Annotated in this window: 109 protein-coding genes (2 of these 109 running past the window's edge); 36 read left to right on the top strand and 73 right to left on the bottom strand. The window is 65.7% G+C overall.

The features are described from left to right. The 5 genes from glyQ to AC07S4_RS12625 form a co-directional block, all read left to right on the top strand. Positions 1-266, top strand: the final stretch of a protein-coding gene (gene glyQ, locus AC07S4_RS12645) for a glycine--tRNA ligase subunit alpha (RefSeq protein ID WP_161073816.1). Its footprint begins 634 nt before the window's first position; the window shows 266 of its 900 coding nt (coding positions 635-900); its start codon lies beyond the left edge, outside the window; its stop codon occupies positions 264-266. 13 nt (positions 267-279) lie between these two features. Continuing rightward, a complete protein-coding gene (glyS, locus tag AC07S4_RS12640; RefSeq protein WP_494986977.1) occupies positions 280-2,388 on the top strand; it encodes a glycine--tRNA ligase subunit beta in 2,109 nt (702 codons plus the stop codon). A gap of 13 nt (positions 2,389-2,401) precedes the next feature. Continuing rightward, positions 2,402-2,953 (top strand): D-glycero-beta-D-manno-heptose 1,7-bisphosphate 7-phosphatase, encoded by a 552-nt coding sequence (gene gmhB, locus AC07S4_RS12635; protein WP_494986976.1) that lies wholly within the window; start codon positions 2,402-2,404, stop codon positions 2,951-2,953. A 68-nt stretch (positions 2,954-3,021) separates the two neighbouring features. Next, complete coding sequence (locus AC07S4_RS12630) at positions 3,022-3,714, top strand: lysophospholipid acyltransferase family protein (RefSeq protein ID WP_494987142.1); 693 nt, start codon at positions 3,022-3,024, stop codon at positions 3,712-3,714. Beyond that, positions 3,660-4,829 carry a M48 family metallopeptidase gene (locus AC07S4_RS12625; protein WP_494986975.1) on the top strand — a complete coding sequence of 390 codons (1,170 nt, stop codon included), beginning with the start codon at positions 3,660-3,662 and terminating at the stop codon, positions 4,827-4,829. Before AC07S4_RS12630 ends, AC07S4_RS12625 begins: the two co-directional genes overlap by 55 nt. Before the next feature lie 47 nt (positions 4,830-4,876). On the opposite strand, the gene AC07S4_RS12620 is transcribed toward AC07S4_RS12625, so the two are convergent. From AC07S4_RS12620 to AC07S4_RS12560, 13 genes are all read right to left on the bottom strand, one after another. Continuing rightward, positions 4,877-5,260 (bottom strand): hypothetical protein, encoded by a 384-nt coding sequence (locus AC07S4_RS12620; protein WP_494986974.1) that lies wholly within the window; start codon positions 5,258-5,260, stop codon positions 4,877-4,879. Positions 5,261-5,283: 23 nt separating this feature from the next. Continuing rightward, positions 5,284-5,748, bottom strand: coding sequence for a penicillin-insensitive murein endopeptidase (locus AC07S4_RS12615; protein WP_494986973.1), 465 nt, complete (start codon positions 5,746-5,748; stop codon positions 5,284-5,286). Between the two features lie 14 nt (positions 5,749-5,762). Further along, entirely contained in the window at positions 5,763-6,254 is a 492-nt protein-coding gene (locus AC07S4_RS12610; RefSeq protein WP_494986972.1) for an Hcp family type VI secretion system effector, read from the bottom strand. A 93-nt stretch (positions 6,255-6,347) separates the two neighbouring features. Continuing rightward, a complete protein-coding gene (locus AC07S4_RS12605; RefSeq protein WP_494987141.1) occupies positions 6,348-6,521 on the bottom strand; it encodes a type II toxin-antitoxin system RelE/ParE family toxin in 174 nt (57 codons plus the stop codon). A 104-nt stretch (positions 6,522-6,625) separates the two neighbouring features. Next, on the bottom strand, positions 6,626-7,093 hold the full coding sequence (locus AC07S4_RS12600; RefSeq protein ID WP_494986971.1) for a hypothetical protein: 468 nt from the start codon (positions 7,091-7,093) through the stop codon (positions 6,626-6,628). Then, positions 7,093-7,698, bottom strand: coding sequence for a response regulator (locus tag AC07S4_RS12595; RefSeq protein ID WP_494986970.1), 606 nt, complete (start codon positions 7,696-7,698; stop codon positions 7,093-7,095). Before AC07S4_RS12595 ends, AC07S4_RS12600 begins: the two co-directional genes overlap by 1 nt. A gap of 49 nt (positions 7,699-7,747) precedes the next feature. Then, positions 7,748-8,866, bottom strand: a complete 1,119-nt coding sequence (locus AC07S4_RS12590) for a sensor histidine kinase (RefSeq protein ID WP_494986969.1) — start codon at positions 8,864-8,866, stop codon at positions 7,748-7,750. 22 nt (positions 8,867-8,888) lie between these two features. Continuing rightward, positions 8,889-10,685, bottom strand: coding sequence for a CIA30 family protein (locus tag AC07S4_RS12585; RefSeq protein ID WP_494986968.1), 1,797 nt, complete (start codon positions 10,683-10,685; stop codon positions 8,889-8,891). An 89-nt stretch (positions 10,686-10,774) separates the two neighbouring features. Next, positions 10,775-12,091 carry a lipid IV(A) 3-deoxy-D-manno-octulosonic acid transferase gene (waaA, locus tag AC07S4_RS12580; protein WP_494986967.1) on the bottom strand — a complete coding sequence of 439 codons (1,317 nt, stop codon included), beginning with the start codon at positions 12,089-12,091 and terminating at the stop codon, positions 10,775-10,777. A 1-nt stretch (position 12,092) separates the two neighbouring features. Further along, on the bottom strand, positions 12,093-13,076 hold the full coding sequence (waaC, locus tag AC07S4_RS12575) for a lipopolysaccharide heptosyltransferase I (RefSeq protein WP_494986966.1): 984 nt from the start codon (positions 13,074-13,076) through the stop codon (positions 12,093-12,095). A 5-nt stretch (positions 13,077-13,081) separates the two neighbouring features. Beyond that, the gene (locus tag AC07S4_RS12570; RefSeq protein WP_494986965.1) at positions 13,082-14,464 is read right to left on the bottom strand and encodes a phosphomannomutase/phosphoglucomutase; all 1,383 of its coding nucleotides are present in this window, start codon (positions 14,462-14,464) and stop codon (positions 13,082-13,084) included. 141 nt (positions 14,465-14,605) lie between these two features. Next, the gene (locus AC07S4_RS12565; RefSeq protein ID WP_494986964.1) at positions 14,606-14,914 is read right to left on the bottom strand and encodes an H-NS histone family protein; all 309 of its coding nucleotides are present in this window, start codon (positions 14,912-14,914) and stop codon (positions 14,606-14,608) included. 65 nt (positions 14,915-14,979) lie between these two features. Next, a complete protein-coding gene (locus tag AC07S4_RS12560; RefSeq protein WP_228893814.1) occupies positions 14,980-15,867 on the bottom strand; it encodes an MraY family glycosyltransferase in 888 nt (295 codons plus the stop codon). Here AC07S4_RS12560 and AC07S4_RS12555 point away from each other — a divergent pair. Next, the gene (locus AC07S4_RS12555) at positions 15,827-16,162 is read left to right on the top strand and encodes a hypothetical protein (protein WP_494986963.1); all 336 of its coding nucleotides are present in this window, start codon (positions 15,827-15,829) and stop codon (positions 16,160-16,162) included. The two genes, AC07S4_RS12560 and AC07S4_RS12555, sit on opposite strands and share 41 nt — an antisense overlap. 61 nt (positions 16,163-16,223) lie before the next feature. Here AC07S4_RS12555 and rfbD read toward each other — a convergent pair whose 3' ends face one another. Genes rfbD through rfbB form a run of 4 tightly spaced genes read right to left on the bottom strand, consistent with a single transcriptional unit; the run spans position 16,224 to position 19,601 of the window. After that, positions 16,224-17,093 carry a dTDP-4-dehydrorhamnose reductase gene (gene rfbD / locus AC07S4_RS12550; RefSeq protein WP_494986962.1) on the bottom strand — a complete coding sequence of 290 codons (870 nt, stop codon included), beginning with the start codon at positions 17,091-17,093 and terminating at the stop codon, positions 16,224-16,226. After that, complete coding sequence (rfbC, locus tag AC07S4_RS12545) at positions 17,090-17,635, bottom strand: dTDP-4-dehydrorhamnose 3,5-epimerase (protein ID WP_494986961.1); 546 nt, start codon at positions 17,633-17,635, stop codon at positions 17,090-17,092. Before rfbC ends, rfbD begins: the two co-directional genes overlap by 4 nt. Then, positions 17,632-18,534 (bottom strand): glucose-1-phosphate thymidylyltransferase RfbA, encoded by a 903-nt coding sequence (gene rfbA / locus AC07S4_RS12540; protein ID WP_494986960.1) that lies wholly within the window; start codon positions 18,532-18,534, stop codon positions 17,632-17,634. Before rfbA ends, rfbC begins: the two co-directional genes overlap by 4 nt. Further along, a complete protein-coding gene (gene rfbB / locus AC07S4_RS12535; RefSeq protein ID WP_494986959.1) occupies positions 18,531-19,601 on the bottom strand; it encodes a dTDP-glucose 4,6-dehydratase in 1,071 nt (356 codons plus the stop codon). The genes rfbA and rfbB overlap by 4 nt, the downstream gene beginning before the upstream one ends. A gap of 118 nt (positions 19,602-19,719) precedes the next feature. On the opposite strand from rfbB, the gene AC07S4_RS12530 reads away from it, so the two are divergent. Next, complete coding sequence (locus AC07S4_RS12530) at positions 19,720-20,565, top strand: symmetrical bis(5'-nucleosyl)-tetraphosphatase (protein WP_494986958.1); 846 nt, start codon at positions 19,720-19,722, stop codon at positions 20,563-20,565. A gap of 21 nt (positions 20,566-20,586) precedes the next feature. Here AC07S4_RS12530 and AC07S4_RS12525 read toward each other — a convergent pair whose 3' ends face one another. The 6 genes from AC07S4_RS12525 to AC07S4_RS12500 all read right to left on the bottom strand — a co-directional run bounded on the left by AC07S4_RS12525 (position 20,587) and on the right by AC07S4_RS12500 (position 25,342). Further along, a complete protein-coding gene (locus AC07S4_RS12525; protein WP_494986957.1) occupies positions 20,587-21,354 on the bottom strand; it encodes a lysophospholipid acyltransferase family protein in 768 nt (255 codons plus the stop codon). Between the two features lie 119 nt (positions 21,355-21,473). After that, positions 21,474-22,796 carry a dihydroorotase gene (locus tag AC07S4_RS12520; protein ID WP_494986956.1) on the bottom strand — a complete coding sequence of 441 codons (1,323 nt, stop codon included), beginning with the start codon at positions 22,794-22,796 and terminating at the stop codon, positions 21,474-21,476. Continuing rightward, positions 22,793-23,758, bottom strand: coding sequence for an aspartate carbamoyltransferase catalytic subunit (locus tag AC07S4_RS12515; RefSeq protein WP_494986955.1), 966 nt, complete (start codon positions 23,756-23,758; stop codon positions 22,793-22,795). Before AC07S4_RS12515 ends, AC07S4_RS12520 begins: the two co-directional genes overlap by 4 nt. After that, positions 23,751-24,284: a bifunctional pyr operon transcriptional regulator/uracil phosphoribosyltransferase PyrR gene (pyrR, locus tag AC07S4_RS12510; RefSeq protein ID WP_161073835.1), complete on the bottom strand. Its 534-nt coding sequence runs from the start codon at positions 24,282-24,284 to the stop codon at positions 23,751-23,753. The genes AC07S4_RS12515 and pyrR overlap by 8 nt, the downstream gene beginning before the upstream one ends. Further along, positions 24,268-24,675, bottom strand: a complete 408-nt coding sequence (gene ruvX / locus AC07S4_RS12505; protein WP_161073880.1) for a Holliday junction resolvase RuvX — start codon at positions 24,673-24,675, stop codon at positions 24,268-24,270. The genes pyrR and ruvX overlap by 17 nt, the downstream gene beginning before the upstream one ends. A 7-nt stretch (positions 24,676-24,682) precedes the next feature. Then, on the bottom strand, positions 24,683-25,342 hold the full coding sequence (locus AC07S4_RS12500) for a YqgE/AlgH family protein (protein ID WP_161073836.1): 660 nt from the start codon (positions 25,340-25,342) through the stop codon (positions 24,683-24,685). A gap of 133 nt (positions 25,343-25,475) precedes the next feature. On the opposite strand from AC07S4_RS12500, the gene AC07S4_RS12495 reads away from it, so the two are divergent. Then, entirely contained in the window at positions 25,476-26,942 is a 1,467-nt protein-coding gene (locus AC07S4_RS12495) for a cryptochrome/photolyase family protein (RefSeq protein WP_494986954.1), read from the top strand. On the opposite strand, the gene AC07S4_RS12490 is transcribed toward AC07S4_RS12495, so the two are convergent. The 6 genes from AC07S4_RS12490 to AC07S4_RS12465 are packed head-to-tail and all read right to left on the bottom strand — an operon-like array spanning position 26,935 to position 36,651. Beyond that, the gene (locus AC07S4_RS12490) at positions 26,935-32,691 is read right to left on the bottom strand and encodes a hybrid sensor histidine kinase/response regulator (RefSeq protein WP_494986953.1); all 5,757 of its coding nucleotides are present in this window, start codon (positions 32,689-32,691) and stop codon (positions 26,935-26,937) included. The two genes, AC07S4_RS12495 and AC07S4_RS12490, sit on opposite strands and share 8 nt — an antisense overlap. A gap of 19 nt (positions 32,692-32,710) precedes the next feature. Further along, the gene (locus AC07S4_RS12485; RefSeq protein ID WP_494986952.1) at positions 32,711-35,044 is read right to left on the bottom strand and encodes a methyl-accepting chemotaxis protein; all 2,334 of its coding nucleotides are present in this window, start codon (positions 35,042-35,044) and stop codon (positions 32,711-32,713) included. Positions 35,045-35,070: 26 nt separating this feature from the next. Further along, on the bottom strand, positions 35,071-35,640 hold the full coding sequence (locus AC07S4_RS12480; RefSeq protein ID WP_494986951.1) for a chemotaxis protein CheW: 570 nt from the start codon (positions 35,638-35,640) through the stop codon (positions 35,071-35,073). A gap of 3 nt (positions 35,641-35,643) precedes the next feature. Then, the gene (locus AC07S4_RS12475) at positions 35,644-36,012 is read right to left on the bottom strand and encodes a response regulator transcription factor (RefSeq protein ID WP_161073840.1); all 369 of its coding nucleotides are present in this window, start codon (positions 36,010-36,012) and stop codon (positions 35,644-35,646) included. Between the two features lie 52 nt (positions 36,013-36,064). Continuing rightward, the gene (locus tag AC07S4_RS12470; protein ID WP_494986950.1) at positions 36,065-36,466 is read right to left on the bottom strand and encodes a response regulator; all 402 of its coding nucleotides are present in this window, start codon (positions 36,464-36,466) and stop codon (positions 36,065-36,067) included. Positions 36,467-36,498: 32 nt separating this feature from the next. Further along, positions 36,499-36,651 (bottom strand): rubredoxin, encoded by a 153-nt coding sequence (locus AC07S4_RS12465; protein ID WP_057153170.1) that lies wholly within the window; start codon positions 36,649-36,651, stop codon positions 36,499-36,501. A gap of 95 nt (positions 36,652-36,746) precedes the next feature. On the opposite strand from AC07S4_RS12465, the gene thiD reads away from it, so the two are divergent. From thiD to AC07S4_RS12450, 3 genes are all read left to right on the top strand, one after another. After that, positions 36,747-37,586 (top strand): bifunctional hydroxymethylpyrimidine kinase/phosphomethylpyrimidine kinase, encoded by an 840-nt coding sequence (thiD, locus tag AC07S4_RS12460; protein WP_494986949.1) that lies wholly within the window; start codon positions 36,747-36,749, stop codon positions 37,584-37,586. Beyond that, positions 37,583-38,869, top strand: coding sequence for a glutamate-1-semialdehyde 2,1-aminomutase (hemL, locus tag AC07S4_RS12455; protein ID WP_494986948.1), 1,287 nt, complete (start codon positions 37,583-37,585; stop codon positions 38,867-38,869). The genes thiD and hemL overlap by 4 nt, the downstream gene beginning before the upstream one ends. A gap of 178 nt (positions 38,870-39,047) precedes the next feature. Further along, positions 39,048-39,545 carry a hypothetical protein gene (locus AC07S4_RS12450; RefSeq protein ID WP_494986947.1) on the top strand — a complete coding sequence of 166 codons (498 nt, stop codon included), beginning with the start codon at positions 39,048-39,050 and terminating at the stop codon, positions 39,543-39,545. A gap of 41 nt (positions 39,546-39,586) precedes the next feature. Here the strand turns inward: AC07S4_RS12450 and corA are convergent, their stop codons facing one another. The 9 genes from corA to mpl form a co-directional block, all read right to left on the bottom strand. Beyond that, positions 39,587-40,552 carry a magnesium/cobalt transporter CorA gene (gene corA, locus AC07S4_RS12445; protein ID WP_161073848.1) on the bottom strand — a complete coding sequence of 322 codons (966 nt, stop codon included), beginning with the start codon at positions 40,550-40,552 and terminating at the stop codon, positions 39,587-39,589. Positions 40,553-40,663: 111 nt separating this feature from the next. Next, the gene (locus AC07S4_RS12440) at positions 40,664-41,056 is read right to left on the bottom strand and encodes a DUF4124 domain-containing protein (RefSeq protein ID WP_494986946.1); all 393 of its coding nucleotides are present in this window, start codon (positions 41,054-41,056) and stop codon (positions 40,664-40,666) included. Between the two features lie 35 nt (positions 41,057-41,091). Continuing rightward, complete coding sequence (gene mtgA / locus AC07S4_RS12435) at positions 41,092-41,814, bottom strand: monofunctional biosynthetic peptidoglycan transglycosylase (RefSeq protein WP_494986945.1); 723 nt, start codon at positions 41,812-41,814, stop codon at positions 41,092-41,094. After that, positions 41,811-42,629 carry a shikimate dehydrogenase gene (gene aroE, locus AC07S4_RS12430; protein WP_494986944.1) on the bottom strand — a complete coding sequence of 273 codons (819 nt, stop codon included), beginning with the start codon at positions 42,627-42,629 and terminating at the stop codon, positions 41,811-41,813. The genes mtgA and aroE overlap by 4 nt, the downstream gene beginning before the upstream one ends. 3 nt (positions 42,630-42,632) lie before the next feature. After that, entirely contained in the window at positions 42,633-43,517 is an 885-nt protein-coding gene (locus AC07S4_RS12425; RefSeq protein ID WP_161073852.1) for a TonB family protein, read from the bottom strand. Positions 43,518-43,656: 139 nt separating this feature from the next. Next, the gene (locus AC07S4_RS12420) at positions 43,657-45,738 is read right to left on the bottom strand and encodes a ribonuclease catalytic domain-containing protein (RefSeq protein ID WP_494986943.1); all 2,082 of its coding nucleotides are present in this window, start codon (positions 45,736-45,738) and stop codon (positions 43,657-43,659) included. Between the two features lie 2 nt (positions 45,739-45,740). After that, positions 45,741-46,331, bottom strand: coding sequence for a chorismate--pyruvate lyase family protein (locus tag AC07S4_RS12415; protein ID WP_494986942.1), 591 nt, complete (start codon positions 46,329-46,331; stop codon positions 45,741-45,743). Next, a complete protein-coding gene (locus AC07S4_RS12410) occupies positions 46,328-46,930 on the bottom strand; it encodes a YqiA/YcfP family alpha/beta fold hydrolase (RefSeq protein ID WP_494986941.1) in 603 nt (200 codons plus the stop codon). Before AC07S4_RS12410 ends, AC07S4_RS12415 begins: the two co-directional genes overlap by 4 nt. Further along, a complete protein-coding gene (mpl, locus tag AC07S4_RS12405; protein ID WP_494986940.1) occupies positions 46,927-48,321 on the bottom strand; it encodes a UDP-N-acetylmuramate:L-alanyl-gamma-D-glutamyl-meso-diaminopimelate ligase in 1,395 nt (464 codons plus the stop codon). Before mpl ends, AC07S4_RS12410 begins: the two co-directional genes overlap by 4 nt. A gap of 91 nt (positions 48,322-48,412) precedes the next feature. Here mpl and AC07S4_RS12400 point away from each other — a divergent pair, with 91 nt between their 5' ends. The 8 genes from AC07S4_RS12400 (at position 48,413) to AC07S4_RS12365 (ending at position 55,408) form a co-directional block, all read left to right on the top strand. Beyond that, a complete protein-coding gene (locus tag AC07S4_RS12400; RefSeq protein WP_494986939.1) occupies positions 48,413-49,042 on the top strand; it encodes a hypothetical protein in 630 nt (209 codons plus the stop codon). Beyond that, positions 49,042-49,587 carry a TlpA family protein disulfide reductase gene (locus AC07S4_RS12395; protein ID WP_494986938.1) on the top strand — a complete coding sequence of 182 codons (546 nt, stop codon included), beginning with the start codon at positions 49,042-49,044 and terminating at the stop codon, positions 49,585-49,587. Before AC07S4_RS12400 ends, AC07S4_RS12395 begins: the two co-directional genes overlap by 1 nt. Positions 49,588-49,670: 83 nt before the next feature. Continuing rightward, complete coding sequence (gene aroQ, locus AC07S4_RS12390; RefSeq protein WP_494986937.1) at positions 49,671-50,108, top strand: type II 3-dehydroquinate dehydratase; 438 nt, start codon at positions 49,671-49,673, stop codon at positions 50,106-50,108. 90 nt (positions 50,109-50,198) lie between these two features. Beyond that, complete coding sequence (gene accB / locus AC07S4_RS12385) at positions 50,199-50,666, top strand: acetyl-CoA carboxylase biotin carboxyl carrier protein (RefSeq protein WP_161073859.1); 468 nt, start codon at positions 50,199-50,201, stop codon at positions 50,664-50,666. A gap of 96 nt (positions 50,667-50,762) precedes the next feature. Continuing rightward, complete coding sequence (accC, locus tag AC07S4_RS12380) at positions 50,763-52,121, top strand: acetyl-CoA carboxylase biotin carboxylase subunit (RefSeq protein WP_494986936.1); 1,359 nt, start codon at positions 50,763-50,765, stop codon at positions 52,119-52,121. After that, on the top strand, positions 52,118-53,053 hold the full coding sequence (gene prmA, locus AC07S4_RS12375; protein WP_494986935.1) for a 50S ribosomal protein L11 methyltransferase: 936 nt from the start codon (positions 52,118-52,120) through the stop codon (positions 53,051-53,053). Before accC ends, prmA begins: the two co-directional genes overlap by 4 nt. A gap of 15 nt (positions 53,054-53,068) precedes the next feature. Next, positions 53,069-54,457, top strand: coding sequence for a DUF3426 domain-containing protein (locus AC07S4_RS12370; RefSeq protein ID WP_494986934.1), 1,389 nt, complete (start codon positions 53,069-53,071; stop codon positions 54,455-54,457). Positions 54,458-54,466: 9 nt separating this feature from the next. Beyond that, entirely contained in the window at positions 54,467-55,408 is a 942-nt protein-coding gene (locus AC07S4_RS12365; protein ID WP_494986933.1) for a carbohydrate kinase family protein, read from the top strand. Between the two features lie 53 nt (positions 55,409-55,461). On the opposite strand, the gene AC07S4_RS12360 is transcribed toward AC07S4_RS12365, so the two are convergent. Both AC07S4_RS12360 and AC07S4_RS12355 read right to left on the bottom strand, forming a co-directional pair. Further along, positions 55,462-55,974, bottom strand: coding sequence for a YggT family protein (locus AC07S4_RS12360; protein WP_161073883.1), 513 nt, complete (start codon positions 55,972-55,974; stop codon positions 55,462-55,464). A 93-nt stretch (positions 55,975-56,067) separates the two neighbouring features. After that, positions 56,068-56,250 (bottom strand): hypothetical protein, encoded by a 183-nt coding sequence (locus AC07S4_RS12355; RefSeq protein WP_494986932.1) that lies wholly within the window; start codon positions 56,248-56,250, stop codon positions 56,068-56,070. A 49-nt stretch (positions 56,251-56,299) separates the two neighbouring features. On the opposite strand from AC07S4_RS12355, the gene AC07S4_RS12350 reads away from it, so the two are divergent. Continuing rightward, positions 56,300-57,178 carry a hypothetical protein gene (locus AC07S4_RS12350; RefSeq protein ID WP_494986931.1) on the top strand — a complete coding sequence of 293 codons (879 nt, stop codon included), beginning with the start codon at positions 56,300-56,302 and terminating at the stop codon, positions 57,176-57,178. 101 nt (positions 57,179-57,279) lie between these two features. Next, positions 57,280-57,651, top strand: coding sequence for a hypothetical protein (locus AC07S4_RS12345; protein ID WP_494986930.1), 372 nt, complete (start codon positions 57,280-57,282; stop codon positions 57,649-57,651). Positions 57,652-57,848: 197 nt separating this feature from the next. Here AC07S4_RS12345 and AC07S4_RS12340 read toward each other — a convergent pair whose 3' ends face one another. After that, positions 57,849-58,739 carry a LysR substrate-binding domain-containing protein gene (locus tag AC07S4_RS12340; RefSeq protein WP_494986929.1) on the bottom strand — a complete coding sequence of 297 codons (891 nt, stop codon included), beginning with the start codon at positions 58,737-58,739 and terminating at the stop codon, positions 57,849-57,851. Between the two features lie 118 nt (positions 58,740-58,857). On the opposite strand from AC07S4_RS12340, the gene AC07S4_RS12335 reads away from it, so the two are divergent. After that, entirely contained in the window at positions 58,858-59,244 is a 387-nt protein-coding gene (locus tag AC07S4_RS12335; RefSeq protein WP_494986928.1) for a RidA family protein, read from the top strand. On the opposite strand, the gene AC07S4_RS12330 is transcribed toward AC07S4_RS12335, so the two are convergent. From AC07S4_RS12330 to AC07S4_RS12280, 11 genes are all read right to left on the bottom strand, one after another. Then, complete coding sequence (locus AC07S4_RS12330; RefSeq protein WP_494986927.1) at positions 59,241-59,747, bottom strand: hypothetical protein; 507 nt, start codon at positions 59,745-59,747, stop codon at positions 59,241-59,243. The two genes, AC07S4_RS12335 and AC07S4_RS12330, sit on opposite strands and share 4 nt — an antisense overlap. A gap of 30 nt (positions 59,748-59,777) precedes the next feature. Further along, positions 59,778-60,359 (bottom strand): hypothetical protein, encoded by a 582-nt coding sequence (locus AC07S4_RS12325; RefSeq protein WP_494986926.1) that lies wholly within the window; start codon positions 60,357-60,359, stop codon positions 59,778-59,780. A 204-nt stretch (positions 60,360-60,563) separates the two neighbouring features. Then, positions 60,564-61,664 carry a ribonucleotide-diphosphate reductase subunit beta gene (locus AC07S4_RS12320; RefSeq protein ID WP_494986925.1) on the bottom strand — a complete coding sequence of 367 codons (1,101 nt, stop codon included), beginning with the start codon at positions 61,662-61,664 and terminating at the stop codon, positions 60,564-60,566. Positions 61,665-61,723: 59 nt separating this feature from the next. After that, positions 61,724-64,648 (bottom strand): ribonucleoside-diphosphate reductase subunit alpha, encoded by a 2,925-nt coding sequence (locus AC07S4_RS12315; RefSeq protein ID WP_494986924.1) that lies wholly within the window; start codon positions 64,646-64,648, stop codon positions 61,724-61,726. A gap of 386 nt (positions 64,649-65,034) precedes the next feature. Next, complete coding sequence (locus AC07S4_RS12310; protein ID WP_494986923.1) at positions 65,035-66,627, bottom strand: sigma-54-dependent transcriptional regulator; 1,593 nt, start codon at positions 66,625-66,627, stop codon at positions 65,035-65,037. Positions 66,628-66,668: 41 nt separating this feature from the next. Then, positions 66,669-68,408, bottom strand: a complete 1,740-nt coding sequence (locus tag AC07S4_RS12305) for a sensor histidine kinase (protein ID WP_494986922.1) — start codon at positions 68,406-68,408, stop codon at positions 66,669-66,671. 1 nt (position 68,409) lies between these two features. Beyond that, positions 68,410-68,727: a PP0621 family protein gene (locus AC07S4_RS12300; protein ID WP_494986921.1), complete on the bottom strand. Its 318-nt coding sequence runs from the start codon at positions 68,725-68,727 to the stop codon at positions 68,410-68,412. After that, positions 68,724-69,527, bottom strand: coding sequence for a cytochrome C assembly family protein (locus AC07S4_RS12295; RefSeq protein WP_161072754.1), 804 nt, complete (start codon positions 69,525-69,527; stop codon positions 68,724-68,726). The genes AC07S4_RS12300 and AC07S4_RS12295 overlap by 4 nt, the downstream gene beginning before the upstream one ends. A gap of 39 nt (positions 69,528-69,566) precedes the next feature. Then, positions 69,567-70,358 carry an ABC transporter ATP-binding protein gene (locus tag AC07S4_RS12290; RefSeq protein WP_494986920.1) on the bottom strand — a complete coding sequence of 264 codons (792 nt, stop codon included), beginning with the start codon at positions 70,356-70,358 and terminating at the stop codon, positions 69,567-69,569. Beyond that, positions 70,358-71,188 carry an ABC transporter permease gene (locus tag AC07S4_RS12285; RefSeq protein WP_494986919.1) on the bottom strand — a complete coding sequence of 277 codons (831 nt, stop codon included), beginning with the start codon at positions 71,186-71,188 and terminating at the stop codon, positions 70,358-70,360. Before AC07S4_RS12285 ends, AC07S4_RS12290 begins: the two co-directional genes overlap by 1 nt. 9 nt (positions 71,189-71,197) lie before the next feature. Then, the gene (locus tag AC07S4_RS12280; protein WP_494986918.1) at positions 71,198-72,166 is read right to left on the bottom strand and encodes an ABC transporter substrate-binding protein; all 969 of its coding nucleotides are present in this window, start codon (positions 72,164-72,166) and stop codon (positions 71,198-71,200) included. A gap of 154 nt (positions 72,167-72,320) precedes the next feature. Between AC07S4_RS12280 and AC07S4_RS12275 the strand changes: the two genes are divergently transcribed. The 3 genes from AC07S4_RS12275 (at position 72,321) to AC07S4_RS12265 (ending at position 76,337) form a co-directional block, all read left to right on the top strand. Then, positions 72,321-74,270 (top strand): NHL repeat-containing protein, encoded by a 1,950-nt coding sequence (locus AC07S4_RS12275; RefSeq protein WP_494986917.1) that lies wholly within the window; start codon positions 72,321-72,323, stop codon positions 74,268-74,270. A gap of 88 nt (positions 74,271-74,358) precedes the next feature. Continuing rightward, positions 74,359-75,726: a signal recognition particle protein gene (ffh, locus tag AC07S4_RS12270; protein WP_494986916.1), complete on the top strand. Its 1,368-nt coding sequence runs from the start codon at positions 74,359-74,361 to the stop codon at positions 75,724-75,726. Positions 75,727-75,950: 224 nt separating this feature from the next. Further along, positions 75,951-76,337 carry an SWIB/MDM2 domain-containing protein gene (locus AC07S4_RS12265; RefSeq protein WP_161072759.1) on the top strand — a complete coding sequence of 129 codons (387 nt, stop codon included), beginning with the start codon at positions 75,951-75,953 and terminating at the stop codon, positions 76,335-76,337. Between the two features lie 67 nt (positions 76,338-76,404). Here the strand turns inward: AC07S4_RS12265 and AC07S4_RS12260 are convergent, their stop codons facing one another. From AC07S4_RS12260 to AC07S4_RS12245, 4 genes are read right to left on the bottom strand one after another with little or no spacing between them, the layout of a single operon-like run. After that, complete coding sequence (locus AC07S4_RS12260) at positions 76,405-77,793, bottom strand: alkaline phosphatase (RefSeq protein ID WP_494986915.1); 1,389 nt, start codon at positions 77,791-77,793, stop codon at positions 76,405-76,407. A gap of 14 nt (positions 77,794-77,807) precedes the next feature. Continuing rightward, positions 77,808-79,208, bottom strand: a complete 1,401-nt coding sequence (locus AC07S4_RS12255) for an alkaline phosphatase (RefSeq protein ID WP_494986914.1) — start codon at positions 79,206-79,208, stop codon at positions 77,808-77,810. 57 nt (positions 79,209-79,265) lie between these two features. Continuing rightward, positions 79,266-79,925 carry a lytic transglycosylase domain-containing protein gene (locus tag AC07S4_RS12250; RefSeq protein ID WP_494986913.1) on the bottom strand — a complete coding sequence of 220 codons (660 nt, stop codon included), beginning with the start codon at positions 79,923-79,925 and terminating at the stop codon, positions 79,266-79,268. A gap of 5 nt (positions 79,926-79,930) precedes the next feature. Continuing rightward, complete coding sequence (locus AC07S4_RS12245) at positions 79,931-81,655, bottom strand: proline--tRNA ligase (RefSeq protein ID WP_494986912.1); 1,725 nt, start codon at positions 81,653-81,655, stop codon at positions 79,931-79,933. Positions 81,656-81,858: 203 nt separating this feature from the next. Between AC07S4_RS12245 and AC07S4_RS12240 the strand changes: the two genes are divergently transcribed. Next, a complete protein-coding gene (locus tag AC07S4_RS12240) occupies positions 81,859-82,608 on the top strand; it encodes an RNA pyrophosphohydrolase (protein WP_494986911.1) in 750 nt (249 codons plus the stop codon). A gap of 36 nt (positions 82,609-82,644) precedes the next feature. Here the strand turns inward: AC07S4_RS12240 and AC07S4_RS12235 are convergent, their stop codons facing one another. Then, a complete protein-coding gene (locus AC07S4_RS12235; protein ID WP_494986910.1) occupies positions 82,645-83,226 on the bottom strand; it encodes a malonic semialdehyde reductase in 582 nt (193 codons plus the stop codon). A gap of 108 nt (positions 83,227-83,334) precedes the next feature. On the opposite strand from AC07S4_RS12235, the gene AC07S4_RS12230 reads away from it, so the two are divergent. Beyond that, on the top strand, positions 83,335-83,766 hold the full coding sequence (locus AC07S4_RS12230; RefSeq protein ID WP_494986909.1) for a DUF1841 family protein: 432 nt from the start codon (positions 83,335-83,337) through the stop codon (positions 83,764-83,766). Between the two features lie 64 nt (positions 83,767-83,830). Here the strand turns inward: AC07S4_RS12230 and AC07S4_RS12225 are convergent, their stop codons facing one another. Together AC07S4_RS12225 and AC07S4_RS12220 are read right to left on the bottom strand one after the other, a co-directional pair. After that, entirely contained in the window at positions 83,831-84,172 is a 342-nt protein-coding gene (locus AC07S4_RS12225) for a c-type cytochrome (RefSeq protein WP_494986908.1), read from the bottom strand. 11 nt (positions 84,173-84,183) lie between these two features. After that, a complete protein-coding gene (locus tag AC07S4_RS12220; protein WP_161072766.1) occupies positions 84,184-84,522 on the bottom strand; it encodes a c-type cytochrome in 339 nt (112 codons plus the stop codon). Between the two features lie 205 nt (positions 84,523-84,727). Between AC07S4_RS12220 and AC07S4_RS12215 the strand changes: the two genes are divergently transcribed. The 3 genes from AC07S4_RS12215 to AC07S4_RS12205 are packed head-to-tail and all read left to right on the top strand — an operon-like array spanning position 84,728 to position 87,359. Next, a complete protein-coding gene (locus AC07S4_RS12215) occupies positions 84,728-85,591 on the top strand; it encodes an AAA family ATPase (protein ID WP_494986907.1) in 864 nt (287 codons plus the stop codon). Continuing rightward, positions 85,591-86,187, top strand: a complete 597-nt coding sequence (locus AC07S4_RS12210) for a GNAT family N-acetyltransferase (protein ID WP_494986906.1) — start codon at positions 85,591-85,593, stop codon at positions 86,185-86,187. Before AC07S4_RS12215 ends, AC07S4_RS12210 begins: the two co-directional genes overlap by 1 nt. A 2-nt stretch (positions 86,188-86,189) precedes the next feature. After that, on the top strand, positions 86,190-87,359 hold the full coding sequence (locus tag AC07S4_RS12205) for a vWA domain-containing protein (protein ID WP_494986905.1): 1,170 nt from the start codon (positions 86,190-86,192) through the stop codon (positions 87,357-87,359). A 2-nt stretch (positions 87,360-87,361) separates the two neighbouring features. Here AC07S4_RS12205 and AC07S4_RS12200 read toward each other — a convergent pair whose 3' ends face one another. The 7 genes from AC07S4_RS12200 to kdpF form a co-directional block, all read right to left on the bottom strand. Then, positions 87,362-88,042, bottom strand: coding sequence for a DUF4214 domain-containing protein (locus AC07S4_RS12200; protein WP_494986904.1), 681 nt, complete (start codon positions 88,040-88,042; stop codon positions 87,362-87,364). A 73-nt stretch (positions 88,043-88,115) separates the two neighbouring features. Beyond that, positions 88,116-88,829, bottom strand: a complete 714-nt coding sequence (gene kdpE / locus AC07S4_RS12195) for a two-component system response regulator KdpE (protein WP_494986903.1) — start codon at positions 88,827-88,829, stop codon at positions 88,116-88,118. Further along, positions 88,826-91,627 (bottom strand): DUF4118 domain-containing protein, encoded by a 2,802-nt coding sequence (locus tag AC07S4_RS12190; protein ID WP_494986902.1) that lies wholly within the window; start codon positions 91,625-91,627, stop codon positions 88,826-88,828. The genes kdpE and AC07S4_RS12190 overlap by 4 nt, the downstream gene beginning before the upstream one ends. A 33-nt stretch (positions 91,628-91,660) precedes the next feature. Next, positions 91,661-92,245 carry a potassium-transporting ATPase subunit KdpC gene (kdpC, locus tag AC07S4_RS12185; RefSeq protein WP_494986901.1) on the bottom strand — a complete coding sequence of 195 codons (585 nt, stop codon included), beginning with the start codon at positions 92,243-92,245 and terminating at the stop codon, positions 91,661-91,663. Between the two features lie 13 nt (positions 92,246-92,258). Next, on the bottom strand, positions 92,259-94,355 hold the full coding sequence (gene kdpB, locus AC07S4_RS12180) for a potassium-transporting ATPase subunit KdpB (protein WP_494987140.1): 2,097 nt from the start codon (positions 94,353-94,355) through the stop codon (positions 92,259-92,261). A gap of 40 nt (positions 94,356-94,395) precedes the next feature. After that, positions 94,396-96,210 (bottom strand): potassium-transporting ATPase subunit KdpA, encoded by a 1,815-nt coding sequence (gene kdpA / locus AC07S4_RS12175; RefSeq protein ID WP_494986900.1) that lies wholly within the window; start codon positions 96,208-96,210, stop codon positions 94,396-94,398. Then, positions 96,210-96,299 carry a K(+)-transporting ATPase subunit F gene (kdpF, locus tag AC07S4_RS12170; RefSeq protein WP_494986899.1) on the bottom strand — a complete coding sequence of 30 codons (90 nt, stop codon included), beginning with the start codon at positions 96,297-96,299 and terminating at the stop codon, positions 96,210-96,212. The genes kdpA and kdpF overlap by 1 nt, the downstream gene beginning before the upstream one ends. A 254-nt stretch (positions 96,300-96,553) precedes the next feature. Here kdpF and AC07S4_RS12165 point away from each other — a divergent pair, with 254 nt between their 5' ends. Continuing rightward, positions 96,554-97,267: a PA4824 family protein gene (locus AC07S4_RS12165; protein WP_494986898.1), complete on the top strand. Its 714-nt coding sequence runs from the start codon at positions 96,554-96,556 to the stop codon at positions 97,265-97,267. Between the two features lie 19 nt (positions 97,268-97,286). Here the strand turns inward: AC07S4_RS12165 and AC07S4_RS12160 are convergent, their stop codons facing one another. Next, positions 97,287-98,033 carry a TorF family putative porin gene (locus AC07S4_RS12160; protein WP_494986897.1) on the bottom strand — a complete coding sequence of 249 codons (747 nt, stop codon included), beginning with the start codon at positions 98,031-98,033 and terminating at the stop codon, positions 97,287-97,289. Between the two features lie 151 nt (positions 98,034-98,184). Further along, positions 98,185-99,030: a response regulator gene (locus tag AC07S4_RS12155; protein ID WP_494986896.1), complete on the bottom strand. Its 846-nt coding sequence runs from the start codon at positions 99,028-99,030 to the stop codon at positions 98,185-98,187. Between the two features lie 245 nt (positions 99,031-99,275). Here AC07S4_RS12155 and AC07S4_RS12150 point away from each other — a divergent pair, with 245 nt between their 5' ends. Both AC07S4_RS12150 and parC read left to right on the top strand, forming a co-directional pair. Continuing rightward, positions 99,276-101,273 carry a DNA topoisomerase IV subunit B gene (locus AC07S4_RS12150; RefSeq protein WP_494986895.1) on the top strand — a complete coding sequence of 666 codons (1,998 nt, stop codon included), beginning with the start codon at positions 99,276-99,278 and terminating at the stop codon, positions 101,271-101,273. 20 nt (positions 101,274-101,293) lie between these two features. Continuing rightward, on the top strand, positions 101,294-103,813 hold the full coding sequence (parC, locus tag AC07S4_RS12145) for a DNA topoisomerase IV subunit A (RefSeq protein ID WP_494986894.1): 2,520 nt from the start codon (positions 101,294-101,296) through the stop codon (positions 103,811-103,813). A 70-nt stretch (positions 103,814-103,883) separates the two neighbouring features. Here parC and AC07S4_RS12140 read toward each other — a convergent pair whose 3' ends face one another. From AC07S4_RS12140 to AC07S4_RS12130, 3 genes are all read right to left on the bottom strand, one after another. Next, the gene (locus AC07S4_RS12140) at positions 103,884-104,360 is read right to left on the bottom strand and encodes a hypothetical protein (protein ID WP_494986893.1); all 477 of its coding nucleotides are present in this window, start codon (positions 104,358-104,360) and stop codon (positions 103,884-103,886) included. A 127-nt stretch (positions 104,361-104,487) separates the two neighbouring features. Then, positions 104,488-105,906 (bottom strand): IgA Peptidase M64, encoded by a 1,419-nt coding sequence (locus AC07S4_RS12135; protein WP_494986892.1) that lies wholly within the window; start codon positions 105,904-105,906, stop codon positions 104,488-104,490. 54 nt (positions 105,907-105,960) lie between these two features. Next, on the bottom strand, positions 105,961-107,208 hold the full coding sequence (locus AC07S4_RS12130; RefSeq protein WP_494986891.1) for a cyanophycinase: 1,248 nt from the start codon (positions 107,206-107,208) through the stop codon (positions 105,961-105,963). A gap of 116 nt (positions 107,209-107,324) precedes the next feature. On the opposite strand from AC07S4_RS12130, the gene AC07S4_RS12125 reads away from it, so the two are divergent. Together AC07S4_RS12125 and AC07S4_RS12120 are read left to right on the top strand one after the other, a co-directional pair. Next, positions 107,325-108,455 (top strand): succinylglutamate desuccinylase/aspartoacylase family protein, encoded by a 1,131-nt coding sequence (locus tag AC07S4_RS12125; protein ID WP_494986890.1) that lies wholly within the window; start codon positions 107,325-107,327, stop codon positions 108,453-108,455. Positions 108,456-108,471: 16 nt separating this feature from the next. Next, positions 108,472-109,857, top strand: a complete 1,386-nt coding sequence (locus AC07S4_RS12120; protein WP_494986889.1) for a YfcC family protein — start codon at positions 108,472-108,474, stop codon at positions 109,855-109,857. Here the strand turns inward: AC07S4_RS12120 and AC07S4_RS12115 are convergent. Then, complete coding sequence (locus tag AC07S4_RS12115; RefSeq protein ID WP_494986888.1) at positions 109,816-110,274, bottom strand: GNAT family N-acetyltransferase; 459 nt, start codon at positions 110,272-110,274, stop codon at positions 109,816-109,818. The two genes, AC07S4_RS12120 and AC07S4_RS12115, sit on opposite strands and share 42 nt — an antisense overlap. Further along, entirely contained in the window at positions 110,271-110,882 is a 612-nt protein-coding gene (locus AC07S4_RS12110) for a hypothetical protein (protein WP_494986887.1), read from the bottom strand. Before AC07S4_RS12110 ends, AC07S4_RS12115 begins: the two co-directional genes overlap by 4 nt. A gap of 144 nt (positions 110,883-111,026) precedes the next feature. Between AC07S4_RS12110 and argH the strand changes: the two genes are divergently transcribed. Next, positions 111,027-111,897, top strand: partial view of an argininosuccinate lyase gene (argH, locus tag AC07S4_RS12105; protein WP_494986886.1) — the 5' portion only. It continues 527 nt past the right edge of the window; 871 of the gene's 1,398 nt are visible here — the first part of the coding sequence; the start codon lies at positions 111,027-111,029; its stop codon lies off the right edge, out of view.

Genomic DNA, 111,897 nt, shown 5'->3' with positions numbered 1-111,897 from the left:
ACTCGAACACCGAGCTGCTGTTCGCGCAGTTCAACAACCACGAGTCCGAAGCCAAGCGCCTGATCGAGCTGCAACTGACGCTGCCGGCCTACGAGCAGATCATGAAAGCGTCGCACAGCTTCAACCTGCTGGACGCGCGCGGCGCCATCTCGGTGACCGAGCGCGCCGCCTACATCGGCCGCGTGCGCGCCCTGTCGCGCCTCGTGGCGCAGGCCTACTACGATTCCCGCGAACGCCTCGGCTTCCCGATGGCCCCAGCAGCTTAAAGATTAGAACGACATGAACCAGACCCTGTTAATTGAACTGCTGACCGAAGAACTGCCGCCGAAAGCGCTGGCCAAGCTGGGCGCCGCTTTCGCCTCCGGCATCGTCAACGGCCTGAAATCGCGCGACTTCCTGGAAGAAGACAGCGCCGCCACCGTGCACGCCACGCCGCGCCGCCTGGCCGTCTCCATCACCAAGGTGCGCGCCACCTCGCCGGACAAGTCGATCCGCGAAAAAGTGCTGCCGGTGTCGGTGGCGCTGGACAAGGACGGCAATCCGAGCGCGCCGCTGGCCAAGAAGCTGGCCGCGCTGGGCTTCCCCGACCTGACCGTGGCCGACCTGGAACGCGCGCAGGACGGCAAGGCCGAAAGCTTCTTCTACACCTACACCGCGCCGGGTTCGCAGCTGCTGGCCGGCGCGCAGGCCGCGCTGGAAGAATCCGTGGCCAAGCTGCCGATTCCCAAAGTGATGAGCTACCAGCGTCCGGACGGCAGCACCGTGCAGTTCGTGCGCCCCGCGCACAGCCTGATCGCGCTGCATGGCGCCGACGTGCTGCCTCTGACCCTGCTGGGCCTGACCGCGTCCAACGTGACCGAAGGCCACCGCTTCCTGACCGCCCCCGGCGCGCGCAATGTGACCGTGGCCAATGCCGACGTGTACGCAGCCGTGCTGGCCGAACAGGGCAAGGTTGTGCCGGGCGTGGAAGCGCGCAAGGAAAAGATCCGCGCCTCGCTGCTGGAAAAAGCTGGCGCCGACCAGGTGCTGATGCCTGAATCGCTGCTGGACGAAGTGACCGCGCTGGTGGAGTGGCCGGTGGTGTATGAATGCCGCTTCGAGGAAGAGTTCCTGGCCGTGCCGCAGGAATGCCTGATCCTGACCATGCAGACCAACCAGAAATACTTCGCGCTGACCGACGCGGCGGGCAAGCTGCGTTCGCGCTTCCTGATCGTGTCCAACATCGCGACGGACACGCCGGACGCCATCATCGGCGGCAACGAGCGCGTGGTGCGCCCGCGCCTGTCCGACGCCAAGTTCTTCTTCGAGCAGGACAAGAAGAAGACCCTGGAATCGCGCCTGCCGCTGCTGAAGAACGTGGTCTATCACAACAAGCTGGGCACGCAAGCCGAGCGCAGCGAGCGCGTAACCGCGCTGGCCGGCGCCATCGCTGGCAAGCTGGGTGCGGACGTGGCGCTGACCGAGCGCGCAGCGCGCCTGTCCAAGGCCGACCTGCTGACCGACATGGTGGGCGAGTTCCCTGAGCTGCAAGGCATCATGGGCACCTACTACGCGCGCCACGACGGTGAGCATGAAGATGTTGCGCTGGCCGCTTCCGAGCACTACCAGCCGCGCTTCGCGGGCGACGCCCTGCCAGCCACCGCCACCGGCACCGCCGTGGCACTGGCCGACAAGCTGGAAACCCTGGTGGGCATCTGGGCCATCGGCCTGGCGCCGACCGGCGACAAGGACCCGTTCGCGCTGCGCCGCCACGCCCTGGGCGTGCTGCGCATGCTGATCGAGAAGCGTCTGCCGCTGTCGATCTCCAGCCTGCTGGCCGACGCCGCCAAGCAGTTCGCTTCCGTGGCCGGCTTCAAGGACCCGACCGCCGACGTGGCAGCCTTCATGCTGGACCGCCTGCGCGGCATCCTGCGCGAACGCGGCTTCACGCCGAACGAAATTGAAGCAGTGGTTGCGCAGAACCCGGACCGCCTGGACGACATCGTGCAGCGCCTGGAGGCGGTGCAAGCCTTCGCCGCGCTGCCTGAATCGGCCTCGCTGGCCGGCGCCAACAAGCGCATCACCAACATCCTCAAGAAGAACGAGGAAGCGCTGGCGCAAACCGGCGGCGCAGGCGTCAATGCCGCGCTGCTGCAGGACACCGCCGAGAAGAATCTGCACGCCGCCATCGTGCGCGTGCAGCCGGAAGTGGACGCCGCCTTCGCAAAAGGCGACTTCGCCGGCACGCTGAAAACGCTGGCCCAGCTGCGCGACGACGTGGACGCGTTCTTCAACGACGTGATGGTGATGGCCGAGGATGTCGCCCTGCGCAACAACCGCCTGGCGCTGCTGTCCTCGCTGCACGGCATGATGAACCGCGTGGCCGACATCTCGAAACTGGCGGCATAAGATGGGCGTCGCGATGAAGCTGATCATCCTTGATCGGGACGGCGTGATCAACCATGATTCGCCGGACTTCATCAAGTCGCCCGCCGAGTGGATCCCGGTGCCGGGATCGCTGGAGGCCATCGCCCGCCTGAACCAGGCGGGCTACCGCGTAGTGGTGGCATCCAACCAGTCCGGCATCGCACGCGAGTACTTCGACATGACGGTGCTCAACGCCATCCACCAGAAGATGCACATGCTGGCGCAGCAGGTGGGCGCCGAGATCGAGGCGATTTTCTTCTGCCCGCACGCGGCGGCGGACAATTGCGACTGCCGCAAGCCCAAGCCGGGCATGTTCGCCGAGATCTCCAAGCGCTACAACGTCAACCTGAAAGGCGTGCCCACCGTGGGCGATTCGCTGCGCGACCTGCAGGCCGGATTCATCAGCGGCTGCACGCCCTACCTGGTGTTGACCGGAAAAGGTGAAAAAACCAATGCCACGGGCGGCCTGCCACCCGGTACAATGGTCTTCGCCAACCTGGCGGCCATGGTGGACCATTTGCTGAAATCCCCCGCCGCCGCCAACTGATTTGATTTTGGAGTATCGCATTGGGTAAGCCTGTACTGTTTCTGCGTTCCTTGATATTCGCCGTCGTCATGGCGATCGCCACCATCATCTGGTGCGTCGTCTGCATGCTGGCAACGCCGCTACCGTATGCCCAGCGCTACTTCGTGGTCTCGCGCTGGAATGTGTTCATCATCTGGTGCGCCAAGGTCATTTGCGGCATCGAATACGAGATCAAGGGCTGGGAAAACTTCCCGGACGCGCCGGCCGTGGTGCTGTCCAAGCACCAGTCGGCATGGGAGACCATCTTCCTGCTGTGCAGCCTGCCGCGCCCGCTGGTGTTCGTGTTCAAGAAAGAGATCCTCTACATTCCCTTCTTCGGCTGGGGCATTGCCGCGCTGCGCATGATTCCGATCGACCGCAAGCAGGGCAAGAACGCCTTCAAGCAGGTGGTCGCGCACGGCAAGCGCCGCCTGAAGGCAGGCCTGTGGATTATCATGTTCCCGGAAGGCACCCGCATCCCGGTGGGCCAGACCGGCAAGTACAAGAGCGGCGGCACGCGCCTGGCGATCGAGACCGGCGCCATGGTGGTGCCGATCGCGCTGAACTCGGGCGAATGCTGGCCCAAGAATTCATTTATCAAAAAGCCCGGCAAGGTGACGGTCTCCGTCGGCAAGCCGATTTCCTCGGAAGGACGCAGTCCGGACGAGCTGATGGAGCAGGTGGAACAGTGGATAGAATCAGAAATGCGCGTCATTTCGCCCCACGCCTACAGCGCTGGCTAGACGACCTGGCCACCGCCGCCAGGCCGGCCGCCAAGGCCGACGAGGGGCAGCTTGACCTGTTCGGAGAAAGCACGCAGGGTGCGGCATCGCGCCCTGCCGTTCCCGCCGCCAATGCGGCGGTGATGCATCCGCCGTCGTCCCCCACGCCCGTCCCCGCGCCGTCCACCTGGCAGGCGCCGCGCCCTGCTTCTGCCGCACCCGCCTCACCTGCTGCTTCCCCCGCAACACCAGCCGTTCCGCCCTTCCCGACCGTTCCCGTTTCCAAGCCTGCTCCTTCAGCCAGCGGCGACGCGCATGCCCCGCCAAGCGCCAACCTGCTGCGCCCTCCGCCCGTGCCGGTGCCGGTGCGCGCACCAGAGCCTCCTGCGCCGCCGGTGGACGCGCTGCCGCGCCGCCAGCTGCTGGTGGGCCAGTTCATCCTGGAATACACACTGCGCCGCTCCACGCGCCGCTCCATCGGCTTCATGATCGACGACGACGGCCTGCGCGTAACCGCGCCCAAGCGCGTCAGCGTGGCCGAAATCGACAACGCCATCCGCGCCAAGCAGCACTGGATCATCACCAAGCTCGATGAACGGCGCGAACGGCGCGCGGCGCGGCTGGAAAAGCCGCCTGTGGCATGGGAAGACGGCGCCGTGCTGCCCTACCTGGGCGGCGAGCTTAAACTGCGCCTGTACACGGCCACGCGCAACCGCACCGACTACAACGCCGACACGCGCGAGCTGCATATGGGGCTGGTGCAGGGCGCCACGGAGACCCTGCTCAAGGAGCGCGTGCGCGCATGGATGCAGCAGCAAGCCAAGGTGCTGTTCGAGCAGCGCCTGGACCTGTATGCGGCGCGGCTGGGGGTGGAATACAGCGCCTTCGCACTGACCTCGGCCGGCACGCGCTGGGGCTCCTGCACGGCGCAGCGCGTGATCCGCCTGAACTGGCGCCTGATCCACTTCTCGCTACCGCTGATCGACTACGTAGTGGCGCACGAGTTGGCGCACATCCTGGAAATGAACCACAGCCCGCAATTCTGGGCCGCCGTCGGCCGCATCTACCCCGCCTACGACGAAGCCAAGTCCCTGCTGCGCAAGCGCGCGCAGGAACTGCCTACGCTGTTCAACTGAGCTGGCGACACACCGCAGGCGTGTGTAGTTCCGCTGCGCTCCTGTGTTCAGCAGATCGAGCCGGCAATGCTCTTTCCAGTTCGCAAGTTAAGGCCGAAATGGCAGGTGTACGGCGCCGAGGGCTGTTCTTTGTCATACGAGCAGTCCAAGTCACCTTTTTGCCGCATGCGCAGGCCCGACGACGCGCCACATGCTTCCTTCAGATCTGGACCGATGGATTCAAACATCTCCTTGGCAAGTGGCCCCTCAATCATAAATGAAGCTTTGCGATCCGTCCGCGTCGGCGGCTGCTGTTCTCCCAAACTTCCCGAATAAACGAGGTAGTCCCCTTTGAACCGCTTATAGGAGGCATCCCAAGGGGTTTTCGGATCGGCGTAGACCTGCGAAAGCAGAAGCGCGGGTGCTAAAAAAAGTACTAAGCGTGCTCTCATTCCCCCCCCTAAATAAGGCCTTGCTAGCCAATCTCAAAATGGAAGTGATTATCGTGCTGGTCGCGGTACAGTACTCCCGGTATCCGATTGTCATTGAAAAAGATTTTCATTTTCCCGGGGGAGAATGAACGGAAAATGCCGATTAGTTTTTCAGTGGCCGCGCCATCATATGCCGCATCAAAATACCGCACGCTTTGGCGGAGACCGTCTTTTCGCAAAGGCCGCACATCGACTTCAAGTCCCGTCATGTGAGAGCTGTGCCCCTTGAATTTCACGCCGCCAGCCAAGCTGATGTTTCCGATGCCAAACCGCCGATCATCAACCAACTGCCACTCCCGCTCGACGAACAGGATGATAGACATCAACTGCGGATGGGCATATTGACCTTCGCCTTCACCCGGGGTACCGTAGACATAGTACCCGGCTCCTTCCGGTGCCTGGGGAAGCATGAAGTAGCCCCGCGTGTCTTGAGGTTGGACTGCGAGCATAAAGCACTCCCGCCTCAGGCAAGATGATTGGCCGACAAATCCCAGCCCCCAGCAGTGTTGCCTCCTGCCCCGCCGCCGATCTTTTGCTGGGTGTACTTCCATCTTACCTTCGAAAATTTCAACTCAACCGAATCGCGCAATATGGTCCCCTCATGGACAGATTGGCTGACGCCGCTGATCAGGACATTTTCAAGCTCAACTTCATAGTATTTCACCGCCTTGCCGTCGCCGTCCGCGCGCATAACTTCCAATTTGGCTTTCGGGATGGTCTTACCCATTGAGCAAGTCTGCATCAAGATTGGGGAGGCCAAGTCGGCAAGCTTGGTGATCGCGATACTTTTGTGCTCGCAGCGTTCGGCCGTATGCCCTCCTCCCGTCGATGCAGTCGCGGATTTTGGCTGCAACACTCCCCACTGTGCAGAAGTGCATTCGATCCAGCCGGTGTGATTCGAGTCTTGTGACTCGCCCTTGATGCCCTCAATCTGCAGATATACATCGATCGCCATGGCGTTTCCTTAGTGGAATAGAACGTGAGCAATAGTAGCTCTGGCGCTATTTCGCAGACTTGTCATTAATCAAGGATTTTCAGGTCACGCTGTTCAGCTAAGCTGGCGGGCGCCCAGCAGGCGCACGATTTCGAGGATCTGAAGCTTGGGCCTGAGGCGATAAACCAGGATGAGGTTGGGCGTGACGACGTACTCCCGCGTAGCTTTCACCCGCCCTTTGCGTCCAAGCTCCGGGCTAACAGCCAGCAGTGCAACTGCGCGTGATATTCCACATCGACTTGCAAAGCGCCCTGAGGGCTAAGCGCTGCAATGAAATCGAAAAGCTTTTCGCGGTCCCGCACTGCCTTTGCTCGCCAGCGCGGAACCATAGCTCAGCCTCCGGCTATCTTCCGTTTTAACGCAGCGCGCTTAGCGGCAAACTGGTCTTCCACTTCGGAGTGGGCAATGGTAGGAGATGTATCATCCAGGAAATCCTGGACTTGCTGGCGAAACCAGGCTTCGTAAGCAGGATCGGGAGCAAAACTGGCGCCAGCAGTGTCAACGCGAAACGCGGTAATCCCTAGGCCGTGCATGCGCGCCGCAGCCGTTTCCAACGTCGGGAACAGCTGTGCGCTTCCTCCTGGTCCAGCCAGCACGCGCCGCCCGGAGTCCATCGTCACAATGAGATGCCAGCCATTTTTCCTGCCGGTCAGCGACGCTTCGCGCAACGCATCGCGCCTGATCAATTCAACCAGTTCTGCCTGGCTGATCGTTTCAGCAATCGTATCCATTGGCTCTCCCGCCTTGGCGCTTTGGATTTCGAGTATAGCAAACGGTATGAATACCGCTTCGACGTGCATCAAAGCCAGCCGGCGTCGCGGGCGAGGCGGAAGGCTTCGACGCGGTTGCCGGCGTTGAGCTTGCTGATGGCTTCGGACAGGTAGTTGCGCACCGTGCCTTCGGACAGATGCAGCTGGCGCGCGATCTCGGCGCCGCTGCGGCCTTCGCCGGCCAGCCGCAGTACCTGCCGCTCTCTCTCGCTCAGCGGATCCTCGCCGCCGCTCCAGCTTTCCAGCGCCAGCTCAGGCGCGATCGCGCGTCCGCCTTCGTGCACACTCCGGATGGCAGCCGCCAGCGTTTCGGCCGGGGCGTCTTTCAGCAAGTAGCCGCGCACACCGGCCGCCATGGCGCGCCGCAAATAGCCCGAGCGCGCGAAGGTGGTGACGATGACGACCTTGGTGGCGGCGCCCTGCTCGCGCAGCGCGGCGGCCAGCTCCAGCCCCGTCATCAGCGGCATTTCGATATCGGTCAGCACCACGTCCGGCTTGAGCGTGCCGCACAGCGCCAGCGCCTCCTGGCCGTTGCGGGCCTGGCCCACCACTTCCAGGTCGTCCTCCAGGCGCAGCAACGCGGCCAGGGCGCCCAGCAGCAAGGCCTGGTCTTCGGCGATCAGCACACGTATCATGCGCATGCTCCCGGCGGCGTTGCCGAAACTCCGGCGTTCAATATCCCTGTCACGGCTTTCCTCCTTGCGCGGCGCGCTCCATCGGCAGCCGCAGCTCCAGCGACATGCCCTGTTCAAACTGCATGCCCAGCCAGCCGCCCAGCTGCGCCACGCGTTCCTGCATGCCGCGCAAGCCGTTGCCCTCCACTACCGCCCCGGTCTGCGCCGCCTTGCCGTTGTCGCTGATGCGGAACACGATCAGCCCGCCCTGCATGCCCAGGCTGACCTCGCAGTGCGTGGCCCCGGCGTGGCGCAGGATGTTGGTGACCGCTTCGCGCAAGGCCAGCGCCAGTACGTTCTCCGCCGTGGCGGGCATGGCCAGCGAAGGCGCGTCCGCGTGCAGCGTTACGCCCGCTGCGGACAGCGCGGCGCGGGCGCGCTCCAGCTCGTGGGCGAAGCCGGTTTCGCGGTAGCCGCTGACGGCGCTGCGCACTTCGGCCAGCGCGTGGCGCGCGCTCGCTTCGATATCCTTGATCTCGGCGCGGCAGGCGGCGGGGTCGCGGTCCAGCAAGCGGCCAGCCAGTTCGGCCTTCAACGTAATCAGCGACAGGCTGTGGCCCAGCAAGTCGTGCATGTCGCGCGAAATGCGTTCGCGTTCGGCGATGCGGGCCATGTGCTCCACTTCCTCCTGCTTGAGCAGCAGCTGCTTGCGCGAGTTGCGCACCTGGGCGTCCATGATGGAGGCGATGCCCACCGGCGCGCCGGTGGCCAGCGTGGGAATGAGGAAGCTGAACGGCAGCTTCAGCACCATCGCCAGGGCGGTGGCGGAAACCAGTATCGCCGCCAGACAGGCGTAGGCAAGGCGCGGCTGGCCCAGGCGCGAGCACATGGCGGCGGAGAAGATGAAGAAGGTGCTGGCGCCGAAGTTGAACGGCGACCATGCCACGCCCAGTGCGAAGGAGACCGCGATGAAGGGCGCAGCCTCGCGCCCGGTGTACCAGAAGCTGCCGAAGTAGACCGGCACGAACAGGATCAGCGTCAGCGCCAGCAGGACAAACTCCAGCGCGTAGGCATCCACGTACAGATACTTCCAGCCGAAGAATGCCAGCGACGCCACCCACAGGTAGGGCGCGCGCCCCACCTGGGGCGGTACCCATGGTCCTTCTATCCATCGCCGTATCAGCCGCATGCGTTCTCCTTATCGAATACGCTTATTGTGCCAGCAAGCGCACGTCGCTGATCTGAAATTGATAGGCGCCCGGCTTGGGGCCGGCGCTGAACGAGATCATGGTGATGGCCGCCGTGTCCACGCCTTTGAATGCCTCCAGCGGCAGGCTCACTTCGCGCCACTCCGCCTCCGCCGTGAAAGGCTGGCTGACCGGAATATTGCCGCCCTGGCTCATGATGGAGACGCCGTAGCGCTGGCCGTCGCCGCGCACGCGGAAGCGGAGCACCTTGGCGCCGCTCAGATTGGCCGCCTGCATGGGCTGCGCGCCGGGCATGAAGGCCAGCCCCGCGAAGGGATAGGCGAAGCCGGGCGCCACGCTGGCGTCCACCTGCAGCACGCCGTCCAGACCGTCGAGCGGCTTCAGGCTGACAGTGGATTTGCCGCCCATGAAGGCGTCGTTGGACGGCATCCAGCCGGCGCCGAAGGGGCTGGCCAGCTTGTCCTTGCTGAACAGGCTGATGCGCCCGTCGGCCGGCAGCACCTGGCCTGGCGTGCCTTGCAGCTCCTGCGCCACCTTGGCGCGCTGCGCGTCGCGCAAACCGGTCACCTGCGCGCCGTCCTTCCACACCTGGACGATGCGCCGCGTGGCGCCGATGTCGGCGCCGGGGTCGCCGTCCACCAGCAGCAAGTCCGCCTTGTAGCCCTTGGCGATGCGGCCGCGCGACGGCAGCTTGAACGCTTGCGCGGGAACCGAGGTGGCCGCCGCCAGCGCTTCGGCCGGCGTCAGCCCGGCCTGCGTGAGCGACAGCATTTCGTGGTGCAGGCTGGCGCCGTACTGCGTACCGGCGTTGCCGGCGTCGGTGCCCGCCAGCAGCGGCACGCCGGCCTTGCGCAGCGCCGCAGTGACGGCCTTGGGCGCGGCCATCATCTGGGGCCTGGCCTGCTTGCCGTAGCCGTGGGCCAGTTCGGATTTCTGCAGCTTGTTCAGCAGCGCGGCGGCGGATGCGTCGCCGATGATGTCGGCGGCGGGCAGCCCGGCGATGCTTTCCATGACGCTGAAGGTGGGGATGACGAAGGCCTTCTTCGCGCGCGCCAGCTTGGCGAAGCTGTCCAGGTCCTGCGGTGAAATCTGCTCGCCCAGGAACAGGTGCACCAGGCCGTCCGCGCCCGCCTCCAGCGCCGTGCGGGCGTCCGCCAGGGTGCTGATATGGACCACGGCCAGCTTGCCGCGCTTGTGCGCCGCTTCGATCAGCGCTTTCACGGTGGCCGCGTCCAGCGACTGGAAGGCGCGGCCGGGATGGCCCGCCTCCATGACGATCTTGATGAAGTAGGAGCCCTCGGCGATGCGGGCGTCCACGAAGGCTTGCGCTTCCCCGGGCTTGGCCAGCGTGGGAATGGCCATGCCGTATTCGGTGCCGTGGCCGCCGGGCGCGGTGGCCAGCGTGCCTGCCGAGTACAGGTCGGCCTGGTCCGCATTGCCGCCTTCGCGCATGCGGCGCGTGGCGTCCTGCATGATGGAGACGCCGGTGAACATGTCGATCTGCGTGGTCACGCCGAACAGCAGCGGCAGTTCGAAATGGCGGTAGGCGTGGACGTGGGAGTCGATCAGGCCGGGCAGCAGCGTGCGGCCCTTGCCGTCGACGATTTTGGCGCCGGCCGGCGCGGCGCCATGGAAATCGGCATCGGCGATCTTCGCGCCTTCCACCAGCACGGAACGGCTGGCGTGCATGCGCTGGCCGTCGAACACGCGGGCATTCTGGATCAGCCAGGTGTCGGCCCAGGCGGGCGAGGAACACAAGGCGGCGAGCAGCAGCAAGGACAAGGGATGGCGGGATTTCATACTGGGTCTCCGGGTTGGTGTGAACCCAGTATGTATTTTTTCATATCACCGCACCAGCGCAAACTGCCACCAGTTGGGCGTGACAATTGTCAGGCGTGCGGTTCCTGCGGCAGCAGGGCCGGCAGCAGGGCCAAGGTGCGCTGGGTGGCGCCCCGGTGCTGGTTGGCGAAGGCTTGCGCATTGCGGCCCATGGCGCTGCGGGCGCCGTCGTCGCGCAGCAGACCGCCGGCTTGCTGCATCAGGTCGCCGGCGCTGGCGATGCGGGCTGCGCCGCCCGCTTCCACGGCCTGCTCCGTCACCAGCGCGAAGTTGAAGGTGTGCTCGCCGATCAGCACCGGCTTGCCCAGCGCGGCGGCTTCGATCAGGTTCTGGCCGCCCAGCGGCTGCAGGCTGCCGCCGATAAAGGCCAGGTCGCAGACGGCGTAGTAGGCGAACATTTCGCCCATGGAGTCGCCCAGCAGGACTTGCGTGGCGGCGTCCACCGCGGCGCCGGGCCGCGCCAGCGCACTGCGGCGCTGCACCGGCAGGCCGCGCGCCGACACCATCTGTTCGACTTCGTCAAAACGCTGCGGATGGCGCGGAACCAGCAGCAGCAAGGTCTCCGGCGGCAGCGTGCCGCTGGCGAGCGCGGCGCGGAAGGCGTCCAGTATCGGTTCCTCTTCGCCTTCGCGCGTGCTGGCGCACAGCATGACGGACCGCGCGCCATGGGCGCCGATCTGCGCGCGCAGGCCTGCGCCCACGGCCAGCGCCGCGGCGGGCACCACCACGTCGAATTTGATGCTGCCGGTGACGGCCACCTGCCGCACGCCCAGCGAACGCACGCGCTCGGCGTCCGCATCGGTTTGCGCCGCCACCAGGGTGATGCCGCGCGCGGCCTGCGCCATCAGCGTGCCCAGCTTCTTGGCCTTGCGCAGCGAGCGCTCGGACAGGCGCGCATTGGCCAGCACCACAGGCACGCCGGCCTTGCCGCATTCGGCGATCAGCGTCGGCCAGACTTCGGTTTCCATCAGTATGCAGATGCGCGGCTCGAAATGGCGGATGAAGCGGCGCACCATGGTGATGGTGTCATACGGCAGATAGGCCTGCGCCAGCCGCGCGCCGTGCTTGCCGAACAGCTGCTTGCCGGTGGCGCGGCCGGTCGGCGTCATGTGCGTCATGACGATGCGGCTGCGCGGATATTCCTTGAGCAGCGCGTCCACCAGCGGCTCGGCGGCGCGCGTTTCGCCCACCGACACGGCGTGCACCCAGATGGTGTGCGGCTCGTCGTTGGCGGCGCGCGGGCGGTACACGGCCAGCCGCTCGTTCCAGTGCTCGCGGTAGCCCGCTTCCTTGCGCCCGCGCCACCACAGGCGGCCCAGCACCAGCGGCATGGCCAGCCACCAAATCAGGGAATAGAGTCTCAGCATGTCAGTGCGCGGGAAGCAGGGAGCGCGCGGCGGCCAGCACTTCGGCCACGGACGGCGGCGCGCCGCGGTCGCCCAGGTTGATGATCTTGGGCGACCAGTTGCCCTCGGTTTTCCAGCGCGGCGAATCGGCATAGATTTCCACCGTCGGCGTGGTGAAAGCGGCCGCGATGTGGGTCAGGCCGGTGTCCACGCCCACGGCCAGCGCCGCGTGGCGGGCCAGCAGCACCGCGTCCGCCATGGACAGCTTGGGCAGCACGCGCGCGTTGGGCAGGCTGGCGGCCAGCGCTTCGGCTTCGGCCAACTCCTTGGGCGAGCCCCAGGGCAGCAAAATGGTCATCGGCGCCAGCGCGGCGCCCAGTTCTATCCAGCTGGCCGGCGCCCACTTCTTGGCGTCGCGCGCGGTGCCGTGGAAGTAGACCACATAGGGCCCGGCCGGCATCCACCCGGGACGCGGGTCGGACGGCGACACGGCTGGCAGGCCGAAGTCGGCCGGGTTACTGGCGTCGTAGCCCAGCGCCGCGCCCACCACCAGGCGGCCGCGCGCAACGGCGTGCGTGCGCGGGTCGAGCGGTATGCTCTTGCTGTGGAAGAAGCGCGATATGCCTTCGTAGCCCGAGCCTTCGCTGCCGTTGGCCAGGCCCACCTTGTGCCCGCCCTTCACCACGCGGGCGGCGCCCATGATGATGCCGGTCTTGAGCAGGCCCTGGGTGTCGAACACGTAGTCGTACTGCTCGGCGCGCAGCGTGCGGAAGAAGGCTTTGATCTCGGCGCGCGTTTCCGGCTTGCCCAGGCTCTTGCGCCAGCGCCGCAGCGCGAACGGGATGATGTTGCGGACCCGCCCGTTCAGCCGCACCAGGCTGACGTAGCCTTCCTCCACCACCCAGTCGATTTGCGCGTCGGGATAATGACGCGCGATATCGGCCACGATGGGCATGTTGTGCAGCACGTCGCCCAGGGAGGAAACGCGCACCAGCAGGATTTTCATTGCGCTTAGTAAGGCAGCTCGGCGTCCGGCTTGGCGGCCAGGATCACGCGCTTGAATTCGCCCTGGATGCGCGCCAGCGCTTCCGGATTTTCGGCTTCGAAGCGCATCACGATCACCGGCGTGGTGTTCGAGGAGCGCGCCAGGCCGAAGCCGTCCGCGTATTCCACGCGCAGGCCGTCGATGGTGATGATGCGCTCATTGCCGGGGAACTTGGCGTCGCTGCGCAGCTTGTCCATGACGATGAAGTTCTCGCCTTCCTTCAGGTGCAGGTGCAGCTCGGGCGTGCTGTCCGACTGCGGCAGGGAGTTCAGCAGCGCCGACGGGTCGGCTTCGCGGGTCAGGATCTCCAGCATGCGCGCGCCCGAGTACAGGCCGTCGTCGAAACCGTACCAGCGGTCTTTGAAGAAGATGTGGCCGCTCATTTCGCCGCCCAGCGGGGCGCCGGTTTCCTTCAGCTTGGCCTTCACCAGCGAGTGGCCGGTCTTGTACATCAGCGGCACGCCGCCGCTCTTTTCGATGAAGGGGGCCAGGTGGCGCGTGCACTTCACGTCGTACAGGATCTGTTCGCCCGGATGGCGGGTCAGCACGTCCTGCGCGAACAGCATCATCTGGCGGTCCGGGTAGATGATCTGGCCGTCCTTGGTGACGATGCCCAGGCGGTCGCCGTCGCCGTCGAAGGCCAGGCCGATTTCGGCGTCGGTCTCTTGCAGCGCGCGGATCAGGTCCTGCAGGTTCTCGGGATGGGCAGGGTCCGGGTGGTGGTTGGGGAAGGTGCCGTCCACTTCGCAGAACAGCTCCACCACTTCGCAGCCCATGCCGCGGTACAGGTCGCCCGCAAAGGCGCCGGCCACGCCGTTGCCGCAGTCGACCGCGATCTTGATCGGACGCGCAATCTTCACGTCGCCGATGATGCGCGCCAGGTATTCGGCGCGGATGTCGTAGGTGCTGTAGGCGCCCGGCACGGCCGCCACCTTGTCGGCGTTGGCCAGGATGGATTCGTACAGGCCGGTGATGGCCTCGCCGTGGATGGCTTCACCCGCCAGCACCATCTTGAAACCGTTGTAGTCCGGCGGATTGTGGCTGCCGGTAACCATGATGCCCGAATTGGCGTTCAGCACATTGGTGCCGAAGTACACCATGGGAGTGGCCACCACGCCCAGATCGATCACGTCCACGCCGGCCGACTGCAGGCCTTGCGCCAGCGCGGCGGTCAGCTCGGGGCCGGACAGGCGGCCGTCGCGGCCGATGACCACGCTGCGCTCGCCCTTGGCGGCGGCGGCCAGGCCGAAGGCGTGGCCGATTTGTTTGGCGACGCCGGCGTCCAGTGTTTTGCCGATGATGCCGCGGATGTCGTAGGCTTTGAAGATCGATTTAGACAGGGAGACCATAGAGATTTCGGAAGTTTAATAAAAAAGCGGCCCGCACAAGTGCGGGCGCGTTTGTCTGCACGATACGTGCAGCATTCTTTGCAAGTATAACCTGTATCGCGGGCGCCGAGCGAAGCCCGGACGCCCGGCGGGGGCGTGGCGTCAGATGCGCAGGCCGTCCAGCGCCTTGCCCGCGTCCACCCATTCCTTGACCCACTTCGGCTGGCGGCCGCGGCCGGTCCATTGCTGCGAGCTGTCGGCCGGATTGCGGTAGCGCGCCGCCACCGCACCGGTTTTGGCGCGCACCGCGCCGCCCATCAGGTCTTTCACCGGCACGCCCACGGATTGCGCGATCGCCAATATCTGTTCACGCGCTTTTGCCCGGTCTTCGCTTTCGCGGTTCTTTAATTCGCGTTCCAGGCGTTTTTGCAGGTCGCGCAATTGAGCCGAAGACAGATTCGTCAGATCCATAACTTTATCCTTAGGTGGTTGGGTAAATGTTTCTGATCGAAATATACTACAAAACGATAAGTTTTCTAGTGTTTCTTGTGCCGTATCATCCAGCGCGGCGCTTTAAATCGCACAATGCGCGCATATAACCAGATGTAGCTGGTCATAAACAACAGGCAGAACACCATCAGTACCCAGGTATGGCGCCAAAACATGGTGGCCGGAATAACCGCCATCAATGAAAACATCCACAGATAAGGCGAGGTCAATGAATTGCGGCGCAATAAGGCGCGGCCTTCCTTGCGGCCCACGGCCCATTGCACAATGCGGCGGAATATCAGGCTGTGCAAATGTATGCCGTCCGGCATGGTCGGCGATTTGCCCCGGACAAACATGCGGCGATAAGCCGAAAACAGCGTTTCAAACGCCGGATAAATCAGCAGCAGCGCCGCATACCAGGTGGACACCTGGGGATTGCGCACCACCAGCAGCAGCGCCAGCTCGCCTAGCATAAAGCCGATAAAGTAGGCGCCGCCGTCGCCCAGGAAGATCAGGCCGACCGGGTAGTTCCACACCAGGAAGCCGGCGGTGGCGCCAGCCACCATCAGGGCCGCCACCAGAACGAACATATCGTTGACTTGCAGCGCCACATAGCCCAGCGACAGCAGCATGCAGATGGTCACCACGCTGGCCAGGCCATTAAAGCCGTCAATAATATTAATGGCGTTGGCAATACCGGCCACGGCCAGCACGGAAAGCGGCAGCGCCAGCCAGATATAAGGCAGCGCCCATACCGAGAATGGCCAATCGATGCGGTCCAGGCGCGCATCGAGCAGGAAATAAGCCAGCAATGCGGCTATCATGGTCAGCAGCAGGCGGCGCATGGGGCTGACCCGGCCCGTATAATCTTCCACGATGCCGCCGGCGAAAGCGATGAAGGCGCAGGCCATCAGCGACATCATCCAGCTGGTCATGGCCGGCACCCGCCAAATGGAGATGCACGCGCTGATGGCAACGGCGAAGAATATCGACAGCCCGCCAATACGGGCCACCGAATGCGCGTGGTTTTTCTGTACGCCGCCGAAATCCAGATCCAGCGCTGGTCCGTGCAATTTCGCTTCTTTAATGACCAGCAGGGTCAGCAGCGCGGACGCAATAAAGCTCACTAAGAATGAAAACATTATTATTTATCAATACAAGATTCCGGAGCGCGTGGTAGTCCGCAATACGGCAAGCCCGGCGGAAAGGCCGGGCGCGGCAGGATTCTAACAAATACCGCCGCAGACCATGCCGGCGCTTACCATTCGATACATCCGCCGGCGGCGCGCCGCTAGCGCATGCACAGCGCCAGCGCGTCGCGCCAGTGCGGCAGCTGGACCAGCTGCTGCACCAGGCGCTGCGAGGACAGCACCGAGTATTGCGGCCGGCGCGCCGGCACCGGATACTCGGCGCTGGTGATGGGCTGCAGCCGGCACGCTATGCCGGCCTGCTCGATGATGGCCTGGGTAAATTCGAACCAGGTGGTCTGGCCCTGGCTGCTCAAATGGTAGATGCCGCCGTGCTGGTCCCACCACGGCTGCTGCCCGTCCGCCCCGCCCGCCGCCGCCTTGGCCAGCACCAGCGCGGTGGCGTCGGCGATGGTGCGGCTCCAGGTGGGCGCGCCGTGCTGGTCCGCCACGATGCGCAGCTCGTCGCGCTCGCGCGCCAGCTTCAGCATGGTCAGCAGGAAGTTCTTGCCGCGCATGCCGTACACCCAGCTGGTGCGGAAGATCAGGTGCCGCACGCCGGAGGCGGCGATGGCCTGCTCGCCGGCCAGCTTGCTGGCGCCGTACACGTTGATGGGGCCGGTGGCGTCGGTCTCCACGCGCGGCGCGGGATCGCCGCCGGGGAAAACGTAGTCGGTGGAATAGTGCACCAGGGCCGCGCCCAGTTTTTTGGCCTCCTCGGCCATCACGCCGGGCGCCTCGGCGTTGATGCGGAAGGCCAGTTCCGGCTCGCTTTCCGCCTTGTCCACCGCCGTGTAGGCGGCCGGGTTGACGATGAGGCCGGGCCGCACCTCGCGGATCACGGCGCGCACCTGGTCCAGGTCGGCCAGGTCCATGCGGCCGCGGTCGACCGCCACCACCTGGCCCAGGCCCTGCAGGCTGCGCTCCAGCTCATAGCCCACCTGGCCGCTGCAGCCGGTCAGCAGGATGCTCATGGGAACACTTCCGCCTGCGCCAGCGGCACGCCGGCCTTGTCCTTGGCCGACAGCAGCGGCTCGCCGTCCAGCGGCCACGCCACGCCGACGGCGGGGTCGTTCCAGATCACCGAACGCTCGAACTCGGGCGCCCAGTAGTCGGTGGTCTTGTACTGCACTTCGGCCATGTCGCTGGTGACGGTGAAGCCGTGCGCAAAGCCCGGCGGCACCCACAGCTCATGCTTGTTCTCGGCCGACAGCACCACCCCGTGCCAGCGCCCGAAGGTGGGCGAGCTGCGGCGGATGTCCAGCACCACGTCGAAAATGGCGCCGGCGGTCACCCGCACCAGCTTGCCCTGCGCCTGCTGGATCTGGTAATGCAGGCCGCGCAGCACGCCCTTGGCCGAGCGCGAGTGGTTGTCCTGCACGAAGGCCGCCTGCACGCCGGTCAGCTCGGCGAAACGGCGCGCGTTGAAGCTTTCGTAGAAGTAGCCGCGCGCATCGCCGAACACGGTCGGTTCGATCAGCAGCACGCCCTGCAGCGGGGTGGCCGAGACTTTCATCGGGAAATGACCTTATCGTCCAGGATGCCCAGCAGATATTGACCGTAGTTGTTTTTCTTCAGCGGCTCGGCCAGCGCGCGCAGCTGGTCGGCGCTGATGTAGTTGCGGCGGTAGGCAATCTCCTCCGGGCAAGCCACTTTCAGGCCCTGGCGCTTTTCGATGGTGGCGATGAATTGCGAGGCGTCCAGCAGCGAATCATGGGTGCCGGTGTCCAGCCAGGCCATGCCGCGCCCCAGTACTTCCACCGTCAGCTGCTGCGCTTCCAGGTAGGCGCGGTTGACGTCGGTGATCTCCAGCTCGCCGCGCGCGGAAGGCTTGATGCCGGCCGCGATGTCGCACACGGTGTTGTCGTAGAAATACAGGCCGGTGACGGCGTAGCTCGACTTGGGCTGGGCCGGTTTTTCCTCGATGCTGACGGCCTGCTGCTGCTCGTTGAACTCGACTACGCCGTAGCGCTCGGGGTCATGCACGTGGTAGGCAAACACGGTGGCGCCTTCGGTGCGCGCATTGGCGCTGCGCAGCACGCCTTCCAGCGTGGCGCCGTAGTAGATGTTGTCGCCCAGGATGAGCGCGGACGGCGAGTCGCCGACGAAGTCGCGGCCGATGATGAAGGCCTGCGCCAGGCCGTCCGGCGTCGGCTGCACGGCGTAGCTCAGCTCGATGCCCCACTGGCTGCCGTCGCCCAGCAGCTCCTTGAAGCGCGGCGTGTCCTGCGGCGTGGAGATGATGAGGATCTCGCGTATGCCGGCCAGCATCAGCGTGGTCAGCGGATGGTAGATCATCGGCTTGTCGTAGATCGGCAGCAGCTGCTTGGAGATGCTCATGGTGACCGGATACAGCCGGGTGCCCGAGCCGCCGGCCAGGATAATGCCTTTACGGGTTTTCATTGCAGTGCTCATTGCGCGCCGTCCCGGTTGAAGTAATTGGTTGCCACCCAGTTGGCGTAGCCGCCGGACTGCACGTCCGCCACCCAGGCCTGGTTGTCGAGATACCACTGCACGGTTTTCTTGATGCCGGTCTGGAAGGTCTCGGCCGGTTTCCAGCCCAGTTCACGCTCCAGCTTGCGCGCGTCGATGGCGTAGCGGCGGTCGTGGCCGGGACGGTCTTTGACGAAGGTGATCTGGTCGCGGTAGCTGCCTTCGGCCTTGGGCTTGAGCTGGTCCAGCATGTCGCACAGGGTATGGACCACGTCCAGGTTGGCCATCTCGTTCCAGCCGCCCACGTTGTAGGTCTCGCCCAGGCGGCCGGCTTCCAGCACGCGGCGGATGGCCGCGCAGTGGTCGCTCACATACAGCCAGTCGCGCACCTGCTGGCCGTCGCCGTAGATGGGCAGCGGCTTGCCGGCCTGCGCATTGGCGATAATCAGCGGGATCAGCTTCTCCGGGAAGTGGTAGGGACCGTAGTTGTTGGAGCAGTTGGTGGTCAGCGTGGGGAAGCCGTAGGTGTGGTGGTAGGAACGCACCAGGTGGTCCGAGGCGGCCTTGGAGGCCGAGTACGGGCTGTTCGGCGCGTAGGCCGTGGTTTCGCTGAAGGGCGCGTCGTCCGGGCCCAGGGTGCCGTACACCTCGTCGGTGGACACGTGCAGGAAGCGGAACGCGGCGCGCTCGCTCTCCGGCAGCGCGTTCCAGTAGCTGCGCGACGCTTCGAGCAGGCTGAAGGTGCCGTTGATATTGGTCTGGATAAATTCGCCGGGACCGTGGATGGAACGGTCCACATGGCTTTCCGCCGCAAAATGCACGATCGCGCGCGGCTTGTGGGTGCGCAGCAATTCCAGCACCTGGGCCTGGTCGCAGATATCGCCGCGCACAAACACGTGGCGGCTATCGCTCTTCAGCGTGGCAAGGTTATTCAAATTACCGGCATACGTCAGCTTGTCGAAATTAAGGACAGGCTCATCGGATTGCGCCAGCCAGTCAAGTACAAAGTTGGAGCCGATAAAGCCCGCACCGCCTGTAACAAAAATCATTTAGCATCCCGCACTGAGCGTTAAATTAGTCGTAGGCATGATTTTATGTGAAACTCGCCGGATTCCGCGAGAAATTAGCGCTCCTTACAATTAATTTATTTCCTTAATCGCAACACCCATGAAAACCTATGTGATCGGCGACCTGCAAGGCTGCCACGAGCAGACTGTCGCCCTGGTCGAGCGCATCCTGGCGCAGGAAGGTGCGGCGCCCTCCATCCTGTTCACGGGCGACCTGATCAACAGGGGTCCGGACTCGCTGGCCACGCTGCGCTATGTGCATGCGCTGGCGGTGGCCAGCGAGGGCCGCATCGATACCGTGCTGGGCAACCACGACCTGCACCTGCTGGCGGTGGCCAACGGCATCCGCCCCGCCTCCGGCTCGGACACGCTGGAGCACATCCTGGCAGCACCGGACGGCGCCGCGCTGCTGGACTGGCTGCGCACGCGGCCCATGGCCCTGCAGCGCGGCCGCCACCTGCTGGTGCACGGCGGCGTGCTGCCGCAGTGGGACGCGCAGCAGGTGATGGCGCTGGCCGGCGAAGTGGAAACGGCGCTGCGCGGCCCCGGCTGGACCGGCTTCCTGGCGCAGATGTACGGCAACCAGCCGGATGCCTGGCGCGACGAGCTGCGCGGTCCGGCGCGGCTGCGCTGCATCGTCAACGCGCTGACGCGGCTGCGTTTCTGCAGCATGGACGGGGTGATGGATTTCAAGCAGAAGGAAAGCGCCAAGGCCGACCCGGCCAGCGGCCTGATGCCGTGGTTCGAGGTGCCGGACCGCCGTACGCAGGACGTGACGGTGGTGTTCGGCCACTGGTCCGCGCTGGGGCTGATGCTCACGCCCAACCTGATCGCGCTCGACACCGGCTGCGTGTGGGGCGGCTACCTGTCGGCCGTATGCCTGGACGACAGGACGCTGATGCAGGTGCAGTGCCCGGAGTACCGCGAGCACTCCGGCAAAAAATAGGCTGCGGCTGCGCGCGGCGGGTTAGCGCTGCGCGCGTAACCCGCCATGATCCGCCGCGATGCCCAGGCCGGACTCGACAGCATCATGCGCCGCCTGCGCCAGGTCGCGGCGGTGGGCGCCGGCAGCGTCCATGGGCGGCAAATAGCGCAGGCGCGCGCGCACCGCCGGGCCGCGCAGGATGGCCAGCACGCTCTCGGCAAAAGTGGTCTCGCCGATAAAATCCACATTCGGATGGTGGCCGCCGGCCTCGTCCGCATAGCTGAGCGCAAGCGGCTGCACCATCACCCTGGCGTCCACCGCCGCCTCGAACAGATTGGCATGGAAAGGCAGCAGCGTGCCCTGCGGCGCCGTGGTGCCCTCGGGGAAGAAGGCCACGCGCTCGCCCGCCTGCAGGCTATGCACCAGGCCCTTGAAGATATTGCGCAGATCGCGCTTGCTGCCGCGCGCGATGAACACCGTGCCCGCCTTCTCCGCCAGCCAGCCGGCCAGCGGCCAGGAGCGGATCTCCGCCTTGGCCACGAAGCGGCAGGGATGGAGCGCGTCGACCACGAAAATATCCAGCCAGGACACATGGTTTGCCACGACCATGGCGTGCTCCAGCGGCGGCGCGCTGTCCGGCGCCAGCTCCACCGTCACATTGAAGATGCCCAGCAAGGAGCGCGACCAGCGCCGGATATGGCGATTGCGCGCCTCCGGCCCTATCCACGGAAAGATGGTGGCGCACACCGCCATGCCGTACAGCACGTGCAGCACCACCCGCAGCAAGCGGTAAATGAGCAAAATATTCACACCTTAAGACGGGGTCAGTTCTACCATCGCGTCATGCCGCAAAGCATGACGCGATGGTAGAACTGACCCCAAACTGAAAATGACAAAAAACGGGCGGAGCGCGCGGGCGGGCGGCGGGCCTAGCGGGCGTTGCGCTGGTAGGCGATGCGGCCGGCGACGATGGTGGCCTGCACCTGGCCCGACAGCTCGTAGCCGAGGAAGGGCGTGTGCTTGCCCTGGCTGGCCAGCGCGCTGCCTTGCACGGTCCAGCGCGCGGCCGGGTCGAAGATGCAGATGTCGGCCACGCTGCCCACCGACAGCTGGCCGGCGTTCTGGCCGCGGTCCAGGCCGGAAACGCGCGCGGCGTCGGCGCTGATGCGGCTGATGGCCAGCGCCAGCGCGCGGCCCTCGCCCACGCCGGGCTGGGCGGCGGCGTAGTCGCCGGCCCATTTCAGCGCCAGCGACAGCAGCAGCTCCAGGCCGGTGGCGCCCGGCGACGCTTCGCCGAAGGGCAGCAGCTTTTCGTCGTCGTCCACCGGGGTGTGGTCGGAGCAGATCGCGTCCACGGTGCCGTCCAGCAGGCCGGCGCGGATGGCGTCGCGGTCGCGCTGGGCGCGGAACGGCGGCGTCACGCGCGCGTTGGAGTCGAAGAAGCCGATGTCGGCGTCGGTCAGGTGGATGTGGTGGGCGCCGACGTCGCAGCTGACCGGCAGCCCTTCGGCCTTGGCCGCGCGCACCAGCTCCAGCCCGGCGGCCGAGGAGATGCGGCACAGGTGGACGCGCGCGCCGGTGCTGCGCATCAGTTCGAAGATGGTGTGCAGGGCGATGGTTTCGGCCATCACCGGCACGCCGGACAGGCCCAGGCGCGAGGCCAGCGGGCCGCTGTGGGCCACGCCGCCACGGCCGATATGGGCGTCCTGCGGGCGCAGCCAGACGGTGTAGTCGAAGGTCTTGGCGTATTGCAGCGCGCGCAGCAGCACGGTGGTGTCTTCCACCGGCACTTCGGCCTGCGAGAAGCCGATGCAGCCGGAGCCGGTCAGCTCGGCCATCTCGGTGATGGACTGGCCTTTCAGGCCCATGGTGAGCGCGCCCAGCGGGTGCACGTGGGCCTGGTTCAGGCGGCGCGCGCGGTGCTTGAGCATTTCCACCAGGCCGGGCTCGTCGAGCACGGGGTCGGTGTCGGGCGGGCACACCAGGCTGGTGACGCCGCCTTGCATGGCGGCCTGCATTTCCGATTCCAGCGTGGCCTTGTATTCGTAGCCCGGCTCGCGCAGGCGCGCGGACAGGTCGACCAGGCCGGGGGCGACCACCAGGCCGCTGGCGTCGAAGCTGTGCCCGGCGCTGAAGCCGGCCGGCGCCTGGCCGACGCCGGCGATCTTGCCGTCTTCAATGTAGAGGTCCTGCACGCTGTCCACGCCGTTGGCCGGGTCGATCACGCGGCCGTTCTTGATTACCAGTTTCATTCCTTCGCCCCTGCCAAAATACTCATCACCGCCATGCGGACTGCAATACCGAACGTGACCTGCGGCAGTATCACCGCCTGCGGGCCGTCGGCCACGGCCGAGTCGATCTCCACGCCGCGGTTCATCGGGCCGGGGTGCATGACGATGGCGTCCGGCTTGGCCAACGCCAGGCGCTCCGGCGTGAGGCCGTAGTTCTTGAAGTATTCCTGCGCCGACGGTAGCAGCGCGCCGTTCATGCGCTCGTTCTGCAGGCGCAGCATGATGATGACGTCCACGCCTTTCAGGCCTTCATCCATGTTGGTGAAGGTGCGCACGCCCATCTGCTCCAGGCCGCCCGGCAGCAGCGTGTGCGGGCCGATGGCGCGCACTTCGGGCACGCCCAGCGTGGTCAGCGCGTGGATGTCGGAACGGGCCACGCGGCTGTGCAGGATGTCGCCCACGATGGCCACCGTCAGGTTGGTGAAGTCCTTCTTGTAGTGGCGGATGGTGTACATGTCCAGCAGGCCCTGCGTGGGGTGCGCGTGGCGGCCGTCGCCCGCGTTCACCACGTGCACGTGGTGCTGCTTGTGGTCGTTCAGGTGCTTGGCGATCAGGTAGGGCGCGCCGGACTGCGAGTGGCGCACCACGAACATGTCGGCGTGCATGGCCGACAGGTTGTCGATGGTGTCGAGCAGGGACTCGCCCTTGCTGGCCGAGGAGGCCGAGATGTTCAGGTTGATCACGTCCGCCGACAGGCGCTTGGAGGCGATCTCGAAGGTGGTGCGGGTGCGCGTGGAGTTCTCGAAGAACAGGTTGAACACGCTCTTGCCGCGCATCAGCGGCACTTTCTTCACTTCGCGGTCGGACACGCCGACGAAGGAGGACGCGGTGTCCAGGATGTGGTTGACGATGGACTTGGGCAGCCCTTCGATCGACAGCAAGTGCTGCAGCTCGCCGTGTTTGTTCAGTTGCGGATTAAGCATGGTCGTTTTCGATGGTAAGCGTGAATTGTCCGGCCTCGGTGCGCTTGAGCACCAGGGCCTGCCCGGCCGGCACCGCGACTTTGGCGGCGACGAAGTCGGCGGCCACGGGCAGCTGGCGCTCGCCGCGGTCGACCAGGGCGGCCAGCATGATCTTGGCCGGGCGGCCGTAGTCGAACAGCTCGTTGATGGCGGCGCGGGTAGTGCGGCCGGTGTAGAGCACGTCGTCCACCAGCAGCAAGGTGGCGCCGGCCACGTCGAAGCCGATCTGGGTGGGCTTCACTTCGGCCGGCAGGCCCTTCTTGGCGAAGTCGTCGCGGTAGAAGGACACGTCCAGCACGCCGCAGCGCGCGGAGAGGCCCAGGTCGGCGGCCAGGCGCTCGGCCAGCCAGGCGCCGCCGGAATGGATGCCGACGATGGCCGGTTCGTGGGCGTCGGCCAGGCCGGCTTTCACCTGCTGCAGCAGCTCGGCGTACAGCGCTTCCGCATCGAGTGCGGAGGGCGCGGTGGAGTTAGTTGGAAGGGACATATTCGTCAAAGTATTGTTGCAGAATGATGGAGGCGGCGCGGTCGTCGATGACCTCCCCGCGCTTGGCCGAAATGACGGCCGACGAGTAGCGCTCGTCGACCAGCACCACCGGCAGGCTGAAGCGGCCGTGGAGCTGGTTGGCGAACTTGCGGCAGCGCGCGGTCATGTCGTGCGCGGTGCCGTCCGGATGGCTGGGCAGGCCGACCACGAACAGGGTGGGCTCCCATTGCTGGATCAGGGCGGCGATCTCGCCGAAGCGGGCGTCGTTGCCGATGCTGGAAATGACGGCCAGCGGCGAGGCGGTGCGCAGCACGCTGTTGCCGATGGCAACGCCGATGCGCTTGATGCCGAAATCGAAGCCGAGGATGGTGTCGAGTTTCTCCACGCTCAGCACCGCATCAGGCGTGGCCCGCTTCGGACGCGAGCATCAGCGGGTCGAAGCCGAGCAGTTTCATGGCGGCGAAATAGCGCTCTTCCACCGGCAGCTCGAACAGGATGTGCGCGTCGGCGCCCACAGTGAGCCAGCCGTTGCGGCTGATTTCGTCTTCCAGCTGGCCCGGGCTCCAGCCCGAGTAGCCGATGGACACCAGCATGCGCTCCGGACCGTTGCCGCGCGCCACCGCTTCCAGCACGTCGATGGAGGTGGTGAAGGCGACATCGTCGGTCACGGTGAGCGAGGACGAATAGCGCGCGCCGGGCGTGTGCAGCACGAAGCCACGGTCGTCCTGCACCGGGCCGCCGAACATGATGGGTTCATCAACGATAGCCGGGGCCAGGTCGGAGGCCGGTTCCAGGTCGATGCGCTCGAACAGCACCTGCATGGTCATGTCGGTGGGTTTGTTGATGACCACGCCGAGCACGCCGTTTTCGTTGTGCTCGCACACATAGACGACGGTGCCGCCGAAAACGGGGTCTTGCATGGATGGCATGGCGATCAGGAAGTGGTTCGCCAGATTCAGTGCGGCGCTGTCCCTGGCTGCCACGGGCGCCAAAGGGTCATCGGACTCCGGGCGACGGCCGGGAGCGGGCAGAGCGTGACCAGCTTTAGTTTTCTTCATACGCGTTGCTCTCTCTGCTGGGCTGCGGGTGTTCTTTTATAATGGTTCAGGCCATAGTTTACTATGAAACGCGCCGCAGCCACGTTGCGGCCGCCCCGGGCGACGTCCCGCAAGGCCATTAAATCGACAAAACATGACAAAAAGCACTACCCTGGTCTGGTTCCGGCGCGATCTGCGCGCTTTCGACCATGCCGCCCTGCACCATGCCTTGCAGCGCAGCGCGCGCGTCCATTGCGTGTTCATTTTCGACAAAACCATCCTGGACGGCCTGCCGCGCGCGGACCGGCGGGTGGAATTCATCCATACCTGCGTGACGGAGCTGGCCGCCGAGCTGCGCCAGCTGGGCGGACACCTGATAGTGCGCCACGCGGCGGCGGAGCAGGAGATTCCACGCCTGGCGGCCGAGCTGGGCGTGGACGCGGTGATCGCCAGCCATGACTACGAGCCGACCGCCATTGCGCGCGACGACGCGGTGGCCAAGGCGCTGGCGGCGGACGCGCGGCCTTTCTTCACCTTCAAGGACCAGGTGGTGTTCGAAAAGCGCGAGGTGCTGTCGCAGTCGGGCACGCCGTTTTCGGTGTTCACGCCCTACAAGAACGCGTGGCTGAAGAAGATGCTGGCCGAGCCGGAGTGCCTCGCCGCGCTGCCGGTGGAGCCGCTGGCGGCCCGCTTCGCGCCGCCGCCCGCCTCCGCAGAACTGGCCGCCCCGGTCCCTGCGCTGGAGCAGTTGGGCTTCGAGCGCACCAATCTGGGTGAGCTGAAGATCCCCGCCGGGATGAGCGGCGGCGCGCAGCTGTTCGACGATTTCCTGTCCCGCGTGGCGGACTACGGCACGGCGCGCGACTATCCGGCGGTGAAGGGGCCGTCCTATCTGTCGCTGCACCTGCGCTTTGGCACGGTGTCGATACGGCATCTGGTGCGCACGGTGTCCGAGCTGTCGGCGCGCGGGCTGGCGGGCGAAGGCGGCGCGGTGTGGCTGTCGGAACTGATCTGGCGCGAGTTCTACATGATGATTCTGTATCACCATCCGCATGTGGCGGGGGCGTCGTTCAAGCCTGCCTACGACGCCATCGCGTGGGAGACCGGGCCTGAGGCGGACGAGCTGTTCGCGGCCTGGTGCGAGGGCCGCACCGGCTATCCGCTGGTGGACGCGGCGATGCTGCAACTGAACCGCACCGGCTATATGCACAACCGCCTGCGCATGGTGACGGCGTGCTTCCTGATCAAGGACCTGGGCATAGACTGGCGCCGGGGCGAGGCTTATTTTGCGCAGCATTTGAACGACTTTGATTTGTCGGCCAATAACGGCGGCTGGCAGTGGGCGTCGTCGTCGGGATGCGATGCGCAGCCCTATTTCCGCATTTTCAATCCGGTTACGCAGTCGGAGAAGTTTGACGGCGAGGGGAAGTTCATCAAGCGCTATCTGCCGCAACTGGCGCAGCTGGGCAGCAAGGAAATCCATGCGCCGTGGACCGTGCCGCGCATGCTGCTGGCGGACAAAGGCGTGCGGCTCGGCGATAACTATCCCGAGCCGCTGGTGATGCACGACGAAGCGCGCAAGCGCACGCTGGAGCGCTACGCGGTGGTAAAGGTTACGTAGCCCGCCGCTGGTCCGCCAGCAGCCCCTCGATCGCGCCCAGCAGCACCGGCTCCTGGAACGGTTTGCCGAAGTAGGCATTCACTCCCAGCTGCATCGCATAATTGCGGTGCTTGTCCGCGCTGCGCGAGGTGATCATGATGATGGGGATGTCCCTGGTGCGCTCGTCGCCGCGCACATTGCGGGTCAAATCAAAGCCGTCCATGCGCGGCATTTCGATATCGACCAGCATCAGGTCCGGACGGCTTTCCTGCATCTGCTCCAGCGCGTCCTGGCCGTCCTTGGCCAGCAGCACGCGGTAGCCTTCGCGCTCGAGCAGGCGCTGCGACACGCGGCGCACGGTGAGCGAATCGTCCACCACCATGATGGTGCTGCCCACAGCGGCCAGCGCCGCCGGCGCCGCCTGTTCCGCATCGCCCGCAGGCGCGGCCAGGTCCGGGCGGCTGGCCAGATGCTGCGCCAGCGCCACCGGATTCAATATCAGCACGATCTCGCCGGAACCCAGCACCGTGGCGCCGGAAATGCCCGGCATGCGCGCCAGCTGCTGGCCGATGTTCTTGATGACCACCTCGCGGTTGCCCACCACCTCGTCCACCTGCAGCGCCACGCGCTCGTTGCCGCTGCGGAGCATGAGCACCGGCGCGGAACGCTGCGCGGGCGGCTGGCCGGCCAGCCCCAGCATGGCGGGCAGGTAGTGCAGCGGCGATTCATGCCCTTGCAGCGCCACGCAGCCTTTGCCGCGCGCTTCCTGCAGCGCGCTTTCCTTCATCTGCAGCACCTGCTCGACCAGCGTGGACGGCAGCGCGTAGGTGCGCCCGCCTGCGGCCAGCAGCACCACTTGCGTTACCGCCAGCGTGAGCGGCAGGTGGATGGTGAAGCGCGCGCCCTTGCCGCTCTCGGTGCTGGTGTCCACGCGGCCGCCCAGCGCCTGCGCTTCGGAGCGGACGATGTCCATGCCCACGCCGCGCCCGGCCAGTTCGGTCAGCGCGTCGGCCGTGGAGAAGCCGGGCTCGAAGATCAGGTCGGCCGTGTCGGCGTCGCTCAGGTCTTCGCCTTCGTGCAGCAGGCCGATGCGGCGGGCCTTGTCGCGGATGCGGTCCAGGTCCAGGCCGGCGCCGTCGTCGCTGAATTCCAGCACCACTTCGTTGCCTTGCTGGCTGACCTGCACCAGCAGCTCGCCGGTTTCGTCCTTGCCGGCGGCGCTGCGCTGGGCGCGGGTTTCCACGCCGTGCACGATGGCGTTGCGCAGCAGGTGTTCAAACGGCGCGGCCATGCGTTCGAGCACGCTGCGGTCGATTTCCACGGCGCCGCCACGGATGTCCAGGTTGACGCGCTTGTCCATTTCCTTGGCGCTCAGGCGCGCCACGCGGAACAGGCGCTCGGAGATGCTGGCGAAGGGGACCATGCGCACGCGCATCAGGTCGCGCTGCAGGTCGCGCGTCATGCGGGCTTGCTGGGCCAGGTCGGCGCTGGCGGTGTCCACGCTGCGGCTCAGGCTTTCGTGGAAGGAGGCCACGTCGTTGACGCTTTCGGCCATCATGCGGGTGAGCTCTTGCAGGCGCGTGAAGCGGTCGAATTCGAGCGGATCGAATTCGCGTTCGCTGGAGATGGCCATGCGGGAGGCTATCTGCGACTCGGCCTGCATTTCGATCTCGCGCAGCTGGCGCCGCAGGCGGGCCAGGTTGTCGGAGAAGTCGGTCAGCGAGGTGCGCAGGGTGCCTACTTCGTTCTCCAGGCGGGAGCGGGAGATGGAGACTTCGCCGGCCTGGTTCACCAGGCGGTCCAGGATGTCGGCGCGCACGCGCACCAGCGGGGAGCGGGCGGCGGGGTCGGTTTCGTCTGCGGGCGCGGCGGGGATTGCGGGGCGCGCGGCGGCCGGCGGCGTGCCGCCGGCGCCGGATGCCGGCGCCATGGACGGGGCGGCGTCGTTGGCGGCAGGGGCGGCATTCGCCATGGCGTTGGCGGCGGCCGGTGCGGCGGGCTGCTGGAGCTGTTCGAACAGCACCAGGGCGTGGTCGTAGTGGGCCAGCAGTTCCTCGAACGCTTGCGGCGAGGCGCTGTTGGCGTGGACCATGTTTTCGATGTGGGTTTCGATTTCATGGGCGTGCTGGCCAAGGCGCATGGCGCCGGCCATGCGGGCGCTGCCCTTCACGGTGTGCAGCACGCGCTGCAGCATGTGGGCGTGGCTGAAGTCGGACGGGTTGCGCTGCCACGTGCGCAGCGCCTGGCCGATTTGCGGCAGCAGGTCGGCGCCCTCTTCCAGGAACACGGGCAGCAGGTCCGCGTCCAGTTCGTCCTGGTAGCTACCGGGGACGGCCGCCGACAGTTCGACTGGCGCGTCCGGCAAGGGGACAACGATGACGTCGGGCTCGGGCTCGGGCTCTGGCTCTGGCTCGGGTTCTGGTGCAGGCTCCGGCACGGGCTCTGACTCCGGCGAAGGGACCAGCGTCAGGACGGGTTCGGGCGTTGGTTCCGGGGCGGCGAAGGCGAGCAGCTCGGCGTGCGCTTCCGCGTCCGCGTCGGTGGGCGCGGTGATTTGCGACAGCGGGGCGGCGAAGGCGTCGTCGAACGCGGAGTCGAACAGGTCGTCGAAGTCGTCGCGGGCGGCTGGGGCGGACGGTTTCGGTGCGGCTGGCGCGGCCGAGGGAACACGGCTGGCGAAATCGGATACCGGCGGCGGGCTGGCGAGCAGGCTGGCGTAAGTGGCGGCAAACAACTCGTCCAGCTCGGCGGCCGGGGTTTCGTCCTGCGCGGCGGACAGGGTGCTGGCTTCCTCGATGGCGGCGGGCTCGCTGTCGGCAGAGAACAGCGTGTCGAGCCGGGCGTCGAGGCCGGGGCCTGCGCTGGTCGACTGGGACAGCTCGGCGCGCAGTTTGTTCAAGGCGCTGATCAGCTCGGGCTGCTCGGCCGCCACTTCGCCGAGGGCGAAACTTTGCAGCATCTGGCGGATGCGTTCGACCGCGAAGTCGAGCAGGTCATGCTGGGCGTGGTCGAGCTGCGGTGCGGGGGCTTGCAGGGTTTCCAGCGTCTGTTCGAGTTCGTAGGCCAGGTCGCGCAGGGCCTTGAAGCCGACCGTGCCGGACGTCCCGGTCAGCGTGTGGGCCGCTTGCAGCGCTTCGGGATTGACCGGGCGGCTCGCCTCGTGGCGCCATTCGCCGAAGTCGCGCACCAGCAGGCGCACCAGTTCGTCGGTTTCAGCCAGGTAGATGTTGTAGAGCGGCAGGGGTATCGTCAGCGCGCCGATGTGCTTGACGTTGTCTTCCTCCGGCGGCACCAGCGGGACGGCGGTGCTCGGGAATTCGATGACGTTGCCGTTGGCCTGCACCGGCTCGCGAGCCGGTTCGGCAGGCGCGGCGCTGGCTGGCGTGGCATCGGCGGTGACAGCGTCGGTGTCGGTGTCGGTGTCGGTGTCGGCGGTGTCGGTGGCGGCCTCGATATCGGAGGCGGCGGCGGGTACTGCTTCGCCGTCGTCGGCGGCGGCAGGCAATTCGAAGGCGGCGCCTTCCTGCACGCGCGCGGCGGCGGCGGAGATGGCGTCCGCGCTGCGGGCGGACACGCCTTGCGCCACCAGCTCGGCCACCCACGCCGTCATTTCCTGCCCCGCGTGTTCGAGCAATCCGAACAAGGCTTCCGTTGCGGGCCGCTCTTCGGCCAGCCACATATTCATGGTGCGCTCGATGCTGGCGGCAGCCTCGGCGAACTGGTTCAGGCCGACCATGCGCCCGCTGCCCTTGAGCGTGTGGAAGGAACGCCGCAGCATGGCCAGGTTGTCGCCGCTGCCGGATTCGGAACGCGGCTTGGCCAGCGTGGCGCGCACGAACTCCAGCACTTCCTGCGCTTCGCTGATGAAGATCTCCAGCAGCTCAGCCTCAATGGCCGCGTCGCTCTCCTGCGGCGCTGGTTCGGGCGCAGGCGCAGGCGTGGGCGAGGTGGTCGGCGAAACCGTCTCCTGCAGTACCGGCACGGGCACCGTGCCTGCGGCGGCCAGCTTCTTGAACGGCACGGCGCGGAAGGCGCCCTGCCCCGCGTCGAACGCGAACCGCTCGCGCGCCGCGGCCGGGTTCTGCGCCAGCATGTCGACAAAGAAGCCCAGCGCGCCGACATTCTGCGCCACCTCGTCCAGCAATTTCGATTCCTGCGACGCGTCGCCCTGGCCGCTGGCCAGCTTGCGCACTTCGTCTTTCACGTGCTGCGCCGCGCGCATGGCGTCGTCCTGGTCCAGGATGGCCAGCGCGCCTTGCAGCTGGTGCAGCACGCCGTCCAGCTCCTTCAGCGGCGCGTGCAGCGACGGGTCGCCGTAGTAATCGTCCAGCACTTTCTCAACCTGGCGCAGGCCGGTTTTCATTTCCAGCGCCAGCGCGGTCACCGTGTCGTCCTGCTGCATCTGCTGCATTTGCTGGACGATGCCGCCCTGCCAGGGCGCCGGCTCGGGCGCTTCGCCGCCGGCCAGCAAGGCCCGCAGGCGCTGGGCGATGGTGTCGGCATGGGCCGAGAAGTCGTCCGGCAGGTGGCGGATGTGTTCCAGGCCGTGTTCGGCGAACAGCAGCGCGGTGGTCATTTCCATCGCCAGCGCTTCGCTGCGCCCGGCGGTGACGGCGGCGTTGGCCACGTCGGCCAGTTGCCGCATCAGCGTGGCCAGCGCGGACATGCCCAGCTTGTCGCTGGTGACGGCCACCGTCGCCAGCGCCCGCCCGAAGGCGTCATCGAGCGCGGGATCGATCACCGCTTCGGACAAATGCTGCCAGGCCGCCTTGGCTTCGGCCATGGCCTGGCGCGCGCGCGCCAGCACTTCGGCGTCGATCTGGCCGTAGCGGCGCGCCTCGTAGTCCCTGGGCACCGCGCCTTCCAGGCCGAACACGCTGGCCAGGTGCAGCACCAGCGGCGACACCTCGTCCGCGTGCGGTCCGGCCAGCGCGGTAGCGATGAAGAACAGCGCTTCGCGCAGCATGCCGTCCGGCAGCGCCGCATTGCCTTGCGTGAGGCGGCGCATCTGCAAATTGATCAAACCGAAGAGCTGCTTTACATACAGGCCGCCTTCAAGATGGCCCGCCGCCACCAGTTCGGCGAACGCCTGCTGCGCAAGCCAAAAAGTGCGCGCCTTGGCGTCCTGCTGCGCGTCCGCCACTTGCGCCACCGCGTCGCGCAGCGCCGCCGCGTGGGTTTGCTGGGCCGCCGCGTCCGTGCTTTTCAGGTAAGGCAGCAGGGCGCGCTCGAAGCGCTGGCGGCAGGCCGGATAGTCCGGCGCCGCCGCATCGGCCGACGCAGCAGCAACTGCCGGCATGCGCGCCTGCAGCGACAGGTCCGGGAAGAACAGGTCGGCCGGGTGGATGCGCTCGGCGCCCAGCATTTCCTGCAGGGCGCGGTAGTACGGGAACAGGCGCACCGGCTGGAACGGCGCGCCTTCCAGCAGCTCCTCCAGGTATTCGGTCAGCGCCTGGTACAGATTGGCGACGGTCTGCGCGTTGTCCGGGCTGCATTTGAGCGCGCCGGACTTGAAGCGTTCCAGCGCTTCCTCGGCGCTGTGCGTCATGACTTCCACGCCGTCCACGTCCACCATCTGCAGCGCGCCGTGCGCCTGGTGCAGATGGCTGCGGGCGTGCTGCAGCGAGGTGGCCTGGTCTTCCGGCGCCCGCCCGCCCGCCTCGAACAAGGCGGTCCTGGAGCGGACCAGCGCCTCGCGGATTTCCACCATCACCCAGGACAAGGGGCCGGTGTCGAATTGCGCTGCGGTCGGAAAATCAGGATGGGTCATGCTGGGTCTTTCAAAGTAATCAGGATGCCGAGATGCGGAAGCGCGATACCGAGTTTTTCAGTTCCTGCGCCAGCATGGACAGCTTGTGAATCGACTGCGCGGTTTGCTGGGTGCCGTCCTGCGCCTGCTCGGTCACCGACAGGATATGCTGGATATTCTGCGCTACTCCGCTGGCCGATGTCGCCTGCATGCCGGTGGCGTAGGAAATCCCCTGGATCAGCTCCGCCAGGCGGTTCGACACCTGCGAGATGTCCGACAGCGCCGCGCCGGCCGCGTCGGACAGGCGCGCGCCCTCCACCACGCCCTGGGTGGACTTCTCCATTGCCGCCACCGCGTCGTGGGTGTCGGTCTGAATGGTGCGCACCAGCGCGCCGATCTGCTTGGCCGCTTCGCCCGAGCGTTCGGCCAGGCGCTGCACCTCCTCAGCCACCACCGAGAAGCCGCGTCCCGCCTCGCCGGCCGATGCGGCCTGGATGGCGGCGTTCAGCGCCAGCACGTTGGTCTGCTCGGTAATGTCCGAAATCAGTTCGGTGATCTCGCCGATCTCCTGCGACGATTCGCCCAGGCGCTTGATGCGCTTGGAGGTTTCCTGGATCTGCTCGCGGATCTCGTGCATGCCCTTGATGGCGTTTTCCACCGCCGTCGAACCCTGGCGCGCCGCCGCCACGGACTGGCGCGCCACGTCGGCCGATTCGGAGGCGGACTTGGACACTTCGGTAATTTCATTGGCCATCTTCACCACGGTGGCGCTGGCGTCCTGGATTTCGCGCGACTGCTGCTGCGACGCCAGCAGCAGATCGCTGGAGATGTTCTGCGCGTGGCTGGAAGCGGAGGTCACCTGTTCGGCGGTGCTGGTGACGCGGCCCACCAGGCCGCGCAGCTCTTCCACCGTGTAGTTGACCGAGTCGGCGATGGCGCCGGTGATGTCCTCGGACACGGTGGCTTGCACCGTCAAGTCGCCGTCGGCCACTTCCTGCAGCTCGTTCATCAGGCGCAGAATGGCGGCCTGGTTCTGGTCGTTCATGGCCTTGGCTTCCTCCTCCTTGCGCTGCGCCTGCAGGCGCATGGCTTCCGCTTCCTGGCGGCGGCGGTCCGCGCCGCGGGTGCGGTTGTTGGAGTCCTGCAGCAGCACGCGGCCGATGGCGGCGGCAGCCATCAGCGTGAGCAGGCCGGCGGCCACCATCAGCCAGAAGCTGTAGTTGAGCGAATCCTGCTGGTCGCGGTAGCCGGACAGCACGGCGGCCAGGCGCTGGCGCAGGGCCTCGTTTTCACTGAAGATCTGCTGCTCGGCCACCTTGGCGGCGGTGAACTTATCCAGCTTGTCGAGCACCGAGCCGACCAGCTGCTGGTAGGTCTCGAACGGGGTTTTCAGCTCGGTGAACAGGGTGCGCAGTTCGGCGTCGCGGGTGGCCGGCAGCGCCAGCGTTTCGCTGCCGTTGAGGAAGCCATCGACGGTGTTGCGGAACACGGTGATGTCGCGCCCCAGCTGGAAGGCGGTTTCGGCGCTGATGCCGCCGGCGGTGATGAATTCGCTCACGCTGCGGTTCATGCGCTGCGTCAGCATGGTGAGCTTGCCCAGGGCGGCCATCTCGCGCGGGCTGCCGCCGCGCAACAGCTTGAGCGCGGCGATGGCCTCGGTCTGCTCCAGCAGGTCGGGCGACAGGCGGTCCAGCTGGCGCAGGGTTTTTTCCAGGCCGGTCAGCTCGGGCTGCAGGCGCAAGATGGTGTCGGCCGAGCGCTCGGACGCGTCCCAGGTCTTGCGCGCGGCGGCCACCGCGCCGGCCATGGCGGCGCCGGGCGAACCTATGCTGCGGCCCTGGTAGTCGCCGCCGGCCTGCATCAGCTTGAAGTCCTGGTTCAGTTCCTTGCGGCTATCGGCCAGCTGGCGGAAGGCCTCGGGGTTGCCCTGCACCGCGTTGGGCGCGGCCTTGCCGACGCGCTGCGAGTGCATCAGCGCGTCCGCCGCGATCTGGGTCTGGGCCGAGGTGACGCTGCTGTTGCGGATGTTCAGGCCCACGGCGGCGGCGCTGAGCAGCAGGCACGCGGCCAGCGCGGTGGACAGGATGCTGAGCTGGCGCTGCGCCGGCAGGTGGCCGATCAGCGGCAGCTTGACGCCAGGCCCGCTGTCGCCGCCGGCGCCGCTGCCACGGCGGCGCAAGGCGTCGCGCAGGCGCAGCGGCGCGCTGCTGTCGGCGCCCGGCTCCGGGACGGGGACGGTATCGGCAGCGGCCGGTGCCAGCACCGTTGCTGGCGCCGGCGCCGCGCTGCCATAGCTGGCAAATTCCGAATCAGGCGCCGCTTCCTGGAGAGCGTCCTGCTTGGAGCGTGCGAACAAATTCTTGATGAATCCCATTACACCGTCCCTTATTGACAAAAATATTACAGACCGACTTGCAGGAACCTTTCTTCCCGCACCAGCAGGGCCAGGTCCAGGCGCGACCATAGCTGCCCCTCCTGGTCCAGGAACTGCTGCACGCACCAGGATGGCGCGTCGTCCGCCAGCGGCGCCGGCGTCATGTCGTCGAGTTTGCGCAGACCGAGCACGCGCGCGCCCAGCAGCGCGCAGTTGAAGCCCAGGCCGGGCGCGAAGGTGATGATGCGGCTGTCCGCCGCCGCCGGCGTGGCCGCGTAGTCCAGGTAGCGCGCGAAGTCGATCACGCCGGTGAGCTGGCCGCGGATATTGGCCAGGCCCAGATACCAGTCGCGCGCCAGCGGCACCGCGCTGGGCGCCTGCCAGGGCACGATTTCGCCGATCTGGGTCAGGTCCAGCAGGCAGCGGCTGGCGCCGAACAGCACGCCCAGCTCGCGCCCGGCGGCGCTGTTGCCGCTTTGCGCGTCGTGCATGCGCTCGAGCAGCTGCGCCTGATAGCGGCGCAAACGGCTGCGCCGCTCGGCGCCGCTCGGCTCGGGCGCCGGGGTGGTGGGCAGTCCGGTCTCGGCGCCGCTCATCGCTTAGCCGCCAAGGGCGGCGATTTTGGCCAGCAGCTCGGCCGCGTCGACCGGCTTGACCAGATAGTCCTTGGCGCCCTGGCGCAAGCCCCAGATGCGGTCGGTCTCCTGGTTTTTGCTGGAGCAGATAATCACCGGCACGTCCTGCAGCTCCGGATCGCGCGCGATGGAGCGCGTGACCTGGAAACCATTCGCGCCAGGCATGACCACGTCCATCAGGATCAGCTGCGGCTTGTCGGCCTTGATCTTGACCAGCGCCTCCTCGCCGTTTTCGGCGGTGGACACGGAAAAGCCATTCTTGACCAGGATATCGGTCAGGTAGTAGCGCTCGGTCGGCGAATCGTCGACGATCAGTATTCTTTGTATGGCCATAATGCCCTCGCTATTCTTACGGTGCTCACGGTGCTCACGGTGCTCACGGCGCTCAGTTCGCTGCCGCGCCTGCGGTATGCTCGCGCACGGCCGCCAGCAGGCTGTCTTTGGTAAATGGTTTGGTCAGGTAGGCGGCCGAGCCCACCATGGCGCCGCGCGCGCGGTCGAACAGGCCGTCCTTGGAGGACAGCATGAGCACCGGGGTGGCGTGGAATTTGGCGCTTTTCTTGATCAGGGCGCAGGTCTGGTAGCCGTCCAGGCGCGGCATCAGGATGTCGCAGAAGACCAGCGCCGGGTGGTGGTCGTTGATCTTGGCCAGGGCGTCGAAGCCGTCTTCGGCCAGCACCACCTGGTAGCCCGCCTGGCTCAGGAATATCTCGGCGGACCGGCGAATGGTGCTGCTATCGTCGATCACCATAATTTTCAAACCGGTCGCTTGCGGCGTATTCGTCATATTTATTCACCGAGATATACCGACAAGATAGCTTAAATCGCCACCATTTCAAAATCGTCCTTGCGCGCGCCGCATTCCGGGCAGGTCCAGTTGATCGGCACGTCGGCCCAGCGCGTGCCGGGAGCGATACCTTCTTCCGGCAAACCGGCTTCCTCGTCGTAGATCCAGCCGCAGATCAGGCACATCCACGTCTGGTATGCCTGCGTTGTATCATTGCTACTCACGTTGTGTCACCTTCTATCAAGTAAAATGCCGAATCAGGTATCTTAATCTACCCGCCGTGCAAAACCAAACTTCTCCCCTTATCCTGACATTTGGCGCCGTCGACCCGGTGGGCGCCGCCGGCGTAACCGCCGATCTGGCCGTGTTCTCCGCCCTGGGCTGCCAAGGCCTGGCCGTCACCACCGCGTTGCTGATCGGCGACAGCGCCCGCATCGAAGACCTGCAGGAGACCGATCCGGACTGGGTATCCGACCAGGCCCGCGTGCTGCTGGAGGACGCGCAGGTGTCGTCCTTCAAGATCGGCGCGCTGCAAAACATGGAGCACGCCTCGGCCATCGCCGAAATCGTGTCCGACTATCCGGACGCGCCGCTGGTGCTCGATCCTTTCAGTTCGCGCCTGCCCGAAGCGGGCGAGGACGCCGACGAGCTGCTCACCATCGTGCGCCAGCTGCTGGTGCCGCAGGCGTCGGTGCTGATGCTGTCGCAGGTGGAGCTGGGGCACCTGGCTGAAACCTGGCGCGAGGGGGATGGCGGCGACGAGGCCACCGTCGAAGAGAACGTGCGCTACCTGATCGACCTGGGCTGCGAGTTTGTGCTGGTGACCGGCACCCCGGCCGGCAACGGCCACGGCGACGCGGTGCGCGCCAACACGCTGTACGGCGCCGACGGCATGGTGCGGCACGACGCCTGGCAGCACCTGCCCGGCCCCTTCCTGGGCGCGGGCGGCACGCTGTCTGCCGCCATCGCCGCCTACCTGGCGCGCGGCGCGGACACGCCGACCGCCGTGGCGCTGGCGCAGGACTATACCCAGGGCGCGCTGGCCCACGCCCAGCGCTACGGCATGGGCAAGCTGGTGCCCAACCGCAACTTTCAACTTAATGACAAAGAGATATCATGACTGAATCGAAGAACGATACGCTGTTCGCGCGCGCCCAGAAAACCACGCCCGGCGGCGTCAACTCGCCGGTGCGCGCGTTCCGCTCGGTGGGCGGCACGCCGCGTTTCATCACCCGCGCCGAAGGCCCGTACTTCTGGGACGCGGACGGCAAGCGTTATATAGATTACATCGGCTCGTGGGGACCGGCGATTGTCGGCCACGCGCATCCGGACGTGGTGAAGGCGGTGCAGGAAGCGGCCACGCGCGGCCTGTCCTTCGGCGCGCCGACCGAGGCGGAAATCGAGATGGCGGAGGAAATCTGCCGCCTGGTGCCGTCGATCGAGCAGGTGCGCCTGGTGTCGTCCGGCACCGAAGCCACCATGAGCGCGCTGCGCCTGGCGCGCGGCGCCACCGGCCGCGACAAGATTATCAAGTTCGAAGGCTGCTATCACGGCCACGCCGATTCCTTATTGGTGAAAGCCGGCAGCGGCTTGCTGACTTTCGGCAATCCGACTTCGGCGGGCGTGCCGGAAGATTTCGTCAAGCATACGCTGGTGCTGGACTATAACAATGTGGAACAGATTACCGAGGCATTCGCCAATTTCGGTTCTGAAATCGCCTGCGTTATTGTAGAGCCGGTGGCGGGCAATATGAATCTGATTAAAGGCACGCCGGCATTCCTGCAAGCCTTGCGCGATTTGTGCACCAAGCACGGCGCGATTCTTATTTTCGATGAAGTCATGTGCGGTTTCCGCGTCGGCCTGGGTGGCGCACAGGAATTGTATGGCATTAAACCGGATCTGACTGCGCTGGGTAAAGTTATTGGCGGCGGCTTGCCGGTGGCGGCATTTGGCGGCAGCGCTGAATTGATGAGTAAAATGGCGCCGCTGGGTGCGGTTTATCAAGCCGGCACATTATCGGGCAATCCGGTGGCGGTGGCGGCGGGCATGACCACGCTGAAGATTATTCAACAGCCGGGCTTCTACGATAAACTGGCCGCATCGGCCAAACGCTTGGCGGCGGGATTAACCGCCGCCGCCAAAGAAGCGGGCGTGACTTTCTGCGCGGATGCCGAAGGCGGCATGTTCGGTTTGTATTTCAGCGAAGTACCGCCGAATAACTACGCCGAAATGATGGCGGGCGACCGCGCCAAATTCAACACCTTCTTCCACGCCATGCTGGACGAAGGCGTTTATTTCGCGCCAGCGGCGTTTGAGGCGGGCTTTGTATCCGCCCAGCACGATGATGCGGTAATCGACGAGACCATCGCAGCGGCCCGCAAGGTATTCGCGACGCTGAAGTAAGCCGGTCCTGGAAACAGCCGCCGCAACGCCCTTGCCGGGCTGCGGCGGCTTTTTTTCGCCCATAGCAAGCCAGTTTCTGGCGCGATCACACCAGAATCGGGCACATCCGCCCCCTGCAAGCTCGCCTTCGTGACTGTTGGAGAGAATTTAACAATGCGGAAAAGGGCATACTACCGGCATGAAACTTATCGCCGAAAAACGTTCCAGCAAGGACAAATACGATGTGCTCCGTTTTATCCGCAACAACGGCAGCACCACGGACTCGCTCATGCCGCGCCAGGGCATATTGCCGCATGATCTGATTCATTATGTGGTGGAATCCGCCCTGCCCCTGCGGCATGGATTTCTAAGCCAAGTGGCATTGGGCGCCGACGCGCAATTCGTCATGGAAGCCGTGCACGATATCGGCAACGCGGCAATACACCAGCAGGCGGTTCAAGTCGAAGCCGTCGTCGAAGGCTTGCAAACGCAACTCTGGGCCGGCAGTTTTGAACTGGATGTATTTATTGATGCGGTGAATGGCGCCTGCGCCGCGCGCGGGCAGCCGCCATTTAATATGGCCGGCATCGACGTGCAATCCAGTTTATATGGGGAGGCTTTGGCTCTTCACGCCGCATGGCAGGATATTCCCTTCCACGGATCGCTGTCGCTCGATTTCAGCCCGCGCATAGGCTAGGCAGGCCGGATAAAATAAAGGCGCCATCAAGGCGCCTTTATTTATTTCAGCCAGCCGCGGTGGCGGAAATAAAGGAAGGGAGCAATGGCGCTGGTGATCATCAGGCCCCAGGCCCATGGATAACCCAGCGCCCATTTCAATTCGGGGATATTGTCGAAGTTCATGCCGTAGACGCTGGCTATTAATGTAGGCGGCAGGAAGGCTACGCTGGCAACCGAGAATATCTTGATAATCTTATTCTGGTTAATATTGATAAAGCCGACCGTGGCGTCCATCAGGAAGTTGATTTTATCGAACAGGAAAGAGGTGTGGCCGTCCAGGGATTCGATGTCGCGAAGAATCTGGCGCGCTTCTTCGAATTGCTCGGAATTGAGCAGGCGGCCGCGCATCAGGAAACTCACCGCGCGGCGCGTGTCCATCATGTTGCGGCGTATGCGGCCGTTTAAGTCTTCCTCGTGAGCAATGGCGCTCAGCGCATCGGCTGCGTCCCTGTCGGTGAATTCTTCCTGCAGCACGCGGCCGGATACTTCTTCCAGGTTCTGGTAGATGCCTTCCAGCGCGTCGGCCGAATATTCGGCGTCGGTGGCGTACAGATCGAGCAGCACGTCCATATAGTCGGCGATGGAACCGGGGCGCGAGCGGGCGCGCATGCGCACCAGGCGGAACACCGGCAGGTCGTCCGTATGGACCGAGAACAGCATTTTCTTGGCCAGGATGAAAGCCACGGTGACGATGCGCGAGGGGCCGTCGTCTTCTTCCAGCAGGAAGTCGGTGCGCAGGTGCAGGTCGCCGTTTTCCGCCTCGTAGTAGCGGGCCGAGGCTTCAATGTCCTTGACTTCGTCTTCGCCCGGCAGCGTTACGCCGTAAATGGCTTTAACCCAGGCACGCTCGTCGTCGTTCGGGTCGGTCAGGTCGACCCAGACGGGTTCGAGCTTTTCCAGGTCTTCACGGGATTCGATGGGAACCTGGTTGAGACGGCCATTTTGCAGAACGAAGACATTAATCATAGGCACTCTCAGCCAGCGGTGGGTCCAGGCGCTCACAAGCGCAGAAAACGAAACAGCGCAAGTGTACTCGCAAGGCCTTTTTTAGGCCACCTTTGCTTGCTGTTTTTTGCCCTAGCGGGTGGCCTTTTCTATCATTTTTGCGCGCAAATCCTGCGGTGCGGCATCGACCGGGTCCGGCTTGGGCCCGCGCGGCGCGTCTATGCCCTTTGTTTCATGCACGACAACGTTTCGGGTGGTGGCATTGGCTGCGCTGCATTCGGTGTCGGAGAACACGGTTTTGCCGTCTATCACGCAGCGGCGCAGCGGCTTGGCGGGTGTGGAAATAGCTGCAGCGGCCGCCGCCGGCGCGGCGGCCGCACTCTTGCCGCCCAGCCTGGCCAAGCCTTCGGCGAACAGGTTGCGCTCGTAGCGCATGGAGAAAATCGCCGCCATGGCCAGGGCGGCCACGGCCGCCATCAGCACCGCCACCAAGATCAAACTGATACCGCGCTGACGATGCCGCATGCCGCCTCCCTGGCTAAATAATGCCTTATAGTAACTTATGGCAACTCAGCCGAGCCCATGCGCTTCAAAATAACGCCGGTGCGGCGCGCCAGGTAGTTGGAATCGCGGTGGCTGTCATAGAACCGGGGATTGGGCAGCATGACGGCCAGCTTGGCGGCCTGGGCCGCGCCAAGCCTGGAGGCGCTGACGCCGTAGTAGTGCTTGGCCGCCGCCTCGGCGCCGAAGATGCCTTTGCCGAACTCCACCACGTTCAGGTAGATCTCGAAAATGCGCTCCTTGTCCATCAGCGCTTCCAGCATATAAGTAATGATGAGCTCCTGGCCCTTGCGCAGATAGCTGCGCGAGCCGGACAGGAACAGATTCTTGGCCAGCTGCTGGGTAATGGTGGAGCCGCCGGACACGACCTTTTTCTTTTTGTTGTTCTTCTCGTAGGCTTTTTGCAGGGCTTCCCAGTCCACACCCTCATGTTCCGAGAAATTGGCGTCTTCGGACGCGATAATCGCCCTTTTCAGGTTGCCGGAGATGCGCGCATAGGGCACCCACTGCTGCTGGATATTGGCCTTGGGATTGATTTCCTGCAAAGCCTCGCGCTGGGCCCGCATAAAGGACGTGGTGGCGGGGTTGTGGTCCACCCACCACCAGATCTGCACCAGGAAATACAGCTGCACCAGGACGAACAGCAGCACCGGGGCGATGAAGATCCACTTCACCCACCACCATTTACCGCGCGTAGCTCCTGCTTTGCGCGCTTTTGTCATAGTTTTGAACGCAGTTGGGCCAGCAGCTCCGTGGTTTGCGGACGCACGCCGCGCCAGGCCAGAAAGGCTTCGGCCGCCTGCTCAACCAGCATGCCCAGGCCATCGCGCACGATCGCGCCGTGATCTGCCGCGAACTGCATGAAAACCGTCGGCTCCTTGCCGTACATCATATCCAGCGCCAGGGTCCCGGGGCCGAATACCTCGGCCGGCACCGGCGGCAGGTCAGCCTGCAGACTGGCCGAGGTGGCGTTGATGACGATGTCGTACTGGCCGCGCGGCGCTTCGTATCCGCAGGCGGACAAGGCCGCGCCGCCGGACAGGGCGGCAAACTGCGCCACCAGCGCCTCGGCGGTGGCGACGGTGCGGTTGGCGATGGTGAGCTGGGACGGATGGTGCTCCAGCAGCGGCAGCACGGCGCCGCGCGCGGCGCCGCCGGCGCCCAGCAGCAGCACGCGCTTGCCGGTGATGGGCACGCCGGCGTTGCCGACGATGTCATTGACCAGGCCCGCGCCGTCGGTGTTGTCGCCTATCGTGCCGTCGTCGGTGAACAGCAGGGTGTTGACGGCGCCGGCCGCCTGCGCACGCATGGTGAGCGCGCCGCACAGCTTATGGGCTTCCAGCTTGAAGGGCACGGTGACGTTGGCGCCCTTGCCGCCTTCGGCCACGAAGGCGCGCACGGCGGCCGGGAAGCCGTCCAGCGGCGCCAGGCGCTTTTCATAGGTCAGCTGCTGGCCGGTCTGCAGCGCGTAGGCGGCGTGGATGTCGGGCGATTTGCTGTGGCCGATGGGGTTGCCGAAGACGCAGTACTTATCCATTTTTTAATTAGTTCCACTCAAGTTGGATTCCAGTTTTTCTTCGCGCGTGAATTTAAAACGGGTGATGATGACCCACAGGTCGTCGCGTTCGCTGGACAACATATTCGGCGGGAATTTGCCGAAGGGCGCGGCGCGGCGCACGATGCGCAGCGCGGCCTCGTCCAGCGCGTCGTTGCCGGAGCTCTTTTCCACCCGCACGCCGCCTTCCTTTTCGTAGATGGTGCCGTCCTGGAAGATGGGGATGTAGACCACCAGCTCGCCGTACAGTTTGCGGCCGTTCTTCTGAGGGAAGTTCAGCGTGCCCACCTCCTCCACCTTGCGCTGCAGGCGCTGGTAGTACATGGCGTAGCCCACTTCGCGCGTGCTGGGGGTGATGAAGGTCTTCTTGGGCCGCTTGTTCTGGTCGTCAATGGTCTGCGTGATCTCGGCGGCCATGCGGGCGATGGCCTTGCTGCTTTCCAGCAGGTCGGCGCCGGTGGGCATGGGGTCGGGCTTGGCTTTTTCCGTGACCGGGGCTGCCGTGAGCGGATTGGGCTTGACGGCCTGGGTCAGCAGCTTGCGCTGGGTTTCCTCCAGCTCGGCGATGCGGCGCTTGGTGGCCTTCACGCTTTCGCCGGTTTCGTTCTTGCGCATGTCCGGCAGCGGCGACTTGGCGCGGCCGGCGTCGGCCTTGCCGCCGCCGTCGAGATTGGCCTGCGCCAGCGCGTCGGCCTTCAGTGGCGCCTTGTCGTGCTTGGCGTTCACCAGGATGACTTCCAGGCCGGGGTCGGCCGGCTCGATCTTGAAGCTCTTCGGCGCCACGAAGGTCACGGCCAGCAATAGGCCGTGCGCCAGCAGGGAGAAGCCAGTTGCGAAATACAGGAAGCGGTTTTCTTGGAAAGACTTCACGCAGGAACCATCGGCAACATCTAAGGATTGCACATTCTACGACAAGCGGAGCCTGGGGTGGCGGATCGGGCAGGTCAGCAAGCTGAGCCGCATTCGGGGTCTGACCCCGAATGCGGCTCAGCCTGGCAGGTTTGTCCGCTTAGCTGGCTTGCTCGGGGGCCGGCTCGGTGACGGCGGTTTCGCTGGCGAGGTCGGCCACTTCGGCTTGCTCGTCGGCGGGCGCGGCGGCGTCGGCCAGGGCTTGCTCGTGCTCGGCCGGGCTGTCTTCCCCGACGTCTTCCTCTTCTTCGTAGTCCAGCTCGGCGTCCGCCGCGGCCGGGGCGGTCACGATTTCGAGCAGGCGCGCTTCCACGCTCAGGTCCACTTCATCCCAGCGCAGGATGTCGAGCTTGACCTGGGCGCCGCGCGCGGCGGGCGGCATGCCGGCCAGGCGGATGATGAGCGGAATGTCGGACAGGCGCAACACTTCGTCCTTCAGCACCACCGCTTCCACCTGGCGCTGCTCCTGCTGGCCCAGCCAGCGCAGGCACCAGTAGCGCTCCATATTGCTCTGGTGGTCGTTATAGGCCGAATACGCCGCGTCGAACTGGGACACGATGGCGAACAGATTCGCGTCCTTGTGCTTGAACGGCGCCACGAAGGGTGCGGCCACGCCCTTCTCGGCCACGGCCAGGATCTGCCACTGGTTCACCAGGTCGGTGTAGCGGCGCAGCGGCGAGGTGCTCCATGCGTACTGGTCCACGCCCAGGCCCTGGTGCGGGGCGGCGTGCGTGAGCATGCGCACCTGCATCTTGGCGGCCCAGCCGCCCACGCCCTGGCCCTGGCTGCGGTAGATGCCGGGCACGCCGTGGTCGTGCATCAGCTTGCCCCAGGTGCTGTTGGCGAAGATCATCAGCTCGGCCACGATCTTGTCCAGCGGCGCGCCGCGCTTGCGGCGGGTGACCGTCACCACGTCGTCTTCGACGTAGAAGTTGTAGTCCACGCGGTTGTTCTGCTCGGGTTTCAAGCCGAAGCCTTCGCGCTTGACCATGCGGCCCGCTTCCAGCTGCAGCGCCCATTTCCACAGCAGGCCCAGCTCGGCCTTGCGCGGGTAGTCGCCCTCGCCGCTGGCCAGGGTTTCTTCGTTGACCAGTTCGTCCAGCGTGTTGTGGCGCAGGTTGTTGGCGATGGGAACCAGCTCGGCGCGCGTCTCTGTGCTGACCACGCTCCAGTCGGCCGGGTCCAGCGTGGCGTACAGCGACAGCGCCGGGCAGGTCTTACCTTCGGCCAGGGTGAAGGCTTCCACGATGCTGTCCGGCAGCATGGTGATTTTGTCGCCCGGCATGTAGACGGTGGACATGCGCGCGCGCGCCATCTTGTCGACCGCGTCGTCCGGACGGATGCCCAGGCCGGGCGCGGCGATGTGGATGCCGACCTTGACCTTGCCGTCTTCCAGATGGGTGACGGAGAAGGCGTCGTCGATCTCGGTGGTGGTGACGTCGTCGATGGAGAACGCTTCCACGGCGGCCAGCGGCAGCTTGGCCGGCGCGCTCGGCACCGGCACGTCCGGGAAGCCCGCGCCTTTGGGGAAGTTCTCGAACAGGAACTTGGACATGTGCAAGTCCTTCGGCGAGGCGATGCCGCCTGCCGCCAGCATCAGGCGCTGCGGGCTCTGGTGCGTTTCATTGCAGGCCGCTTCCAGCGCCTTGTATTCGATGGTGTTCTTGTCGGGCTTGAACAGCAGCTGCTGTACGATGGCCTTCATGCTCTCGGGCAGCCGGTTGGCTTTCAGTTCTTCCACGTACTGGGCCTGGATCACGGCCTGCTGCTTTTTCTTTTCGATGCCGGCCAGCGCGGCGCGCAGCGACTGCTCGGGCGCCTTCTTGTAGCGGCCACGGCCCTTCTTGTAGAAATAGATGGGCGCGTTGTGCAGGCCCAGTATCAGGCCGGCCGCTTCGTGCGGCAGCGGCGCGTGGCCGAAGTATTCGGCGCCCAGCTCGGCAAAGCCGAACTCGTCCTCGCCGGCCACTTCCCACAGGAACTCCAGGTCCAGTTCGGCGGCCACCGCCTTGGCCTGCTCCAGCAGTTCGGCCGGGGCCGGCTTTTCGTACTGCAGCAGCACGTCCTTGGCTTTGACCTTGTTGCGCTTGCCGCTGGCCATTTCAATCTGGTAAGCCTCGCCCGCGTGGGACATGACGGAGCCGACCTTGAAATCGCCGGATTCTTCGAAAAATACGTTCATTATTATGTTCTGTTCTCTAAAGTCGAATTGGCCCTTGCCGGCGCCAGGCTCAGCACCTCGGGCATGAAGACCTCGGTCACCAGCAGCAATCCATTGTGGCGCTGGTACAAGCAGCGCCGTGCATACAATATCTGTTCGTCCTGCATCCCTGCCGCTGCGCGCGCGCGGCGGGCCAGCGGATGGCAGGGACGCAGGCGCGCGAATTCCAGTTCGCCGCGCCGCACCTGCGGGTCGCCGAACAGCGTGGAGCCGAGCGAGCGTTCGCCCAGCGCGCTGAACAGCGGCCAGTCGCTGGCGTCGGCCGAGGTCGGCACCACGGTGTGGCCAAACACCACCGGCGTATTATCACACCGCAGCAGCACCTCGCGCTCCACCACCCGGCTGGGGCGGTGCAGGCCGATGGCGGCGGCCTCGTCGGCCAGGCACAGCGCGGGATGCTGGTGCAGCTTCTGCACGCGGAAGGCGCGGCTGTGCGCTTTCAGTTTATTCGTCAGCGAGCCGCCGCCGGTGAGCCAGTGGCGCATGGCCTCCGGCGCGTTGACGGCGATAACGTGGCTGTGCCAGTTCGCAAGACGCAGCGAGCGGCCCTTCACAGGGAACCGCCGGCGCCACGGCGTGCATCGCAAAATTCCAGCACGCTCTCTATATAGTCGGCAAATTCGCTGATGCCGTGGTCGCTGCCCTGTATCACGTCCTGGCGCGCGCCTTGATAGTGCGCCACCATGTCGCGGTAGTCCAGCACTTCATCGCCGGTGGCGGCGATCAGGTAGTAGCGCTCGGGGCGGGTGATGCGCGCCACGTCGAGCGCGCGCAGCTCGTCTATATATTCAGGCTTGAATTCGAACGGCTCGTCGGAGTGGAACTGCGTGGTCACGCCGACGTGCTTCTGCAAGTCCTGGCGCGGCACAATGGCCGGGTTGAGCAGCACCGCGCGGCAGCCCAGGCGCTCGGCCAGCCAGGTGGCGTAGTAGCCGCCCAGCGAGGAGCCGACCACGGTGAGCTCGTCCGCCAGCTGCTGCGCGGGCACGCCGTCCAGCAAGGACAGCGCCAGCTCCATGGCCAGCTTGGGCGAAGCGGGCAGCTGCGGGCAGAGATACTCCGCGCCGCGGCCCAGCGCGGCCATGCGCTCGCCCATCAGCCGCGCCTTCATCGACTGCGGCGAGGAGCGGAATCCGTGCAGGTACAGAATCATCGGGCCAGCGCCTCCAGCAGCTTCTGGTGCACGCCGCCGAAGCCGCCGTTGCTCATGACGACGATGTGGTCGCCCGGCTGCGCCTGCGCAACGATGGCATCCACCATGACGCCGATATCGTCGTAGGCGCTGGCGACGGCGCCCATGGGCGCGAGCGCCGCGCCCAGGCTCCAGCCCAGCGCTTTTTCGCTGCCGAAGCCGAACACCAGGTCGGCCTCGGCCAGGCTGCCAGGCAAGGCGTCTTTCATGGCGCCCAGCTTCATGGTGTTGGAGCGCGGCTCCAGCACGGCCAGGATGCGGCCCGTCTGAGCACTGTCATGGCGCAGCTTCTTGCGCAGGCCGCCCACGGTGGTGGCGATGGCGGTGGGATGGTGGGCGAAGTCGTCGTAGACGGTGACGCCGTTGACCACGCCGCGCACTTCCATGCGGCGCTTGACGCTGACGAAGCGCGCCAGCGACTCGGCCGCCTGCGCGATCGGCACGCCGACGTGGCGCGCGGCGGCGATGGCGGCCAGCGCGTTGGAGCGGTTGTGCTTGCCGGTCAGCTCCCACTGCACCTTGCCTGCGGTCTCGCCGTTGAAGATGACGTCGAAACTACCGTCTTCGTATTCCTTCAGCGTCCAATTGGCGCCGTCCGCGCCGCCGAAGCTTTCCTGCTCGCTCCAGCAGCCGCGCTTGAGCACGCGCCCCAGCGATGCCTCGTCGGCGTTGGCGATGACGCGGCCGATGCCGGGCACGGTGCGCACCAGGTGGTGGAATTGGGTTTCGATGGCGCCCAGATCGGGGAAGATGTCGGCGTGATCGTATTCGAGATTGTTCAGCACGGCGGTCTTGGCGTGGTAGTGCACGAACTTGCTGCGCTTGTCGAAGAAGGCGGTGTCGTATTCGTCCGCTTCGATGACGAAGAAGGCGGAATCGACGGCCTTGCCCCCGGCCGTGCCGCTGAGGCGCGCCGAGATGCCGAAGTTCATCGGCACGCCGCCGATCAGGAAGCCGGGCGCGTAGCCGGCGTCTTCCAGTATCCAGGCCAGCATGGCCGAGGTGGTGGTCTTGCCGTGCGTGCCGGCCACGGCCAGCACCCACTTGTCGCGCAGGATGTGTTCGCCCATCCACTGCGGGCCGGACACGTAGGGCAGGCTGCGGTTCAGGATTTCTTCCACCAGCGGATTGCCGCGCGAAACAACGTTGCCTATTACATACAGGTCCGGGTTGAGCGCCACCTGTTCCGGGCCGAAGCCCTGTATCAGTTCGATGCCCTGGGCTTCGAGCTGGGTGCTCATCGGCGGGTAGACGTTGGCGTCGCAGCCGGTGACGCGGTGGCCCGCCTCCTTGGCCAGCACGGCCAGGCCGCCCATAAAGGTGCCGCAAATACCGAGTATATGAATATGCATGTTGAGAGTGCTTGGGGAACACGAACAGTCTGTCAGGACGGTGATTTTACCTGACGCGTGGCCTCTTCCGGTTCAGAGTATGATCTCGGACATGACGCCTCCCCCAAACGATGACATTCAGCTACTGCGCGCGCAGATCGCGGCGGCCGCCGCGCGCCTGATCGCGGCCGACGGCGCCGACTACGGCACGGCCAAGCGCAAGGCGGCGCGCCAAGTGCTGGGCGAGCAGGCCGGCGCCAATGCCGGCGCCCTGCCCGACAACCACCAGATCGAGGAAGAGGTACGGCTGTACCACGCGCTGTTCAACGCGGACACCCAGCCGGCCCGTTTGTTCCGCCTGCGCACGGTGGCGCTGCAGGTGATGGAAGCGCTGGAGCAGTACAATCCCTTCCTGACCGGCGCCGTGCTGAACGGCACCGCCGGGCCGCACGATGACATCCATTTGCAGCTGTTTGCCGACAGCGCCAAGGAAGTGGAGATCTTCCTGTTAAATAAGAACCTGAATATCGACCTGTCGGAAACGCCGCACTTCAAGGGGCCGCGCTACGAGCCGGTGGAGACGGTCAGCTTCCTGTGGCAGAAGGAAGGCGTGCACGCGGCGCTGTATGAACTGGACGATATGCGCGGCGCGCTGAAGGCCCGCAGCGACGGCAAACCGTTGCGCGCAGACATCGCCGGCGTGCGCGCGCTATTAATAACTAGTACTCACCAAGAAACATAATGTCTAAAAAGAACTATCTCGTATATGCGGCGATCGCTATCGCCTGCGGCGGCGCCGGCGTGTGGGCCAGCCTGCACAACAACCAGCCTGCCGCCGTGGCTGCGGCGCCGGCCGCGCCGCTGGCAGCTCCGGTGGCGGCGCTGTTCCAGCAGAAGCTGAAGGACGGCAAGGGCGTGGAGCAGGCGCTGGCGCAATGGCAGGGCAAGCCGCTGGTGGTCAATTTCTGGGCCACCTGGTGCGGCCCCTGCGTGGAGGAGATGCCGGAACTGTCCGCGCTGCAGGGCGAGCAGGCCGGCAAGGGCCTGCAAATCATCGGCATCGGCATCGATAGCCCCACAAACATCGCCGAATTCGCGGAAAAACACAAAATCGCCTATCCTGTGTACGTGGGCGGCATGAGCGGCACGGATTTGTCGCGCCAGCTGGGCAACGCCCATGGCGGCCTGCCGTTTACCGTGCTGATAGGGGCCAACGGCCAAGTGAAAAAGACCTATCTGGGCCGCCTGAAGTTCGATGAGCTGCGTGCAGATCTTGCAAGTATGTAAGAAAATCGGCAATATATTTTTACTTGCCAAGGGTCGCTGTTGACGGCAAAATGCGAAACTTTCGCGGAAATTGGTCTGGACACATGGCAAAAAAACTCCTGTTGCTGAATGGCCCCAACCTGAATTTGCTGGGGACGCGCGAGCCCGAAGTGTATGGCCACGACACGCTGGCCGACGTGGAGCGGGCGGCGCAGGCGCAGGCGGCGGCGGCAGGCGCGCAGCTGGCCAGTTTCCAGAGCAACCACGAAGGCGCGCTGATCGACCGCATCCACGCCGCGCGCGGCGAGGGGGTGGACGCCATCGTGATTAATCCGGGCGGTTTGACGCACACCAGCGTGGCCCTGCGCGATGCGCTGGCCGGGGTGGCGATACCGTTTATTGAAGTCCATATTTCGAACATTTACCGGCGCGAGGAATTCCGCCACCATTCATTTCTCAGCGCGGTCGCGCAAGGAACGATCTGCGGACTGGGCATAGACGGGTATCGCTTAGCCATCGACTTTGCCCTTAAAATCCGTTAATCTACGCGATCTGCGCGCATTTATCGCGGCGACGCCCCACAAAGGCTTGCTGCCCACAATCACATAACAAAGATACACAGGGAGTCTCAGATGGATCTACGCAAGCTCAAGACGTTGATAGACCTGGTCGCTGAATCGGATATCGCGGAGCTGGAAGTGACGGAAGGCGAGAGCAAAGTACGCATCGTCAAGTCGTCGGCCATGCCGCAAAACCAAGTGGTGATGATGCAGCCGCAAGGCATGCAGCCACAATACCAGCACGCCGCCGCGCCGATGGCGCCGGCACCGGTCGCCAGCGTCCCGGCTGCCCCCGCTGAGCCTACCGGCCACGTGGTCAAGTCGCCTATGGTGGGCACCTTCTACCGTTCGTCCGCCCCCGGCGCGGCGGCCTTCGTCGAAGTGGGCCAGTCCATCAAGGAAGGCGACACCCTGTGCATCATCGAAGCGATGAAGCTGCTGAACGAAATCGACGCGGACGTGTCCGGCGTTGTGACCCAGATCCTGGTGGAAAACGGCCAGCCGGTCGAATTCGGCCAACCCCTGTTTGTGATCGGCTAAGTCGGACCCGCGGCCGTGGACACATCCACCGGCCGCTCCGATCTTCCGCACTCTCTCACCCTGGAGCAGCCGCTCCCCACAAACACAGAACCTGCCATGTTTGAAAAAATCCTCATTGCCAACCGCGGTGAAATCGCGCTGCGTATTCAGCGCGCCTGCCGAGAAATGGGCATCAAGACGGTGGTGGTCCACTCCGAAGCCGACAAGGACGCCAAGTACGTGAAGCTGGCCGACGAGTCGGTCTGCATCGGCCCGGCCTCCTCCGCCCTGAGCTATCTGAACATGCCGGCCATTATCAGCGCCGCTGAAGTGACCGACGCCGAAGCGATCCACCCGGGCTACGGCTTCCTGTCGGAGAACGCCAACTTCGCCGAGCGCGTGGAGAAATCCGGCTTCGTGTTCATCGGCCCGCGCGCCGAGTCGATCCGCATGATGGGCGACAAGGTGTCGGCCAAGCAAGCCATGATCAAGGCCGGCGTGCCCTGCGTGCCCGGCTCGGACGGCGCGCTGCCGGACGACCCGAAAGCCATCGTGCAGATCGCGCGCAAGGTGGGCTACCCGGTCATCATCAAGGCGGCCGGCGGCGGCGGCGGACGCGGCATGCGCGTGGTGCACACCGAGGCGGCGCTGATCAACGCGGTGGCCATGACCAAGGCGGAAGCCGGCGCCGCGTTCGGCAATCCGGAAGTCTACATGGAGAAATACCTGGAGAATCCGCGCCACGTGGAGATCCAGATCCTGGCCGACGAGCACAAGAACGCGGTCTGGCTGGGCGAGCGCGACTGCTCGATGCAGCGCCGCCACCAGAAGGTGATCGAGGAAGCGCCGGCGCCGGGCATCCCGCGCAAGCTGATCGAGAAGATCGGCGACCGCTGCGCCGAAGCGTGCCGCAAGATCGGCTACCGCGGCGCGGGCACGTTCGAGTTCCTGTATGAGAACGGCGAGTTCTACTTCATCGAGATGAACACCCGCGTGCAGGTGGAGCATCCGGTCACCGAAATGATCACCGGCATCGACATCGTGCAGGAGCAGATCCGCATCGCCGCCGGCGAGAAGCTGCGCTTCCGCCAGCGCGACGTGATGCTGGCCGGCCATTCGATCGAGTGCCGCATCAACGCCGAAGACCCGTTCAAGTTTACGCCGTCGCCGGGCCGCATCACCTCCTGGCACGCGCCGGGCGGCCCCGGCGTGCGCGTCGATTCGCACGCCTACGCCGGCTACTACGTGCCGCCGCACTACGATTCGATGATCGGCAAGGTCATCACCTACGGCGCCACCCGCGAGCAGGCCATCCGCCGCATGCAGATCGCGCTGTCGGAAATGGTGGTCGAGGGCATCCAGACCAACATCCCGCTGCACCGCGAGCTGATGGTGGACGCGCGCTTTATCGAAGGCGGCACCAACATCCATTACCTGGAACAGAAACTGGCAGCGATGCCTAAGGCGGGCGCATGAACTACGTAGAAATCGTCATCGAGGTCGCGCGCGACCATGCCGAGGCGCTGTCGGACGCGCTGATGGAAGCGGGCGCCCTGTCCGTCTCGGTGGAAGATGCCGATGAAGGCACGGACGCCGAGAAGCCCCTGTTCGGCGAGCCGGGCATGGAGCCGGAAGAGGCGGCGTGGGACCATTCCCGCGTGGTGGCGCTGACCGGCGAGGACGCCGACCAGGCGGCCATCGTGGCGGAAGCGGCCGCCGCCATCAGCCTGGCCGAGGTGCCGAAGTTCACGCTGCGCGGCGTGGAGGAGCAGGACTGGGTGCGTTTGACGCAGTCGCAGTTCGAGCCCATCCACATCGGCAAGAACATCTGGGTGGTGCCGAGCTGGCACGAGGCGCCGGACGCCAACGCGCTGATCCTGGAGCTGGACCCGGGCCTGGCCTTCGGCACCGGTTCGCATCCGACCACCCGCCTGTGCATGGAGTGGCTGGAGGCGCATCCGGCGCCGGGCAAGACGGTGCTGGACTACGGCTGCGGTTCGGGCATCCTGGCCATGGTGGCCAGGAAGCTGGGCGCGGGCGCGGTGGCGGGCGTGGACATCGATCCGCAGGCGATCGAGTCGGCGCGCGACAACGCGCAGCGCAACCAGGTCGGCGAGATCGAGTACTTCCTGCCGGACAGCTTCGCCGAGTCGGCGCACGCCACGGCGCGCTTCGACACCGTGGTGGCCAATATCCTGTCGAGCCCATTGAAGCTGATGGCGCCGATGCTGTCGGGCCGCGTGGCCGACGGCGGTTCGCTGATCCTGTCGGGCGTGCTGGCGCGCCAGGCCGAGGAAGTGGCGGCCGCGTATGCGCCGTTCATCAAGCTGGGCGTGTGGGCTGAGCTGGACGGCTGGGTAGCGCTGCACGGCGTGCTGGGCAGCGACACTGTTCCACCGGCCCGCTAAGCTCGCGCTAGCCCGATGGCGCTCGCCACCAAATGCCCCCACTGCAACACGATATTTCGGGTCGCCCACGACCAGTTGAAATTACGTGGGGGCATAGTGCGCTGCGGCGCCTGCAATGAAGTCTTCGACGGCAATGCCGCGCTGGTGGAGCCGGCGCTCAAGCAGCCCGTCATTATCGATCTGCCAGCGGCGCCCACTCCGGCGCCCACCTCCTCCCCTGAACTCGACGCCCTGATCACCACGCTCGACGCGCGCGCCGAGGACGAGGAGCTGGAGGCCGAGCCGGCGCCTGATCCGATCCCGGTCCCGGTCCCCGTCACACCCGGCGTTGAGACCTTCGACCTGGACCTCGATCTTGATGTGGACGTCGACCTGGACGCCGCGCTCGAGGACGAGCCGGTTGCGGAGCCGCTCAGCGTGCCGCCCGCCGCCGAGGAAGATGCTTCCGAAGACGCGCTGCCGGTGCACGAGGCCGAGCCGCCACGTCCTGAATATCCGCCCCTGTCCGCGCTGGATGATGAAGACCGCGAAGACCGCCTGGATGCGCCGCAGGAGGACGCCGACGGCCGCCGCGAGCCCACGCTGGATCTGCCCGACGAGCACCTGACCGCCGTCGCGCTGCACGACAGTTTCGAGCTGGACGCCTTCCCGCCCCGCAGCGAGGAATTCCCCGAGGCTGCGGAGCCGCGCCTTGAACCCGGCGCCGCCGAAGCCGACGACGATGACGACGTCGTCACGCTCTCCAGCGCGGCCACGGCTGCGGCCACCGCGACTACAGCCAGCAACGCCGCCACCGGCCCCGCCACGCCGGTCTCCTCCGGCCAGACCGGCCGCAATGCGGACAGCGCGGACGACGACGAACCCGGCTTCGTCAAACGCGACCGCCGCCGCAAGCAGGTCGGCAAAGCCGCCCGCATCGCCATGGCGCTGGGCGTGCCGCTGCTGCTGGCCGCGCTGGCCGCGCAGGTGCTGGGCACCTTCCGCAACCCGCTGGCGGCCGCCGTGCCCTCGCTCAAGCCGGCGCTGGTGTCGGCCTGCGCGCTGGCCGGCTGCACGGTGGACCTGCCGGCGCAGATCGACGCGCTGAGCATCGAACAGGGCGAGCTGCAAACGCTGGCCGACAATGTCTTCAGCTTCACCACCACCTTGCGCAACGGCGCGCGCACCGCGCAGGCCTGGCCGCACATCGAGCTGATACTGAACGACGACGCCGGCAAGCCCGTGCTGCGGCGCGTGTTCGCGCCGCGCGACTATCTGGCGCCGGCGGCCAATGCCGTCAATGCGGCCGGCGCGGCGGACATGGCCAAAGGCTTCGCGCCGCGTTCCGAACAATCCGTGAAGCTGTATTTCGAACTAGCCCAGGTCAAGGCATCGGGCTATCACATCGCTGTTTTCTATCCATAAGAACCTATCATGAACCAGACCTCCCTGATCTGCGGATCGCTCGCCATCGACTTCATCATGCAGCATGAAGGCCGCTTCGCCGACAGCCTGCTGGCCGACCAGCTGCACAAGGTGAACGTGTCCTTCCTGGTGCCGACCATGCGCACCGAGTTCGGTGGCTGCTCCGGCAATATCGCCTACAACCTCAAGCTGCTGGGCGGCGAAGGCCGCATCGTCGGCGTGATGGGCCAGGACAGCGGCCCTTACCTGGCGCGCCTGCAGAAGCTGGGCATCTCCACCGCCAACATCCTGATCAAGGGCGACGCCTACACGGCGCAGTGCTTCGTGACGGCCGACAGCGAGAACAACCAGATCAACGCCTTCCACCCGGGCGCCATGTCGTTCGCGCACGAGAACCCGGTGGCCAACGCCGGCCCGGCGCGCGTGGCGATTATTTCGCCGGACGGCCACCTGGGCATGCTCAAGCACGCCGACGACCTGGCCGCGCTGAACATCCCCTTCATGTTCGATCCGGGCCAGCAGATGCCGATGTTTAACGGCGAACAGCTGATCGCCTTCATCGACAAGGCCACCTATGTGACCTGCAACGACTACGAGATCGAGCTGCTGATGTCGAAGACCGGCCTGACGCTGCAGGACATCGCCGGCCGCCTGGAGGCGCTGATCGTCACGCGCGGCGAGCAGGGTTCGGAGATCTACACCGGCGGCCAGCGCATCGACATTCCGGCCGTGGCGGCCGAGGCGGTGCTGGATCCGACCGGCTGCGGCGACGCTTACCGTGCAGGTCTGCTGTACGGCATTACGCATGATCTGAACTGGGAAACCACCGGCCGCCTGGCCAGCCTGCTGGGCGCGATCAAGATCGCGCACAAGGGCGGCCAGAACCACGTGCTGACGAAAGCGGAGATCGGCGAGCGCTTCGAGGCGGCGTTCGGTTACCGTTACGAATAAGGGCGCGCCGGTAGCGCCATGAAGAAGGGGACGCCGCGGCGTCCCCTTTTTGTTTATCGGCCGAACAGCATGCCCAGGACCAGCTGCGCGATCTGCAGCAGGATCAGGGCCACCAGCAGCGACAGGTCGAGATTGCCCACCAGCGGCACCACCTTGCGCAGGGGGCGCAGCAGCGGCTCGTTCAGGGCGCGGATGAAGGGCGCCAGCGGCGCGTGCGGGTTGACCCAGCTGAAGATCGCTTCGATCACCAGCATGGCCATGAAGCCGTACAGTATCCACTGCAGGAAGCGGTACAGCGCCGCCAGCAGCACGGTCTGCCACGCGGCGCCGACGAAGAACAGCACCGAGGTGGCCAGGAACACGATCAGGAAGGCGCCGATCAGGCTGGCCCAATCGAAGCCGCCCACGCCCGGGACCACCCGGCGCAGGGGGCGCACCAGCCAGTCGGATAATTGGAAAGTGAATTGCGCCACCGACGATGGCGGACGCACACGGATGGCTTGCATCCAGAAGCGCAACAACAGGACAGCGCCGAGCAAACCGGCGACGGTGTCCACTATCAGCATGACGATACTAAGCACGGGCTCCCTCCATAAAAAAACCGCTGTGTGATTGTCTCACACAGCGGCCTCGCCTCATAAGGCTAGCGACGACTCAGCTCAGGATGGACGGGTGCTGGTCGGGAATGGCCAGGCGGCGGCCGGGGTCGGCGCGGTCTTGGCGCTTGGTGCGGCAGCCGGTGCGGCGGCAGCAGGAGCAGCAGGGGCGGCAGGCTTGGCGGCTTCCTTCTTGGGAGCGGCAGCTTTAGGCGCGGCTGGCTTTTTCGCGGCCGGCTTGGCCACTACTGGAGCTGGCGCGGCCGGAGCGGCTGCAACCGGGGCAGCTGCCGGCTTGGCAACTGCCTTAACCGCCTTTTTTGCTGCTGGCTTGGCGACGCCTTTCGCCGCAGGCTTGGCTGCTGCTGGTTTGGCGGCTGGCTTGGCGGCTGGTTTAGCAGCGGCTTTCACGGCTGGCTTGGCGGCGGCTTTTTTAGCGGCTGGTTTAGCTGCCGGTTTGGCAGCGGCTTTCTTGGCTGCTGGCTTAGCTGCTGGCTTAGCTGCCGGTTTAGCTGCTGGTTTAGCGGCTGCCTTCTTGGCTGCTGGCTTGGCGGCTGGTTTAGCAGCGGCTTTTTTTGCAGTTGGTTTAGCGGCTGGCTTGGCGGCGGCTTTCTTGGCGGCCGGCTTGGCTGCTGGTTTGGCGGCGGCTTTTTTGGCTGCTGGTTTAGCGGCTGGCTTGGCGGCGGCTTTTTTCGCTGCCGGCTTGGCTGCTGGCTTGGCGGCGGCTTTCTTTGCTGCCGGCTTGGCTGCTGGTTTAGCGGCGGCTTTCTTCGCTACTGGCTTCGCTGCGGCTTTTTTGGCCACTGGCTTGGCTGCTGCTTTAGCGGCTGGCTTGGCTGCTGGTTTAGCGGCGGCTTTTTTCGCTACTGGCTTGGCTGCTGGTTTGGCGGCGGCCTTCTTCGCTGCTGGCTTGGCTGCCGGTTTGGCGGCGGCTTTTTTCACAGCTGGTTTCGCTGCCGGCTTGGCGGCGGCTTTTTTCGCTGCTGGCTTGGCTGCTGGTTTAGCGGCAGCTTTTACCACGGCCTTGGCGGCTGGTTTCGCGGCGGCTTTCTTGGCAACCGGTTTGGTGGCAGCGGCTGCTTTAGCCGCTGGTTTCTTTACTTCTTTCTTTGCTTTTGCTGTAGCCATTTTGGTCTCTCCTTCATCTAGAGATGAGAATTACGCACAAGATTAAAACCCGTCCGGCCCCCTGGCCAGGCGAATTATTCATCGGCGCAAACGGATGGTTTGCGCTAATGAATTCGGCACCAGCTGAACTGCTGCAACTCCTCACGTTTGCAGCGCTTCAGCCCCGACGCCGGCGTTCACGGAACGGCCGGCGCACTAAATCTTGTTACGATGTTGGCGGGTGGCGGGCGTGTGTTCAGCACCGGTGTTCCCCATCGCAGCCACATCACGTTTTTGTTTTTTGAAGAAAAAACCGCCCGGCCTGGTCATACCCAGGCAAGGCGGTCATCGCAAAAACGGTGTGGTCTTGTGCATACTCGTGCGTGTCTCGAATCCCATTTTGTTGATCGTTTTGCGGGCGCGCGCGGCAGAAAAAACCGCACAAAAAAAATCACGCAAATTCAATCTCGTAAATTACACGAAAACCTTGTCGGTGCGCAACCGGCACAACTCACTTTCGCACTCTTTTTTGCACGATAGGCGCGCTATCGCACATTAGTTCATCAAATGCGGACGCTGCGCGCCGATTTTTTCGCGCGCGGCGCGTCGCCGGCCGCGATCATGCGCGTGCGCGAAATGAAAAAATGCGCGCGCGTTTTTTCGATGCGCGGGCAAGGAAGCCTTGCGCGCACAGGCGCACTTTGGCGCGCACTTTGGCGCGCACTTTGGGGCGCCGATCAGTGCGCGCCGAAGTGCTCGCGCACCCAATGCCGCAGCACCGTCGTGGCCGGACGCGCCGACGCGCGCGCGCCGTACACCAGGTCGTAGCGGAAGCTGGGCAGCGACAATTCGAACGGCTGCACCAGCACGCCCGCAGCCAGTTCCTCCTCCACCAAAGTCAGGCTAAGCAGGCCGACGCCCTGGCCGGCGATGGTCGCTTGCACCGCGTGCAGTTCCTCGCTGAAGGACACGCCGGTGTCGGCGTCGATGCCGGCCGCGCCGGCGGCGGCCAGCCACTGGCGCCACTCGACAGCGCGCTCGTCGCCGCGCACCGCCTCGCCCCATTCGAAGTGGATCAGGGTGGCGCGGCGCAGCTCGCGCATGCTGCGGATGTTGAGCAGAGGACTGCACACGGGCGCGAAGCGGTCCTCGAACAAGTGCTCGACCAGCAGGCCGGGATAGAGGCCGCTGCCGTAGCGGATGGCGGCGTCGGCATCGGCGTCGAGGTCGACCAGTTCGTTGGACGCGTCCAGGCGCAGCGTCCAGTCGGGATAGGCGTCGCGGAAGGAGCCGGCGCGGGTGGCCAGGCGGCGCGCCATGAAGGCGACGGTGGAGGACAGCCGCGCCACCTGCGCACCCTGCGCGCGCACCAGCTGCTCGATGGCGCGCTCGATGCTGTCGAAGCCGTCGCGCAAGGTGGGGAACAGCTGGCGGCCGGCGGCGGTGAGGGTGACGCGGCGCGGGCCGCGCTCGAACAGCTCGACGCCGATGGCCTGCTCAAGGTGCTTGATCTGGTGGCTGACGGCGGTGGGCGTGACGTTCAGCTCCTCGGCCGCGTCCTTGAAGCTGAGGCGGCGCGCGGCCGCTTCGAACACGCGCAGCGCGCCAATGGCGGGCAGTTTTCTCATCTGGTCTATTGATTAGTTTTACTCATCTATTGGATGAGGAATGATCGTTTGCCGCCTTGGGGCGCTGTTCGCATAATGTGCTTCAGTTCATTTTAACTCAGTCATCGAAGGAGATGCCATGCAGCTGGAACAGATCCATACCACGCCCGATCCCTACGCGCCCTATCTGCTGTCGCAGGCGATCCGCGCCGGCGGGCTGCTCTATATATCCGGCCAGGCCGGGGTCGGGGACGACGGCGCCATCGTCGGCGCGGACGATTTCGATGCGCAAGCGGCGCAGGCTTTCCGCAATCTGGAGCGGGTGCTGCTGGCCGGCGGCTCGAACTTGCGGCGCGTCATCAAGGTGACCATCTACCTGACGTCGATGGCGCACTTCGAGCGCATCGTGGCGCTGCGCCGCCTGTGGTTCGCGCCGCCCTACCCGGCCGACACCATCGTCGAAGTGGCGGCGCTGTACGCGCCGGAGGCAATGATAGAGATCGAAGCCATCGCCGCCGTTGGCTAGTTCAGCGAGGCCGGGATGAAGCCCTGCTCGCCCAGCGCCTTGACCACGCCGCGCAGCAGGTAGCTGGAGGTGAAGGACAGCGAGTACTGCCGCGCGCCCTCGTGGATGGGCTGCAGCATCTTCCGGTCCACCTGCTTCCTGAGCTGGTAGGTGCGCTGCGCGTCGCCGAGTGCGGGCATGCCGGGTGCGAGGTCGGCGGACTTGGCGGTCTTCAGCTTCATCACGGTCAGCAGCACGGTGTGTTCGTCCGCAGTGATGAGGCCGCGCTCGCGCGATACGGCCAAAGCCGGGATCAGGATTTTTTCCTGGAGGTAGCCATAGTCGGCGAGGCGGTCGACCTTGCGCAATTCGTCGAGGATGCCTTGCAGGACGTAAATGCACCAGCCTTCAAGCGCAGCATCGTGGCCCAGGTCGGCGCGGGCCAGCATCTGATAATACTGGTCGCAGTCGTTGCAGTTGCCGAACGGGTGAATCCAGGCGAAGCCGTGATGGGCGGTTGCCACTTTGTCTGGCCTGGCCGGGATTATCCGGAATCACTCGTCCGGCAGCATGTCCTCCTGCCGCCGGCGTTTGGGGATGCGCTGCTCGGGACGCAGCGAGGCTTTGTGATGGACGTGCTCGACCAGGGCCAGGGTAGTTTGCAGCGCGTCGCTCATGGTGCGGGCGGCGGCGGCCATGGCTTCGACCGGGGACTGCGCCACGGGCCGCTGCGCCAGCGCGCGCTTCAGCAGGCAGGCCTGGGTCCAGTGCCGCTCGCCGTTCAGCCGCACCCAGACGTCGCGCCAGGCGTTGCGGCCGTGGCCCGCCACCATGAGGGTAAACTGCCGTGGCGAGACCGGCACGCCCTGATAGAGCAGCTCGTCGCCAACGACCTCGGCAAGGTAGCTTTCCTCGCCGTGGCGCATCCGGATCAAGCTACCGGAGGGCAAGAACAACTGCTTCCATTGATAGCCGCTCACCGGCTCGGCGGCGGCGCGCTGCGCGGCGATCCAGTGCTTGATGGCCAGCCTCAGCGCCTCGGCCACGCTCAGCGTGCTGCCGGAAGTGCGCAGGTAGTCGCGCAATTCGATGTGCGCCGCAGGCGGTATGCCTGCGAAATCCCTCTGCCTATCCATACTAATTCCCCTGTCTAATCGTGCCTCGTTTCGCCTATTCCTGTCTATTTGACAGCGGCGAAAAGAAAAAGTTCGTTTTAGGCGCAATTAGGCAGAATTAGGCACACCAATTCGACCTGTTAGGCAGAGGGGGCTGCGCGGGCTCACCGCGCCCCCATAAAAAAACCCGGCGCATGGCCGGGTTTCTGGTGAAGCAGAAACGGATCAGTCCCAGTTCAGGGCGCCGCCGGTCTGGTATTCGGTAACGCGGGTCTCGAAGAAGTTGCGTTCCTTCTTCATGTCGATCATCTCGCTCATCCATGGGAATGGATTCTCAGGCTGGTCGAACAGCGTTTCCAGGCCGATCTGGGTGGCGCGGCGGTTGGCGATGAAGCGCAGGTAGCCCTTGAACATGGCCGCGTTCAGGCCCAGCACGCCGCGCGGCATGGTGTCTTCCGCGTAGGCGTATTCCAGCTCCACGGCCTTCAGGAACAGGCCCTTGATCTCTTCCTTGAAGGCAGGCGTCCACAGCAGCGGATTTTCCATCTTGATGGTGTTGATCAGGTCGATACCGAAATTGCAATGCATGGACTCGTCGCGCAGGATGTACTGGTATTGCTCGGCGGCGCCCATCATCTTGTTCTGGCGGCCCAGCGCCAGGATCTGGGTGAAGCCGACGTAGAAGAACAGGCCTTCCATCAGGCAGGCGAACACGATCAGCGACTTGAGCAGCTTCTGGTCGTTTTCCACGGTGCCGGTGGTGAAGGCCGGGTCGGTCAGCGTGTTGATGAACGGAATCAGGAACTCGTCCTTGTCGCGGATCGACTTCACTTCATTGTAGGCGTTGAAGATTTCCTGCTCGTCCAGGCCCAGCGACTCCACGATGTACTGGTAGGCGTGGGTGTGGATGGCTTCCTCGAAGGCCTGGCGCAGCAGGTACTGGCGGCATTCCGGCGCCGTGATGTGGCGGTAGGTGCCCAGCACGATGTTGTTGGCGGCCAGCGAGTCGGCGGTGACGAAGAAGCCCAGGTTGCGTTTCACCAGGCGGCGCTCGTCTTCGGTCAGGCCATTCGGGTTCTTCCACAGCTCGATGTCGCGCTGCATGTTCACTTCCTGCGGCATCCAGTGGTTGGCGCAGCCGGCCAGGTATTTGTCCCAGGCCCATTTGTACTTGAACGGCACCAGCTGGTTGACGTCGGTCTGGCCGTTGATGACGCGCTTGTCGTCGGCATTCACACGGCGGGCGATCTGCTCGGCAGTGCCTTCGGCGTTGAGTGGTGCGTGGGGTTGCGCGGCAGGCGCAGTTTCTTCGTCCCAGGACAGCATGATATTTCCTTCTTGAATTGGCAAACGGACCGCGCACGCGGCGCGGTCCTCCTATTGTATTACTGGCAGGCTTCGCATTCCTCGAAACCGTCGTCGCCAGGACGCAGGTAGCAGGCGGCGCCGTCTTCCTCGGAAGCAACCGGAGCGGCCGCGGCAGGGGCAGCAGCCGCCATGGCGCTCGCCGACATGCCGCCGTCCACGGCCACCGCGTTCAGCGCGCCGGTCTTGGAGGTCGATTTCTCCATGTGGGTGGCGGCGATGGTGCGCAGGTAGTAGGTGGTCTTCAGGCCGCGCAGCCAGGCCAGCTTGTAGGTCTCGTCCAGCTTCTTGCCCGACGCGCCAGCCATGTAGATGTTCAGCGACTGGGCCTGGTCGATCCACTTCTGGCGGCGGGAAGCCGCTTCCACCAGCCAGCTCGGCGACACTTCAAACGCGGTGGCGTAGATGTCGCGCAGGTCCTGCGGCACACGGTCGATCTTCACCAGCGAGCCGTCGAAGTATTTCAGGTCGGCGATCATGACCTCGTCCCACAGGCCGCGCGCCTTCAGGTCGCGCACCAGGTAGGAGTTGATCTCGGTGAACTCGCCCGACAGGTTGGACTTCACGTACAGATTCTGGAAGGTCGGTTCGATGCAGGCCGACACGCCGATGATGTTCGAAATGGTGGCGGTCGGAGCGATCGCCACGCAGTTCGAGTTGCGCATGCCGAACTTGGCGATGCGCTCGCGCACCGGGGTCCAGTCCATGGCGGCCGAGCGGTCCTGCTCCAGGTAGCCGGCGCCGCGCTCTTCAGCCAGCAGCGCGATCGAGTCCTGCGGCAGGATGCCGCGGTCCCACAGCGAGCCTTTGTAGGACTCGTAGTGGCCGCGCTCTTCGGCCAGCTCGGTCGACGCCAGGTAGGCGTAGTAGCACACCGCTTCCATCGAGGTGTCGGCGAAGCTCACGCATTCCTGCGACGAGAACGGCACGCGCATCATGTGCAGGCAGTCCTGGAAGCCCATCACGCCCAGGCCGACCGGACGGTGGCGCATATTGGCGTTGCGGGCCTTGTCGACCGCGTAGTAGTTGATGTCGATCACGTTGTCCAGCATGCGCATGGCGGTGCGGATGGTCTTCTGCAGCTTCACGTGGTCCAGCTTGCCCTCTTTCATGTGGGCCGGCAGGTTCACCGAACCGAGGTTGCAGACGGCGATCTCGTCCGGACCGGTGTTCAGCGTGATCTCGGTGCACAGGTTGGACGAGTGCACCACGCCCACGTGCGACTGCGGCGAACGGATGTTGCACGGGTCCTTGAAGGTGATCCACGGGTGACCGGTTTCAAACAGCATGGACAGCATCTTGCGCCACAGGTCCAGCGCGGCGATCTTCTTGAACACGCGCATTTCGCCGGCGGCGGCCTTGGCTTCGTAGCCCAGGTAGGCCTGCTCGAAGGCCTTGCCCACTTTATCGTGCAGGTCCGGCGCTTCGGACGGCGAGAACAGCGTCCAGTCGCCCTTTTCCATCACGCGCTTCATGAACATGTCCGGAATCCAGTTGGCGGTGTTCATGTCGTGGGTGCGGCGGCGGTCGTCGCCGGTGTTCTTGCGCAGGTCGAGGAATTCCTCGATGTCCATGTGCCAGGTTTCCAGGTAGGCGCACACCGCGCCCTTGCGCTTGCCGCCCTGGTTGACCGCCACGGCGGTGTCGTTCACCACTTTCAGGAACGGCACCACGCCTTGCGATTTGCCGTTGGTGCCCTTGATGTGGGCGCCCAGCGCGCGCACCGGGGTCCAGTCGTTGCCCAGGCCGCCGGCGAACTTGGCCAGGAGTGCATTCTCTTTAATAGCGTCGTAGATGCCTTCCAGGTCGTCCGACACGGTGGTCAGGTAGCACGAGGACAGCTGCGAGCGCAAGGTGCCGGAGTTGAACAGCGTCGGCGTGGACGACATGAAGTCGAAGGTCGACAGCAGGTTGTAGAACTCGATGGCGCGCGCTTCGCGGTTCTCTTCGCGCAGCGCCAGGCCCATGGCCACGCGCATGTAGAAGGCCTGCGGCATCTCGATGCGCACGTCGCGCACGTGCAGGAAGTAGCGGTCGTACAGGGTCTGCAGGCCGATGTAGCCGAACTGCAGGTCGCGGTCGGCCACCAGGGCCTTGGCCAGCTTGGCCAGGTCGAACTTGGCCAGCTCGGCGTCCAGCAGCTCGTTCTCGATGCCTTTGGCGATGTATTGCGGGAAGTAGGTCAGGTACTCGGCGGCGGCTTTCGCCTGCGGCACTTCGTGGCCGAACACTTCCTTGCGGATGGTGTGCAGCAGGATGCGGGCCGTCACTTGCGAGTAGGCCGGGTCTTTTTCCATCAGCGCGCGGGCGGCCAGGATGGCGGACTTGTGCAGTTCCTCGACCGGCACGCCGTCGTACAGGTTCTTGACGGTCTCGGCCAGGATGGCGTCCGAGTCGACGTGCTTTTCCAGGCCGGAGCAGGCGGCGGCGATCAGGTCGCGCACTTCCTGCATCACCAGCGGACGGCGCACGCCGTTTTCGGTCACGCTCAGCTGCGGCTCGGCGGCGGCGGCGGCGCCTTGCGACTCCTTCTTGGCGCGGCGCTCTTCCATGTGCTTGGCGCGGTACAGCACGTAGGCGCGCGCCACGTCGTGCTGGCCCGAGCGCATCAGCGCCAGTTCCACCTGGTCCTGCACGTCTTCAATATGGAAGGTGCCGCCGGACGGCTGGCGGCGCACCAGCGCGCTCACCACGCCGTTGGTCAACTCTTCGACGATCTCACGCACACTGGCGGACGCGGCGCTCTGGCCGCCGTGCACGGCCAGGAAAGCCTTGGTCATGGCGACATTGATCTTGGACGGTTCGAACGCCACCACCGCGCCGTTGCGGCGGATGATGCGGTAATCGCCCAGGGCGCTGGCAGCCGTGGCCAGGCCGCTGACTGCGCCCGCCGATGCCGGCGCTTGTGGCGCCGGATTGTTGGTGATGTCTTGAGTTGATTGCATTGAAGCTCCCGGTTTAGCAGCGTGCTGCGCGCATGTTTTGTGAGAATAAAGTTCGTCGATTGCCCTAGAGCATCTTTGAACGTTTGCCAAGTTTTTTTACTACATCTAGTGAACTGGTCAAATTGTGCCACTAATTGTAGTGAGCCCGTGGGGTCTAGACAAGAGGGAAATTTGGCATTCGAGCACGAAATTTCTGTTGACTTTTAGGGACGCCCCGCCGTTCAGGCCGTAGCGGGTTAGCGGGCGCTCACCGACCTGGCGGCGGCGCCCCGGACCCGCCGCGCCCGCCCCGGGCGCCGCGCCTGCGGCACTGGCGTAAACGCAACATTGCCGCTTCATCCAGCCCCGGCCGGGCCGGCAAAAACCCGGCGGGCCAGCATTATAGTCTAAAGCCCGTCCGGCTCCTGGATGTTCAATTTTTGCATCTGGTAGCGCAGCTGGCGGAAGCTGATGCCCAGCAGGCTGGCGGCCTGGGTGCGGTTGTACTGGGTCTGCGCCAGCGCGCGCATGATGATGTCGCGCTCGACCTGGGCCAGGTAGTCCGGCAGATTGCTCGGCAGCGCATCCGGCGCCAGCGCACCCGGGGCCTGGGCGGGCGGCGCGCCCGCCGGGACCGCCGGCGCGGCGGCAGGCTGGGCGGCAGGCGGAGCGGAAAGCGGCGCGGCCGGCAGCGGCTGGTAGCCGGCCGGCGCGGCCGGCGCCGTCCCCGGGGCGCCCTCCTCCCGGCGCAGCTCGGCCGGCGGCGGCACGTAGCCGGGCGGCATGTCGCCCGCCCGGCCGCCCTTGAGCGCCAGGTCGCGCACCTCGATCACGCCGTCGTTGGCAAAGGCCAGCGCGCGCTCGAGGATGTTCTCCAGCTCGCGCACATTGCCGGGGAAGGCATAGCCGCGCAGCGCCTCCAGCACGCCCGGCCCCAGCACCACGCGCTGCTCGAAGGTGCCCAGCCGCGCCAGGATGGCGTCGGTCAGCACGCCCAGGTCGTCCGGGCGCTCACGCAGCGGCGGCAGGCTCAGCTCGATCACATTGAGGCGGTAGAACAAGTCCTGCCGGAATGCGCCGCGCTCGACCAGCTGCTCCAGGTTCTTGTGCGTGGCGCTGATAATGCGCACGTCCACCGGCTCCTCGGCGGTGGCGCCGATCTTGCGCACGCGCCGCTCCTGGATGGCGCGCAGCAGCTTGACCTGCATGGCCAGCGGCAGATCGGCCACCTCGTCGAGCAGCAGGGTGCCGCCGTTGGCGGCCTGGAAAAAGCCGTCGCGCTCGTCGGCCGCGCCGGTGAAGGCGCCCTTGCGGTAGCCGAAAAACTCGGCCTCCATCAGCGCCTCGGGGATGGCGCCGCAGTTGACGGCGATAAAAGGCTGGCCCGCGCGCGAGCTTTGCGCGTGGATCTCGCGCGCCGCCAGCTCCTTGCCGCTGCCGGACTCGCCGTTGATGGCGATCGGCGCCATCGAGCGCGCCAGCCGCGCGATCTGCGCGCGCAGCGCCTGGATCACGGCCGAGTCGCCCTTGAGCCGGCTGGCCGGCGCCGGCCCGCCGGCCCCGCCCGCGCCCGCGCCGCCGCCCCCGGCCCCGGCCGCGCCGGCCGGCGCGTTCAGGCGCAGCGCCGACTGCACCATCACGCGCAGCTGGTCCAGCGCCACCGGCTTGCTGATGTAGTCGAAGGCGCCGGCCTTGAGCGCCACCACCGCGTTGTCGGCGCTGCCGTAGGCGGTCACCACGGCGATGGGCGTGTTGCGGCAGCTGGCCGACACCTCGCGCACCAGCTCCAGCCCCAGCCCGTCGGGCAGGCGCATATCGGTCAGCACCAGGGCGTAACCGGCCCCGCCGCCGGCCTGCGCCAGGTAGCTGCGCGCCTGCGCCAGGTTTTCCGCGCTGTCGACGTCCAGCCCCATCTTGAGCAGCGTGATTTCCAGCAGCTCGCGCAGGTCGGCTTCATCGTCGACGACCAGCACGCGCGGGGAACTGCGGGGAGCACTCATGATGTCCTTCTTATATAGTGTGGATGGCGGCCCGGGCCGGTTCAGGCGTCCGGGCGCGCAAACGTGATCACGAAGCGGCCGCTGGAGCGGCGGCTGCCGTCGGCCTGCACCGCCGTGTCGTAGCGGTATTCGTAATCCAGCATGGCTTCGTTATTCAAGCACAATTCGCGCGCCAGATACAGGCCCAGGCCGGTGCCCTTGCTGGACGTGGTGTAGAACGGCTCGAACAGATGCAGCCGCACCTCGGGCGTGATGCCGGGGCCGTCGTCCTGCACGTGCAGCTCCAGGCCCGGGCTGCGGCCCTTGCCGCCGACCACGAACAGGCGGATGCTGGCCGGCCCGCCGCTGGCGTAGCGCACCGCGTTGTTGAGCAAATTGAGCAGCACTTCGCGCAGGTGCAGCGCGTCGAAGCGCACCTGCGCGCCCTCGCCCCCGCCTGCCGCCCCCGCCAGCCCGGCCGCCCCGGCCGCCCGCCCCGCCAGCGCGCCCACGTCCAGCTGCACGATGCCGGGCGCCAGCGCGTGCGTGTCCTGGAACTCGGCCGCCAGCTCGGCCAGGAAGCCGGCCAGCGCCAGCGGCTCGCTGTGCGGCTGCGCCTTGCGCGACAGCTGCAGGATGTCCTCCACCATGCGGTTTACGCGCGCCACATTGTCGCCCACGATCTTGAGCAGGCGCGTGTGCACCGGCCCGTCCAGGTCCTCGCTCAGCAACGCGGTGGCGTGGCCGATGGCCGACAGCGGGTTGCGCACCTCGTGCGCGATGCTGGCCGTGAGCCGCCCCATCGAGGCCAGCTTCAGGTCCTGGGCCTGGTTCTCGATGGCGGTCACGTCCTGCAGGAAAATCACGCTGCGCTCCACGCCCAGGCCCTCGGTCTCGACCGGCGCGAAGCGCACCTTCAGGTGCGCGGCCAGGTCGCGCCGCGCGCTCCAGGCCGCCGTCACCTCCTGCAGCGCCGGGTCGGTGTAGGGCTTGATGGTCAGGAAGGCCGTGGCCAGCGCCGGGTCGGCCAGCCAGTCGCGGTAGGCGCGCGCCAGCGGCGCCAGCGCCGGCAGCGCGTCCAGCGGGAAGGCGCTGTCGCCGGCCAGGCCCAGCATCTGCTGCGCGGCCGGGTTGCCGGCGTACACCTGGCCGTCCGTGCCCAGCACCACGATGCCGTCGCTCATATGCGCCATCACCAGCCGGTTGACCGCCTGCTGCACGCCGATCTCCACCCCGCGCCGCGCCGCCAGCTCCTCCTGGCCGATCAGCTTGGCGGCCATGCGGTTCACCACCAGCACCGCCGCCAGCAGGGCCGCGCCGAACAGGCCGGCCTGCAGCAAGGTGCTGTCGGCGTCCAGCACGGCTATCTGCCACAGCGCCGCGCCCAGCATGAACAGCGCCACCAGCGAGGCGGCGAACAGCGCCAGCACCAGCGGCGCCAGGATGGCCAGCCCGGCCAGCGGGAACAAATAGAGGATGGCCAGGCCGCTGCGCGCGCCGCCGGCGGCCAGGTAGAGCAGCGAGATCAGCGCCAGGTCGCAGGCGATCTGCAGCAGCAGCTGGCCCAGGAAGCGGCGCCGCAGCTTGGCCGTGAGCACGGCGAAGCCCAGCGCCAGCGCCAGGTAAGCGGCGCAGGCCTGGGCATAGAAATACGGCGCATGGCCGCGCAGGCCGCGGCTGTCCACGCTCAGGTAGGCCAGCAGCACCAGCGCGATCACCACGCGGGTGGCGTTCAGGGTTTGCAGCGAACGCCAGAACGTGTCGCGCGAGGCGGCCGTCAGCGCGTGCAGGCGCGCCGTCACGTCAGGACGCCGGCTGCTCGGCGTGCGCCTGGCTGCAGAAGTCGCGGCCGCCGCGCCGCACCGCTTCCGAGGCCGGGAAGAAGATGCCGCAGTGCGCGCAGCTGAGCATGGTTTCCGCCTCGGCCACCGCGCGCGCGCGCGCCTGCGACTGCGGCGTAGCGCCCTGGCGGGCGCGCGCCTCGGCTTCGGCCAGCTCGGCGGCGCGGCGCGCGGCCTCGCGCGGGTCGGGCTGCTGGGCGCGCGCGGCGGCGCGCAGCTTGCTGCGGATCGCCGCCACCACCAGGAATATCAGCGCCAGCCAGAACAAAATACGTGTCATGCCAATCCTCGATGCAAAACCACTTCCAGTACAAAACGGCTGCCGACATAGGCCAGCAGCAGGGTGGCGAAACCCGCCAGGGTGAAACTGAGCGCCGTCTTGCCGCGCCAGCCGCGGAAATGGCGCCCGGCCAGCAGCGCCGCGAACAGCAGCCAGGACAGCAGGGTGAACACCGACTTGTGGTCCCACTTGAGCGCCTTGCCGAACAGCTCCTCGGAGAACACGATGCCCGACAATACCGTCAGGCTGAGCAGCACGAAGCCGAAGCCTATCATGCGGAACAGCAGTTTTTCCATGGTCAGCAGGGCCGGCAGCTGGTCCAGCGCGGCCGACAGGAAGCCGCTGCGCTCGCCGCGCGTGTGCAGGCGCGACTCCTGCAGCGCCATCAGCACCGCGTGGAAGGCGGCGATGGTCAAGGTGGCGTAGGCCAGCGTGGCGATGGCGATATGCCAGCCCAGCATGCGCGCATTGCCGTCCAGCGCCACCAGCGCGCCGGGGAACACGGCCTGCAGCGCCGCCGCCAGCGCCGCGTTGGGCATGACGATGCGGCGCAGGCCGTCGAGCGCGAAGTTGCGGTTTTCCAGCCAGTAGGCGCCCACCGAGATCCACAGCGCGGCCGACAGCATGGCGGCAAAGCCGATGCGCAGCGAGCCCGGCGCGGCCACCGCCAGCCACAGGCTGGCCCCGTGCAGCAGCCAGGCCGCCGCCGTGACGGCCGAAATCAGCCCGGCCCGGCGCGGCGGCAGGACGGCACACACAATATAGAGCAGCGCGGCTGCGATCAAAAAATAAGTCTGCATGGGGATAAGTTTACACTATGCCGCGCGCGGCCACCGCCGCTAATCGACCGCCGCCATGCGCAGCTCGTCGTGGTGGTGGCGCTGCTGCTCCTCCATCACCAGTTGCCCCAGCTCGCGCTTGAGCGCGTTGAACTCCGGCGCGGCCGGGTCGCGCCCGCGCGGCAGCGCCACCAGCAGGTCGCGCTTGACGGTGCCGGGCCGGTAGGTCATGACCACGATGCGGTCCGCCATATAGATGGCCTCCTCGATGCTGTGGGTGACGAAAATAATCGTCTTCTTCAGCTCGGACCAGATGCGCAGCAGCTCGTCCTGCAGGTTGCGCCGCGTGAGCGCGTCCAGCGCGCCGAAGGGCTCGTCCATCAGCATGATGGGCGAATCGAGCGCCAGCACGCGCGCGATCGCCACCCGCTGCCGCATGCCGCCCGACAAATCCTTGGGAAAGCGGTTGCGGAAGTCGCTCAGCGACAGCATGGCCAGCAGGCGCGCCACCGTGGCCTCGATCTCGGCCTTGGGCTGGCCCTTGATCTGCAGGCCGAAGGCGATATTGTCGGCCACCGTCATCCACGGAAACAGCGCGTACTCCTGGAACACCATGCCGCGCTCCGGCCCCGGCGCCTCCACCTGCTGGCCGCCGGCCACGATGCGCCCGCTGGTCGGCGGCGCGAAGCCGGCCACCGCGTTGAGCAGCGTCGACTTGCCGCAGCCGGACGGCCCCAGCAGGCAGACGAACTGCCCCTGCGGAATCTCCAGATTGATGTCCTGCAGCGCCACCACGTCGCGCTCGGCGGTCTTGAAGACCTTGCCCACATGCTCAATGACGATCTGTGCCATCAGTGCTCCAGTCCCCGGTGCCAGCGCAGCAGGTAGTTGTTGAGGCGGTTCATGCCGACGTCGATGGCCAGGCCCAGCAGGCCGATGCTGATCATGCCGGCGATAATCTTATCGGACCAGAAATACTCGCGCGCCTCCAGGATGCGGAAGCCCAGGCCGTTGTTGACCGCGATCATCTCCGACACGATCACCACGATAAACGCGGTGCCGATGCCGATGCGCACGCCCGACAGGATGTACGGCACGGCGGCCGGCAGCATCACCCGCACAAACATGGTGGTGCCGGACGCGCCCAGGTTGCGCGCCGCCCTGATATAGATGCTGTCGACCTGGCGCACGCCGGCGATGGTGTTCATCAGCACCGGGAAGAAGGCCCCCAGCGCGATCAGGAACACGGCCGGCGGGTTGCCCAGCCCGAACCACAGGATGGACAGCGGGATGTAGGCGATCGGCGGGATCGGCCGCAGCAGCTGCACCAGCGGGTTGAGCCAGGCGTAGACGCGCGCGCTGGCGCCCATCGACAGCCCCAGCGGCAGGGCCAGCCCGGCGCCGATGACGAAGCCCACCACCACCCGGTACATGCTGCCCATGGCGTCGTGTATCAGCTCGCCCGAAAAGGCCCACGCCAGCCAGCTGCCCTGGTCCGCCGCGTAGGGCTGCAGCGGCAGCAGGTAGGCGATCCACTTCTCCACCACCGCCAGCGGCGAAGGCAGCACCTGCGGATTGACCCAGCCCAGCACCGCCACCGCCTGCCACACGGCGATCACCACCGCCGGCACGACCAGGCCCACGCCGACCTCGCGCCACGCGGACTTGAAAGAGAGCCCCATAGCGCCTCCTTATTTGACGTTCAGGCTTTTCTTGGCCGCGTCTAGCAGGTCGGTCTTGACCCAGTCCCTGGCCACCGGCGGCTTGGCCATCTTGCCCACGCCGGTTTTCACCATCACGTCGGTGGTGATCTGGATGTGCTCGGGCGTGATGTCGTAGGAATACGGCGAATTGCTGATCGCATCCTGGAAGTCGTCGCTGGTGATCTGGCCCTTGAACACCACCTCGCGCACATACTTCTCGGCCACGGCCGGCTGGTCGATAAAGGTCTTGGTGGCCTCGACGAAGCAGCGCATGAACTTCTCGGCCAGCGGGCGCTTCTCCTTATAGAACTTCTCCGTCATCACCATGGTGCGCACCGGTTCGCCGATCGGCGTGTCGTAGGGCTTGATGATCTCGGTACCGAAGCCCTTGTTGAGCGCCTGCGAGGACTGCGGCTCGGACTGCATCATGGCGTCGATATTCTTGCCCAGCAGCGCCTGGTTCAGGTCGGCGTACGCCAGGAACACCAGCTGCACGTCCTTGCCCGGCTGGTCGGACACGGTCAGGCCGGCCTGCTGCAGTTCGGCCAGCAGCAGCACCTCCTGGATGCCGCCGCGCGTCACGCCCACCTTCTTGCCCTTCAAGTCCTTGACCGACTTGAGCTTCAGGTCGGCGCGTCCCACCAGGCGCGCGCCGCCCTTGGCGAAGCCGGCCACCACCACGATGGGCGCGCCGCCGGCGCGGCCGGAAATGGCCGCCTCGGACGCCGTGGTGCCCACGTCCAGTTCGCCGGCGATAATCGCCTGCATCACGTCCAGGCCCTTGGCGAACATATGCTCCTCGACCTTGATGCCGCACTTGGGCGCGATCTCTTTTATATAGGAGACGGCGCCGTAATGCGCAAACTTCAGGTTCCCCAGCCGCACCACTTCCTGCGCCTGGACCGAACCGGAAAACACCACCGCCGCCAACACACTGCCGATCAGTTTCAGTTTCATGCCGTCTCCTCTATTTAAGGTGTGCGTCCATCATACCAAGCGTTCGTGTGCTTCAAGCAAGAATATAAAAAAATCAGTTCCACTGTGACAATGTGTGAATAAGACGCTATTTCATTTATGCATAATCGTTGCTAATTCCATAGCAAGGACTTCCATGCCCCAGCACCGCCGCACCCTGCAACAGCTCGCCCGAGCCCTGCTGATCTTGCCCGCCCTGCTAGCCTTGCCCGCCCTGATGTCGGCCTGCGGCGGCGGCAGCGGCGCCTCGCCTGCGGTGACGCCCCCGGTGGGGAACCCTCCCTTGGTCACGCCGCCCGTGGTCACGCCGCCCGTGGTGCCGCCACCGGTGGTGCTGCCCGCCTATGTTGACCCCGGCCCGGCCGGATTGACACTGCTGGCCGGCGGGTTCGATGCCCGCACCATCATCGACGGCAGCGGCGTTGCAGCCCACTTCAGCTACATCCGCGACATTTGTCCAGACAACGCAGGCAATTACTATGTTGCGGACGAGGAAATCGGCGTCCGTACTCCGGGCGCGTCCCAGTCCTTGTCCCGCCGCGCGGTGCGCAAAGTGAGCGCCTCCGGCGTCGTTACCACGGTATACAGCAGCCGCTATGAGTCCGACGTACGCGAGGAGGGGAGCAACATTTATGCGCTGGCCCCCGCCACCGACGGCGGCGTCTATGTGCTGGAACCGCACGGCGGCAAGCGCCTGCTGCGCATCGCCGCCAACGGCGACGCCAGCGTCGTGCTCAGCGGCGAGGCCGAGCTGGGCAAGCTGCGCGACCTCGTGCCGGCCCCGAACGGCGGCGTCTATCTGCTCTACACCCAAAGCATCCGCTTACTCGACGCCAAAGGCGGCAGTACCCTGCTCGCCGGCAATGACAGTAATCCCGACGCGCTCAATGTCGATGGCCAAGGTGGGGCCGCGCGCTTCGCTTACATCGCCAGCGGCAGCCTCACCCGGCAGGGTGATTTGCTGGTCTGGAGCGGCCGGGGGGACGGGGATGGCGTCCGCCGCGTCACTGCCGGCGGGGTGGTCAGTACGCTGCCGGCCATACAATTGCCCGCCTTCACCCTGGGGGAGACAACGGTTACAAGCGTCATCGCCGATGCCAACGGCGGCCTATATTCCTTGCTGCTGGGCCGCCAGCACTATTGGATATACCAGGTCAGCGCAGACCGGCAGCTCAGCGAAGTCATCAGCGCCGACATGGTGCAAGACAGTTTCAGCAACAATCCGGGCTCTCCCGTTGGCCTGGCCAGCGGCAGCGACGGCAAACTGCTGCTGCACTCCCTCGCCGAATTGCGCCTGGTCAGCGGCAAGCAGGCGCTGCCGTTTGCAGGCCTGCAAAACAGCTGGGGAATGGACCTGGACGCGACCGGCGCGGCGGCCCGTTTTGCCGCCCCCGACCTGCTGGCGGGCGACCGGACAGGCAATACCTATGTCATTGACCACCCTGGCGCCTTCATCAATCCCATCGTGGGCGAAGCTGGCGGCCTGTACCTGCGCAAGGTGGCGCCGGATGGGCGCGTGAGCACGCTGAAAGTGGCGCCCGCCATGAAAATCCTGACCGCCATGGTGAGCGATACGGCCGGCAACCTGTATCTCAGCGAACGCAGCTTCTCCAGTTACCACACGCCGAGCTACGGCGGCGGCATCCACAAAATTACGCCCGACGGCAGCATCACCTTGCTGGCCGGGGAAGCCAGTCCGCAAGGCAGTTTCAACGCCAGCGTCGTTGACGGCGTCGGCAGCGCAGCCAGGTTCGCATGGCCGATTGTGGTGGGCGTCGACGCCGACGGCAACGTCTATGCCAAGGACTCCGCGGCCAAGCCCTTCCGCAAGATTGCTCCGGACGGCACCACCACCAGCCTGGATGCGCTGCCGTCCGGCCTCGGCCTGGCCCCGGACGGCCAGCGCTACGAACTGACCGACACCGGCGTGGCGCGCGTGGCGGCCGATGGCAGCAAGACCGAAGTAGCCAGCTTCGCCAGCCTGCCGCCCGGCGCCGCCAAGCCGCGCGCCATCGCGTCCACCGGACAAAACAGTTTGTCGCTGCTGGTGGGCGAAGCCATCTTCAAGCTGGTGCTGCCGCGCTGAGCCGCTGCCATTGCATGCGGCGCCCGGGGCGAATCGGGCGCCGCCATAAGGTAGAATGGCGGTTTCGTCGCATTCACGTAGGCACAACATGCTAGACAATCTGACTCAGCGCCTTGCCAAGGTCGTCAAGACCATGCGCGGCGAGGCGCGCCTGACCGAAGCCAACACCGCCGAGATGCTGCGCGAAGTGCGCATGGCGCTGCTCGAGGCCGACGTGGCCCTGCCGGCCGTGCGCGACTTCATCGCCAAGGTCAAGGAAAAAGCCCTGGGCGAGGAAGTGCTGTCCTCGCTGTCGCCGGGCCAGGCCCTGGTGGGCGTGGTGCAGCGCGAGCTGGCCGCCCTGATGGGCGCGGACCTCGGTCCGGAAGCGTCGCAGCTGTCGTTCGCCCAGCAGCCGCCCGCCATCATCCTGATGGCCGGCCTGCAGGGTGTGGGTAAAACCACCACCGTCGGCAAGCTGGCCAAATACCTGAAGGAAGAAAAGAAGAAGAAAGTGCTGACCGTCTCGGCCGACGTCTACCGTCCCGCCGCGATCGCCCAGCTGCAATCGGTGACCGGCCAGGTCGGCGCCGACTTCTTCCCCTCCACCGCGCAGGACAAGCCGGTCGACATCGCGCTGGCCGCGCTGGACTGGGCCAAGAAGCACTACCACGACGTGCTGATCATCGACACCGCCGGCCGCCTCGGCATCGACGAAGAGATGATGAAGGAAATCGCCGCCGTGCACGCGGCGGTCAAGCCGATCGAAACCCTGTTCGTGGTCGACGCCATGCTGGGCCAGGACGCCATCAACACCGCCAAGGCCTTCAACGACGCGCTGCCGCTGACCGGCATCGTGCTCACCAAGCTGGACGGCGACTCGCGCGGCGGCGCCGCGCTGTCGGTGCGCCACGTGACGGGCAAGCCGATCAAGTTCGCCGGCGTGAGCGAAAAGCTGGACGGCCTGGAGCCGTTCGACGCCGCCCGCATGGCCAGCCGCGTGCTGGGCATGGGCGACATCATGGCCCTGGTGGAAGAAGCGCGCAAAGGCGTGGACGCCAAGGCGGCGGCCGACCTGGCCGCGAAAGTGAAATCAGGCGGCAAGTTCGACATGAACGACTTCAAGGCGCAGCTGGGCCAGATGAAGAAAATGGGCGGCATGGCCAGCCTGGTCGACAAGCTGCCGGCCCAGTTCCAGCAGGCCGCCGGCGGCGCCAATATGGACCAGGCGGACAAGCAGGTGCGCCGCATGGTCGGCATTATCGACTCCATGACCAAGGCCGAACGCGCCAAGCCGGAGCTGATCAAAGCGACCCGCAAGCGCCGCATCGCGGCCGGCGCCGGCGTGCAGGTGCAGGAAGTGAACCGCATGCTGAACCAGTTCGAGCAGATGCAGACCATGATGAAAAAGCTGTCCGGCGGCGGCATGATGAAGATGATGCGCTCCATGAAAGGCATGATGCCGGGCCTGCGCTAAGCGCCCTTCCCCGAATGAAAAGCCGGCCGCGCGCCGGCTTTTTTTACGCCCGCGCGCGGGGTTTTCTCACCGCCGCGGTGCGTAAGCCCAGCATTGGCGGGCTTTACGTGGCGTTTCCGAGAAAAAACTCGAAAAACACTTGCATAGTCGGCAAATCCCCACCAATATTAGCCGTGCGATTGAATTGCGCAACTTTTCCCTGTGTTCGTTAAGGAGGCTCGAATATGGCAACAGCCAAGAAAACCCCAGCAGCACCAGCAAAGAAAGCAGCAGTAGCAGCAAAGCCTGCGGCCAAGAAAGCAGCGCCGGCTAAAACCGCCGCCGCCAAACCAGCCGCCGCGAAGAAAGCCGCAGCACCACGCAAGCCGAACGCCGCCTTCATGAAGGAACTGACCCCATCGGCTTCGCTGGCCGCCGTGGTAGGCGCCTCCCCGCTGCCGCGCACCGAAGTCACCAAAAAAGTCTGGGACTATATCAAGAAGCTGAACCTGCAAGACGCGGCCAACCGCCGCATGATCAACGCAGACGACAAGCTCAAAGCCGTCTTCGGCGGCAAAGCCCAAGTGTCCATGTTCGAAATGACCAAGCTGATCTCCGATCACTTGAAATAAGAGCCTGCGCGTGCGCAGCGCACACTAAGCCCCCGTCGCACTGCGACCGGGGCCTTTTTTTTGCGCGTCAGAATCCGAACGCGGCCTTCATCAATTCGAACACCCTGGTGTTCTCCATCGTCCCCTTGAACGCCTGCGCGCCGGCGCCGGTGGCGTACAGCTTCACGTCGCCGCCGCCATGCGTCTCGCCCTTGATGCGGATGCCCGTCTCCTGGTGGTAGTCGTCGCCCAGCGCGGTCTCGCTGGACACGTCGGCGCGCTCGTTGGGCCGGTTCGGGCCGTTGCCGAAGGCCAGCGCGGTGTAGCTGCGGCCGTCCGCGTCGCGCGCCGGCGTGCCGTCCGCGTTGCGCACAATGTCCAGGATGGGATTGCCGCGCCGCGCATTGCCGTTGAAGGCCAGCGTGTGGTCATGGTCGGCCGTGATCACGATCAGCGTGTTGCGCAGGCCGGGATCGAGCAGCTGCATGCGGTCGATGGCGGTCTGGATGGCGTCGTCGAAGGCCACCAGGTCCACCAGCGCGTGCTTGGCATTCGAGTCGTGCAGGCCGTGGTCGATCTTGCCGCCTTCCACCATCAGGAAGAAACCCTCCGGCCTGGCCGACAACAGCGTAATGGCCTTGGACGTCATCTCCGACAGCGACGGCTGCGTGGCGGCCTCCCCTTTCGGATTGCGCGCGCCGCGCTCGAGCTCATAGGCCAGATGGTCTTCCTTGGCATACAGGCCCACGAACTTGCGGCCCGGCCTGGCCTGGTCCATCTGCGCCTTGTCGGTGGCCACCGCGTAGCCGCGCGCGGCCAGTTCGGCCAGCAGGTCGCGGCCGTCGGCCCGGCCCTTGGTGTTGGCGGCGCTGTACGGCGTGAAGTGGTGGCGGCCGCCGCCCATCAGCACGTCCAGCCCGTCGCCCAGCGCCGCGTTGTAGCCCGCGCCGCCCGGCACCGCCTGCGCCGCGATGGCGTAGCCGCTGTTGCGGTGGCAGCTATGCGCGTAGGTGGAGGCCGGCGTGGCGTGCGTGGCCTCGGTGGTGGTGACCGCGCCCACCGCCTTGCCGTGCGCCTTGGCCAGCTCCAGTATCGTCGCCGCGGGCCGGCCGTTGGAGGCGGCGCAGGTGTCGATGGTGAGGTTGCCGTGCGCGTCCTTCTTCGGCGCGCTGGCCTTGGTGTCGGACGACATGGAGATCACTTCGTTCTGGATCTTCACGCCGGTCATGTAGGAGCCCATGGAGGGCGCGCTGTCGGTGGTTTGCGCATCCTGCGAGTAGGTCTTGATGCGCGCCACGCGCTCGATGCGCTCGAACTTGAGCAGGCCCTCTTCCTTGTACTGGTAGATGCGCGCGGCGGTGATGGCGGCCGGCCCCATGCCGTCGCCGAGGAAGAAGATGATGTTCTTCGCTTCCCCGGCATGGACGCTGGCGCTTGCCGCCAGCAGCAGGGAGGAAATTGCGAGACTAGGTTTCATATTGTTTTTATCCTTTACCAGCCGGCCGCGTTCTTGAGCAGCGTATGGACTTGCGTGTTGTCCAGCGTGCCCCGGAAGTCCGCCGCGCGCGCGCCGATGGCGCCGAGGTAAACGTCGGTGCCGCCGTTGGTGGTGCCGCCGGGCGCCATGCGCACCGTGGCCTCCTGGCGGTAGCCCGGCTCGGTGACGATGGCGTCGCTCAGCAGCGAGCCCCCGGCGCGGCTGCCCTGCACGCGGTTCACGCCGTTGCCGTAGCCGATGATGGTGTAGGGGACGTCGTCCAGGTCCTTGTAGTAGCTGCCGTTCGAGTATTTGCGCACCAGGCCCAGCACGCCGGGTTCGGTGGCGGTGGTCTTGCCGGTGCGGATGGAGTAGCCGTTCAGTATCAGCGTGCTGTCGCTGCTGGCGGTCATGACGATCAGCGTGTGTTTGAGGCCGGGGTCGATGGCCTGCATCTTGGCGATGGCCATTTGCAGCGCCTTGTCCAGCGCCACCGTTTCGTCGAGCGCGCGGCGCGCGGTCGACGCGCGCTGCGCCTGGCCGATCTGGCCGTTGCCCACCACCAGGAAGAAGCCCTTGCCGCTGCCTGCCAGCACGTCGATGGCGGCCGAGGTCATGGCCGGCAGCGACGGCGCCTTGGCGCCGAAGATGCCCGCCACGCGCTGGCCCGCAGCCGGTGCCAGCGCCTGCAGCGCGGCCGCGTCGGCCACCTGCTTGTAGCCTTTGCCGCGCAGCTCGGCCAGCAGGTCGCGGCCGTCGGCGCGCTTGTGGAAGTACTGCGCGCCGCCGCCCAGCACCACGTCCAGCCCGCCCGCCAGCTGTTCGTTGTAGCCCGCGCCGTCCGGCACCAGCGCGGCGGCGATGTCCTCGTTGCGCGTGGCCTGGCAGGCGTGCGCATAGCCTGCCGCCGTCAGCGGGTCCGTCACGCTGGCCGCGTTGACCACACCCGCCGCCCAGCCGCGCTTGCGCGCCAGCTCCAGCAGCGTGGCCGGCGCGCGCGGCGCTGCACCGGCACCTGCACCGGCACCGCAGCCGCTAACGGCGAGCTGCCCGTTATTGGTCTTCACGCCCGTCATGTAAGCCGACATGGCGGCGGCCGTATCGGTCACCTGCATATCGTTGGAATAGGTTTTGACGTAGGCCGCCTCGGGCAGCGTATCGATGGTGAGATCGCCGGACTCGCCCACGGCGTAATTGCGCGCGGCGGTCAGCGTGTTGATGCCCATGCCGTCGCCGACCAGGAAGATGATGTGCTTGAGCGCCGCGGATTCAGCCGGCATGGCGGGCGGCAGCGGCGCCGGCGCCTGCGGGCCCTGCTTCGAGCCGCTGCCCGCGCAGCCTGCCAGCGCGCCGAGCGCGGCGGCGATGGCGGCAATGGCCAGCTTGTCCGCCGTATTCCGAATCCGATTTTTCATGGCCTGTCCCAGTGTCGCAAAGGCAGCCATCTTATCTGAAATCGGTGCGGCGGAAAATCAGATCGGAGGGGAGGTCTTCCAGTTGTTCCACGCCGCCAGCACGGCGTTCGGATAGTCGGGCCGTCCGCGCGAGCCGTTGTAGCGGCCCAGCGCCAGGAACAGGTTGCCGCGCTCCATGTCGATATACATGCGCAGGATGGCGCAGCCGTAGCGCAGATTGGTCTGCATATTGAACAGCTTGCGGCGGTCGCTGTCGCCGATCACATTGGTCCAGAACGGCATCACCTGCATATAGCCGCGCGCGCCCACCACGGACACCGCGTACTTGCGGTAGGCCGATTCCACCTGGATCAGCCCCAGCACCAGCCCCGGCTCCAGCCCGGCGCGGCGCGCTTCGTACCACGCGGTCTCGAGGAACTCGGTGCGCATCTGCTCGTCGGGCAGCTTGCGCTTGAGGCGCGCCGACATCTGCCCCAGCCACAATTCGTAGCGCTGGCGGTCGGCGGGATTGCTGAAGCTGGGCTTGGGCGGACGGGCGTCCAGGATGGCGTTCGACAGCGCCAGCCGCACGGTGTCGGCCAGCGCTTCTTCCTGCTGGTTGCCGGCAAAGCCGAACGGCGCGCCCAGCACGCCGGTCGAAAACGCCAGCACATGCCACCAGCGCAGCGGCCTGGCCCAGAAACGGCGCCGTTCCGCGCCTGTGCGCTGATGGATCATGCTGTTCACTGCTGCACTTTGCCTTTGATGAAGTCCACCACCTCGGCCAGCGGCACCGGGGTCGCTTCGGTATCGCGGCGGCCCTGGTATTCCAGGTTGCCTTCCTTCAGGCCGCGCTCGCCGATCACCACGCGGTGCGGCACGCCGATCAGTTCCCAATCGGCGAACATGGCGCCCGGACGCAGACCGCGGTCGTCCACGATCACGTCGATGCCGGCTGCCTGCGCGGCGGCGTACAGCTTGTCGGTCTCTTCCTTGACCAGCTCGCTGCGGTCATAGCCCATCGGGCACAGCACCAGCTCGAACGGCGCCAGCGAGGTCGGCCAGATGATGCCCTTGTCGTCGAAGTTCTGCTCGATGGCCGCGCCCAGGATGCGGGTCACGCCGATGCCGTAGCAGCCCATCTGCAGCGGCGCGGCCTTGCCGTTTTCGTCCAGGAAGGTGGCCTTCATGGATTCGGAGTAGGCGGTGCCCAGCTGGAACACGTGGCCCACTTCGATGCCGCGCTCGATCGCCAGCACGCCCTTGCCGTCCGGCGAAGGATCGCCTTCGACCACGTTGCGCAGGTCGGCCACGATGGCCGGCTCGGCCACGTCGCGGCCCCAGTTGGCGCCGGTGTAGTGGAAGTCCGCCTCGTTGGCGCCGGTGATGAAGTCGGCCATATTGGCCACGGTGCGGTCGGCCACCACGGTGACCGGCGCCTTGGTGCCGATAGGACCCAGGTAGCCCGGGATGCAGCCGTACACTTCCAGTATCTCCGCCTCGGTGGAGAAGCGGTGGTTGGCCAGGCCGGGCACTTTGCCGACCTTGATTTCGTTCAGCTCATGGTCGCCGCGCAGCAGCAGCATGAAGTACTGCTTCTTGCCGTCTTCCTGTTCCACGGTCAGCGCCAGCGTCTTGAGCGTGTTGCTCAGCGCGGTGCCCAGCAGCTTGGCCACGTCCTCGCACTTGGCCGCTTTCGGCGTGGAGGTCTTCACCAGTTCGGCGCCGGGCGCGGGACGGGTGCCGGTGGCCAGCGCCTCGGCCGCTTCCATATTGGCCGCGTAGTCCGAGCTTGGGCAGTACACCAGCGCGTCCTCGCCGGTGGAGGCGATCACGTGGAATTCATGCGAGCCGGTGCCGCCGATGGCGCCGTTGTCGGCCGCCACCGCGCGGAACTTCAGCCCGAAGCGGGTGAAGATGCGGGTGTAGGCGTCGAACATGACTTTGTACGACTGCTGCATGCCGGCCAGGTCGCGGTCGAAGGAGTAGGCGTCCTTCATGGTGAACTCGCGGCCGCGCATCAGGCCGAAACGCGGACGGCGCTCGTCGCGGAATTTGGTCTGGATGTGGTAAAAATTCAACGGAAGCTGCTTGTAGGATTTAATTTCCGAACGAACAACATCGGTGATCACTTCCTCGGACGTCGGCTGGATGGCGAACTCGCGGCCGTGGCGGTCTTTCACGCGCATCAGCTCAGCGCCCATCTTGTCCCAGCGTCCGGTCTCCTGCCACAGCTCGGCCGGCTGCACCAGCGGCATCAGCAGCTCAATGGCGGCGGCGTTGTTCATTTCCTCGCGCACGATGGCCTCGACCTTGCGGATCACCTTCAGCCCCATCGGCATGTAGGTGTAGATACCCGAGCCCAGGCGTTTGATCATGCCGGCGCGCATCATCAACTGGTGGCTGACGATCTCCGCGTCGGACGGCGCTTCTTTGAGAGTTGAAATAAAAAATCGGGAGGCACGCATACGGTGAATTCTTTTTAAAAAGAGAGAGTTATAATCAACCTAATTTTAAAGGATTAGCTGGCTGATGCGTCCATACTTTATACAAATGCGTTCATTAGATGGCCCGCCGACGGTTTTCATACCCCGAAAACCGGGCTGGCGCGCAGGTTTGTGGGCAAAAATATAAGAAGGACGTACTGCAAGCAGAAAGTTTGAGGTGCAACATGCTCGACCGTGAAGGGTTTCGGCCCAACGTCGGCATCATCCTGCTTAACGCCCATAACGAGGTGTGGTGGGGCAAGCGGGTGCGCGAGCACTCATGGCAGTTCCCGCAAGGCGGGATCAAGTACGGCGAAACGCCTGAACAGGCGATGTACAGGGAGCTAGAGGAAGAAATAGGATTACGGGCGGAACACGTCAAGATCGTCGGCCGCACCCGCGACTGGCTGCGCTACGAGGTGCCGGACCACTTCATCAAGCGCGAAATACGCGGCCACTACCGTGGCCAGAAGCAGATCTGGTTTCTGCTGCGCATGTGCGCGCGCGACAATGACGTGAACCTGCGCCTGACCGACCACCCCGAGTTCGACGCCTGGCGCTGGCACGAGTACTGGGTGCCGCTGGACGTGGTGATCGAGTTCAAGCGCGACGTGTACCAGCGCGCCCTGCAGGAACTGTCGCGCTTCCTGACGTGGCCGGCGCACGGCAACGGCGGCAACCGCCACCACACCTCGCGCTACCTGCGCCAGCCGCACGCGCCGCGCAACGGCGGCAACGGAGCGAACGGCGGCGGCAATGCCAATAATAATGGCAATGGCGGCAATATTGCCAGCCGGGCAATCGCCGCAGTGGCCGCCAACGCGGCCAACGCGGCCGACGCCGCAGCAGCGGGCGGCGCCCCGGCCCTGGTCGGCGGCGATCCCTGCGACTGCGCGCCCGACACGCCCGGCATCGTGCAGCCGGGCCAGGAGTAAAGCAAAACGGACGCCTCGGCGTCCGTTTTTTTATGCTCAGACGATTTTGCAGGCGTCCTCGAACGGCAGGCGCTGCGCGCGCGGCCGCAGCTTCTCCGGCACGCCGTAGCCCAGGCTGCACAGGAAATTGGCCTTCAGCGTGGTGCCGGCGAAGAAGGCCTCGTTGACCTTGCCCTCGTCGAAGCCGGACATGGGGCCGCAGTCCAGGCCGAGCGCGCGCGCCGCCAGGATCAGGTAGCCGCCCTGCAGCGAGGAGTTGCGCATGGCAAAGGTGTCTATCATGGCCGTCTTGCCGGCGAAGAAAGCCTGGCCGTCCACATGCGGCGACAGCAGCGGGAATTTCTCGTAGAACGCCGTGTCCATGGCCACGATGACGGTCACCGGCGCCACTTCAATCTTGGGGCCGTTGCCGGGCGAGGCGCAGGCGGCCAGCTCGGCGCGCTGCTCGGCCGACTTGACGAACACAAAGCGCGCCGGCGAACCGTTGAAGGCGGTCGGCGCCCATTTCAGCGTGTCGTACAGCTGGTGCAGCAGCTCGTCGCTGATGTCGCGCGGCTGCCAGCCCTGATGGCTGCGGGCTTGGTGGAACAGGGTGTCGAGTGCTTCTTGGTTCAGCATGCTGGCTCCGGGCAAGATGGTTTAAATTACATTAATGAACTGGCTCAGGGTACACAAATCCGCGCCAAGGTACAATATCGGCTTCCAGCAGCCCTAGTCCTCCCTCTTATGTTCAATCCGTCCTCCGACGATGTGCGCCGCTTCTTCTGCGCGGTCTTCCAGAAACAGCGCGCCAACGAAATCCTCACGCCGCTGGAAATCATGGCCGGCGACTGGATACGCCACCACCCCGAGTACGAAGACGTGCTCAGCGACGTGGAAGCGGCGCTGGCGCGCGACTATTCGGTCGACAGCGGCCAGACCAACCCTTTTTTGCACCTGTCCATGCACTTGTCCATCGACGAGCAGATCTCCATCGACCAGCCGCCCGGCATCCGCGCGGCCGCCACGGCGCTCACGCTCAAGCTCGACTCGGCGCACGAAGCCCAGCACGAGATCATGGAATGCCTGGGCGAGATGATCTGGAACGCCCAGCGCAACGGCCAGCCGCTGGACGCGCTGGCCTACATCGAAGCGGTGCAGCGGCGCGCGGCGCGCTGAGGCGAACGGCAGGACGAAAAAAAAGCCACGCGATGCGTGGCTTTTCTTATGCTGCGGCGCGCAATCAGCGGTGCACCGCCAGCGTGCCAGGCAGGCTGTGCAGATACGCTGCCAGATCCTTGATGTCCTGGTTGGTCAGCGGCTTGACCTGGCCGGTCATGATGGCGTTGCTGCGGCCGTTGGCTGCGTCGCCGCGCTTGTAGGCGGTCAGCGCGTGCTGCAGGTAATCCTTGTGCTGACCGGCCAGCTTGGGATACGACGGGTCGATCGGCGAGTTGTAGTCCTTGCCGTGGCAGGCCGCGCAGCTGTACTTCTCGGCCAGCGCCTTGCCGGCGTCGATATTGCCACCGGCGGTGGCGGCGAAGGAAGCGGAAGCGCAGACCAGGGCGATAATCAGTTTTTTCATGTGCGTGGCCCTCATTTCTGCGCGGTTTTCTGGGTCTGCTGCGAATAGTAGGCAGCGATGTCGGCGATATCCTGGTCCGACAGGCTGGTGGCGATGCCCTTCATGGACGGATGCTTGCGCTCGCCTTTCTTGTAGCCTTGCAGCGCATTCTCGATGTACTTAGCCGACTGGCCACCAATCATAGGCACCTGGAACACCTCGGGGAAAGTGGCTTTGTAGCCTGGGATGCCGTGGCAACCGATACACATTTCGATCTTGGCTGGAGCCGCCTTGGCGTCTCCAACGATGTCCGCCGCTGCGGCAACGTTGGCGATGCCTGCAAGCACGAGAACTGCGTAGATTTTTTTCATGGTGGATGGCTAAGTTAACGTCAGTAATATTGATGATACTGATACGATACTGCGATGCTCCGAGGGCATAAAAGTTGACTTTTACGCCAACAGCGAACGATTCTAACTCAATAACAAGTTGCGAGTCCACATCATCCGCCCGCAGTGTGGTATAGCGATCTGGCATATACTCGGGACATCCAATTTCCACTACGAGACAGCATTCATGCACGCTAATAATAAAGGCCAGCGCTTCCAGGGCTCCGACAACTACGTCGCCACCAACGATCTGAAACTGGCCGTGAACGCGGCGCTCACGCTGCAGCGCCCCCTGCTCATCAAGGGCGAGCCCGGCACCGGCAAGACCATGCTGGCCGAAGAAGTGGCCGCCGCGCTCAACATGCCGCTGATGCAGTGGCACATCAAGTCCACCACCAAGGCCCAGCAAGGCCTGTACGAATACGACGCCGTCTCGCGCCTGCGCGACTCCCAGCTGGGCGACGAACGCGTGCGCGACATCCACAACTACATCGTCAAGGGCGTGCTGTGGCAGGCCTTCACCGCGCCCGAGCCGGTGGTGCTGCTGATCGACGAGATCGACAAGGCCGACATCGAATTCCCCAACGACCTGCTGCGCGAACTGGACCGCATGGAGTTCTACGTCTACGAGACGCGCGAAATGGTGCAGGCCAAGCACCGCCCGCTGGTCATCATCACGTCCAACAACGAAAAGGAACTGCCGGACGCCTTCCTGCGCCGCTGCTTCTTCCACTACATCAAATTCCCGGACAAGGACACGATGGAGCAGATCGTCAAGGTGCATTACCCCACCTTGAAGCAGGACCTGCTGGCCACCGCGCTGCAAACCTTCTACGAAGTGCGCGACGTTCCCGGCCTGAAGAAAAAGCCGTCCACCTCCGAATTCCTGGACTGGCTCAAGCTGCTGCTGGCCGAAGACATCCCGCCCGAAGCGCTGCGCAGCAAGGACGCCAAGGCCGTGGTGCCGCCGCTGCACGGCGCGCTGCTGAAAAACGAGCAGGACGTGCACCTGTTCGAGCGCCTGGTGTTCATGAACCGGACCAACCGCTGATGAACGCCTTGCTGGCCAATTTCGCGCCCACGACGCTGGAGCTGAACGGCGTGCGCCTGGAGCCGCTCGGCCCGCAGCACGCCGCCGGCCTGCGCGCCGCCGCCTGCGACGGCGAGCTGTGGAAGCTGCGCATCACCTCCGTGCCCGAGCCGGACATGGTGGACGCCTACATCGCCGCCGCACTCGAAATGCGCCCCGGCCGCTACGCCTTCGCCGTCATCGACACGGCCAGCAACACCGTGATCGGCAGCACCAGCTACCACGACATCGTGCCCGCGCTGGACCGCGTGGAAATCGGCTACACCTGGTACGCGCGCAGCCGCCAGCGCAGCTACGTCAACACCAGCTGCAAGCTGCTGCTGCTCACGCACGCCTTCGAAACGCTGGGCTGCGCCGTGGTCGGCTTCCGCACCGACAACTTCAACCACGCCTCGCAGGCCGCCATCGAGCGCCTGGGCGCCAAGAAGGACGGCGTGCTGCGCCACCACGGCCTGCGCCGCGACGGCACCGTGCGCGACACCGTCATGTACAGCATCGTGCGCGGCGAATGGCCTGAAATCAAAGCGCACCTGCGCTACAAGCTAAGCAGAGACTAAGCATGCTGATCGACTTTTTCTTCACGCTGAAAGACGCGAAGATCCCCGTCTCCATCAAGGAGTTCCTGACCCTGCTGGAAGCGATGCAGAAGAACGTCATCGACGCGTCGATGGACGACTTCTACTACTTGTCGCGCCTGACGCTGGTGAAAGACGAAGCGCACTACGACAAGTTCGACCGCGCCTTCGCCCAATACTTCAAGGGCATCAACGGCGCCTTCGACACCAACAGCGCCATCCCGCTCGACTGGCTGATCAAGCGCATGGAGCGCGAGCTGAGCGAAGAACAGAAAGCCGCGCTGGAAAAATTCGGCTACGACAAGCTGATGGACCGCCTGAACGAACTGCTGAAAGAGCAGAAGGAGCGCCACGAAGGCGGCAGCAAATGGATAGGCACGGGCGGCACCTCCCCGTTCGGCAACGGCGGCACCAATCCCGAAGGCGTGCGCATAGGCGGCAAGGGCGGCAACCGCACCGCAGTCAAGGTATGGGAGGCGCGCGCCTACAAGGACTACGACTCCGAGCGCGAGCTGGGCACGCGCAACATCAAGGTAGCCCTGCGGCGCCTGCGCAAGTTCGCGCGCGAAGGGCACGAAGAAGAACTGGCGCTGGACCAGACCATACGCGCCACGGCCAACAACGCCGGCTTCCTCGACATCAAGATGCAGCCCGAGCGCAAGAACAACATCAAAGTGCTAATGCTGCTCGACGTGGGCGGCACCATGGACGACCACATCGAGCGCACGGAAGAACTGTTCTCGGCGGCCAAGACCGAATTCAAGAACATGGAATTCTTCTACTTCCACAACTGCGTGTACGACTACCTGTGGAAGAACAACCGCCGCCGCAACGCCGAGCGCTTCCCCACTTGGGACGTGCTGCGCAAATACACGCCGGACACCAAGGTCATTTTCGTCGGCGACGCCACCATGAGCCCCTACGAGATCTTGCAGCCGGGCGGTTCGGTCGAATACAACAACGAAGAAGCCGGCGCCGAATGGCTGGGCCGCTTCACGCACGCCTTCCCCAAATTCATCTGGCTTAACCCCGAGCCCGAAGGCCTGTGGCAATACCGCCAATCGATCGCCGTCATCCGCCAGCTCATGAACAACCGCATGTTCCCGCTGACGATAGAAGGCCTCGAACGCGCCATGCGCATGCTCAGCAAATAAATTTACACCCAGGGCTGGTAATCCACGCCGTCCTGCATCTTGCCGATCAGCTGGGCGTAGTTTTCCTGGCTCTCGCTGAAGCCGGCCAGCACGCCGGCCACGGAGTCCTGCTTGGTGTTCAGCACATTGACCCAGTAGTTAAACCCCGCCTGGTCCGGCGCGCGGTGCAGCACGTTGGAATACAAGCGCATCACAACATCGGCATTGCTCGCGTTCGCCCCATACGTGGCGAGGAACTCGCCGGAGCTGGCAAAGCCCGCCGCCACCGCGCGCAAGCTGGCGCCGTGGTCCAGCTGCGCAATCCAATAGCCCAGCCCCTTCTCGTCCGGCGCGCGGTTGAACGCTGCCTGGTAAAGCCGGTACGCCTCGCCGCCGTTGCCGTCGATATCCAGCGCCACCGCGCCGTCCTTGAAATTGAGGCGTTCGATATTCTTCAGCAGATCCAGGCCGTCCGACCCTACCTGGTCCTTCACCCAGAACTGCTTGCCGTCGGCCAGCACGGAGTACTCGTCGCGGTAGCCGTTGTAGAAGGCCTCGTCGAGGCCCGAGCCGCCGTCCAGGAAATCATCGCCCCGGCCGCCGAACAGCGAATCCGAGCCGGCATAACCGTAGATGTCGTCATTGCCGGCCGTGCCGTCGATATTGTCGTTCCTGTCGGTGCCATACAGTACGTAGCCCATCATGCCCTCCTCGCAAATTCGATGAGCAATCTTAGGCCGCACGTTTGGCGTGCATGGGAAGAATTACAATTTGTTTCTAAGCCGGCAGCTGCAGGCGGTAGCCGACGGCGGTCTCGGTCAGCAGGTATTTCGGCTGGGCCGGATCGTCTTCCAGCTTGTGGCGCAAATGGCCCATGTAGATGCGCAGGTAGTGCCCGTTCTCGCTCTGCGACGGCCCCCACACCGCGCGCAGCAGTTGCGGGTTGCTCATCACGCGGCCGGCGTTGCCGACCAGGACGGACAGCAAACGGTACTCGGTCGGCGTGAGGTGCACGCCTTCGCCGTTCTTCGTCACGCGGCGGTTCTGCAAATCCACCTCCACCGCGCCGAAGCGCACCAGGCCCGAGGTGTCGGCTTGCGGCTGGCGCTGGCGGCGCAGGGTGGCGCGCACGCGCGCCAGCAGCTCGCCCACGCCGAAAGGCTTGGTCAGATAGTCGTCCGCCCCCGCGTCCAGCGCCTTGATCTTGTCGGCCTCGTTCACGCGCGCCGACAGCACGATCACCGGCACCGTGGACCATTTGCGCAGGTCGCTCAGGAAGGACACGCCGTCGCCGTCCGGCAGGCCCAGGTCCAGCACCACCAGATCCGGCTTGCGGGTGCCCGCGTCGATCAGGCCGCGCTGCATGGTGGGGCATTCGTGCACCTGCCAGCCCTCCTCCTCCAGCGCGGCGCGCACAAAGCGGCGGATCTGCGGTTCGTCCTCTACCAGCAGGGCAACGGGCGAGGTTTCGTGTGCTTGAGTATTCATCATTCCAGTATTTCTTGCGGTGGTTCCGGCGGGGTTCCCAACGGCAGCGCGATGACGAAAGCGGCGCCGCCCAGCGGCGAAGCGGCGGCCTGTATGGTGCCGCCGTGCGCTTCCACGATGGCGCGGCAGATCGCCAGCCCCAGGCCCACGCCCGGCTTGGCCGATTCGCGTTCGCCGCGCGTGAATTTCTCGAACACGGCTTCCTCGCGGCCATGCGGCAGGCCCGGCCCGTCATCGTACACCATCACATTCATCCATGCGCCGTGCAGCGCGGCGCTGACGGCGATGTGCGATCCGGCCGGCGTGTACTTGGCGGCGTTCTCCAGCAGATTGCACAGCACCCGCTCGATCAGCACGGCGTCGTAGCGCAGCAGCGGCAGCTCGTGCGGCAGCTGGGTGCTGATGCTGTGCTGCTTCAGCTGCGGTGCACTGGCGCGCAAGGCGCTGCCCACCACCTCCTCCAGCGGCTGCCATTCCAGGTTGAACTTCACTTCCCCGCTCTGGATGCGCGCCATGTCCAGCAGATTGGACACCAGGGTGCTCATGCGCAGCGACTCGGCGTGCAGCGATTGCGCCAGGTCCAGCTGCTGCGGCGACAGCTCGGGCTTCGAACTGGCCAGCGATTCGGACAACCCGACCAGCGACGTGAGCGGCGTGCGCAGGTCGTGCGACAAAGCCGCCAGCAGCGAATTGCGCAAACGCTCGGACTCCATGCTCACCAGCGCGCCCTGCGCCACTTCAATGTAATGCACGCGTTCCAGCGCAATGGCGGCCAGCGCGCCGAAGGTGTCGAGCTGCCGCCGCTGCTCGGGTATCAGTATCCAGCGCCGGTTCTCCGGTTCGATGGCCAGCACGCCGCGCGTGCGCATCGGCGCCACCAGCGGCATATAGAAGATGCGGCTGGCGGGCAGCGTATCCGTGCCCAGGCCCGCGCTTTCGGCGCGGTCGTAAGCCCATTGCGCGATGCCGATGTCCAGCACCGACAGATAGCCCGCCCCGCCGCCCGCTTGCGGGGCAGGCGGCTGCAGGCGGCCGTCGGCGTCCGGCAGCAGTAGCACGGCCCTGGCGCGGAAGGCGGTTTGCACGGCGCTGCGGGTGCTGTCGAAAATCTGCTCGGTCTGCAGCGCGCCGGACAGTTCGCGCGCGAACTCGTACAGCGCGCGGGCACGCCCCTCGCGGTGCGAGGCCACGCGCGCCTGGAAGCGCAGGCCCGCCGTCAGGTGGCCGGTGATCAGGCCCACCGCCAGCATCACGCCGAAGGTGATCAGGTACTGGAAGTCCGACACCGCAAAACTGAAGCGCGGCGCGACGAAGAAGAAGTCGAAACACAGCACGCTCACGCAGGTGGCCAGCACCGAAGGGCCGCGTCCCAGCCGCACCGCCACCAGCACCACCACCAGCAGGAACAGCATGGCGATATTGGCCTGGTCGATATACGGCAGCAGCGGCGTGGCCGCCAGCGCGGCGGCGATGCTGGCGCCTGCGGCCGCAACATAGGGCCAGCCGCGCCGTTTGGCGGCGGGGTCGGGCTGCTCATCCGGCGCTGCGGAAGCGCGCGGGCTTGCCGCGTCGGCGGGCGGATTGAAAGGGTTCATCAGCGTGCGGCCGAAGGGCGACAAGCCAGCCAGGCCGCCCGCCTCCACCGCCGGCGCGTTCTCGCGGCTGGCGTTGCCGATTTCGATCAGGTCCACGTCCGGCGCCAGGCTGGCCATGCGCTTGATGTGGGCGGCGCGCCAGGGCCAGGTGGGATGGCCCCGCCCCAGCATGATCTTGGACAGGTTGTGGCTGCGCGCATAGTCGACCGCCGCCGCGGCGATGTCCGCGCCGGTCAGCACGGCGGTGCCGGCGCCCAGCTCCTGCGCCAGCTTGAGCGTCTTCAGGATGCGCTCGCGCTCGGCCTCGGGCAGGCGCTGCAGGGCCGGGGTTTCGACGTAGACCGCGTGCCACTCGGTGCCCAGCTGCCCGGCCAGGCGCGCGGCGCTGCGCACCACGTGCTCGCAGCCCGGGCGCGGGCCGACGCAGCACAGCAGCGAGGCGCCGGTCTTCCAGATGGCGTCGATGGATTTTTCAACGCGGTAGGCGCGCACGTCGTCTTCCACGCGGTCGGCGGTGCGGCGCAGCGCCAGTTCGCGCAGGGCGATCAGGTTCCCCTTGCGGAAGAAGTTCCTGGACGCGCGCTCGGCCTGCTGCTCCTGGTACACGCGGCCGCTCTTCAGCCGCGCCAGCAGCTCGTCGGCGGGAATATCGACCAGCACCACCTCGTCGGCCTCGTCGAACACCGTGTCCGGCACGGTCTCGTTGACGCGGATGCCGGTGATGCCGCCCACCACGTCGTTCAGGCTGTCCAGGTGCTGCACGTTGACGGTGGTGAGCACGTCGATGCCGGCGTCCAGCAGCTCCTCCACGTCCTGCCAGCGCTTGGGGTGGCGCGAGCCGGGCGCGTTGGAATGGGCCAGTTCGTCCATCAGTATCAGCGGCGGGCGCCGTTCCAGCGCGGCGTCGATGTCGAATTCCTTCAGCACCTTGCCGCGATAGGCAACGTCCTTCAGCGGCAGCACGTCCAGGCCGTCCAGCAGCGACGCGGTCTCGTTGCGGCCGTGGGTTTCCACCACGCCCACCAGCACGCCCTGCCCCGCAGCCTGCAGCTTGCGCGCGGCGGACAGCATGGCGTAAGTCTTGCCGACGCCGGCCGAGGCGCCGAAATAGATGCGCAGCCTGCCGCGCGCAGCCTTGCGCTCCTGCGCCTGGACCTGCGCCAGCAGCGCGTCGGGGTCGGGCCTTTGACTGTCGATTGGAAGCATGCTCGTCTGATATTGATAGTTGCCTGGGGCTAGTTAGCGAGTATGCGTGCTTTTTCCGTCCAGCGCCAGATTCAGCGCCAGCACGTTCACGCGCGGCTCGCCGAAGAAGCCGAACACGCGGCCGCGCATCTCGCGCTCGATCAGCGCGCGCACATGCTCCGTGTCCAGCCCGCGCGCGGCGGCGATGCGGCGCACCTGGTACTGGGCGGCCGCCACGCTGATCTCCGGATCAAGCCCGCTGGCCGAAGCGGTCACCAGGTCCACCGGCACCGGCGCCGTATTGCCCGGGTCCGCCGCCTTCAGCGCTTCGATGCGCCCCTTCACGGCGTCCGTGAGCGCCGGATTCAGCGGTCCCAGGTTGGACCCGCTGGAGCCAGCCGCGTTGTTCGCCATCGGCGCGGTGGCCGAAGGACGGCCCCAGAAGTATTTGGGCGATGTGAAGGACTGGCCGATCAGCTCCGAGCCGACCGCCTTGCCGTTCACCTCGACAATGCTGCCTGCCGCCTGCGCCGGGAAGGCCGCGCTGCCGATGCCGGTGACGGCCAGCGGATACAGCACGCCGCAGATCAGGGTAAGTGCGCCGAAAATAACCAGCGCGGGACGAAGATGGGAAGTCATGGTGTGCTCCTGTTTAAACAAGGTTGAAGGCGGCCAGCAGCATGTCGATCAGCTTGATGCCGGCGAAAGGCAGGATGATGCCGCCCACGCCGTACACCAGCAGATTGCGGCGCAGCAGCGCAGTGGCGCCGATGGCGCGGTACTGCACGCCCTTCAGGGCCAGCGGAATCAGCGCAACGATGATGAGCGCATTGAAAATCACCGCCGACATGATCGCCGACGAAGGACTGGCCAGGTGCATGATGTCCAGCGCCTTGAGCTGCGGATAGGTGCCCACAAAGGCCGCCGGAATAATGGCGAAGTACTTGGCGATGTCGTTCGAAATCGAGAACGTGGTCAGCGAACCGCGCGTCATCAGCATCTGCTTGCCGATTTCGACGATCTCCAGCAGCTTGGTCGGATTCGAATCCAGGTCCACCATATTGCCGGCCTCCTTGGCCGCCTGCGTGCCCGAGTTCATGGCCACGGCCACGTCGGCCTGGGCCAGCGCGGGCGCGTCGTTGGTGCCGTCGCCGGTCATGGCCACCAGGCGGCCTTCGGCCTGGTAGCTGCGTATCAGTTTCAGCTTGTCCTCCGGCGTGGCTTCGGCCAGGAAGTCGTCCACGCCCGCCTCGGCGGCGATGGCGGCGGCGGTCAGCTTGTTGTCGCCGGTGATCATCACGGTCTTGATGCCCATGCGGCGCAGTTCCGCGAAGCGCTCCTTGATGCCGCCCTTGACGATGTCCTTCAGCTCGACCACACCCATCACACGGCCGCCGTCCGCCACCACCAGCGGCGTGCTGCCCCGGCGCGACACGTCGTCCACGGCGCGCGCCACTTCGGCCGGATACGGCAGGCCCATCGCTTCCACGTACTTCTTCACCGAATCCGCCGCGCCCTTGCGCAGGGCGCGAACCTCGCCCTGGCCTTGCAGGTCCACGCCGCTCATGCGGGTGGTGGCGGCAAACGGCACAAACACTGCATCCAGGCTGGCCATATCGCGTTCGCGGATATTGAACTTCTGCTTGGCCAGCACCACGATGCTGCGCCCTTCCGGCGTTTCGTCGGCCAGCGAGGCCAGTTGCGCCACGTCCGCCAGCTGCTGCTCGCTCACGCCGGGCGCGGGAATAAAGGCCGAGGCCTGGCGGTTGCCCAGCGTGATGGTGCCGGTTTTATCCAGCAGCAGCACGTCCACGTCGCCCGCCGCTTCCACGGCGCGGCCGGAGGTGGCGATCACATTGGCCTGCATCATGCGGCTCATGCCGGCCACGCCGATGGCCGACAGCAGGCCGCCTATGGTGGTGGGAATCAGGCACACCAGCAGCGCGATCAGCACCGTGATGGTGATGGGCGCGCCGCTGCCCGCAGCGGCCACCGAGAACAGCGAGAACGGCAGCAGCGTGACGGTCACCACCAGGAACACGATGGTCAGCGCCACCAGCAGGATGGTCAGCGCGATCTCGTTCGGCGTCTTCTGGCGCTTGGCGCCCTCCACCATGGCGATCATGCGGTCCAGGAAGGTCTCGCCCGGATTGGCGCTCACCTTCACCACCAGCCAGTCCGACAGCACGCGGGTGCCGCCGGTCACGGCCGAGAAGTCGCCGCCCGATTCGCGGATCACGGGGGCCGATTCGCCGGTAATGGCGCTTTCATCCACCGAAGCCACGCCTTCGATCACTTCGCCGTCGATCGGGATCACGTCCCCCGCTTCGACCAGAATGTAATTACCCTTGCGCAGATCGGGGCCGTCGCATGGCAGCCAGGTGGTGCCGTGCTTGGGCGTGGCCAGCTTCTTGGCCGTCACGCTCTTCTTCAGGCTGCGCAGCGAGGCGGCTTGCGCCTTGCTGCGGCCTTCGGCCATGGCTTCGGCGAAGTTCGCGAACAGCACGGTGAACCACAGCCACACGGTGGTGGCCAGGATGAAGCCGGGGCTGGTCTCGCCCTGGCCGAACAGCGCCTGCACGTACAGCAGCGTGGTGATGATGCTGCCGACGTAGACCACGAACATGACAGGGCTGCGCAGCTGGGTGCGGGGGCTCAGCTTCCTGAACGAATCGGCGATGGCCGGCAGCAGCAGTTCGGAGTCGAACATTTTCAGGCGCCGGGCCGGCGTCGTTGCGTGCAGCGCCATGTCCTTGGATGATGTATTAGCTTGCGACATGCGATGCTCCTTATTTGTTAAACAGTTGCAGGTGTTCGACCACTGGGCCGAGCGCCAGCGCCGGCACGTAATTCAGCACGCCCACCAGCGCCACCACGCCCACCAGCAGGCCGATGAACATGGCGCCGTGGGTCGGCATGGTGCCGGCGTTCGCCTCCAGGCGCTGCTTGCCGGCCAGCGAACCGGCGATGGCCAGGATGGGCACGATCACGGCGAAGCGGCCGAACCACATGGCCACTGCCAGCATGGTGTTGTAGAACGGCGTGTTGGCGGACAGGCCGGCAAACGCGCTGCCGTTGTTGTTGGCGGCCGAGCTGAAGGCGTACAGGATCTCCGAGAAGCCGTGCGCGCCGGGGTTGGCGATGCCGGCCTTGCCCACGTCCATCATCACCGCGATGGCGGTGCCGCTCAGCACCAGGATGGGCGTCACCAGGATGGCGATGGAGGTCATCTTCATTTCATAGGCCTGGATTTTCTTGCCCAGGTATTCCGGTGTGCGGCCTATCATCAGGCCGGCGATGAACACCGCCATGATGGCGAACACCAGCATGCCGTACAGGCCGGAGCCCACGCCGCCGAAGATCACTTCGCCGAACTGGATCAGCAGCATGGGGATCATGCCGCCGATGGGCGTGAAGGAGTCGTGCATGGCGTTCACCGCGCCGCAGGAAGCGGCCGTGGTGACGGCGGCGAACAGCGACGAGGCGCTGATGCCGAAGCGGGTTTCCTTGCCTTCCATATTGCCGCCGGACTGGACGGCGCTCATGGCCTGGTCCACGCCCAGCGCCTGCAGCGCGGGGTGGGCCTGCTGTTCGGCCACCAGCACAACGGCGGTGGTGGCCACGAACAGCAAGGTCATGGCGCCCAGCACGGCCCAGCCCTGGCGGCGGTCGCCCACCATGCGGCCGAAGGCGAAGCACAGGCCGGCCGGGATAATGAAGATGGCCAGCATCTGCATGAAATTGGACAGCGCGGTCGGGTTCTCATACGGGTGCGCCGAGTTGGCGTTGAAGAAGCCGCCGCCGTTCGTGCCCAGCATCTTGATGGCTTCCTGCGAGGCGACCGGGCCCATGGCGATGGTCTGGGTGGCGGCCGTCATGGCCTCGGTCACAGGCTGGCCCTGCGCGTCCAGCACGGGCTGGCCGTCGGCGCCGGTTTTCGGCACGGTGTAGCTGACCTGGTCCAGCAGCGTCACTTCCTTGTAGGCGGAGAAGTTCTGGATCACGCCCTGGCCCATCAGGAACACGGCGAACAGCAGCGACAGCGGCAGCAGCACATACAGCGTGGAGCGCGTGGCATCCACCCAGAAATTGCCGATGGACTTGGCCGAGCGCGAGCTGAAGCCGCGTATCAGCGCATACGCCACGGCCATGCCGGTGGCGGCCGAGAAGAAGTTCTGGCAGGTCAGCGCCAGCATCTGCACCAGGTAGCTCATGGTCTGCTCGCCGCTGTAGCCCTGCCAGTTGGTGTTGGCGACGAAGCTGACGGCGGTGTTGAAGGACGAGTCGGGGCTGACGTTGGCCAGGCCCTGCGGATTGAGCGGCAGCCAGGCTTGCACGCGCTGCAGGCCGTAGACCACCAGCGCGCCTATGCCGTTGAAGAGCAGCAGGGCAATGGCGTAGGCTTTCCAGCCCTGGCCGCGCTCTTCTGCCTTGAGCGGCACGCCGGCCGCGCGGTACAGCAGCTGCTCGATCTTCTCCAGCCAGCCAAAGCCGGGAATGCGGCCGCCGTCGCCAATGCGCGCCAGGACGATGCCGAGCGGCCAGGCCAGCGCCAGCAGCACGGCCAGGAACACCGCCAGCAGAATGAAGGATTGCATGGTCATCACAGGTCCTCCGCTTTCAGGAGCGCCACCACCAGATAGACCAGCAGGCCGGCCGAAGCCACCGCGCCGAGTATATAAAAGCTATTCATTTCCGCTCCCCCAGAACCTCGCAGCCGGCGGCAAAGCCGCAGCTCACGAGCAGAAAAACGACGATTGCGCCGATAAACACCACATCCATTTTGATACCCTCGCAGGTCTTGTTTTGATGCTTCCAGCTTATCGGCGGGGGTCTAAAAGTGGTGTAAAGACTGGGGCGGCGGGTGTAAACACGGTGTAAAAATCGGCAGCGGCAATAGACAATTCCGGCGGGCGCACTTATGCTGAAACGGTTCCCGGAGCCCACATGAGAAAAACCTTTCCGGCATGGCACGCCCCCCTGCTGCTGACGCTATGCGCGCCCGCCGCGCAGGCTGGCCGCCCCATGGCGGCGGACGACGCCGCCATCCTCGATCCGCGCCAGTGCCAGCTGGAGACGTGGGCTCAGCACAACAAGACGCAAAACGAATACTGGGCGGCCCCGGCGTGCAATGTGGGCGGCGGCTGGGAACTGGGCGCCGGCGCGGGACGCGCACGCAGCCTGGCGGGCGGCGGCCAGGACACGCTGTCGCTGCTGCAGGCGAAAACGCTGCTGCGCGCGCCGCAGGACGATGGATGGGGACTGGGCCTGGTGCTGGCCGGCCAGTGGCGCGCAGGCGCCAGCAGCAACCGGGACCTGTCGCTGAACCTGCCGCTCAGCGTGGAGCTGGCGGGGGAGCGCGCCATGCTGCACGCGAACCTTGGCTGGCTGCGGCAGCGCGGCCAGCCGGAACCGGCCGGCCCGCGCCTGCAGCGCAGCTGGGCGCTGGGCCTGGAACTGGCGGCCGGCGAACGCGCGGCCTTCACCATGGAGGCTTACGGCCGCCAGCGCGCCGGCAGCTATGCGCAGCTGGGCGCCCGCTACAGCCTGATTCCGGGCCGGGCCGATATCGACATAGCCTACGGCGACCGCGTCGGACGCCGCGGCGCCGAGCGCTATCTCGCCATCGGCCTGACCCTGGTGGCCTCGCTGGCCGACTGAAGGAGCGAGGCGAGCCGGCTTAGAACACTTTGCTGACTGTCAGCACCAGCGCGGTCTTGCCCAGGAATTTGCCGTTGGCTGGCGAAGCGTAGGCGGTCTTGCCGGCGTTGGTGCCGATGACGGCCAGCGCGCCGGTGACCACGCCGAAGTCTTTGGTGGCGCCGATTTTCCAGTCGGTGTAGTCGGCCTGGCTGGAGTTCTTCACCTTCTGGTGGCCGGCGTGCAGGTTGACGGTATAGCCGCCGCCCGCGTCGATATTGGCGCCCACGTCCAGGTAGCCGCTGTTCTTGCTGTCGACGAAGCCGAACAGATTGGTCACCGAGTGCGAGTACTTCAGGTAAGCAGGGCCATAGCCCAGCTGGCCGTAGATTTCGGTGGTGTCGGCGTTGGCGAAACCGGCCACGTGTTTCAGATCGTTGGACGGGTAGACATAGGCCAGCACGCCCACGTCGTAGGACACCTCGGCGCTCAGCTGGCCGCGCTTGCCGGCGTACAGGTCCAGCTCCACGCTGCCGTCGCCGCCCGCGTCCCTGGTCCACTTGATGGTGGAGCCCCAGGCGCCGGCGTAGAAGCCGCTCGGATTGTTGACGTAGTCCACGCCGCCCTGCAGGGCCGGCTTCAAACGGGTTTGCGAGATGCCGCGATAGCGGTAGTCGGAAGTGGCGGCGGCGTTGAAGCTGACTTCATTGTCCGGCTTCTGCTCCTCGGCTTGCGCGCTGGCGGCGAAGGCGGCCATCACGGCGCAGGCGAGTATCATCTTTTTCATGGTGCGGTCTTTCTTTGGTGGGTCAAAAAAGACAGCTTATCGCCCTGTCCGTAAAAACGGTCTTAAAGAACGCAGGAGAGTTGTAAACGCGGCGTATAAGCACGCGGTTCCGGACATGCAGCGCTATCGCCGCCCCGGCATCCCGGCGCGGTCAGGCGATGCGCATCAGTTTCTTGAGGGTGGCGCGCAGCGTGGCGTCGGACACGGGCTTGTCCAGCAGGCCTTCGACGCCGGCCTCGCGGGCGCGCCCGGCGTCGTAGACGAAGCTGCGGCCCGCCAGGAACACCACGGCGGGCGGCCGCTCTCCCCCCTGGGCGCGCAGGGCGGCGCACAGGGCGTAGGGATCGATGCCGGGCAGCGAAGTATTGAGCAGCACCACCGCCAGCGGCGCCACCAGTTGCGGCGCGTCGGCGCCGGCCGCCAGCGCGGAGGCTTCGTCGGAGGCCCACAGCGCATGGATGCCGTAGGGCTTGAGCTGCCTGGCCACGTGCTGGCTGAAACGCGCGCTGCGGTCCACCACCAGCACGGCGCCGCGCCCGCCGCCGCCCTGGCTGCGCATGGCGGCGTATTCGCCAGGATCGGTCAGGTCGAAATCGAGCCGCTCGCTGCGGCGGCGCTCGGGCAGCGGCGGCAGGCCGGTGGCCGCCAGCCTGGCCATGGCGTCGGCGCGGCGCTCGACCAGCCGCGCCAGTTCGGCGTGCAGGCTCTCTTCCTCATAGGGCAGGCCCAGGCAAGGGTATGGCAAGTCCATCTCCGGCGCGCCCAGCAGCAGCACGGGCCGCACGTCGCCGGGGCTGAGCGCCGCCAGCGCGGCCAGCGCCTTCAGGTCGCCGCCATAGGCCAGCAGCAGGTCCGGCTCTTGCAAACTGTACCCGGACAGGCAAAAATACGCCGGCCCATGCGGCGGCGCGCGCTTCAGCGCCGCCGCCAGGGCCTCCGCCTGCGCTTCGGCAAAGCCGACCAGGCGCACCGCGAACGGAAATTTGTCTGCACTCATGGCTCGCTCATGGACTATTTACACTGCTTTTTTCCACGTATTGAGCTATTTAACCACAACTACCCACCGTTTCCGGCGCCCAGTTTCCCGCCATTGCCGCCGGTTGCGGATAGAATGCGCAGGCAAGCGCGCCTGCGGACGTTGCGCAGAAAGCACTTGCACAGCGAAATAACTGTATATAATCACAGCACTTTGCAGCAAGCTGCCGCACCAATAAAGAACCGCACAACCTAGCTTGATCACGTATGGCCACTAAAAATCCAGTTTCCGACTACAGCGAATCATCCATCCGCGTCCTCAAGGGCCTGGAGCCCGTCAAGCAGCGTCCGGGCATGTACACCCGCACGGAGAACCCCCTGCACATCATCCAGGAGGTGATCGACAATGCCTCCGATGAGGCCCTGGGCGGACATTGCAAAAACATTATCGTGACGCAGAATGCCGACGGCAGCGTGACGGTCGAAGACGACGGACGCGGCATCCCGGTCGGCCTGCACCCGGAAGAAAACGTGCCGACGGTGGAAATCGTCTTCACCCGCCTGCACGCGGGCGGCAAGTTCGACAAGGGTTCGGGCGGCGCCTACGCCTTCTCCGGCGGCCTGCACGGCGTGGGCGTGTCGGTCACCAACGCGCTGTCCAAGCGCCTGGAGATCTCGGTCTGGCGCAAGGACGACAAGGGCAACGGCCTGCACCACCTGGTATTCGAGCACGGCGAAGTGGTGGAGCCGCTCAGCTCCATGCCGGCGCCCAAGGACGGCAAGAAGTCCGGCACCCGCGTCACCGCCTGGCCGGACGCCAAGTACTTCGACTCCTCGCTGATCTCGCAGGTTGAGCTGCAGCGCCTGCTGCGCTCCAAGGCCGTGCTGCTGCCGGGCGTGACCGTCACGCTCAACAACGCCAAGACCGGCGACAGCCAGACCTGGAAATACGACGAAGGCCTGCGCGGCTACCTGACCGAAGCGCTGGCGCAAACCTCGGACGGCGAAACCCTGATCCCGCTGTTCGAAGGCGCGCAGTTCGCCGGCCCGGACGCGGAAGGCTTTGCCGAAGGCGAAGGCGCGGCCTGGGTGGTGGCGTGGACCGAAACCGGCGCCGTGGTGCGCGAATCCTACGTCAACCTGATCCCCACGCCGAACGGCGGCACCCACGAATCGGGCCTGCGCGACGGCCTGTTCGGCGCCGTGAAGAACTTCGCCGAAATGCACTCGCTGCTGCCCAAGGGCGTGAAGCTGCTGCCGGAAGACGTGTTCGCGCGCGTCTCCTTCGTGCTGTCGGCCAAGGTGCTGGATCCGCAGTTCCAGGGCCAGATCAAGGAGCGCCTGAACTCGCGCGACGCGGTGCGCCTGGTGTCCACCTTCGCCAAGCCGCCGCTGGAGCTGTGGCTGAACCAGCACGTTGAATACGGCAAAAAACTGGCCGAGCTGGTGATCAAGCAGGCCCAGTCGCGCCTGCGCTCGCTGCAGAAAGTGGAAAAGAAAAAATCGTCCGGCGTGGCCGTTTTGCCGGGCAAGCTGACCGACTGCGAATCGAGCGACGTCACCCGCACCGAGATCTTCCTGGTCGAGGGCGACTCGGCGGGCGGTTCGGCCAAGATGGGGCGCGACAAGGAATTCCAGGCCATCCTGCCGCTGCGCGGCAAGGTGCTCAACTCCTGGGAGACCGACAAGGACCGCCTGTTCGCCAACAACGAGATCCACGACATCTCGGTGGCCATCGGCGTCGATCCGCACGGCTTCGGCGACTCGCCCGACCTGTCCGGCCTGCGCTACGGCAAAATCTGCATCCTCTCCGATGCGGACGTGGACGGCTCGCACATCCAGGTGCTGCTGCTCACGCTGTTCTTCCGCCACTTCCCGGCGCTGATCCAGAACGGCAATATCTGCATCGCCCGTCCGCCGCTGTTCCGCGTGGACGCGCCGGCGCGCGGCAAAAAGCCGATCCAGAAGCTGTACGCGCTGGACGCGGGCGAACTGGTGGCCATCGAGGACAAGCTGCGCAAGGACGGCCTGAAGGACGGCAGCTGGTCCATCTCCCGCTTCAAGGGTCTGGGCGAGATGAACGCCGAGCAGCTGTGGGAAACCACCATGAACCCGGACACGCGCCGCCTGCTGCCGGTGAAAGTGGGCCGCCCCGGCCACAGCACCTCCTCCGCGCGCTTCAACATGCTGATGGGTAAAGGCGAAGCCGCCGCCCGCCGCGCATGGATAGAGGAACACGGCAACGAAGTCGAAGCCGACATTTAATACAGCACACGTTATCTGACATGACTCATCAAGCAAATCTCTTTGACGAACCGGCGCCGCTCGATCCGGCCGCCACCCCGGCCACGGCCACCGCCGTGATCGACCTGACCGAAGCGGCCGAACCGGCCGAAGCTGCCGAGCCGGCCGGCGTCGACGGCGCGGCGGACGCCATTGAAGCCATCGCGGACGTGATCGCCGAAGGCGGCGACGGCGGCGGCGACGGCAATGGCGGCGACGGCGGCGACGGTGGCGATGACGGCGGCGACGACGGCGACGGCGGCGAAACGCTGATCCTGTCCACCTTCGCCGAGCGCGCCTACCTCGACTACGCCATCTCCGTGGTCAAGGGCCGCGCCCTGCCCGACGTGTGCGACGGCCAGAAGCCGGTGCAGCGCCGCATCCTGTACTCGATGAATGAACTGGGCCTGGGCCACACGGCCAAGCCGCGCAAGTCCGCCACCGTGGTGGGCGACGTGCTGGGTAAATTGCACCCGCACGGCGACCAGTCGGTGTACGACGCGCTGGTGCGCATGGCGCAGGACTTCTCGCTGCGCTACCCGCTGATCGACGGCCAGGGCAACTTCGGCTCGCGCGACGGCGACGGCGCCGCCGCGATGCGCTACACCGAAGCCCGTTTGACGCCGATCTCGCGCCTGCTGCTCGACGAAATCGACCAGGGCACGGTGGACTTCCAGCCCAACTACGACGGCTCGTCCGAAGAACCGAGCCTGCTGCCGGCGCGCCTGCCCATGGTGCTGCTGAACGGCGCCTCCGGCATCGCCGTGGGCCTGGCCACCGAAATCCCGTCGCACAATCTGACCGAGGTGGCGCAGGCCGCCGTGGCCATGATACGCAACCCCAAGATCAGCCACGACGAGCTGATGGCGCTGGTGCCCGGCCCGGACTTCCCGGGCGGCGGCCAGATCATCACCCCGCCTGCGCAGATCCGCGACATGTACGCCTCCGGGCGCGGCAGCATGAAGGTGCGCGCGCGCTGGAAGATCGAAGAACTGGCGCGCGGCCAGTGGCAGGCGGTGGTGACCGAACTGCCGCCGGGCACCTCCTCGCAGAAGGTGCTGGAAGAGATCGAAGAACTGACCAACCCCAAGGTCAAGCTGGGCAAGAAGGCACTGTCGGCCGACCAGCTGGCGCTGAAACAGCTCATCCTCGGCTCGCTCGACACCATCCGCGACGAATCGGGCCGCGCCGCGCCGGTGCGCCTGGTGTTCGAACCGAAGTCCAAGAACCAGGACCAGACCGAGTTCATGCTGATGCTGCTGGCGCACACTTCGCTGGAATCGTCGGCCTCGATCAACCTGGTGATGATAGGCAGCGACGGCCGCCCGCGCCAGAAGGGCATCGGCGACATCATCAGCGAATGGATAGGCTTCCGTTTCGAGACCGTCACGCGCCGCACGCAGTTCAAGCTGAAGAAGGTGGAAGACCGCATCCATATCCTGGAAGGCCGCGAGACCATCCTGCTGAATATCGATGAAGTGATACACATCATCCGCAATTCGGACGAACCGAAGGCGGCGCTGATCGAGCGCTTCAAGCTGTCCGACCGCCAGGCCGAAGACATCCTGGAAATCCGCCTGCGCCAGCTGGCGCGCCTGGAAGCGATCAAGATCCAGCAGGAACTGGCCGAACTGCGCAAGGAAAAGCAGACCCTGATGGACCTGCTGGAAAATCCGTCGTCGATGAAGCGCCTGATCATCCGCGAGATCGAGAGCGACGCCAAGGCCTACGGCGACGCGCGCCGCACGCTGATCGAAGAAGCGCAGAAGGCCGTGGCCGAGCAGAAGGTGGTGGACGAACCGGTCACCGTCATCATCTCGGAAAAAGGCTGGATACGCGCCCGCACCGGCATAGGCCACGACAAGACCCAGTTCACCTTCAAGGTGGGCGACTCGCTGCACGACGCCTTTGAATGCCGCACCGTGGACACCCTGCTCGGCTTCGGCGACAACGGCAAGGTGTACTCGGTGCCGGTGGCCGCGCTGCCGAACGCGCGCGGCGACGGCGTGCCGATCACCACCCTGGTCGACCTGTCGGGCGGTGCGCGCATCAAGCACTACTTCACCGGTCCGGCCAGCACCCAGCTGCTGCTGTCGTCCAGCGCGGGCTTCGGCTTCATCGCCAAGGCCGGCGACATGGTCAGCCGCCTGAAGGGCGGCAAGTCCTTCATCACGCTGGACGAAGGCGACCTGCCGCTGCCGCCGTCGGTGGTGGCGGAAGACGCCAGCGCCGTGGCCGCGCTGTCGGAAAAAGGCCGCCTGCTGGTGTTCGGCATGGCCGAAATGAAGACGCTGACCAACGGCGGCCGCGGCGTGATCCTGATGGAGCTCGATCCGAAAGAGACGCTGCTGTCGGCGGCGGCCATCAGCCAGAAAGGCGTGATCGTGCACGGCACCATGGCGGCCAAGCCGCGCGAGCTGGAAATGTCCGGCAACGTGCTGGCCCCGCACTTCGGCAAGCGCGCCCGCAAAGGCAAGGAACTGATCCAGCGCATCAAGGCGTCCTCGCTGGCGCCGAAGTAAGCGCCTCTGTAAACGAGCTGAGCCGCATTCGGGGTCTGACCCCGAATGCGGCTCAGCTCGTTTGAGACGCTTACTTGACGGTGGCTGCCTTGACGTCGGCGGCGGCTTTGGCTTTCGCTTCGTTGGTCTTGGCGGCGGCGATGGCTTTGTCTTCCGTCGCTTCGGCTTTTTCTTTCGCTACTTTGGCGTCGGCCTTGGCGGTGGTCTTGTCGACGTTGGCGTTGGCGGCGGCCATTTTCTTGTCGGCCTTGGCTTCGGCTTTCACCTTGTCTTCAGGGTCGGCCTTGGCAACCTTTTCTTCGGCCTTCATGTGGGTCTTCTCGGCCTTGGCATGCGCCTTGGCGACTTTTTCGTCAGCCTTGGCCTGGGCTTTGGCCACGTCCTGGTCGGCTGCGGCGTCTTTTTTCAGTTCCTTGGCTTCGGCCTTGGCTACCGTTTTTTCAGCCTTGGCCTGGGCCTTGGCGACGTCGGCGGCCGGGGCCGGGGTTTGCGCCATGGCGGCGGTGGCGAACAGACCTGCGATCAGGGAGGCAATCAGCTTATTCATGGTATGGACCTTTCAGTTGTTTTCTGGGATGTGCTTATTTCTTGTCACGGATCCAGAATATGCTGAGCAGCCCTCCCCATCTGTACGCTAGCGCACCTAGTACTTGTATCAATCGTTACTAAACGTTTTATTGCGGATCGCGCGTGTACAGGTCTATCGTGGCGCTCACCGCTTCGCTGCACACGGGGCAGAACTTCTCGCTGCGGTCGAACATCAGGCATTGCTGCGCCGGGCGGTAGTAGCCGGTGGCTTCGTAGTTGGCGCCTTCGAAGGCGCCCACTTCGTGCTTGTGCGGCGCGGCCGAGAACAGCTTGCCGGTCCACGCCAGGTCTTCCTTGAACAGCGCGCTCATTTCGGACTCGGGACGGTTGGCCTTGCGCAGCGCGGCCCGCGTCTTCTGGTATTCGCGCGAATGCGCTTCGTATTCGGCCTTGGGCCACGGCGTGGGCAGCGGCGTGGCCGCGTTCACCAGGTGCTTCCATTTGAGCTTGGCCGGGTCGCGCAGCGCGGTGGCGTTGGGCTCCCACGGCTCCACCCGCTCGCCGGTGGACTGGTAGGCCACCGGCGAGGTGTAGTACTCGTCCGCCAGGCCGGCGAAGTGGTGGCCGAATTCGTGCACGAACAGGTAGTTGGCCCAGTCGCTATTGGCCGCCGCGGTGCTGAACTGGCCGTAGATGCCGCCGCCGCCGTAGGTGTCGTTGTTGACCAGGATTTCGATGAATTCATACGGCGCGTGCTGGGCGATGTCGCGCAGGGCGCGGTTGTCCAGCGCCAGCACATAGCGCTCGCTGCCGAAGATGTCGTAGCGGGTGCCCAGCGGACTTGCATGGTGCACGCCGGTGGAGGGGCGCGATACGCCGGACTCCTGGGTCGGCACGGCCAGGCCCCATACGTTGAAGTCCTTGGCGCGCTCCTTGAACGGCGACACGCTGAACAGGTAGTCCGCCAGGCGGCGCGCGGTGGCTTCGAACTTGGCCATGTCGGCCTTGGTGTAGCCGTCGCCCAGTATCAGCAGGTCCACCTTGTCCGGCGAGGGGCCGCTGACGCGGATCGGGATCGGCTTGGCGGGCGCGGGCTCCTGCTTGCGCACCACGTCCTGCGCGTCGGTGTCCACTTCCACGCTCCACACCACGGAGAAGGCGTTGCGTTCATCGCGCTTGAGGATGCGCACTTTCACCGGGCGGTCCGGCTTGGGGAAGCGCACGGACTCCTGGAAGCCGCGGCTGGTCTTCTGCGCTTCCTCGGTGCTGCGCCATTCGCCGAAGATGGTGGAGAAGCCGCGCGAGTACAGCAGGTCGCCGGTCTTGGCGTCCACCACTTCCACGCGGTTCACGCCACGGTCGGTGTCGTCCAGGTTGCGCGAGAGCTTGCCGGCCCACGGCAGCGGCTCGATCACCACGCGGTCCATGGCGTACTGCTCGTTCAGGGCGTTGCCGGTGTGGAGGTAGTCCAGCCGCACGGTGGCGGGGGGCGCTGCGAAGGCGGTGGATGAGAGCAGCAGCGCCGCGCCGAGCAATGCGGCGCGGGCCTTGGTGGTGAGTGTCATGGCTGGTCCTTGTACCGGGTTGTGTGCCGGTATTCTAAGGCAGCCCGCGCCAGTTTAGTTCTTGTATTTGTACAGCGGACGTTGCACTTCTATGGGGCGGATGTCGAGCCGCAGGTTGAGGATGGAATATGCCTCCACCACCGACGACAGGTAGCCCGTGCTCTCCGGCGTCTTGGAGAAGCGGAACTCGAAGCCGATCTCCGGCGCCGTGCCGCGCGGGTCGCCGCTGGCGATGCCGATGGCGTCCTGCTGGTCGCTGTCGATCAGCTTTTCCATCAGGTCCACCACCGCGCTGTTGCCCAGGATGTCGTTGCTGAAGACCGCGCCGCGCCGCACCGGCCGCGTGTTGTCCAGCCGTCCGTCGGCCTTGTCCGGCGCCGGCGTGAAGGTCTGGGTGGCGATGTTGAACTTGTCGCCCCGGTCCAGGTAGCTGATCAGGATGTTGCTGACGTTGAAGGCGCTCGATTCGGAATCCATGGTGGCGTGCGACAGGTCCAGCAGCATGGCGCCGCGGTAGCCGATGATCTCCACTTCGCGCTTGGCGTTGACCACCATGGCGCTGTTTTCATCGATGCCCAGGCCGAGCTGGTAGCCCTTCTTGAGCATGGCCGGGATCATGCGCGCGAAGCGGCCGCGTATCAGCAGGTGCTGGTCGACGAAGATGTCGTCGCCGATGAAGCCCAGGCCGGGCGCGATGTCCTTGCCGTCCGCCACGCCTTCTTGCAGGGTGGCCAGCACGCGGCGCGCGTCGTAGAACATGGTGCTGCTCATGATGGCCGCGCCGGCGCTGGTGCCGGCGATGACGCCGCCGCGCCGGTAGATGTCCCAGATCGCGTCCAGCGCCGCCGTGCGGGTGCCGTCGGCGCGCACCAGCGCCTGCGTGATGCGGCCCTGGTCGCCGCCGGCGAAGTACACGCCGTCGGCGCGCCGCACGCGGTCGGCCAGGGTCATGTCGTCGGCCGCCTTGCGGTAGTCGCTATTGGCCAATTTAACGGCGATCGGCACCAGGAAGGGGTCGGCGCCGTAGCGCTTCAAATAGCCGATGATGGCCTGGCCGGAGCGCTCCGGCGTGCCTGCGGCCGAGGGGAACACGGCGATGCGCGCGCCCTTGCCGCCCGCCAGTTGCACGATGCGCTGCCAGATGTCGGCGTTGTCGCCGCGCAGGCCGCCGCCGATGATGACCAGCGAGCCCTTGGGCTGCGCCGGCTCGGCCGCATGCGCGTGCGTGTGGGCGCCGACGATGGCGTACCAGAGCAGGGAAAGGCGGCCTACACTATGAATCAAAGTCTTGAGTACACCCATATCCGGTCCGTTTTGCGAGAAATTGCGTGGAGAAGCACCGGCAGCGGTACCTCTTGCTTGCAAATATACATCAAATGAGCATAATCCCCCGATACCTTATCCATCAGGCCACTGCCATGCGAACCGCCAACCACACCACCAAGCACCCGATTTCAGCGCCGCACAGCAGCGCCCAGTTCGAACTGACCAGCTACCGCTATGGCACGCCCGGCGCCGGCAAAAAGGTCTACATCCAGGCCGCGCTGCACGCGGACGAAGTGCCCGGCATGCTGGTGGCGCAGTTCCTGCGCAAGCGGCTGGAGGCGCTGGACGCGGCGGGCAAGGTGCGGGGCGAGATCATCCTGGTGCCGGCGGCCAATCCCATCGGCCTGTCGCAGGCCATCCACGGCGCCCCATTCGGCCGCTTCGACCTGACCACCGGCGTGAACTTCAACCGCGCCTACAAACACGTGGCGGAGGAGCTGAAAACCTCGCTGGCGGGCCTGCTGGGAGCGGACGCGGACGCCAATGTGCGCCTGATCCGCCAGCACGCGCTGGCCTCGGTGGCCGCCTGGCAGCCCAAGTCCGACGGCGAGGCGCACAAGAAGCTGCTGCTGGAGATGGCGATCGACGCCGATATCGTGCTCGACCTGCATTGCGACAACGAGGCCGTGCTGCACATCTACGCCGGCACGCCGCTGGCGGACGCGATTGCGCCGCTGGCCCGCCTGATGGGCGCGCACGCGGTGCTGCTGGCCCTGGCGGCGGGCGGCGAGCCCTTCGACGAGGCCTGCAGCCGTCTGTGGTGGGACTTGCAGGCGCACTTCGGCGACGCCTTCCCCATTCCGCCCGCCTGCCTGTCCACCACCGTGGAGCTGCGCGGCGAAATGGACGTGAGCTACGAGCTGGCGGAACAGGACGCGGATGCGCTGGTGCGCTTTCTGGCCCACGCGGGCGCGCTCGACGCGGAAGTGGGCGAGCTGCCCGCACCGCTGTGCGAGGCCACGCCGCTGGAGGGCGTGGAGCCCATCCTGGCGCCGCACGCCGGCGTGCTGGTGTACAAGCGCGGGATGGGAGAGAAGCTCAAGGCGGGCGACGCGGTGGCGGACGTGATCGACGCGGCCAGCGGCGCCGTCAGCACCGTGTGCTGCACGGTGGACGGCGTGCTGTTCGCGCGCACCGCGCACCGCCATGTGCTGCGCGGCTGGAACATCGGCAAAATCGCGGGCGCGCAGGCGTTCCGTTCCGGCGACCTGCTCAGCCAGTAAACCCTTCAAGGCCCCCATGAAACTGCGCATCCCCAATACCTACGTCCTGGTCTTCGCCATCCTGGCGCTGATCGCCCTGGCCACCTGGCTTATCCCCGGCGGCAAGTACGACACCCACCTGGTCAACGGCAAGCAGCTGATCAATCCGGCCACCTTCCACTACATCGACAGCAAGCCGCAGGGCTTCGCCGCGCTGATGATGGCGCCCATCAAGGGCTTCGCGGAAGCGGGCCTGATCATCGGCTTCATCCTGATTGTGGGCGGCACCTTCCAGGTGCTGCACAAGACCGAGGCGATCGACGCGATGATCAAATCCATCGCCAAGGCCTACACGCATTCGTCCTTCGTGCGCGCGGCGCTGATCCCGGTGTTCATCACGCTGTTCTCGCTGGGCGGGGCCACTTTCGGCATGAACGAGGAGGCCATCCCCTTCATCCTCATCTTCGTGCCGCTGGCGCTCGCGCTGGGCTACGACACCATCACCGGCGTGTCGATACCCTTCCTCGGCTCGCAGGTGGGCTTCGGGGCTGCCTTCCTGAACCCGTTCAACGTCGGCATCGCGCAGGGCATCGCCGGCATACCGGTGTTCTCCGGCATGAGCTACCGCCTGATCTGCTGGGTGGTGGCCACCGCCATCACCGCCGCCTTCATGATGTGGTACGCGGCGCGCATCAAGCGCAATCCGGAGCTGAGCCCGACCTATGTGCTGGACCAGGCCAAGCGCAAGGAGAGCCATCTGGACCTGAGCAGCTTCGAGGGCATGACGCTCAAGCACAAGGTGGTGCTGGGGATCTTCGCCGCCTCGCTGCTGGGCATGGTGGTGGGCGTGGTGAAGTTCGACTGGTATATCGAGCAGATCGCCGCGCTGTTCATGGTGATGGGCATCGTGATCGGCCTGATAGGCGGGCTCGATTCGGACGAGCTGGTGGGCGCTTTCATCCAGGGCGCGAAAGACCTGGTGGGCACGGCGCTGGTGATCGCGCTAGCGCGCGGCACCATGATTTTGGCGCGCGACGCCAACATTATCGACACCATGCTGCACGGGCTGCTGCCGCTGGTGCAGTCGTCCAGCCCCGTGTTCGCGGCGCAGAAGATGTTCGGCATACAGACCGTGATCAACTTCTTCATCCACTCGGGCACCGGGCAGGCTTCGCTGACCATGCCCATCATGGCACCGCTGGCGGACCTGGTGGGCGTAACGCGCCAGACGGCGGTGCTGGCCTTCCAGTTCGGCGAGCTGACCACGCCCATGATACCGACCTCCGGCATCACCGTGGGCGTGCTGGCCCTGGCCCGCGTCCCCTGGATTACCTGGGCCAAGTGGATGGTGCCGCTGCAGCTGATCTACGCGGTGATGGCGCTACTGCTGCTGATTCCGCCCTGCCTGATGCACTGGCAATGAGGCGCTGACGTAGACGTCGGGGAAATAGCGCTCCATCAGCGTCTGCGGACGCTGCGGGGGCGCAAACCCGAACTGGGCGTACAGGCCGTGCGCATCGCTGGTGGCGAGGCTGAAGCGGCGCAGGCCCTGCAGCTCGGGATGCGCCATGATGGCCGCCACCAGGCTTTTGCTATGTCCCAGCCCCCTGTGCTCCGGCAGCACAAACACATCCACCAGGTTGGCGAAGGTGGCGCCGTCCGTAATCACGCGGGCAAAGGCGATCTGCTTGCCGTCCTGGTAGCCGCCGAAGCACAGCGAGTTGGCGATCGCCTTTTCCAGCAGCGCCAGCGGCATGCCCACGGCCCAGGTGGAGCGCTCGCTCAAAAATCCATGGATCAGCGCTATGTCGAGCGCCGCCTTGTCTGTGCTGATGTTCAATGCTTGCCCTTCAGGTAGCGTTCCGGCAGCGGGTTCTTGTCCGTTTCCGCCTGCCACACCAGCGACTGTATCCACCAGCGCTGGCCGTCGTTCACCAGCTGGATGCTGTTCATGCCGCGCTGGAAGGGCTTGGCCTCGTCCGGCGCGCGGCGCGATTCGTAGGTGCTGAATATGTGGGCGATCTGGCCGAAGGTCTCGGTGGTGCGCGCCAGTTCCGTTTCGTAGAAGCCTTCCTTGGCGAACACCGGCGTCACGCGCGAGATGTAGTCGGAGACCGTGAGCACGCGGGTGGTGATCTCGCCGCTCTTGTTCACGCCGTGCACCACCATGCGGCCTTCGGGGGCGAACAGGCTGCGCAGGCGCTCCCAGTCGCGCGGCGCGCCGGCGGCGCCGGAGATGGTGCCGTACAGCGCGGACAGCATGCCGTCCAGCGTCTTCAGTTCGGGCGCAATGGCATGCGCGGCGCCGTCGTCGGCTGCGGTATCGGCTGCTGCGGCGGCGGGAGTGGCCGCTGCGGCGGCGGCCGTCTCCCCGGCCGTGGCGGCTGCGCAGGACAGCGCGCCGGCCATCAAAACGCATAACAAGCTGGCTTTGGCTGGCTGTTTCATAGTCTGTTCTCCCCATTCTTCATGCCGCCATGATCGGCGATTTCGGCCCGCCTGTCACGCCCGTGGCAGCGCGGAATCGGTGGGATGGCCCAACCTTGTTTATAATCGTCGCAAATCCGCACGCCCACCCTCTCAAAAAAAATCATGACTGATCAATTCTCCAAGAAGGGCGAAGCCTGGTCCGCCCGCTTCTCCGAACCAGTTTCCGACCTCGTCAAGCGCTATACCGCTTCTGTATTTTTTGACAACCGCCTGGCCAAGGCCGACATCCAGGGCTCGCTGGCGCACGCCGGCATGCTGGCGGCCCAGAAGATCATCAGCGCGGCCGACCTGGCCGACATCCAGCGCGGCATGGCGCAAATCAGCCAGGAAATCGAAGCCGGCCAGTTCGAATGGCTGCTGGACCTGGAAGACGTCCACCTGAACATTGAAAAACGCCTGACCGAGCTGGTAGGCGACGCCGGCAAGCGCCTGCACACCGGCCGTTCGCGCAACGACCAGGTGGCCACCGACATCCGCCTGTACGTGCGCTCCGCCATCGACGACGTGACCGGCCTGCTGAACCAGCTGCGCGGCGCACTGACCGACCTGGCCGAACAGCACACCGACACCATCCTGCCCGGCTTCACCCACATGCAGGTGGCGCAGCCGATCACTTTCGGCCACCACATGCTGGCCTACGTTGAAATGTTCGGCCGCGACGCCGAGCGCATGGCCGACTGCCGCAAGCGCGTGAACCGCCTGCCGCTGGGCGCCGCCGCGCTGGCCGGCACCACTTTCCCGATCGACCGCCTGCAAGTGGCGCAGACGCTGGGCTTCGACGACGTGTGCCACAACTCGCTGGACGCCGTCTCGGACCGCGACTTCGCGATTGAATTCACGGCGGCGGCCTCGCTGATCATGACGCACGTGTCGCGCATGTCGGAAGAGCTGATCATCTGGATGAGCCCGCGCGTGGGCTTCATCGACATCGCCGACCGTTTCTGCACCGGCTCGTCCATCATGCCGCAGAAGA

The organism is Pseudoduganella sp. GW821-FHT05F09 (assembly GCF_059419605.1).
Note: the sequence above shows the minus strand (reverse complement) of the source record. Positions and strands in the feature narration are given on the sequence as shown.

Bases quoted from the DNA above. Each gene is read 5' to 3' on its own strand.
- glyS (WP_494986977.1), top strand. From the start codon at position 280: ATGAACCAGACCCTGTTAATTGAACTGCTGACCGAAGAACTGCCGCCG.
- gmhB (WP_494986976.1), top strand. From the start codon at position 2,402: ATGAAGCTGATCATCCTTGATCGGGACGGCGTGATCAACCATGATTCG.
- AC07S4_RS12630 (WP_494987142.1), top strand. From the start codon at position 3,022: ATGGCGATCGCCACCATCATCTGGTGCGTCGTCTGCATGCTGGCAACG.
- AC07S4_RS12620 (WP_494986974.1), bottom strand. From the start codon at position 5,260: ATGAGAGCACGCTTAGTACTTTTTTTAGCACCCGCGCTTCTGCTTTCG.
- AC07S4_RS12615 (WP_494986973.1), bottom strand. From the start codon at position 5,748: ATGCTCGCAGTCCAACCTCAAGACACGCGGGGCTACTTCATGCTTCCC.
- AC07S4_RS12610 (WP_494986972.1), bottom strand. From the start codon at position 6,254: ATGGCGATCGATGTATATCTGCAGATTGAGGGCATCAAGGGCGAGTCA.
- AC07S4_RS12600 (WP_494986971.1), bottom strand. From the start codon at position 7,093: ATGCACGTCGAAGCGGTATTCATACCGTTTGCTATACTCGAAATCCAA.
- AC07S4_RS12595 (WP_494986970.1), bottom strand. From the start codon at position 7,698: ATGATACGTGTGCTGATCGCCGAAGACCAGGCCTTGCTGCTGGGCGCC.
- AC07S4_RS12590 (WP_494986969.1), bottom strand. From the start codon at position 8,866: ATGCGGCTGATACGGCGATGGATAGAAGGACCATGGGTACCGCCCCAG.
- AC07S4_RS12585 (WP_494986968.1), bottom strand. From the start codon at position 10,685: ATGAAATCCCGCCATCCCTTGTCCTTGCTGCTGCTCGCCGCCTTGTGT.
- waaA (WP_494986967.1), bottom strand. From the start codon at position 12,091: ATGCTGAGACTCTATTCCCTGATTTGGTGGCTGGCCATGCCGCTGGTG.
- waaC (WP_494986966.1), bottom strand. From the start codon at position 13,076: ATGAAAATCCTGCTGGTGCGCGTTTCCTCCCTGGGCGACGTGCTGCAC.
- AC07S4_RS12570 (WP_494986965.1), bottom strand. From the start codon at position 14,464: ATGGTCTCCCTGTCTAAATCGATCTTCAAAGCCTACGACATCCGCGGC.
- AC07S4_RS12565 (WP_494986964.1), bottom strand. From the start codon at position 14,914: ATGGATCTGACGAATCTGTCTTCGGCTCAATTGCGCGACCTGCAAAAA.
- AC07S4_RS12555 (WP_494986963.1), top strand. From the start codon at position 15,827: ATGAAGGCGCAGGCCATCAGCGACATCATCCAGCTGGTCATGGCCGGC.
- AC07S4_RS12560 (WP_228893814.1), bottom strand. From the start codon at position 15,867: ATGACCAGCTGGATGATGTCGCTGATGGCCTGCGCCTTCATCGCTTTC.
- rfbD (WP_494986962.1), bottom strand. From the start codon at position 17,093: ATGAGCATCCTGCTGACCGGCTGCAGCGGCCAGGTGGGCTATGAGCTG.
- rfbC (WP_494986961.1), bottom strand. From the start codon at position 17,635: ATGAAAGTCTCGGCCACCCCGCTGCAGGGCGTGCTGCTGATCGAACCG.
- rfbA (WP_494986960.1), bottom strand. From the start codon at position 18,534: ATGAGCACTGCAATGAAAACCCGTAAAGGCATTATCCTGGCCGGCGGC.
- rfbB (WP_494986959.1), bottom strand. From the start codon at position 19,601: ATGATTTTTGTTACAGGCGGTGCGGGCTTTATCGGCTCCAACTTTGTA.
- AC07S4_RS12530 (WP_494986958.1), top strand. From the start codon at position 19,720: ATGAAAACCTATGTGATCGGCGACCTGCAAGGCTGCCACGAGCAGACT.
- AC07S4_RS12520 (WP_494986956.1), bottom strand. From the start codon at position 22,796: ATGAAACTGGTAATCAAGAACGGCCGCGTGATCGACCCGGCCAACGGC.
- AC07S4_RS12515 (WP_494986955.1), bottom strand. From the start codon at position 23,758: ATGCTTAATCCGCAACTGAACAAACACGGCGAGCTGCAGCACTTGCTG.
- pyrR (WP_161073835.1), bottom strand. From the start codon at position 24,284: ATGTCCCTTCCAACTAACTCCACCGCGCCCTCCGCACTCGATGCGGAA.
- AC07S4_RS12500 (WP_161073836.1), bottom strand. From the start codon at position 25,342: ATGAAGAAAACTAAAGCTGGTCACGCTCTGCCCGCTCCCGGCCGTCGC.
- AC07S4_RS12495 (WP_494986954.1), top strand. From the start codon at position 25,476: ATGACAAAAAGCACTACCCTGGTCTGGTTCCGGCGCGATCTGCGCGCT.
- AC07S4_RS12490 (WP_494986953.1), bottom strand. From the start codon at position 32,691: ATGACCCATCCTGATTTTCCGACCGCAGCGCAATTCGACACCGGCCCC.
- AC07S4_RS12485 (WP_494986952.1), bottom strand. From the start codon at position 35,044: ATGGGATTCATCAAGAATTTGTTCGCACGCTCCAAGCAGGACGCTCTC.
- AC07S4_RS12480 (WP_494986951.1), bottom strand. From the start codon at position 35,640: ATGAGCGGCGCCGAGACCGGACTGCCCACCACCCCGGCGCCCGAGCCG.
- AC07S4_RS12475 (WP_161073840.1), bottom strand. From the start codon at position 36,012: ATGGCCATACAAAGAATACTGATCGTCGACGATTCGCCGACCGAGCGC.
- AC07S4_RS12470 (WP_494986950.1), bottom strand. From the start codon at position 36,466: ATGACGAATACGCCGCAAGCGACCGGTTTGAAAATTATGGTGATCGAC.
- AC07S4_RS12465 (WP_057153170.1), bottom strand. From the start codon at position 36,651: ATGTGCCTGATCTGCGGCTGGATCTACGACGAGGAAGCCGGTTTGCCG.
- hemL (WP_494986948.1), top strand. From the start codon at position 37,583: ATGACTGAATCGAAGAACGATACGCTGTTCGCGCGCGCCCAGAAAACC.
- AC07S4_RS12450 (WP_494986947.1), top strand. From the start codon at position 39,048: ATGAAACTTATCGCCGAAAAACGTTCCAGCAAGGACAAATACGATGTG.
- corA (WP_161073848.1), bottom strand. From the start codon at position 40,552: ATGATTAATGTCTTCGTTCTGCAAAATGGCCGTCTCAACCAGGTTCCC.
- AC07S4_RS12440 (WP_494986946.1), bottom strand. From the start codon at position 41,056: ATGCGGCATCGTCAGCGCGGTATCAGTTTGATCTTGGTGGCGGTGCTG.
- mtgA (WP_494986945.1), bottom strand. From the start codon at position 41,814: ATGACAAAAGCGCGCAAAGCAGGAGCTACGCGCGGTAAATGGTGGTGG.
- aroE (WP_494986944.1), bottom strand. From the start codon at position 42,629: ATGGATAAGTACTGCGTCTTCGGCAACCCCATCGGCCACAGCAAATCG.
- AC07S4_RS12420 (WP_494986943.1), bottom strand. From the start codon at position 45,738: ATGAACGTATTTTTCGAAGAATCCGGCGATTTCAAGGTCGGCTCCGTC.
- AC07S4_RS12410 (WP_494986941.1), bottom strand. From the start codon at position 46,930: ATGATTCTGTACCTGCACGGATTCCGCTCCTCGCCGCAGTCGATGAAG.
- mpl (WP_494986940.1), bottom strand. From the start codon at position 48,321: ATGCATATTCATATACTCGGTATTTGCGGCACCTTTATGGGCGGCCTG.
- AC07S4_RS12400 (WP_494986939.1), top strand. From the start codon at position 48,413: ATGACGCCTCCCCCAAACGATGACATTCAGCTACTGCGCGCGCAGATC.
- AC07S4_RS12395 (WP_494986938.1), top strand. From the start codon at position 49,042: ATGTCTAAAAAGAACTATCTCGTATATGCGGCGATCGCTATCGCCTGC.
- aroQ (WP_494986937.1), top strand. From the start codon at position 49,671: ATGGCAAAAAAACTCCTGTTGCTGAATGGCCCCAACCTGAATTTGCTG.
- accB (WP_161073859.1), top strand. From the start codon at position 50,199: ATGGATCTACGCAAGCTCAAGACGTTGATAGACCTGGTCGCTGAATCG.
- accC (WP_494986936.1), top strand. From the start codon at position 50,763: ATGTTTGAAAAAATCCTCATTGCCAACCGCGGTGAAATCGCGCTGCGT.
- prmA (WP_494986935.1), top strand. From the start codon at position 52,118: ATGAACTACGTAGAAATCGTCATCGAGGTCGCGCGCGACCATGCCGAG.
- AC07S4_RS12370 (WP_494986934.1), top strand. From the start codon at position 53,069: ATGGCGCTCGCCACCAAATGCCCCCACTGCAACACGATATTTCGGGTC.
- AC07S4_RS12365 (WP_494986933.1), top strand. From the start codon at position 54,467: ATGAACCAGACCTCCCTGATCTGCGGATCGCTCGCCATCGACTTCATC.
- AC07S4_RS12360 (WP_161073883.1), bottom strand. From the start codon at position 55,974: ATGCTGATAGTGGACACCGTCGCCGGTTTGCTCGGCGCTGTCCTGTTG.
- AC07S4_RS12340 (WP_494986929.1), bottom strand. From the start codon at position 58,739: ATGAGAAAACTGCCCGCCATTGGCGCGCTGCGCGTGTTCGAAGCGGCC.
- AC07S4_RS12335 (WP_494986928.1), top strand. From the start codon at position 58,858: ATGCAGCTGGAACAGATCCATACCACGCCCGATCCCTACGCGCCCTAT.
- AC07S4_RS12325 (WP_494986926.1), bottom strand. From the start codon at position 60,359: ATGGATAGGCAGAGGGATTTCGCAGGCATACCGCCTGCGGCGCACATC.
- AC07S4_RS12320 (WP_494986925.1), bottom strand. From the start codon at position 61,664: ATGCTGTCCTGGGACGAAGAAACTGCGCCTGCCGCGCAACCCCACGCA.
- AC07S4_RS12315 (WP_494986924.1), bottom strand. From the start codon at position 64,648: ATGCAATCAACTCAAGACATCACCAACAATCCGGCGCCACAAGCGCCG.
- AC07S4_RS12310 (WP_494986923.1), bottom strand. From the start codon at position 66,627: ATGAGTGCTCCCCGCAGTTCCCCGCGCGTGCTGGTCGTCGACGATGAA.
- AC07S4_RS12300 (WP_494986921.1), bottom strand. From the start codon at position 68,727: ATGACACGTATTTTGTTCTGGCTGGCGCTGATATTCCTGGTGGTGGCG.
- AC07S4_RS12295 (WP_161072754.1), bottom strand. From the start codon at position 69,527: ATGCAGACTTATTTTTTGATCGCAGCCGCGCTGCTCTATATTGTGTGT.
- AC07S4_RS12290 (WP_494986920.1), bottom strand. From the start codon at position 70,358: ATGGCACAGATCGTCATTGAGCATGTGGGCAAGGTCTTCAAGACCGCC.
- AC07S4_RS12285 (WP_494986919.1), bottom strand. From the start codon at position 71,188: ATGGGGCTCTCTTTCAAGTCCGCGTGGCGCGAGGTCGGCGTGGGCCTG.
- AC07S4_RS12280 (WP_494986918.1), bottom strand. From the start codon at position 72,166: ATGAAACTGAAACTGATCGGCAGTGTGTTGGCGGCGGTGGTGTTTTCC.
- AC07S4_RS12275 (WP_494986917.1), top strand. From the start codon at position 72,321: ATGCCCCAGCACCGCCGCACCCTGCAACAGCTCGCCCGAGCCCTGCTG.
- ffh (WP_494986916.1), top strand. From the start codon at position 74,359: ATGCTAGACAATCTGACTCAGCGCCTTGCCAAGGTCGTCAAGACCATG.
- AC07S4_RS12265 (WP_161072759.1), top strand. From the start codon at position 75,951: ATGGCAACAGCCAAGAAAACCCCAGCAGCACCAGCAAAGAAAGCAGCA.
- AC07S4_RS12260 (WP_494986915.1), bottom strand. From the start codon at position 77,793: ATGAAACCTAGTCTCGCAATTTCCTCCCTGCTGCTGGCGGCAAGCGCC.
- AC07S4_RS12255 (WP_494986914.1), bottom strand. From the start codon at position 79,208: ATGAAAAATCGGATTCGGAATACGGCGGACAAGCTGGCCATTGCCGCC.
- AC07S4_RS12250 (WP_494986913.1), bottom strand. From the start codon at position 79,925: ATGATCCATCAGCGCACAGGCGCGGAACGGCGCCGTTTCTGGGCCAGG.
- AC07S4_RS12245 (WP_494986912.1), bottom strand. From the start codon at position 81,655: ATGCGTGCCTCCCGATTTTTTATTTCAACTCTCAAAGAAGCGCCGTCC.
- AC07S4_RS12240 (WP_494986911.1), top strand. From the start codon at position 81,859: ATGCTCGACCGTGAAGGGTTTCGGCCCAACGTCGGCATCATCCTGCTT.
- AC07S4_RS12235 (WP_494986910.1), bottom strand. From the start codon at position 83,226: ATGCTGAACCAAGAAGCACTCGACACCCTGTTCCACCAAGCCCGCAGC.
- AC07S4_RS12230 (WP_494986909.1), top strand. From the start codon at position 83,335: ATGTTCAATCCGTCCTCCGACGATGTGCGCCGCTTCTTCTGCGCGGTC.
- AC07S4_RS12225 (WP_494986908.1), bottom strand. From the start codon at position 84,172: ATGAAAAAACTGATTATCGCCCTGGTCTGCGCTTCCGCTTCCTTCGCC.
- AC07S4_RS12220 (WP_161072766.1), bottom strand. From the start codon at position 84,522: ATGAAAAAAATCTACGCAGTTCTCGTGCTTGCAGGCATCGCCAACGTT.
- AC07S4_RS12215 (WP_494986907.1), top strand. From the start codon at position 84,728: ATGCACGCTAATAATAAAGGCCAGCGCTTCCAGGGCTCCGACAACTAC.
- AC07S4_RS12210 (WP_494986906.1), top strand. From the start codon at position 85,591: ATGAACGCCTTGCTGGCCAATTTCGCGCCCACGACGCTGGAGCTGAAC.
- AC07S4_RS12205 (WP_494986905.1), top strand. From the start codon at position 86,190: ATGCTGATCGACTTTTTCTTCACGCTGAAAGACGCGAAGATCCCCGTC.
- AC07S4_RS12200 (WP_494986904.1), bottom strand. From the start codon at position 88,042: ATGATGGGCTACGTACTGTATGGCACCGACAGGAACGACAATATCGAC.
- kdpE (WP_494986903.1), bottom strand. From the start codon at position 88,829: ATGATGAATACTCAAGCACACGAAACCTCGCCCGTTGCCCTGCTGGTA.
- AC07S4_RS12190 (WP_494986902.1), bottom strand. From the start codon at position 91,627: ATGCTTCCAATCGACAGTCAAAGGCCCGACCCCGACGCGCTGCTGGCG.
- kdpC (WP_494986901.1), bottom strand. From the start codon at position 92,245: ATGACTTCCCATCTTCGTCCCGCGCTGGTTATTTTCGGCGCACTTACC.
- kdpB (WP_494987140.1), bottom strand. From the start codon at position 94,355: ATGGCGCTGCACGCAACGACGCCGGCCCGGCGCCTGAAAATGTTCGAC.
- kdpA (WP_494986900.1), bottom strand. From the start codon at position 96,210: ATGACCATGCAATCCTTCATTCTGCTGGCGGTGTTCCTGGCCGTGCTG.
- kdpF (WP_494986899.1), bottom strand. From the start codon at position 96,299: ATGAATAGCTTTTATATACTCGGCGCGGTGGCTTCGGCCGGCCTGCTG.
- AC07S4_RS12165 (WP_494986898.1), top strand. From the start codon at position 96,554: ATGAGAAAAACCTTTCCGGCATGGCACGCCCCCCTGCTGCTGACGCTA.
- AC07S4_RS12160 (WP_494986897.1), bottom strand. From the start codon at position 98,033: ATGAAAAAGATGATACTCGCCTGCGCCGTGATGGCCGCCTTCGCCGCC.
- AC07S4_RS12155 (WP_494986896.1), bottom strand. From the start codon at position 99,030: ATGAGTGCAGACAAATTTCCGTTCGCGGTGCGCCTGGTCGGCTTTGCC.
- AC07S4_RS12150 (WP_494986895.1), top strand. From the start codon at position 99,276: ATGGCCACTAAAAATCCAGTTTCCGACTACAGCGAATCATCCATCCGC.
- parC (WP_494986894.1), top strand. From the start codon at position 101,294: ATGACTCATCAAGCAAATCTCTTTGACGAACCGGCGCCGCTCGATCCG.
- AC07S4_RS12140 (WP_494986893.1), bottom strand. From the start codon at position 104,360: ATGAATAAGCTGATTGCCTCCCTGATCGCAGGTCTGTTCGCCACCGCC.
- AC07S4_RS12135 (WP_494986892.1), bottom strand. From the start codon at position 105,906: ATGACACTCACCACCAAGGCCCGCGCCGCATTGCTCGGCGCGGCGCTG.
- AC07S4_RS12130 (WP_494986891.1), bottom strand. From the start codon at position 107,208: ATGGGTGTACTCAAGACTTTGATTCATAGTGTAGGCCGCCTTTCCCTG.
- AC07S4_RS12125 (WP_494986890.1), top strand. From the start codon at position 107,325: ATGCGAACCGCCAACCACACCACCAAGCACCCGATTTCAGCGCCGCAC.
- AC07S4_RS12120 (WP_494986889.1), top strand. From the start codon at position 108,472: ATGAAACTGCGCATCCCCAATACCTACGTCCTGGTCTTCGCCATCCTG.
- AC07S4_RS12110 (WP_494986887.1), bottom strand. From the start codon at position 110,882: ATGAAACAGCCAGCCAAAGCCAGCTTGTTATGCGTTTTGATGGCCGGC.